The 104,569-nt window shown below is 62.5% G+C and carries 98 protein-coding genes (1 of these 98 running past the window's edge); 44 read left to right on the forward strand and 54 right to left on the reverse strand.

What is annotated here, in order from left to right:
• Positions 1-505, forward strand: the 3' portion of a protein-coding gene (gene phnE, locus DD235_RS14700; protein WP_109062850.1) for a phosphonate ABC transporter, permease protein PhnE. Its footprint begins 329 nt before the window's first position; the window shows 505 of its 834 coding nt (coding positions 330-834); its start codon lies beyond the left edge, outside the window; its stop codon occupies positions 503-505.
• Positions 502-1,299, forward strand: a complete 798-nt coding sequence (phnE, locus tag DD235_RS14705; protein WP_109062851.1) for a phosphonate ABC transporter, permease protein PhnE — start codon at positions 502-504, stop codon at positions 1,297-1,299. Before phnE (DD235_RS14700) ends, phnE (DD235_RS14705) begins: the two co-directional genes overlap by 4 nt.
• A gap of 80 nt (positions 1,300-1,379) precedes the next feature.
• On the opposite strand, the gene DD235_RS14710 is transcribed toward phnE (DD235_RS14705), so the two are convergent.
• Positions 1,380-2,093, reverse strand: a complete 714-nt coding sequence (locus DD235_RS14710) for a Crp/Fnr family transcriptional regulator (protein WP_204524254.1) — start codon at positions 2,091-2,093, stop codon at positions 1,380-1,382.
• 102 nt (positions 2,094-2,195) lie between these two features.
• Here DD235_RS14710 and DD235_RS14715 point away from each other — a divergent pair, with 102 nt between their 5' ends.
• The 9 genes from DD235_RS14715 to DD235_RS14755 all read left to right on the forward strand — a co-directional run bounded on the left by DD235_RS14715 (position 2,196) and on the right by DD235_RS14755 (position 8,597).
• The gene (locus DD235_RS14715) at positions 2,196-2,597 is read left to right on the forward strand and encodes a group III truncated hemoglobin (RefSeq protein WP_109062853.1); all 402 of its coding nucleotides are present in this window, start codon (positions 2,196-2,198) and stop codon (positions 2,595-2,597) included.
• Between the two features lie 45 nt (positions 2,598-2,642).
• Entirely contained in the window at positions 2,643-2,969 is a 327-nt protein-coding gene (locus DD235_RS14720) for a TehB family protein (RefSeq protein WP_109062854.1), read from the forward strand.
• Between the two features lie 64 nt (positions 2,970-3,033).
• A complete protein-coding gene (locus DD235_RS14725; RefSeq protein WP_109062855.1) occupies positions 3,034-3,831 on the forward strand; it encodes an ABC transporter ATP-binding protein in 798 nt (265 codons plus the stop codon).
• Positions 3,828-4,607 (forward strand): ABC transporter permease, encoded by a 780-nt coding sequence (locus DD235_RS14730; RefSeq protein ID WP_109062856.1) that lies wholly within the window; start codon positions 3,828-3,830, stop codon positions 4,605-4,607. Before DD235_RS14725 ends, DD235_RS14730 begins: the two co-directional genes overlap by 4 nt.
• 9 nt (positions 4,608-4,616) lie before the next feature.
• Complete coding sequence (locus tag DD235_RS14735; RefSeq protein ID WP_109062857.1) at positions 4,617-4,874, forward strand: BolA family protein; 258 nt, start codon at positions 4,617-4,619, stop codon at positions 4,872-4,874.
• A complete protein-coding gene (gene murA, locus DD235_RS14740) occupies positions 4,867-6,135 on the forward strand; it encodes a UDP-N-acetylglucosamine 1-carboxyvinyltransferase (RefSeq protein ID WP_109062858.1) in 1,269 nt (422 codons plus the stop codon). Before DD235_RS14735 ends, murA begins: the two co-directional genes overlap by 8 nt.
• Complete coding sequence (hisG, locus tag DD235_RS14745; protein ID WP_109062859.1) at positions 6,132-6,821, forward strand: ATP phosphoribosyltransferase; 690 nt, start codon at positions 6,132-6,134, stop codon at positions 6,819-6,821. Before murA ends, hisG begins: the two co-directional genes overlap by 4 nt.
• Positions 6,822-6,849: 28 nt before the next feature.
• Positions 6,850-8,145, forward strand: a complete 1,296-nt coding sequence (gene hisD / locus DD235_RS14750) for a histidinol dehydrogenase (protein ID WP_109062955.1) — start codon at positions 6,850-6,852, stop codon at positions 8,143-8,145.
• Positions 8,146-8,309: 164 nt separating this feature from the next.
• Positions 8,310-8,597 carry a helix-turn-helix domain-containing protein gene (locus DD235_RS14755; RefSeq protein ID WP_146193519.1) on the forward strand — a complete coding sequence of 96 codons (288 nt, stop codon included), beginning with the start codon at positions 8,310-8,312 and terminating at the stop codon, positions 8,595-8,597.
• Between the two features lie 173 nt (positions 8,598-8,770).
• On the opposite strand, the gene murI is transcribed toward DD235_RS14755, so the two are convergent.
• The 9 genes from murI to DD235_RS14800 all read right to left on the reverse strand — a co-directional run bounded on the left by murI (position 8,771) and on the right by DD235_RS14800 (position 19,186).
• The gene (gene murI / locus DD235_RS14760) at positions 8,771-9,598 is read right to left on the reverse strand and encodes a glutamate racemase (protein WP_109062861.1); all 828 of its coding nucleotides are present in this window, start codon (positions 9,596-9,598) and stop codon (positions 8,771-8,773) included.
• 99 nt (positions 9,599-9,697) lie between these two features.
• Positions 9,698-10,174 carry a nitrous oxide reductase accessory protein NosL gene (locus DD235_RS14765; protein ID WP_162300512.1) on the reverse strand — a complete coding sequence of 159 codons (477 nt, stop codon included), beginning with the start codon at positions 10,172-10,174 and terminating at the stop codon, positions 9,698-9,700.
• Between the two features lie 128 nt (positions 10,175-10,302).
• Positions 10,303-11,352 carry an FAD:protein FMN transferase gene (locus DD235_RS14770; protein ID WP_204524255.1) on the reverse strand — a complete coding sequence of 350 codons (1,050 nt, stop codon included), beginning with the start codon at positions 11,350-11,352 and terminating at the stop codon, positions 10,303-10,305.
• A gap of 8 nt (positions 11,353-11,360) precedes the next feature.
• A complete protein-coding gene (locus DD235_RS14775; RefSeq protein ID WP_239990173.1) occupies positions 11,361-11,975 on the reverse strand; it encodes a nitrous oxide reductase accessory protein NosL in 615 nt (204 codons plus the stop codon).
• Positions 11,972-12,802 (reverse strand): ABC transporter permease, encoded by an 831-nt coding sequence (locus DD235_RS14780; protein ID WP_109062863.1) that lies wholly within the window; start codon positions 12,800-12,802, stop codon positions 11,972-11,974. The genes DD235_RS14775 and DD235_RS14780 overlap by 4 nt, the downstream gene beginning before the upstream one ends.
• Positions 12,799-13,704, reverse strand: coding sequence for an ABC transporter ATP-binding protein (locus tag DD235_RS14785; protein ID WP_109062864.1), 906 nt, complete (start codon positions 13,702-13,704; stop codon positions 12,799-12,801). Before DD235_RS14785 ends, DD235_RS14780 begins: the two co-directional genes overlap by 4 nt.
• Positions 13,701-15,005 carry a nitrous oxide reductase family maturation protein NosD gene (locus DD235_RS14790; RefSeq protein ID WP_109062958.1) on the reverse strand — a complete coding sequence of 435 codons (1,305 nt, stop codon included), beginning with the start codon at positions 15,003-15,005 and terminating at the stop codon, positions 13,701-13,703. Before DD235_RS14790 ends, DD235_RS14785 begins: the two co-directional genes overlap by 4 nt.
• 5 nt (positions 15,006-15,010) lie before the next feature.
• The gene (gene nosZ / locus DD235_RS14795) at positions 15,011-16,915 is read right to left on the reverse strand and encodes a TAT-dependent nitrous-oxide reductase (RefSeq protein ID WP_109062865.1); all 1,905 of its coding nucleotides are present in this window, start codon (positions 16,913-16,915) and stop codon (positions 15,011-15,013) included.
• A 36-nt stretch (positions 16,916-16,951) separates the two neighbouring features.
• The gene (locus DD235_RS14800; protein WP_239990174.1) at positions 16,952-19,186 is read right to left on the reverse strand and encodes a 4Fe-4S binding protein; all 2,235 of its coding nucleotides are present in this window, start codon (positions 19,184-19,186) and stop codon (positions 16,952-16,954) included.
• A gap of 311 nt (positions 19,187-19,497) precedes the next feature.
• On the opposite strand from DD235_RS14800, the gene DD235_RS14805 reads away from it, so the two are divergent.
• The 10 genes from DD235_RS14805 (at position 19,498) to trpC (ending at position 31,134) form a co-directional block, all read left to right on the forward strand.
• On the forward strand, positions 19,498-20,235 hold the full coding sequence (locus tag DD235_RS14805) for an ABC transporter substrate-binding protein (protein WP_109062866.1): 738 nt from the start codon (positions 19,498-19,500) through the stop codon (positions 20,233-20,235).
• The gene (gene dtd, locus DD235_RS14810) at positions 20,232-20,711 is read left to right on the forward strand and encodes a D-aminoacyl-tRNA deacylase (RefSeq protein ID WP_109062867.1); all 480 of its coding nucleotides are present in this window, start codon (positions 20,232-20,234) and stop codon (positions 20,709-20,711) included. The genes DD235_RS14805 and dtd overlap by 4 nt, the downstream gene beginning before the upstream one ends.
• Before the next feature lie 337 nt (positions 20,712-21,048).
• Positions 21,049-22,767 (forward strand): L-lactate permease, encoded by a 1,719-nt coding sequence (gene lldP, locus DD235_RS14820; protein ID WP_109062869.1) that lies wholly within the window; start codon positions 21,049-21,051, stop codon positions 22,765-22,767.
• Complete coding sequence (gene lldR / locus DD235_RS14825) at positions 22,743-23,564, forward strand: transcriptional regulator LldR (RefSeq protein ID WP_109062870.1); 822 nt, start codon at positions 22,743-22,745, stop codon at positions 23,562-23,564. The genes lldP and lldR overlap by 25 nt, the downstream gene beginning before the upstream one ends.
• On the forward strand, positions 23,561-24,691 hold the full coding sequence (gene lldD, locus DD235_RS14830; protein WP_109062871.1) for an FMN-dependent L-lactate dehydrogenase LldD: 1,131 nt from the start codon (positions 23,561-23,563) through the stop codon (positions 24,689-24,691). Before lldR ends, lldD begins: the two co-directional genes overlap by 4 nt.
• 72 nt (positions 24,692-24,763) lie before the next feature.
• Positions 24,764-26,509: a D-lactate dehydrogenase gene (gene dld, locus DD235_RS14835; protein WP_204524262.1), complete on the forward strand. Its 1,746-nt coding sequence runs from the start codon at positions 24,764-24,766 to the stop codon at positions 26,507-26,509.
• A 641-nt stretch (positions 26,510-27,150) separates the two neighbouring features.
• Complete coding sequence (locus tag DD235_RS14840) at positions 27,151-28,695, forward strand: anthranilate synthase component I family protein (protein WP_109062873.1); 1,545 nt, start codon at positions 27,151-27,153, stop codon at positions 28,693-28,695.
• A 25-nt stretch (positions 28,696-28,720) separates the two neighbouring features.
• Positions 28,721-29,284, forward strand: a complete 564-nt coding sequence (locus tag DD235_RS14845; RefSeq protein WP_109062874.1) for an aminodeoxychorismate/anthranilate synthase component II — start codon at positions 28,721-28,723, stop codon at positions 29,282-29,284.
• 23 nt (positions 29,285-29,307) lie between these two features.
• On the forward strand, positions 29,308-30,333 hold the full coding sequence (trpD, locus tag DD235_RS14850; RefSeq protein ID WP_109062875.1) for an anthranilate phosphoribosyltransferase: 1,026 nt from the start codon (positions 29,308-29,310) through the stop codon (positions 30,331-30,333).
• 6 nt (positions 30,334-30,339) lie between these two features.
• Entirely contained in the window at positions 30,340-31,134 is a 795-nt protein-coding gene (gene trpC, locus DD235_RS14855) for an indole-3-glycerol phosphate synthase TrpC (RefSeq protein ID WP_109062876.1), read from the forward strand.
• 97 nt (positions 31,135-31,231) lie between these two features.
• Here the strand turns inward: trpC and DD235_RS14860 are convergent, their stop codons facing one another.
• From DD235_RS14860 to DD235_RS14905, 10 genes are all read right to left on the reverse strand, one after another.
• Positions 31,232-31,609, reverse strand: a complete 378-nt coding sequence (locus tag DD235_RS14860; RefSeq protein WP_204524256.1) for a tudor domain-containing protein — start codon at positions 31,607-31,609, stop codon at positions 31,232-31,234.
• 170 nt (positions 31,610-31,779) lie between these two features.
• Positions 31,780-32,139 (reverse strand): RidA family protein, encoded by a 360-nt coding sequence (locus tag DD235_RS14865; protein ID WP_109062877.1) that lies wholly within the window; start codon positions 32,137-32,139, stop codon positions 31,780-31,782.
• A gap of 142 nt (positions 32,140-32,281) precedes the next feature.
• Positions 32,282-33,430 carry an NAD(P)/FAD-dependent oxidoreductase gene (locus DD235_RS14870; RefSeq protein ID WP_109062961.1) on the reverse strand — a complete coding sequence of 383 codons (1,149 nt, stop codon included), beginning with the start codon at positions 33,428-33,430 and terminating at the stop codon, positions 32,282-32,284.
• A gap of 40 nt (positions 33,431-33,470) precedes the next feature.
• The gene (locus tag DD235_RS14875; protein WP_420810477.1) at positions 33,471-34,889 is read right to left on the reverse strand and encodes an FAD/NAD(P)-dependent oxidoreductase; all 1,419 of its coding nucleotides are present in this window, start codon (positions 34,887-34,889) and stop codon (positions 33,471-33,473) included.
• Positions 34,879-35,229, reverse strand: coding sequence for a (2Fe-2S)-binding protein (locus DD235_RS14880; RefSeq protein WP_109062963.1), 351 nt, complete (start codon positions 35,227-35,229; stop codon positions 34,879-34,881). Before DD235_RS14880 ends, DD235_RS14875 begins: the two co-directional genes overlap by 11 nt.
• Complete coding sequence (locus tag DD235_RS14885; RefSeq protein WP_109062878.1) at positions 35,219-36,358, reverse strand: NAD(P)/FAD-dependent oxidoreductase; 1,140 nt, start codon at positions 36,356-36,358, stop codon at positions 35,219-35,221. Before DD235_RS14885 ends, DD235_RS14880 begins: the two co-directional genes overlap by 11 nt.
• Positions 36,359-36,380: 22 nt before the next feature.
• Positions 36,381-37,175 carry an ABC transporter permease gene (locus DD235_RS14890; RefSeq protein ID WP_109062879.1) on the reverse strand — a complete coding sequence of 265 codons (795 nt, stop codon included), beginning with the start codon at positions 37,173-37,175 and terminating at the stop codon, positions 36,381-36,383.
• A gap of 37 nt (positions 37,176-37,212) precedes the next feature.
• The gene (locus DD235_RS14895) at positions 37,213-38,091 is read right to left on the reverse strand and encodes an ABC transporter permease (protein ID WP_109062880.1); all 879 of its coding nucleotides are present in this window, start codon (positions 38,089-38,091) and stop codon (positions 37,213-37,215) included.
• Positions 38,084-39,151 carry an ABC transporter ATP-binding protein gene (locus DD235_RS14900; protein WP_109062881.1) on the reverse strand — a complete coding sequence of 356 codons (1,068 nt, stop codon included), beginning with the start codon at positions 39,149-39,151 and terminating at the stop codon, positions 38,084-38,086. Before DD235_RS14900 ends, DD235_RS14895 begins: the two co-directional genes overlap by 8 nt.
• 63 nt (positions 39,152-39,214) lie before the next feature.
• On the reverse strand, positions 39,215-40,243 hold the full coding sequence (locus DD235_RS14905; protein ID WP_109062882.1) for an ABC transporter substrate-binding protein: 1,029 nt from the start codon (positions 40,241-40,243) through the stop codon (positions 39,215-39,217).
• 153 nt (positions 40,244-40,396) lie between these two features.
• Between DD235_RS14905 and DD235_RS14910 the strand changes: the two genes are divergently transcribed.
• Entirely contained in the window at positions 40,397-41,323 is a 927-nt protein-coding gene (locus DD235_RS14910; RefSeq protein WP_109062883.1) for a LysR substrate-binding domain-containing protein, read from the forward strand.
• Positions 41,324-41,351: 28 nt separating this feature from the next.
• Here the strand turns inward: DD235_RS14910 and DD235_RS14915 are convergent, their stop codons facing one another.
• Together DD235_RS14915 and DD235_RS14920 are read right to left on the reverse strand one after the other, a co-directional pair.
• Positions 41,352-42,017: a methionine ABC transporter permease gene (locus DD235_RS14915; RefSeq protein WP_420810475.1), complete on the reverse strand. Its 666-nt coding sequence runs from the start codon at positions 42,015-42,017 to the stop codon at positions 41,352-41,354.
• 48 nt (positions 42,018-42,065) lie between these two features.
• Positions 42,066-42,914, reverse strand: a complete 849-nt coding sequence (locus tag DD235_RS14920; RefSeq protein ID WP_109062884.1) for a methionine ABC transporter ATP-binding protein — start codon at positions 42,912-42,914, stop codon at positions 42,066-42,068.
• A gap of 309 nt (positions 42,915-43,223) precedes the next feature.
• On the opposite strand from DD235_RS14920, the gene DD235_RS14925 reads away from it, so the two are divergent.
• The 3 genes from DD235_RS14925 to DD235_RS14935 are packed head-to-tail and all read left to right on the forward strand — an operon-like array spanning position 43,224 to position 46,019.
• Positions 43,224-44,021 carry a MetQ/NlpA family ABC transporter substrate-binding protein gene (locus tag DD235_RS14925; RefSeq protein ID WP_109062885.1) on the forward strand — a complete coding sequence of 266 codons (798 nt, stop codon included), beginning with the start codon at positions 43,224-43,226 and terminating at the stop codon, positions 44,019-44,021.
• An 11-nt stretch (positions 44,022-44,032) separates the two neighbouring features.
• Positions 44,033-45,220: a CaiB/BaiF CoA transferase family protein gene (locus DD235_RS14930; protein WP_109062886.1), complete on the forward strand. Its 1,188-nt coding sequence runs from the start codon at positions 44,033-44,035 to the stop codon at positions 45,218-45,220.
• A 10-nt stretch (positions 45,221-45,230) separates the two neighbouring features.
• Positions 45,231-46,019, forward strand: a complete 789-nt coding sequence (locus tag DD235_RS14935) for an enoyl-CoA hydratase (RefSeq protein WP_162300513.1) — start codon at positions 45,231-45,233, stop codon at positions 46,017-46,019.
• 18 nt (positions 46,020-46,037) lie between these two features.
• On the opposite strand, the gene DD235_RS14940 is transcribed toward DD235_RS14935, so the two are convergent.
• The 6 genes from DD235_RS14940 to DD235_RS14965 are packed head-to-tail and all read right to left on the reverse strand — an operon-like array spanning position 46,038 to position 52,344.
• Positions 46,038-46,874, reverse strand: a complete 837-nt coding sequence (locus tag DD235_RS14940) for an ABC transporter ATP-binding protein (RefSeq protein WP_109062887.1) — start codon at positions 46,872-46,874, stop codon at positions 46,038-46,040.
• Entirely contained in the window at positions 46,871-47,713 is an 843-nt protein-coding gene (locus DD235_RS14945; RefSeq protein ID WP_109062888.1) for an ABC transporter ATP-binding protein, read from the reverse strand. Before DD235_RS14945 ends, DD235_RS14940 begins: the two co-directional genes overlap by 4 nt.
• On the reverse strand, positions 47,710-48,549 hold the full coding sequence (locus tag DD235_RS14950; RefSeq protein ID WP_239990176.1) for an ABC transporter permease: 840 nt from the start codon (positions 48,547-48,549) through the stop codon (positions 47,710-47,712). The genes DD235_RS14945 and DD235_RS14950 overlap by 4 nt, the downstream gene beginning before the upstream one ends.
• Positions 48,549-49,502 carry an ABC transporter permease gene (locus tag DD235_RS14955; protein ID WP_109062889.1) on the reverse strand — a complete coding sequence of 318 codons (954 nt, stop codon included), beginning with the start codon at positions 49,500-49,502 and terminating at the stop codon, positions 48,549-48,551. Before DD235_RS14955 ends, DD235_RS14950 begins: the two co-directional genes overlap by 1 nt.
• 15 nt (positions 49,503-49,517) lie before the next feature.
• Positions 49,518-51,071, reverse strand: a complete 1,554-nt coding sequence (locus DD235_RS14960; RefSeq protein ID WP_109062890.1) for an ABC transporter substrate-binding protein — start codon at positions 51,069-51,071, stop codon at positions 49,518-49,520.
• Between the two features lie 52 nt (positions 51,072-51,123).
• Entirely contained in the window at positions 51,124-52,344 is a 1,221-nt protein-coding gene (locus DD235_RS14965; protein WP_239990177.1) for an aminotransferase class V-fold PLP-dependent enzyme, read from the reverse strand.
• Between the two features lie 224 nt (positions 52,345-52,568).
• On the opposite strand from DD235_RS14965, the gene DD235_RS14970 reads away from it, so the two are divergent.
• Positions 52,569-53,498, forward strand: a complete 930-nt coding sequence (locus DD235_RS14970) for a LysR family transcriptional regulator (protein ID WP_109062892.1) — start codon at positions 52,569-52,571, stop codon at positions 53,496-53,498.
• A 220-nt stretch (positions 53,499-53,718) separates the two neighbouring features.
• Here the strand turns inward: DD235_RS14970 and DD235_RS14975 are convergent, their stop codons facing one another.
• A complete protein-coding gene (locus DD235_RS14975; RefSeq protein WP_109062893.1) occupies positions 53,719-54,273 on the reverse strand; it encodes a dual specificity protein phosphatase family protein in 555 nt (184 codons plus the stop codon).
• A 204-nt stretch (positions 54,274-54,477) separates the two neighbouring features.
• Entirely contained in the window at positions 54,478-55,401 is a 924-nt protein-coding gene (gene epsC / locus DD235_RS14980; protein WP_109062894.1) for a serine O-acetyltransferase EpsC, read from the reverse strand.
• Between the two features lie 64 nt (positions 55,402-55,465).
• On the opposite strand from epsC, the gene pap reads away from it, so the two are divergent.
• Together pap and DD235_RS14990 are read left to right on the forward strand one after the other, a co-directional pair.
• Positions 55,466-56,989 (forward strand): polyphosphate:AMP phosphotransferase, encoded by a 1,524-nt coding sequence (gene pap / locus DD235_RS14985; protein ID WP_109062895.1) that lies wholly within the window; start codon positions 55,466-55,468, stop codon positions 56,987-56,989.
• 57 nt (positions 56,990-57,046) lie between these two features.
• Positions 57,047-57,505 (forward strand): HIT family protein, encoded by a 459-nt coding sequence (locus tag DD235_RS14990; RefSeq protein ID WP_109062896.1) that lies wholly within the window; start codon positions 57,047-57,049, stop codon positions 57,503-57,505.
• Between the two features lie 13 nt (positions 57,506-57,518).
• Here DD235_RS14990 and DD235_RS14995 read toward each other — a convergent pair whose 3' ends face one another.
• Positions 57,519-58,070, reverse strand: a complete 552-nt coding sequence (locus DD235_RS14995; protein WP_109062897.1) for a cupredoxin domain-containing protein — start codon at positions 58,068-58,070, stop codon at positions 57,519-57,521.
• A gap of 31 nt (positions 58,071-58,101) precedes the next feature.
• On the reverse strand, positions 58,102-59,934 hold the full coding sequence (gene glmS / locus DD235_RS15000; protein ID WP_109062898.1) for a glutamine--fructose-6-phosphate transaminase (isomerizing): 1,833 nt from the start codon (positions 59,932-59,934) through the stop codon (positions 58,102-58,104).
• A 281-nt stretch (positions 59,935-60,215) separates the two neighbouring features.
• On the opposite strand from glmS, the gene DD235_RS15005 reads away from it, so the two are divergent.
• Positions 60,216-60,722, forward strand: coding sequence for an Lrp/AsnC family transcriptional regulator (locus tag DD235_RS15005; protein WP_109062899.1), 507 nt, complete (start codon positions 60,216-60,218; stop codon positions 60,720-60,722).
• Here DD235_RS15005 and DD235_RS15010 read toward each other — a convergent pair.
• The 3 genes from DD235_RS15010 to DD235_RS16810 all read right to left on the reverse strand — a co-directional run bounded on the left by DD235_RS15010 (position 60,694) and on the right by DD235_RS16810 (position 64,218).
• Positions 60,694-62,010: an MFS transporter gene (locus DD235_RS15010; protein WP_109062967.1), complete on the reverse strand. Its 1,317-nt coding sequence runs from the start codon at positions 62,008-62,010 to the stop codon at positions 60,694-60,696. The genes DD235_RS15005 and DD235_RS15010 overlap by 29 nt on opposite strands.
• Positions 62,011-62,024: 14 nt before the next feature.
• Positions 62,025-63,398 carry a bifunctional UDP-N-acetylglucosamine diphosphorylase/glucosamine-1-phosphate N-acetyltransferase GlmU gene (gene glmU, locus DD235_RS15015; protein ID WP_109062900.1) on the reverse strand — a complete coding sequence of 458 codons (1,374 nt, stop codon included), beginning with the start codon at positions 63,396-63,398 and terminating at the stop codon, positions 62,025-62,027.
• Positions 63,399-63,468: 70 nt separating this feature from the next.
• A complete protein-coding gene (locus DD235_RS16810) occupies positions 63,469-64,218 on the reverse strand; it encodes a PhaM family polyhydroxyalkanoate granule multifunctional regulatory protein (RefSeq protein ID WP_155574626.1) in 750 nt (249 codons plus the stop codon).
• A gap of 228 nt (positions 64,219-64,446) precedes the next feature.
• On the opposite strand from DD235_RS16810, the gene DD235_RS15025 reads away from it, so the two are divergent.
• Positions 64,447-65,280 carry an NUDIX hydrolase gene (locus tag DD235_RS15025; protein ID WP_109062968.1) on the forward strand — a complete coding sequence of 278 codons (834 nt, stop codon included), beginning with the start codon at positions 64,447-64,449 and terminating at the stop codon, positions 65,278-65,280.
• 74 nt (positions 65,281-65,354) lie between these two features.
• Here the strand turns inward: DD235_RS15025 and DD235_RS15030 are convergent, their stop codons facing one another.
• Positions 65,355-65,630, reverse strand: coding sequence for a hypothetical protein (locus tag DD235_RS15030; protein WP_146193520.1), 276 nt, complete (start codon positions 65,628-65,630; stop codon positions 65,355-65,357).
• Positions 65,631-65,758: 128 nt separating this feature from the next.
• Here DD235_RS15030 and DD235_RS15035 point away from each other — a divergent pair, with 128 nt between their 5' ends.
• The gene (locus tag DD235_RS15035) at positions 65,759-66,142 is read left to right on the forward strand and encodes a hypothetical protein (RefSeq protein ID WP_109062903.1); all 384 of its coding nucleotides are present in this window, start codon (positions 65,759-65,761) and stop codon (positions 66,140-66,142) included.
• A gap of 12 nt (positions 66,143-66,154) precedes the next feature.
• On the opposite strand, the gene DD235_RS15040 is transcribed toward DD235_RS15035, so the two are convergent.
• Both DD235_RS15040 and rpoH read right to left on the reverse strand, forming a co-directional pair.
• The gene (locus tag DD235_RS15040) at positions 66,155-66,874 is read right to left on the reverse strand and encodes a putative type VI secretion system effector (RefSeq protein ID WP_109062904.1); all 720 of its coding nucleotides are present in this window, start codon (positions 66,872-66,874) and stop codon (positions 66,155-66,157) included.
• A 75-nt stretch (positions 66,875-66,949) separates the two neighbouring features.
• Positions 66,950-67,840 carry an RNA polymerase sigma factor RpoH gene (gene rpoH / locus DD235_RS15045; RefSeq protein WP_109062905.1) on the reverse strand — a complete coding sequence of 297 codons (891 nt, stop codon included), beginning with the start codon at positions 67,838-67,840 and terminating at the stop codon, positions 66,950-66,952.
• A gap of 164 nt (positions 67,841-68,004) precedes the next feature.
• Between rpoH and DD235_RS15050 the strand changes: the two genes are divergently transcribed.
• Genes DD235_RS15050 through DD235_RS15060 form a run of 3 tightly spaced genes read left to right on the forward strand, consistent with a single transcriptional unit; the run spans position 68,005 to position 70,581 of the window.
• Complete coding sequence (locus DD235_RS15050) at positions 68,005-69,012, forward strand: SdiA-regulated domain-containing protein (RefSeq protein ID WP_109062906.1); 1,008 nt, start codon at positions 68,005-68,007, stop codon at positions 69,010-69,012.
• Positions 68,993-69,844: an S-formylglutathione hydrolase gene (gene fghA, locus DD235_RS15055; protein ID WP_109062907.1), complete on the forward strand. Its 852-nt coding sequence runs from the start codon at positions 68,993-68,995 to the stop codon at positions 69,842-69,844. The genes DD235_RS15050 and fghA overlap by 20 nt, the downstream gene beginning before the upstream one ends.
• A 29-nt stretch (positions 69,845-69,873) precedes the next feature.
• Positions 69,874-70,581, forward strand: a complete 708-nt coding sequence (locus DD235_RS15060) for a hypothetical protein (protein WP_109062908.1) — start codon at positions 69,874-69,876, stop codon at positions 70,579-70,581.
• 1 nt (position 70,582) lies between these two features.
• On the opposite strand, the gene DD235_RS15065 is transcribed toward DD235_RS15060, so the two are convergent.
• The 8 genes from DD235_RS15065 to DD235_RS15100 form a co-directional block, all read right to left on the reverse strand.
• On the reverse strand, positions 70,583-71,776 hold the full coding sequence (locus DD235_RS15065; protein ID WP_109062909.1) for a pectate lyase family protein: 1,194 nt from the start codon (positions 71,774-71,776) through the stop codon (positions 70,583-70,585).
• Entirely contained in the window at positions 71,773-73,695 is a 1,923-nt protein-coding gene (locus tag DD235_RS15070; RefSeq protein ID WP_109062910.1) for a tetratricopeptide repeat protein, read from the reverse strand. Before DD235_RS15070 ends, DD235_RS15065 begins: the two co-directional genes overlap by 4 nt.
• The gene (locus tag DD235_RS15075; RefSeq protein WP_109062969.1) at positions 73,688-74,722 is read right to left on the reverse strand and encodes a KpsE/RkpR family capsule polysaccharide export protein; all 1,035 of its coding nucleotides are present in this window, start codon (positions 74,720-74,722) and stop codon (positions 73,688-73,690) included. Before DD235_RS15075 ends, DD235_RS15070 begins: the two co-directional genes overlap by 8 nt.
• Positions 74,723-74,843: 121 nt before the next feature.
• Positions 74,844-75,554, reverse strand: a complete 711-nt coding sequence (locus DD235_RS15080; RefSeq protein WP_109062911.1) for a P-loop NTPase family protein — start codon at positions 75,552-75,554, stop codon at positions 74,844-74,846.
• A gap of 9 nt (positions 75,555-75,563) precedes the next feature.
• On the reverse strand, positions 75,564-76,910 hold the full coding sequence (locus DD235_RS15085) for an ABC transporter permease (protein ID WP_109062912.1): 1,347 nt from the start codon (positions 76,908-76,910) through the stop codon (positions 75,564-75,566).
• A gap of 1 nt (position 76,911) precedes the next feature.
• Positions 76,912-78,066: a polysaccharide biosynthesis/export family protein gene (locus tag DD235_RS15090; RefSeq protein WP_109062913.1), complete on the reverse strand. Its 1,155-nt coding sequence runs from the start codon at positions 78,064-78,066 to the stop codon at positions 76,912-76,914.
• Positions 78,067-78,098: 32 nt separating this feature from the next.
• Positions 78,099-80,156 (reverse strand): glycosyltransferase, encoded by a 2,058-nt coding sequence (locus DD235_RS15095; protein ID WP_109062914.1) that lies wholly within the window; start codon positions 80,154-80,156, stop codon positions 78,099-78,101.
• A complete protein-coding gene (locus tag DD235_RS15100) occupies positions 80,153-82,633 on the reverse strand; it encodes a hypothetical protein (protein ID WP_109062915.1) in 2,481 nt (826 codons plus the stop codon). Before DD235_RS15100 ends, DD235_RS15095 begins: the two co-directional genes overlap by 4 nt.
• Positions 82,634-83,386: 753 nt before the next feature.
• Here DD235_RS15100 and DD235_RS15105 point away from each other — a divergent pair.
• From DD235_RS15105 to DD235_RS15150, 10 genes are all read left to right on the forward strand, one after another.
• Complete coding sequence (locus DD235_RS15105; RefSeq protein WP_109062916.1) at positions 83,387-88,150, forward strand: glutamate synthase-related protein; 4,764 nt, start codon at positions 83,387-83,389, stop codon at positions 88,148-88,150.
• A gap of 40 nt (positions 88,151-88,190) precedes the next feature.
• On the forward strand, positions 88,191-89,663 hold the full coding sequence (locus DD235_RS15110; protein WP_109062917.1) for a glutamate synthase subunit beta: 1,473 nt from the start codon (positions 88,191-88,193) through the stop codon (positions 89,661-89,663).
• Positions 89,664-89,855: 192 nt separating this feature from the next.
• Entirely contained in the window at positions 89,856-90,590 is a 735-nt protein-coding gene (locus tag DD235_RS15115; protein WP_109062918.1) for an AzlC family ABC transporter permease, read from the forward strand.
• Positions 90,587-90,907 (forward strand): AzlD domain-containing protein, encoded by a 321-nt coding sequence (locus DD235_RS15120; protein WP_109062919.1) that lies wholly within the window; start codon positions 90,587-90,589, stop codon positions 90,905-90,907. The genes DD235_RS15115 and DD235_RS15120 overlap by 4 nt, the downstream gene beginning before the upstream one ends.
• Positions 90,908-91,016: 109 nt before the next feature.
• Positions 91,017-92,078 (forward strand): LacI family DNA-binding transcriptional regulator, encoded by a 1,062-nt coding sequence (locus DD235_RS15125; RefSeq protein WP_239990178.1) that lies wholly within the window; start codon positions 91,017-91,019, stop codon positions 92,076-92,078.
• The gene (locus DD235_RS15130) at positions 92,075-93,082 is read left to right on the forward strand and encodes an ABC transporter substrate-binding protein (protein ID WP_109062921.1); all 1,008 of its coding nucleotides are present in this window, start codon (positions 92,075-92,077) and stop codon (positions 93,080-93,082) included. The genes DD235_RS15125 and DD235_RS15130 overlap by 4 nt, the downstream gene beginning before the upstream one ends.
• Entirely contained in the window at positions 93,082-93,897 is an 816-nt protein-coding gene (locus DD235_RS15135; protein WP_109062922.1) for an ABC transporter permease, read from the forward strand. The genes DD235_RS15130 and DD235_RS15135 overlap by 1 nt, the downstream gene beginning before the upstream one ends.
• Positions 93,894-94,754, forward strand: a complete 861-nt coding sequence (locus DD235_RS15140; RefSeq protein WP_109062923.1) for an ABC transporter permease — start codon at positions 93,894-93,896, stop codon at positions 94,752-94,754. The genes DD235_RS15135 and DD235_RS15140 overlap by 4 nt, the downstream gene beginning before the upstream one ends.
• A gap of 5 nt (positions 94,755-94,759) precedes the next feature.
• Positions 94,760-95,758 carry an ABC transporter ATP-binding protein gene (locus DD235_RS15145; RefSeq protein ID WP_109062970.1) on the forward strand — a complete coding sequence of 333 codons (999 nt, stop codon included), beginning with the start codon at positions 94,760-94,762 and terminating at the stop codon, positions 95,756-95,758.
• 53 nt (positions 95,759-95,811) lie between these two features.
• A complete protein-coding gene (locus DD235_RS15150) occupies positions 95,812-96,636 on the forward strand; it encodes a phosphodiesterase (protein WP_109062924.1) in 825 nt (274 codons plus the stop codon).
• A 15-nt stretch (positions 96,637-96,651) separates the two neighbouring features.
• On the opposite strand, the gene DD235_RS15155 is transcribed toward DD235_RS15150, so the two are convergent.
• The 8 genes from DD235_RS15155 to DD235_RS15190 all read right to left on the reverse strand — a co-directional run.
• A complete protein-coding gene (locus DD235_RS15155) occupies positions 96,652-97,719 on the reverse strand; it encodes an MBL fold metallo-hydrolase (protein ID WP_109062925.1) in 1,068 nt (355 codons plus the stop codon).
• 77 nt (positions 97,720-97,796) lie between these two features.
• Entirely contained in the window at positions 97,797-98,234 is a 438-nt protein-coding gene (locus DD235_RS15160) for a hypothetical protein (protein WP_109062926.1), read from the reverse strand.
• Positions 98,231-98,626 carry a YchJ family protein gene (locus DD235_RS15165; RefSeq protein ID WP_109062971.1) on the reverse strand — a complete coding sequence of 132 codons (396 nt, stop codon included), beginning with the start codon at positions 98,624-98,626 and terminating at the stop codon, positions 98,231-98,233. Before DD235_RS15165 ends, DD235_RS15160 begins: the two co-directional genes overlap by 4 nt.
• 99 nt (positions 98,627-98,725) lie before the next feature.
• Entirely contained in the window at positions 98,726-101,197 is a 2,472-nt protein-coding gene (locus DD235_RS15170) for a TonB-dependent siderophore receptor (protein WP_204524257.1), read from the reverse strand.
• Positions 101,198-101,277: 80 nt separating this feature from the next.
• A complete protein-coding gene (locus DD235_RS15175) occupies positions 101,278-102,294 on the reverse strand; it encodes a FecR family protein (protein WP_109062927.1) in 1,017 nt (338 codons plus the stop codon).
• The gene (locus DD235_RS15180) at positions 102,291-102,815 is read right to left on the reverse strand and encodes a sigma-70 family RNA polymerase sigma factor (RefSeq protein ID WP_109062928.1); all 525 of its coding nucleotides are present in this window, start codon (positions 102,813-102,815) and stop codon (positions 102,291-102,293) included. The genes DD235_RS15175 and DD235_RS15180 overlap by 4 nt, the downstream gene beginning before the upstream one ends.
• A 173-nt stretch (positions 102,816-102,988) precedes the next feature.
• Entirely contained in the window at positions 102,989-104,017 is a 1,029-nt protein-coding gene (gene adhP, locus DD235_RS15185; protein ID WP_109062929.1) for an alcohol dehydrogenase AdhP, read from the reverse strand.
• A gap of 22 nt (positions 104,018-104,039) precedes the next feature.
• On the reverse strand, positions 104,040-104,569 hold a 530-nt coding region (locus DD235_RS15190), incomplete at its 5' end, for an aldehyde dehydrogenase family protein (protein WP_146193521.1).

Raw genomic sequence — 104,569 nt, forward strand, 5'->3', positions numbered from 1 at the left:
GGGTGCGGCCGCCAATCTGGCACCGAAGCCGGTTTATCTGTGCTGCCGAGCCGTGATCGCCGCCGCCCGGACGCTCAATGAAATCATCGTGGCCATCTTCCTGGTCGCCATGTTCGGCTTCGGCCCGTTTGCAGGTTTCCTGACCCTGACCCTGGCCACCATCGGCTTCATGGCCAAGCTGCTGGCCGAAGATATCGAGGAAATCAGCCACGGCCAGCTGGAAGCCCTGCGCGCCAGCGGTGCCAGCCCCCTGCAGGTCCTGGACTTTGCCGTACTGTCGCAGGTACTGCCCCGTCTGGTCGGACTTTCACTGTATCGCCTGGACATCAATTTCCGGGAGTCGGCCGTCATCGGTATCGTCGGTGCCGGTGGCATCGGTGCCACTCTCAATACAGCCATGGATCGCTACGAATTCAATACCGCAGCCGCCGTGATCCTGGTCATCATCGCCATCGTCATGCTGGCGGAATACCTGTCGGGCTGGTTGCGTGAGAGGATCCAATGACGACCACCACCTGGCACAAGCGCACCTCATCCGCCAACCTGGCCGTATTCACCGGCTGGGCCCTGGCGCTGGCCTTCGTCTCCTGGGCCTTCCAGGTCATGACCCAGGACACGATCTGGGCTTTCGTAAGCGATGCACCGGCGCAATTCGCCGATATCGGCAGCCGCATGCTGCCGCCGGCCTGGGGTTTCATCAATGAACTCTGGCTACCCCTGTGGGAGACGCTCAACATCGCCACCCTCGGCACGCTGATCGGCACCGCCATCGCCATACCCGTAGCCTTCCTGGCCGCCCGCAACACCACGCCCAGCGTCCGCTTCGTTCGTCCCGTTGCCCTGCTGGCCATCGTGGCCTCGCGGTCGATCAACTCCCTGATCTGGGCCCTGCTGCTGGTTGCCATCCTCGGCCCCGGCGTGCTGGCCGGCATCATCGCCATCGCGCTACGCTCGGTCGGCTTCATCGGCAAGCTGATCTACGAAGCCATCGAGGAAATCGATCCTGCACAGACCGAGGCTCTGGCGTCCACCGGTGCATCGCCTGCCCAGGTCATGGCCTGGGGTGTCGTACCGCAGATCGCGCCCACGCTGGCCGGTGTCAGCGTATTCCGCTGGGACATCAACATCCGTGAATCCACCGTGCTGGGGCTGGTCGGCGCAGGTGGCATCGGGGTCAAACTGGAAGCCGCACTGGGCACGCTGGCCTGGCCCAAGGTCACGCTGCTCTTGCTGGTCATCCTGGCCACGGTCATTGTCAGTGAGTGGGTAACGGCGCAGGTACGACGCAAGTTGATCTGAGCGGATGGCATCGCCTCGACGCCAAGTCGTATCTTTGAAGGCGGTGTCGTACCGCCAACCTATTTATGCACCACCGGCAATCAGAACAACCGGCGACTGTCGCCCGCCACCTGCTGCAACGCCTCCGCATCCAGCAGGGTCCAGTCGCGCTGGCGGCCTGAGATCCAGCCGTCTTCCTGCCACTTGGAAAACAACCGGTTGAGCGTTTCGGGACGCATGCCCAGGCGTGCAGCCAATTGCCGCTGGTTGACGGGCATGTTGATCTCGCGTCCGACCGGCCCGGCCAGATTCAGCATGTACACCGCCAGCCGCTGGGCAGCAGAACTGCTGATGACCCAATCGACCTCGTTGACCCGCTGATAGACCCGCTGGCTGAGCTGCGCAAGCAGGCGCAGGGCCAGATCCGGGTAGCGCCGGCAGCACTCGTGCAATTGCTGCCGACCCAGCAGGCAGATCTGGGCACTGCCCTGGGCCCGTGCCGTCATCGGATAGCGTCCGTGCGGCATGAACATGGCCGCGTCTGCCGCGACCTGACCTTCGCCCAGCAGGCCAAAGATCTTCTCGTCGCCATTGGCACCGAAGCGCAGGATCTCGACCTTGCCCTGCATCACCAGCAGGTAGGAAGAAGCAGGTGCGCCCTCGCGAAACAGAATATCGCCAGCGCTCGCCCGTACCACGCGGGAAAGCTGCAGCAGCGCATCCAGCACGGCCGGCTCGAAGTCCTTGAACAGCGCGTAGGCCCCCAGCAACTGCCGGGCATGGACCTGCGCCATATCATGATTGATGTTTGTCATTTACGTCGGTGAGTTTATTTGCCACGATCAGCAGTGTATCTGACGTCCTGATTGCACAGCGGTTTTATACATACAATTTACATATATTCCATACAAGAACATATGCCCGATCCGACACTCTGTACCGAACAGGAAATCACCGGCCTGGTGCATCAATTCTACGGCCGTATCCGTGCCGACGAAACCTTGGGGCCGATTTTCGAGGCCAGCGTCGATGATTGGGACGCCCATCTCGTCCTGCTGGTCGATTTCTGGTCCTCACTGCTGCGCGGCACCCGCCGTTTCAGTGGCTCGCCCATGACCAAGCACGCGGCCCTGCCCGACCTGACTGCCGACATGTTCCGCCGCTGGCTGGCCATTTTTCACCAGTGCACCGCCGAACTCGACAATGCCGCCATGCGCAGCGAAGTCGAAGCCATGGCCGGTCGGATTGCCAACAAACTATGGGCCAACTACCAGGGTGTACACGGCACCGGTCATCCAGGCAGCCATCAACCTGCCTGACCGATCATGCCCACGGCATCACCATGATGGAGAAAGGTCCCTCGCATGACGCATCCTCGACATCCTGATCTCCCGCTCACGCTTCCTCCAGGCGTGGAACCCTACGGCCGCTCGCCCGACTTCACACCTGACACGTTGCCGACAGCACTCCAGACAGACCATGCCACGGCAGCAGGGGTCTGGGGACGATTGCAGGTCCAGGCCGGACGACTGCGTTATCAACTGGCGCAGTCGCCGGATGTCAGTGTAGAGCTTGCCGCCGGCGAATCCCTCATCATCGCGCCTGAGATACGCCATCGCGTCGCCTTCATCGAGCCGGGGCAGTTCCATATCGAGTTCTGCCGACTGCCGCGCCAGGGTGAATCCGCCTAGGCCCTGGCGATCACCTTATAATGGCCTGCCCGCTTCAATGCCGAAGCGGGCCACAGGTCATGTCATGTCTGCCGTCCGTCTAGAGTCCATCTCCAAAACCTATCCCGCACACACCACTGCGCTGCGCCGCCTGCTGGGCAAGCCACCGCTGTCGCCCGGGTTGCGCGCGCTCAGCGACGTCAGCCTGGATATCGAGCACGGTGAATTCTTTGGCCTGCTCGGACCCAACGGTGCCGGCAAGACCACGCTGATTTCGATCCTGGCGGGTCTGGCCCACGCCACCAGCGGCCGCGCCTCGGTCTGTGGCTATGACGTCCAGAGCCAGTACCGGCAGGCACGCCGCGCCCTGGGCGTGGTCCCCCAGGAGCTGGTCTACGACCCCTTCTTTACCGTGCGCGAAACGCTGCGTATCCAGTCCGGCTATTTCGGCCTGCGCCGCAACGACGACTGGATCGACGAAATCCTGGCCAACCTCGGCCTGCTCGACAAGGCCGAGGCCAACATGCGCGCGCTGTCGGGCGGCATGAAACGCCGCGTGCTGGTAGCCCAGGCCCTGGTACACCGGCCACCGGTCATCGTGCTGGACGAACCCACGGCAGGGGTCGATGTCGATCTGCGCCGCACGCTCTGGGATTTCGTCAGCCGCCTCAACCGTGAAGGCCACACCATCGTGCTGACCACCCATTACCTGGAAGAGGCCGAGGAGCTGTGCGGCCGCATCGCCATGCTCAAGGCCGGCCGCATCGTGGCCCTGGATCGCACCGCCTCGCTGCTGGCCCGTCTCGGCAGCCAGGATCTGGAAGAAGCCTTCGTGCGCATCATGCACGACGAAACCGGCGCAACCATGGAGCTGCCAGCATGATTACCCCGCAATTCGATGCCGGCTCCGGCTTTCCGACCCTGCTGCGCAAGGAAGTCCTGCGCTTCTGGAAAGTGGGCCTGCAAACCATCGTGGCCCCGCTGGTCACGGTACTGCTTTACCTCGCCGTCTTTGCCCAGGTTCTCGAAGGCCGCCTGCAGGTTTACGGCACCATTCCCTACACCACCTTCCTGGTGCCGGGCCTGGTCATGATGAGCATCCTGCAGAATGCCTTCTCCAATCCTTCCTCATCACTGATCCAGAGCCGGATCACCGGCAATCTGGTCTTCATGCTGCTGCCGCCGCTGTCGCATCGCGAAATTTTCTGGGCCTACGTCCTGGCTGCCGTCCTGCGTGGCCTGATCGTGGGGCTGTGCGTCGGGCTGGTGGCCATGGCCTTCGTCGATCTGCCGCTGGCCCGCCCCTTGTGGATGGTGATCTTTGCCGTACTGGCCTGCGGCATCATGGCTGTGCTGGGCCTGCTGGCCGGGCTGGTCTCCGAGAAATTCGACCAGTTGGCCGCTTTCCAGAATTTCCTGATCATGCCGGCCACGTTCCTGTCAGGCGTCTTTTTCTCCATTCATACCCTGCCGCCCTTCTGGCAGAGCGTCTCGCACTGGAACCCCATCTTCTATACTATCGACGGTTTCCGCTACGGTTTCTTCGCACAGTCCGATGTCTCGCCCTGGCACAGCCTGGGCGTCACGGCTGGCGTATTTTTCGTCCTTTCGGCCCTGACGCTGCGCCTGATGGCGCGGGGCTACAAACTGCGCTACTGAGTCACTGCCATGCTGCCCACCCCCGAAAAAGTCCAGAGCTACATCGAAGCAGGCCTGTCCTGTACCCACATCCAGGTCGAGGGTGATGGCGCGCATTTCCAGGCGTTGATCGTCAGCCCGGCCTTCGAGGGCAAGCGTACGGTGGCCCGCCATCAGTTGGTCTATGCCGCCCTGGGTGACCGCATCCAGGGCAGCAATGCCGAAATCCACGCGCTGGCGATGACTACGCTCACGCCGGCCGAATACCAAGAGCAGTTCAATGGATAAGCTTCTCATCACCGGTGGTCGCCAACTGAACGGCGAAGTCACGATCTCCGGCGCCAAGAACTCGGCCCTTCCGATTCTGTGCGCCAGCCTGCTGACCGCAGATACGCTCAAGCTCCACAACGTACCGCGCCTCAACGACATCCGCACCTCACTGCGGCTGCTGAACCAATTGGGCGTGCACACGCAACGCCTGGATGACGGCACGGTCGAACTGCGCGCCGACCAGGTCACCAGCCTCGAAGCCCCCTATGATCTGGTCAAGACCATGCGCGCCTCGATCCTGGTGCTGGGCCCCTTGCTGGCGCGCTTTGGCGAGGCCCGGGTCAGCCTGCCCGGCGGCTGCGCCATCGGTCAGCGTCCCGTCGACCAGCACATCAAGGGTCTGGCGGCACTGGGTGCCGACATCCAGATCGAGCACGGTTTCGTCGTGGCCCGCGCCAGCCGCCTCAAGGGGGCCGTGGTCCGCACCGACATGGTGACCGTCACCGGGACCGAGAACCTGCTGATGGCGGCCGTCCTGGCCGAAGGCCAGACCGTGCTGGAAAACGCCGCTCGCGAACCCGAGATCATTGATCTGGCCGAACTGCTCATCAAGATGGGGGCACGCATCCAGGGCCACGGCACCGACCGTATCGTGATCGATGGCGTCGAGACTCTGCATGGTGCCGAACACACCGTGATCCCCGACCGCATTGAGGCCGGCAGCTTCCTGTGCGCCGTGGGCGCGGCGCGCGGCGACATCACGCTGCGCAACGTCATTCCCGAGCACCTGGGCGCGACTCTCGACAAACTGCGCGAAGCCGGCCTGGAACTGACTGTAGGTGATGACTGGATCCGTGCCGTGATGCAGCAGCGGCCCAAATCGTTCGATGTGCGCACCCAGGAATATCCCGGCGTGGCCACCGACATGCAGGCCCAGTTGATGGCGCTGAACACGCTGGCCGACGGTGCCGCAGTGATCATCGAAAACATCTTCGAGAACCGCTACATGCACGTGCAGGAACTGTGCCGACTGGGTGCCGAGATCGACATCGACGGCTATACCGCCGTGGTGCGTGGCGTCGAGCGACTGTCGGGTGCCGCCGTCATGGCCACCGACCTGCGCGCCTCGGCAAGCCTGGTGATCGCCGGTCTGGCCGCCGAAGGCGAAACCCTGATCGACCGCATCTATCATCTGGATCGCGGCTACGAGCAGATGGAAGTCAAGCTGCGCAGCCTGGGCGCAGCCATCGAACGCATCACCGGCAAGGAAGCCGCATGAGTCCCGATTTCACCCCGGATGCCCCGCTGACCCTGGCCCTGTCCAAGGGCCGCATCTTCGAGGACACGCTGCCACTGCTCGAGGCGGCGGGTGTCCATGTCACGGAAAGCCCCGACAGTTCGCGCAAGCTGATTCTGCCCACCAGCGATCCTGGCCTGCGCCTGCTGATCGTCCGGGCCTCCGATGTGCCGACCTATGTCCAGTATGGTGCCGCCGATTTCGGCATTGCCGGCCGCGATGTGCTCATCGAGCATACCGCCCAGCATCCCGGCGGCCTGTACCAGCCCATCGATCTCAATATTGCCCGCTGCAAGCTGTCCGTGGCCTGCCGTGCCGACTTCGACTACGCAGGTGCCGTCTACCAGGGCGCACGCCTGCGCGTGGCCACCAAATACGTCCAGGCGGCGCGCGAGCATTTCGCCGCCAAGGGTGTCTTCGTCGATATCATCAAGCTCTATGGCTCGATGGAACTGGCTCCGCTGGTCGGCCTCTCGGATGTCATCGTCGATCTGGTCTCGACCGGCGGCACGCTACGCGCCAACAATCTGGTGGCCGTCGAGGACATCATGCCGATTTCCTCGCGCCTGATCGTCAACCGCGCAGCACTCAAGACGCGCGGCGCACGACTGCAGCCGCTGCTGGATGCCTTCGAACGTGCATCGACGGCCGATGCCGGTACGGCCTGATCTACCAGACTTTCGCTTCATACCCATCATGATCCACCGCCTGAACACCACCGCCCCTGATTTCGATACCCGTCTGCGCACCCTGCTGGCTTTCGAATCCTCGCAGGATGCTGCCATCGAACAGGCCGTGGCCGATATCCTGGCCGATATCCAGCAGCGTGGCGATGCCGCCCTGCTGGAATACACCCGTCGTTTCGACCGGGTCGAAGCCGACACGATCGCGGCGCTCGAGATCCCGCCTGCCGACTGTGCCGCCGCGCTGGCCGCATTGCCCGCCGACCAGCGCGATGCGCTGGAGCGCGCCGCTGCCCGCATCCGCAGCTATCACGAGCACCAGGTCATGCACAGCTGGCAGTACACCGAAGCCGACGGCACGGTACTGGGCCAGAAAGTCACGCCGCTGGATCGCGTCGGCCTGTACGTGCCGGGCGGCAAGGCCGCCTATCCGTCCTCGCTGCTGATGAACGCGATCCCGGCCAAAGTGGCCGGTGTGCCGGAAATCGTCATGGTCACACCGACACCCGGCGGTGTGCGCAACCCCATCGTGCTGGCGGCAGCAGCCGTGGCCGGCATCGACCGGGTCTGGGCCATCGGCGGTGCCCAGGCCGTCGGTGCGCTGGCCTACGGCACGGCCTCCATCCCGGCCGTGGACAAGATCACCGGCCCCGGCAATGCCTACGTGGCCGCTGCCAAGCGCCGCGTTTTCGGTACGGTGGGCATCGACATGATTGCCGGCCCCAGCGAGATCCTGATCATCGCCGACGGCACCACGCCACCCGACTGGGTTGCCATGGATCTGTTCTCGCAGGCCGAGCACGACGAGCTGGCTCAGGCCATCCTGCTCAGCCCGGATGCCGCCTATCTCGACGCGGTTGCCGAGGCCATTGCCCGACTGCTGCCCGACATGCCGCGCGCGGCCATCATCGGCACCAGCCTGAAAAATCGGGGTGCCCTGATACAGGTTCGCGACATGGCCGAAGCCTGCGCCATTGCCAATACCATCGCGCCCGAGCACCTGGAGATTTCCGCCGCCCAGCCCGAGCGCTGGGCCGACCTGATCCGCCATGCCGGCGCGATCTTCATGGGTAGCCACAGCTCCGAATCCCTGGGCGACTACTGCGCCGGTCCCAACCACGTGCTGCCGACGGCACGCACAGCCCGCTTCTCGTCGCCGCTGGGGGTCTATGACTTCCAGAAACGCTCCAGCATCATCCATGTGTCGCAGGCAGGTGCGCAGACACTGGGGCCACTGGCAGAAACGCTGGCGCTGGGAGAAGGATTGCAGGCGCATGCGGCCAGTGCGCGCTATCGGGTAAAGAGCTGACTGCTGACACGCCCGTACGCGCCTGAGGCGAGGCGGCATCTGTGACACGGTCCGGGTGCCTGAACGGCACCGGACTCTCCGCAGCACCACAGCATAGCCGGGCAGCGGGACGAACTCACTGCGCTTCGCTTCGTTCAGACAGGTCCCGCTGAAGGCTCCCGTCTATGCTGTGGTGCTGCGGCGTGCCACCAAAATGCCGCCTCGCCTCAGGCGCAAACGGGCTGCGGTTGCTGTCTGCGGGAGAAGAAAAACAACGTCTGGAAGTGCTGCACAACTTCTTGAAGTGCGGCATATTTCTCATTTTTTGGATTTTTCGTCATGATGTGCATCTGGCTTCACATCATGGCGAGGTTTTCATGCCTTCTCTTTCCGAGCAACTGGTCGCGGGCCGCAAGGCGCGGGGGTGGACGCAGGCGCAGCTTGCCGGGCGGGGGTCAGCCGGCGTACGTTGATTTCCATCGAGGCGGGGCATGACTGTTCAATGATCAGTCTATTGCGACTGTTCCACTCACTCGACATGGAACTCATCGCCCACCCTCTCGTGCCGGAGCGACCAACCCTGGAAACGGTCTACGCGGAAAATGCGGCCCGATTCCGTACCAGAGGCTCTTGAACCAGGCCCCGATCAGCAATAAGCCGCCGCCAGTTGCGCAACCCTCACGGGCTGCCTCAGCAAGTGGGACACACGCAGGGAGATGGCTTCTGTTTCGCCGCTGCTGGACAGCACTGACAGGCTGAACTCGGGCACCGTCCCATCCTCCGGAGCAAGCAGTCCGGCTGCCGCCAGCCGTCGCCGAGTCTGACGCGCCACGGCAACGCCGGTATCAAGCACTGAGATACCCTCGGGCACATGCGATGCGATCCGGTCGCGCAGGAACGGAAAATGGGTGCACCCCAGCACCAGCACATCCACTCCCTGCGCCAGCAATTTTCGGATGGGCTCCGCGATCAGCGTATCGACACGACCTTGCATGTCCGGATGCGCCTCGCCCTGTTCCACCAGCTCGACCCAACTGGGACAGGCCACCGTCACAATGCGACGGCCTTCGGCCAGGCTTTCGCACAGTCGTCGAAACGAAGCGCTGCGCAGCGTACCTGCCGTGGCCAGCACGCCAACATTGCCAGCCCGGGTCAGGGCCAGCGCCGGCTTGATGGCCGGTTCTACACCGATCAGGATCAGGTCCGGAAAATGCTCGCGCATCAGCGTGGCCGCTGCCGTAGTGGCCGTGTTGCAAGCCACCACCATGGCCTTGACACCACGGTCGACAAAAAACCGGGCTATGGTCAGCGCCCGTTCCCGCACATAATCAGAGGAGCGTTCACCGTACGGCAAATGCGCACTGTCAGCGACGTAGAGGAAATGCTCGTACGGCAGTTCGCGCTGCAGATCCTGGAGGATGCTCAGGCCACCCAGGCCGGAGTCGTATACACCTATGGGCGCGTGAATGGACATGATGCGGCCGGCGATGCAAGAGAAGGATGATGGAAGCCGCTCATGATACGCCAACCCGCGAGGCACACCAGCGCCTTTACCCTTTGTGAAGGTTGAATGCTATGGCGTAGCCGGCGACACGGAACCATCGGCCGCCACAGATACCGTCCCGTAATACAGTACGTAGTCTTCCGTCAGATCATCCAGACGCAGAACCCGGCCCCCATGCGCCAACGCAAACGCCTCGGCCCGGGATTGATCACTGAACGGCAATAGATCCTGTGCCAGGTCGCTGCCCATCAGGCCGGTATCCACCACGAACCAGGCATCACGTACATCGACCCAGGCGGTATGGTCGGGCTGTCGCCAGTCCGGCGCAGCCGCCAGATCGGAGACGTAGACCGCCGCCGGGTCTGCCGGTGCTTCGGGCAACATGGTGTAGATCACTGTCTGCCGTACGGTGGCGAACCACAGGGGTGTAGCCTGCGCATCAGCCAGCACCTGGCCCTTGGGGCCATCGTGTTCGAGTACGCTCATTGCGGAGCAGAAATAGCTTTCTGCCTCCTGGCTGATCGCGGCCGGGGCAGGCCGTGCCATAGGTGCAACCGCGTCACTGCACGCCGTCAGCACCAGCAGCATTATCAGGCCCACCAGACGTTGCCCTGTCCGTCGCATATCCATTCCTGCTAATGAACTCAGTGCGGCGATAGTAAAACGGGCATAGCCTAGGCGTTTTGCGCTGGATCAGCGTAACGCCATTCGGCCTGACTTCCATCGTGATGCTGGACGTAGACATCCAGTTGCAGTGACTGCGCCAGGGTATCGATCTGCGCCTCGGGCATCAGGGAAAATGCCGTCGACATTGCATCGGCCGTCGTGGCACGTCGCGCCGCCACCGACACGCTGGCATAGCGCCGACCGGTCAGGCCGGTACGCGGATCGAACAGATGGTTGAAGCGGCCAGCCATATCGAGGGGCGTACCATAGCCGCCAGAAGTGGCGACTGCCTGGTTGGCGACATCCAGTGTCCGGCTCAGGCTTTCGAGCCGCGCCGCGTCCTGCAGGCCGACGCGCCAGGGTGCGACAGCCTCAGGTGCCATGCCGTAGATTTCCCCCATATCGACCAGTGCATGTTCGATACCGGCCTGACGCAGCAAGGCCACGATGCGATCCGTCACATAACCCTGTGCAATGCCGTTCAGAGTCAACGCCATGCCCGGTTGCAGGCGCACGGCATCCGAATCAAGGGCAATCCGGCGGTAATCGACCTTCTCGCGTGCTGCTGCCAGCGCGGCAACGGTCGGGCCGGCCGGATCGGCCTGCGCTTCGGAAAAGTGATCGGCATAGACGCGCCACAGCGGCTGCACCGAGATGTCGAACGCGCCATCGGTCAGCTGGCCAAAGTGCACGCTTTCCGACAGCAGCGTCAGCATCTCGCCAGCCGGCTCGGCCAATACGCCTTGCTGATTGAGCGCGACCAGTGCGCTGTCGGGCCGGTACAGGCTGAACAACTGCTCCAGCCGTTCCAGTTCGGCCTGTACCTGAGTCAGCACACGCTGTGCCAGGACTGCATCGGGATGACGAATCTCCAGCGAGGCATCGGCTCCCAGTGCAATGCCCTGCCAACGATGTGTCATCTCCGGTGCGGCAGCCTGTCGCGCCCAGGCGGGAACGGTCGCCAGCCCGGAAACGGCCGCACAGATCGAGATGAAGCGCCGGCGACCACCAACGCGGCCCGGCGCAACAGCGCAACCCGAGTCTCTCATATTCGTCATGTCCTGCATTACATATGCTCCGTCATTGTCCCTGCCTCGCCAACTGCCTGCGACGTACCTCCGGGACGTGTCTCAAAGAGGCTGTCGGCGTACAGGATATAGTCCTCGGTCAGCGCATCGAATGCCAGCACACGACCTCCGTGGCGCTGCGCAAACTGTTCGGCCTTGCTCCTGTCGCTGAACGGCATCGGATCCTCGCCACCCATACCTCCAGTCGCTTCGCTCTCCACCACGAACCAGGCACTGCGGGCTTCAACCCATGCATCGGGATTGACGCGACGCCAGTCCTCGACAGCACTCAGATCGGATACGTAAACGGCCGACAGCACTCGGGGCGACTCCGGCAGCATGGTGTAGGCCACCGTCTGCCGCACAGTCGAAAACCAGACCGGGCGATCCTCGCCCGGCACCAGCACCTGCCCTTTGGGCCCGCTGTGCTCAAGCAAGTTCATGCTGCAGAAATAGCCCACCGCTTCTTCAGTGATCGCGTGTGGCGGTGGCTGTTCGCCAGCACCAGTATCATCGCTGCACGCGGCCAGCCACGCCAAGGCCAATCCAGCCAGCAGCCAGCGACTCACATCGCAGATCATGGCTATCTCACGACGGGATACGATGGCCTTCATATCTGTTTTCTCCGGAACAACAGCAACGCCAGCGAGAACGGCGCGCACACCCAGAGTACCAGCATACCGAACAGGCCCACCGGGCTGATGGCCAGGTGTTCACCCAGATCAGCCATGCCCGACAATGCCCCCACCGACGAAAAACCGCTCAAGTTGAGCAGCCGGTAGACATCGGCCGGGTTACTCAGCAGAAGCCCGGTGACGATGCCAGGCGTCAGCCAGCGCCCCCCATCCGCCACCAGTCCACCCAGCAGCGCCATATCGTAGATCAGCACGAAAAACAGCCAAACACCAATGGCCATACCAGCCGCTGTGGCACGCTCACGCACAACGGTACTGACCAGGTAGCCCAGCGCCAGGAAACTGGCCCCCAGCAATACACTCGAACCAACCAGCATCAGAAACGGCCCCCAGCCGGCATCCATGCCATCGCCTCGCAGCCACTGCACCAGCACACCGGCCACACCATAGCCCACCAGTGTCGCCACGCCCAGAATCATGCAGTGCCCGGCGAACTTGCCGATGATTACCTCTTGTCGTGAGACAGGGTAAGACAGCAGCAATGCCATGGTGCCACGTTCGATCTCGCCGACGATGGCGTCATAGGACAACAGCAGGGCAATCAGCGGCACCAGGAAAATACTCAGGCTGGACAGACTGACCACCGTAATGGCCAGGGCGCTGCCCTTGACCGCACCAGCCGGAGCACTGCCCAGAAACGACAACGTCAATGCAAATACAGCCAGCAGCAACGTAATCGCGATCACCCAGCGATTACGCAGACCATCGCGAAACTCTTTGCCCGCAATCAGCGCGATATTTCTCATGCTTCCTCCCGCCGCAGGAAATGGGCGTACATCTCATCCAGACCAGGCTGCACCACATCGATGTCGGCGATTTCCGCCCCCAGCGTCCAGATATTCTTCAGCGCCGTGACCTTCTCCTGGGGTTTGCAACGCAGTTCAAGCATGAACGGCCCGGCAACTTGCCATTGCGGCGGCAGCGCCGCCACGTCGGCCAGCGGCTGCGCCAGCGCCACGCGAATCGTGACCGGCATATCAGCCTGCTGACGCAATGCGCCCAGCGTACCGTCCGCCACCTTGCTGCCGTTTTTCATGATGACAATGCGATCGGCCTGGCCTTCAAGCTCGGCCAGCGCATGCGAACACAACAGGATGGTCGCGCCCCGGTCGCGCAACTCCCGCACGATCTCGTAGAACACCTGGCGCGAGGCCGGATCCAGACCTGTGGTCGGTTCGTCCATGAACAGCACCTGCGGCTCGCCCAGCAATGCCTGCGCCAGCGCCAGACGCTGGCGCATGCCCTTGGAGTAGCCTCCCACGCGGCGACGTGCCGCCTGCGCAATGCCGACCCGTTCCAGCAACGCGATATTGCGTGCCGGTGACTGTCCTTTCAAGCGTGCATAATAGGCCAGCGTCTCGATACCGGTCATGGCGGGATACAGCGCCACGGTCTCCGGCAGATAGCCCACGCTGCGCCGCGCCTCGGAGGCGCTGTCCATAGGATCGCGGCCCAGCACTTCGATCTGACCATGCGTGGGCCGCAGCAGACCCAGCATCAGCTTGATCATGGTGCTCTTGCCGGCACCATTGTGCCCGGCCAGTGCCACGCACTGCCCCGCCTTCAGTTCCAGGTCCACCTGGTTCACTGCTGCCGTGCCATCGAACTCCTTGGTCACCGCACGCAGCACGACATGGTTGTCGCTCATTTTTGCTCCTTGGACGGCTGTGCCGCCACTTCCGGCGCGGCCATCAGCGGCGCACTGTCGACCACACCACCCGGATAGAGCGCCGGGAACTGCGACTGTGCCCAACGCACGATCTGCGTGGCCGGGCTGTTCAGCAGTACCTTGGCCATCGGCGCGCGCCACAACACCTGGTCGAGGATGCCGTTGGGCCGATAGGCCGAGTCCGCGATGCCGTCGCCATCGAGGTCAAACGCCGAATTATCGCTCCAGTAATTACCCCGCCCGTCGACCGACCAGTCAAGATAGCGTGTACTGACGTACTTGACCTGCGTCCGATTGCCGACGAAGGCATTGTCCGTGATCCGGTTGCGCTCTGCGCCCGCCGTGAAATGAATACCGATCTCGCAATCCTCGAACCGATTATTCCTGAACTCGTTCATGTTTGAGTTGTACAGGAACACGCACTTCTCGGAATGCTCGACATAATTATGTTCGATCACCGAACGATTGATCGCATTAAGGGCAATGCCCTGCTCGCGATTATCGAGTGACCGGTTGGCATTGATCACCAGCCGATCCGACATCATCAGCGCATAGCCGATCTGGCTGCCAGATACCTCGTTGCCGACCAACTCGCTATCCTGGGTATACATGTAATGTACGCCGAAGCGCACATCCGCAATCCGGTTGTTCCTGAAGGAATTGTGCTTGCTGGTATCCGTATAGATACCGTCCCGGCCAGAGCGGATTTCGTTATCGACCACCTCGGTACCGGGTGCATTCCAGAGCTGGATACCATTGCCACGCTCTGACATCCGCAACTCACCATTGCCGACGACGCGATTGCCACGCACCTGTACATCAGCCGCGCCCCGGACATAAATACCGATCAGGTTGTCCAGTACATGATTGTCCTCGATCACGGCACCTTGCGCCTCGCGATCCAGGAAAATGGCCGCGTCCATCTCGAACAGGTCCATGCCCGAGCCGCGCACCGTCAGGGAGCGTATCGAAATACCTGGGGCCTGCAACCATAGCGTACGCCCCTCCCCAGTGCCTTGCAGCACTGCAGAGTGGTCTGCAGGTCCGCGCAGCGACACCGGCTTGTCGATCACGAAATCACCGGCATACGTTCCCGCCTGCAGGAGGATTTCGTCCCCGGGCTGCGCAGCAGCCAGCACCGCCTGGAGATCAGCCTCCGGGCCGATCTCCAGCACGGCTGCCACAGCCGGTACAGCTGGTGCGCCGCACAGGCCTGCTGCTGTTACCAGCAGCAGGACCCGCACCGCCCAGCCCCATGTGGGGCCAGCCGTATTGCTCATTGTCATCAGGCCTTCTTGGGCTTGACGATGAACTGCCCCACCATTTCCATGTGCAGGGCATGGCAGAACCACTGGCAGTAATACCAGTGCACGCCAGGGCGGTCAGCCTTGAAGGTGACCGACGACGTCTGGTGCGGGCTGATTTCCATGGCAACACCGTGGCGCTCAAGGGTGAAACCGTGGGTCAGGTCTTCGACCTCATCCATATTGGTCACGACCACCGTGACCTCATCACCCTCATTGACCTCGATCTTATCCAGGCTGAACTTGGGCGCGACCGATACCATGTAGACGCGAACCTTGTTGCCATCGCGAATGATGTTGGCCGCCTCTTCCAGCACCACACCATCCTTCCTGGCCATTTCGCGGGTATCAGCCCACATCGGGTCGTTCCGATCCCAGATATGCAGCGGGTTGACCTTCGAGCTGTGCACGATGCACATATCGTGCGGCTCGGCAAAGCTGGGGCCGTCGTGGACCAGTTTCATCTCGTCGCCGGAGATATCAATCAACTGATCATTCTCGGGCTTGAGCGGGCCAACGTTCAGGAAGCGATCCTTGGAGAACTTGTTGAGCGACACCAGCCACTTGCCATCGGCTTCCTTGGTTTCGCCCATGCTGGTGTGGTTGTGACCAGGCTGGTAGTGCACATCGATCTTCTGGACGATGTACTCGACATCCTCGCCCTTGTAGGCACGCTTGGCCTTCTCGATATCCCACTTGACGATCTGGCTGTCGATGAACAGCGTGGTATAGCCGAAGCCACGACCGTCATACGACGTATGCAGGGGGCCAAGGCCCAGATGCGGCTCAGCCACCACGACATCGCGCGGCTTGATCTTGTCTGCGAACAGATCATCCAGTTTATGCACATCCAGCACCGTGACGGTGGGCGACAGCTTGCCAGCCAGGATCACGTGATTGCCGTCCGGCGTGGCCGTGCAACCGTGCGGATTGTTCGGCACGGGAATATAGCGGGTGTACTTGGAACCATGACGGCCATCCAGCACCGGCACGCCATTGATCAACTGGAAGTCGCCATTCTTGACGCCTTCTTCGATACGCTCGAGATTGAAGACAACGGCCCAGTCCTGCTCGTTGGCCATCATCTCGTCCAGCACCACCCCCTTTTCGGAGTTGAAGCAGGTTGCAAACGAGTACTTGCCCTGGTAATCGGCATCGCCGTTGTCAAGGTTGCCGTCCACCATGACCTGCCAGGCGATTTCCATCGTCTCGCCGTTCACTGCCGTGTAGATCGCCCAGAAGTTCTTCTTGGGGTCATCCAGGATGGTGCCGTCATTGGGTACCGGCACGATATGTTCGCCATTGGCAAACACGTAGCCGGTCTTGGGGTAGCGCTGAGGGCGCAGACCATGGATGCCTTCGGCATTGGGGATTTCGACGATCTTGTCCGTCTTCATCACATCCATGCGAATACGGGCGATCCGGTTGTTGGCCTTGTCCTGGATGTACACATAGCGGCCATCGTAGGTACCGTCAGTGAAGGACATGTGCGGGTGGTGCGCATCGCCATTCAGGTAGACACCGCCCTTGTCGGCCAGGTACTTCTTGGTTTCTTCGGTCAGGCCTTCGGTCAGGATCTTGCGGCTTTCGTTGGTCAGCCCCCAGCCCGTGGCACTGCAGCGGTTGAACACCGGGATACGCATCAGTTCGCGCATCGACGGCAGGCCCAGCACGCGGACTTCGCCGCTCTGGCCGCTGGAATTGAAGGCATAGTATTCGTCGAGTTCGCCCGGAGCGATATGACCGTTCAGGCCACCGGCGGCCGGTCCCTTTGCGAATACAGTAGACACTTGCGCGCCACCCAGCAGTCCCACCCCGCCGGAGGCCATTGCCGTACCGAGGAAACCCCGGCGGCTGATGCCCGTACGTTCATTGTTTGAAGACATTTTGCTCTCCTAGATTCCGCAGGCCCCTATGCCTGCTCAATTGCCTGCCGAACCCAGTTCTTCCTTCGGAACGAACTTGAGTTCTACAGCTTCTGGCATCCCCTGTCCTGCTGCCATGCCCGGCGCCGGTTTCTTGGCGCGCTTGGCATGCTTCTTGATCAGGTGCGGGCACTTCTGCTTGTGGTGATACAGCACCTGGCAATTCAGACATTGGATGCATTCATTCGGATTGATGTGACCTTCCGGGTGGATGGCGTTGACCGGACATTCGACCGCACAGCGTTGACAGGGATCGCCGCACTCACGATAGCGCCGCAGCCAGTCGAACAGGCGCAGGCGGGCCGGGATGGCCAGCGCCGCGCCGAGCGGACAGAGATAGCGGCAGTAGAAACGCTCGACGAACAGCCCCAGGCCGAGCAGGACCAGCGCAAACAGCACAAAAGGCCACTCGCGCACGAATTTGAGGATGATGGATGTCTTGAACGGCTCGACCTCGGACATCTTTTCGGCAAAGCCCAGGTCATACAGCGACAGGCCGAACAGAATCAGGAAGATCACGTACTTCATCGCCGCCATGCGTTCGCTGATGAAGTACGGAATTTTCAGTTGCGGTATCTTCACCACCCGCGCCAGCCGGTTGAGCAGTTCCTGCAGGGCACCGAACGGGCACAGCCAGCCGCAGAACGCGCCCCGGTTCCAGAACAAGCCCGACACGGCCGTGGCGCACCAAAGCACAAACACAATGGGATCCATCAGGAAGTATTCCCACTGGAAGCCGGTGCGCAGTGCATGGGTGAAAGTCAGCACATTGACCACCGACAGTTGCGCCACGCAGTAGCCACCCAGCCAGAACAAGGTAAAGCTCAGGTAGGTCAGACGAAAACGGTCATAGAAAACCGGGTGGCGGGCAAACCAGTTCTGCGCGAAGAACACCAGCGTCAGCACGAACAGGGCAATGCCAAGCACAGTCAACTGCACAACCTTGGCCGACCACATCTGCTTCCAGAGCGGCGTATCTTCAGACTCATCCCAATTGGCAGTATCAGCCTGGCCGGTTGCTGCCGAAGCAACTCCGGAAACGGCAGGCTGCGCCGACGCGTCCTGACGCAGGTAGCGTTCCGGCACCTCATAGGGCAGATCCACCGTGACAAACGCCTTTTCAGACACGGACAGCGTTCGCTGGATCAGCAATTGCAATTGCCAGGGTGCGACGGCATCAAAAGGTTGATCTTCAGGCACGACGAACAATGCAATCTCAGGAAAGCGCGGCGCACCCTCAGCCATGATGTTGGCCAGTCGCTGGTGATTGCGGTCACGGAAGCGGAAGCTGCGATCACCCTGCACCATCTCGATGCGGTCGAAAATGCCCCCCCGCACATAACCCGACCCCTTGAACGAATAAAGCCCCTGACCTGCCACCAGAATGGCCTGCTGCCCGGGCTTGAGCTGCGACTGCAGACGCTGGTAAAGCGCATCGCCCAGCAGGCTCAAACCGATCGACGGCACACTGACCTGGGCGGTATACATTTCGATGAACAGGTCCTGCGGGTCATCCGATTCAGGATGCGCAGCGGCGGCGGCATTGTCTGCCTTGAGAAATCCCTGATTGACGTCATCCACCGACAATTGGAGTCGACGCACCGAACCGTCGCCCAACAGCGCATCCCAGCCCAGTTTTTCCTGAAGATCCGCATTGATTTGCCATTTCGGCCCCACCGCCTGCTGTTGCTCGGCAGGACGACCAATGCCATGGGTACGTGCCATGGCAATAGCTGAACGCGTGATGCTGTCGCCAATCACCATCAGCGTGACCGTCGCACCACTGACGATATCGACTGGCGGCTTCATCCGCCCCGAAGGAGGATTCTTGACAAAATTAAGGCCGATGTAGCCATCAATGAAATGCGTGATCTTTGCCATCGGGATACCGATCAGCACAATCGGTTCGTGGTGCTCGACCAGCTTGGCACCCACGATCTCACCGTCCATGGACAGGCCGATCAGGATGTCGATCGGCTTGCTGGAATAACCTGCCGTATTGACCACATCCGAGTTCAGGTAGACATAGCCGACCTGCTTATCGCCAGCATAGACCGGCACGACAGGTGGTTTGCCTTCGACGGCACCATAGTGATCCGCACCGGGCACCACCTCGGCAGCGGGTGTGCTGGCCAGGAAGTCAGTCAGAGTGCCAGCACGCGCAGACACAGCAAAAAGACAGGAAAACAGCAACATCACAACCAGCCAACCTGCCTGCTGGAGCCCTTTCATCCTACCTGTCTTCATGACCCGCCTACATATCTTTATTCACCGTTGTCTTGATTAGAAGGCCGGAGCAATTATTTACAATTGACAATGGTCAAGTCATATAAATCATTTATTTTGTGAATCAACAAAAACTATTGATGCAAAAAGGAAATCCAACAAAAAATCAATAGACACAATATTTAATACCCATCAATTCCAATTAAAAACCCATGCGAAAAAATTAATCCTCTCGAAAATGATCCGGATCATTTCTCTTTGCCGAAGATCGCGCCCTGTGTAGAATCTGTGCCCATACCGTGCCCCAGGAGTCGTCCATGCTGCACCTGCCTGCCGAACTGATCCAGAAACTCTGCCCGACCGGCGTGCTGCGTGCCGCCATCAATGTGGGCAATCCGATCCTCGCCCACCGTGACAAAACAACCGGCAGCGTCTCGGGTGTCTCTATCGACCTGGCCCATGAGCTTGCCAGACGATTGGGTGTCGAGGCCGAACTCAGTGTCTTCGACACCGCTGCCGAGTCGGTAGAAGCGGTCTCCGGCAACCAGGCCGATGTCGGCTTCTTTGCCATCGATCCCAAGCGCGGCGAAGCACTGCTGTTCACCGCGCCCTATGTTCTGATCAAGGGTGCCTATCTGGTGCGGGAAAATTCTCCGATCCTGAGCATGGAAGAAGTGGACCAACCCGGCATACGGGTCGTGGTCGGCCAGGGCAGCGCCTACGACCTGCACCTGAGCCGTACGCTGGCGCACGCACAGATCGTCCGCGCACCCAGCTCTCCTGCCGTGGTCGATTTTTTCCTCAACAAAGGGCTGGATGTAGCCGCTGGCGTACGCCAGCAGATCGAAGCCGATGCCGTCCGATTGGGCGGGCTGCGCCTGCTGGATGGTCATTTCATGCAGATCCAGCAAGCCATGGGCACGCCACGCAGTCGGGGCGAAGGCGCAGCGGCATTCGTGCGCCGCTTTGTCGAGGATATGAAAAAACAGGGATTTGTCGCCGAAGCCCTGGCCCGCCACGATATCCGCGGTGCAGAAATCGCCCCGCTCGCATGATCGCCCTGATCCAGCGCGTCCTGCGGGCCCATGTCGATATCGATGGCGATACGGTCGGTGCCATCGGCCCCGGCCTGCTCGCGCTGATCTGTGCCGAGCAGGGCGATACGCGCCGCGAAGCCGACCTGCTGCTCGACAAGATCGGCAAGCTGCGGATCTTCAGCGACGAGGCTGGCAAGATGAATCTTGACCTGCGCGCCGTGCAGGGTGGATTGCTGCTGGTCAGCCAGTTCACCCTGGCTGCCGACACGCGTCGCGGCAACCGACCCAGCTTCACGCAGGCTGCGCCCCCCGAGCTGGGCCGCGAGCTGTATGAATACCTGCTGGAACGAGCCAGACAGGGCTTGCCCGACGTCGCAGCAGGCCGCTTCGGCGCAGACATGGCCGTGCATCTTGTCAACGACGGGCCGGTCACCATCCCGCTGCACATCCCGCCCTTGCAAGCCAGCATACCAATCAATACCAAATTGGTCTGACCAAAATATGAACAACGCTTTTAAAAACTAGTATTTACCCTAGTTTTGATGCAATGCGTTAGACCCGCCTCACTTTTTCTTCTAGAATTTTCCAACCAAAAATTCTTTTTGGTCAGACCAATCCATATCAAAACAGGTCATGACCTCGCACAGGAGACAACCCGTGTTCAGCCATTCATCCCCCTGTAGGGTGTAGACGCCGTTCAGGCATCCGCACACGCAATACATCCGCTCCTGCCTTGCACACCGGTCGCGCATCGTCGCGTACCCGCGGCGCGCATGCCCGGAGAGGCAATGACCTTTCATCAAATAAAAACCCAACCGGAGACATTCCGTCATGCAAGCCTGGCAGCAAGTCTATGATCCAGCAGGCAACATCTGGCTATCCAGCCTGGTGGCGCTGATCCCCATCGTCTTTTTCTTCCTTGCCCTTACCGTCCTGCGCCTGAAGGGCTGGGTCGCTGGCACCATCACCGTTGTCCTGGCGCTGGCCGTAGCCGTGCTGTTCTACCAGATGCCCGTCGGCCGGGCACTGGCTTCTGGCGTATATGGCTTCTTCTACGGGCTCTGGCCCATCGCCTGGATCATCGTCGGAGCTGTGTTCCTGTACAAGGTATCGGTCAAGACCGGCCAGTTCGACGTGATCCGTGAATCCATTCTGTCGATCACCGAGGATCAGCGCCTGCAGATGCTGCTGGTGGGCTTCTCGTTCGGCGCGTTCCTCGAGGGTGCGGCCGGCTTCGGTGCCCCCGTGGCCATCACCGCAGCCTTGCTGATGGGGCTCGGCTTCAAGCCGCTGTACGCCGCCGGCCTGTGCCTGATCGTCAACACGGCACCGGTCGCCTTCGGTGCGTTGGGTATCCCGGTCATCGTGGCTGGCCAGGTCACCGGCCTGGATGCCTTCCAGATCGGCCAGATGGCCGGCCGCCAGTTGCCGCTGCTGACGATCATCGTGCTGTTCTGGATCATGGCCATCATGGACGGCTGGCGCGGCGTCAAGGAAACCTGGCCCGCCGTGCTGGTGGGTGGCGGCTCGTTTGCCATCGTGCAATACCTGACCTCCAACTTCATCGGTCCCGAACTGCCCGACATCACGTCATCGATCGCCTCGCTGGTCTGCCTGACGCTGTTCCTCAAGGTCTGGAAGCCCAAGCGCATTTTCCGCTTCGAACATGATGCCAACGACACTACGGCCCACTCGACCACCGCTCCGGCTGCGGCTGCTACAAGCGCACATGCAGACACAGCCGCCGGCCATGCAGCTCCCGCACGCACGGTCGGTCAACTGGTCAAGGCCTGGTCGCCGTTCCTGATCCTGACCGCCATGGTGACGATCTGGAGTCTCAAGCCGTTCAAGCAGATGTTCGCTCCCGGCGGGGCACTGGAAAGCTGGGTCGTCTCGATCCCGGTCCCCTTCCTCGACAAACTGGTCGAAAAAATGCCGCCGATCGTGACGGCCGCCAGCCCCTACGCCGCCGTCTACAAGTTCGACTGGTTCTCGGCCACCGGCACCTCGATCCTGATCGCTGCAATCATTTCCATCATTTTGCTGCGCATGCGCCCCAAGGATGCCTTCTGCACCTTCGGCGAGACCATGAAGGAACTCAAGACCCCGATCTACTCCATCGGCATGGTGCTGGCCTTCGCCTTCATCGCCAACTATTCGGGGCTGTCGGCCACGCTGGCACTGGCACTGGCCCACACCGGCCACGCCTTTACCTTCTTCTCGCCGTTCCTGGGCTGGCTGGGCGTGTTCCTGACGGGCTCCGACACTTCATCCAACGCGCTGTTCGGTGCCCTGCAAGCAGCTACGGCACAGCAGATCGGGGTCTCGGATATTCTGCTGGTGGCGGCCAACACCACCGGCGGCGTGACCGGCAAGATGATCTCGCCGCAGTCCATCGCCATCGCCTGCGCCGCCGTGGGCCTGGCCGGACGCGAGTCGGACCTGTTCCGTTTCACTGTGAAACATAGTCTGTGCTTTGCCGCTATGATCGGCGTCATCACGACTCTGCAAGCCTATGTCTTCCCATGGATGATTCCCGGACACCCGTAAAAACCACCCGCCTGGCCGACCGCGTTGCCCATGAACTGACGCTCATGATCCAGACCCGCAACCTCCAGGCAGGCGACCGCCTGCCTGCCGAGCGCCAGCTTGCCAAGGAGCTGGATGTCTCGCGCACCTGTCTGCGCGAGGCCATCCAGAAGCTCAGCAGCCAGGGCATCCTGGTGAGCCGGCCGGGTGGCGGTACCTACGTGCAGGCCACGGCACATGACCGACATGACGGCAGCATCATGCACCCGCTGCTGCCGCTGCTCGAGAGTGATCCCGAGTATCGCTACGACGTGCTGGAAATCCGCCATGCACTCGAAAGCACGGCCATCAGCCATGCTGCGCTGCGTGCGACCGACGCCGACAAGGCACGCATCCGCGCCAAGTTCGACGCCATGATGGCGCGTCACGGCACCGATGCACCGATGGAGGAAGCCCGCGCCGATGCGTCCTTCCATATCGCCATCGCCGAGGCCTCGCACAACCTGGTGCTGATCCTGGTGATGCGCAGCCTGTTCGACCTGCTGCAGGCCAGCGTATCGCAGAACCTGGGCAAGCTCTATACCCGGCCCAATGTATACGAAACGCTGACGCAGCAACATCTGGCGCTGGTGGAGGCCATCGAGGCCGGCGACCCGGACCGTGCCCGCACCGCCATGCGCACCCATATCGATTTTGTTTACTCAACCCTGAAGACCATCGACGAGGATGAGGCCCGCCAGGCCCGCTCGGCCCGCCTGGCGGCCAAGCCGCAGGGCACCACGACCTCGCGATCGGCCAGAAAGCGACAACCATCATGATCATTTCCGCATCGACCGACTACCGCGAAGCCGCCCGGCGTCGCCTGCCGCCGTTCCTGTTTCACTATATCGACGGCGGCTCCTATGCCGAGCACACGCTGCGCCACAACGTCTCCGACCTGTCCGATATCGCCCTGCGCCAGCGCATCCTGCGCGACGTGGCCGCGCTGGACACCAGCACCGAACTGTTCGGACGCAAGATGTCGATGCCTGTGATCCTGGCACCGGTCGGCCTGACCGGCATGTATGCCCGCCGCGGCGAAGTGCAGGCGGCCCAGGCTGCCGCTGCGCGCGGTATCCCTTTTACCCTGTCGACCGTCAGCGTGTGCGATATCGACGAAGTGCAGTCGCAATCGCCCGATCCCATCTGGTTCCAGCTCTACGTGCTGCGTGACCGGGGTTTCATGAAGCATGCGCTGGAGCGCGCCAAGGCGGCTGGCATCACCACACTGGTGTTTACCGTGGACATGCCGGTTCCCGGCGCGCGCTACCGTGATGCCCACTCCGGCATGAGCGGCCCCAACGCCGCCATGCGCCGCTACTGGCAATCCGTGACGCATCCAGCCTGGGCGCTGGACGTCGGCCTGCAGGGCAAGCCGCACGACCTGGGCAATATCTCGCACTACCTCGGCAAACCGACGGGCCTGGAAGACTATATCGGCTGGCTGGGTGCCAACTTCGACCCGTCCATCGCCTGGAAGGATCTGGAATGGATCCGCGAGTTCTGGGAAGGCCCGATGATCATCAAGGGCATCCTCGATCCGGATGATGCCCGCGATGCGGTCAAGTTCGGGGCCGACGGCATCGTCGTTTCCAACCACGGCGGCCGCCAGCTCGACGGCGTGCTGTCATCGGCACGCGCCCTGCCGGCCATTGCAGACGCCGTCAAGGGCGATCTGACCATCCTGGCCGACTCGGGCATCCGCTCCGGTCTGGACGTGGTGCGCATGCTGGCACTCGGTGCCGACGGCGTGATGCTGGGCCGGGCCTATGCCTACGCACTGGCAGCAGCGGGCCGCGAGGGTGTCTCCAACCTGCTGGGTCTGTTCGAGAAAGAGATGCGCGTCGCCATGTCGCTGACCGGCGCACGCACGCTGGCCGAAATCACGGCAGATTCGCTCGCCTGATCCTCACCTCTCACGCACGCCCCGCCATGCGCATCGGCGACGGCGTGCATGCTCCCTTTTCCATCGACTGCCATGAACACGACTGCCCGTACTCCTGTGTCCGATCACGACCTGCTGCAGACCCTGCGCCAACATGTCGGCACCCATCATGTCCTGACCGACAGCAAGGCCACGCGCCGCTTCCGCAAGGGCTACCGCACGGGCGAGGGTGCTGCGCTGGCTGTCGTGCAACCCGGCAGTCTGGTCGAAATGTGGCGCGTCCTGCAGGCCGCGACCGCCGCCGGCCGCATCGTGATCATGCAGGCCGCCAATACTGGCCTGACCGGCGGCTCGACACCCGACGGCAATGACTATGACCGGCAGGTCGTCCTCATCAGCACCCTGCGCCTGCGCGGCATCCAATTGCTGCACGAGGGTCGCCAGGTCGTCTGCCTGCCCGGCGCGACACTGGATCGTCTGGAACAGACACTGCGCCCTCTGGGCCGCGAACCACATTCGGTGATCGGCTCCTCATGCATCGGTGCCTCGGTGCTGGGCGGCGTCTGCAACAACTCGGGCGGCGCGCTGGTACGGCGTGGCCCGGTCTATACCGAGCTGTCCCTGTATGCGCAGGTCGATGCCGAGGGCAGGCTGGCGCTGGTCAATCACCTGGGCATCAACCTGGGCGACGACCCCGAGACCATCCTGTCGCGCCTGGAAAAAGGCGAATACACCCCCGCCGACGTGCGCGACGACGCCGAGCGGGTCGCTTCGGGCCGCGACTACGCCGAGCGCGTGCGCCAGGTAGACGAACCTTCTCCCGCCCGTTTCAATGCCGACCCTCGCGGCCTGTACGAGGCCTCGGGCTCGGCCGGCAAGCTGGCGGTCTTCGCCGTGCGGCTCGACACCTTCGCCACCGAGCCCAGCACGGTGTTCTACATCGGCTCCAACGACACCGCCGACCTGACCGCCGTGCGCCGCCACATGCTGACGGCCTTCGACACGCTGCCGATCGCCGGCGAGTACATCCACCGCGATGCCTTCGACATCGGCAAAGAGTACGGCAAGGATATTTTCCTGCTGATCGACAAGCTCGGCACCGACAAGGTGCCGGCCGCCTTCGCCTTCAAGGGCAAGGTCGATGCCTTCTTCGAAGGGCTGGGCCTGCGCGGCGTCAGCGATCGCGTGTTGCAATTCTTCTCGCGCCTGCTGCCCGAGCACCTGCCCCGTCGCGTCCTAGCGTTTCGCCAGCGTTTCGACCACCACCTGCTGCTGCGCGTCTCGAAGACCGACGCCGACGCCACCCGCGCGTTCCTGCAGACACACTTCGGCACGACCGAAGGCGATTTCTTCGAGTGTGATGCAGAAGAAGGCCGCAAGGCTTTCCTGCACCGCTTCGCCGTTGCCAGCGCCGCCGTGCGTTACCGCGAAACGCATCGCCACAGCGTGGAGGACATCCTGGCACTGGACATCGCCCTGCGCCGCGACGACCGTGACTGGCTGGAAACCCTGCCGCCCGACATCGAGGAAAACTTCCTGGCCAAGCTCTATTACGGGCATTTCTTCTGCCACGTTTTCCACCAGGACTACATCGTCAAGAAAGGCCGCGATCCCATCGCCATCGAGCACCGGATGTGGAGCCTGCTAGATGAACGCGGTGCCGAGTATCCCGCCGAACACAACGTCGGCCACCTTTATCCGGCCAAGCCGGCGCTGCGCGAGTTCTACGAGCAACTGGACCCCAGCAACACCTTCAACCCCGGCATCGGCCAGACATCCAAGCTGTTCCGCTGGGGCAAAAAGATGGGGCCGGGCTGCGACTGCGGGCAGGTGCATTAAGTATCCAGTCTGACGACTCACTCGGAGACACACAACACGACGCTATTGTCCGCAGCAAATAATCAGGCCGTACAGCATGGTCACTTTCCCCCGCTGCCAATACGCTTGAACATCCAGCCGTGTGGCGGCCCCTGGCTGGGTGAGCGTTTTGGCGTCGGCCTGCATCTGGTCGGGCGGCCGGGAACAAGGCGGGCACTGTCTGAGCCCGCAGGGCGAGTTTGCCCGCCGCCCAGTTGCCCGACCAGAGGCAGGGCAGTCCCGAAGCGCAGCGCAGGGACCCGACGACGCACGCTCAACCAGCCAAGGGCCGCCACCCGGCGGGTCAGCAAGACACCAGCTCTTTAACACCCCCCAGAGAAAACACACTGGCAGCCCAACACCAACGATGGTATATTCTTCGACACACAGATAAACACAGACTCGAATGATCCACTCCATTTCCCGTTCCGTTCCGTTCTCTGGCGCCTGGTGGCGCTGGTGGCGTTCGCGTACCGGGCAATGACGATCCCGGTCGATGATGGCAGCCCTCACCGTGCCGTCTCCCGACCCAGCAGCGACATCGAAATTCCAGCCCGGAACCAAGCATTGGCCGGGCTTTTTCATATCTGTCCGGCCACCCAGACACCCACACAAGGCCGATCATGACAGAACTCGAATTCAACGCGCTAGCCGCCCAGGGCTACAACCGGATTCCCCTGGTGGCGGAAACCTACGCCGACCTCGACACGCCGCTGTCGCTCTATCTCAAGCTGGCTCACAGCGGCCCTCAGGCCGGCCGCATGAGCTGCCTGCTGGAGTCCGTGGTGGGCGGCGAACGCTTTGGCCGCTACTCCTTCATCGGCCTGCCGGCCCGTACCGTGATCCGCGCCAGCGGCACCCGGACCGAACTGCTGCGTGACGGGGTCGTCGTCGAAACCCATGACGGCGATCCGCTGGCCTTCATCGAGTCCTACCAGCAACGCTTTCGCGTCGCCCTGCGCCCCGGCATGCCGCGCTTCGCGGGTGGCCTGGCAGGCTACTTCGGCTATGACACGGTACGCCACATCGAGCCGCGCCTGGGACCGGCGGTCAAGCCTTTCCCGGCCGGTATGGAAGAGGGTACGCCCGACATCATGCTGCTGCACGTGGACGAACTGGCCATCGTCGACAACCTGGCCGGACGCATCTACCTGATCGTATACGCCGATCCGACCCAGCCAGAAGCCTGGAGCCGCGCCCGCCAGCGCCTGCAGGAACTGCGCGCACAACTGCGCAAGCCGGCCCAGGTGCCCTACAGCCAGCCCAGCCTGCAGACCGAACCGCAGCGCGACTTCAAGAAAGAGGACTACCTCGCTGCCGTGCGCCGCGCCAAGGAATATATCGCCGCCGGTGACCTGATGCAGGTCCAGGTCGGCCAGGTCATCGCCAAGCCATTCCGCGATGCGCCGCTGTCGCTATACCGTGCCCTGCGCTCGCTCAACCCGTCACCCTACATGTACTTCTGGAATTTCGGTGATTTCCAGGTGGTCGGTGCCTCGCCCGAGATTCTGGTACGCCAGGAAAAGATCGAACACGCGGACAGCCCTGCTGCCGATGGCACCGCCGAGGGAGAAAGCCGCATCACCATCCGGCCGCTGGCCGGTACCCGCAAGCGCGGCGGCACGCCCGAAGAAGACCTGGCGCTGGAAGCCGAACTCAAGGCCGACCCCAAGGAAGTGGCTGAACACGTGATGCTGATCGACCTGGCACGCAACGACGTCGGCCGCGTGGCACAGACCGGCACGGTCGAAGTCACCGACAAGATGGTGGTGGAACGCTACTCGCACGTCATGCACCTGGTGTCCAACGTCAGCGCCACGCTCAACCCCGGCATGAGCGCCATGGATGTGCTGCGTGCGGCCTTCCCGGCCGGCACGCTGACCGGTGCGCCCAAGGTGCGCGCCATGGAACTGATAGACGAACTGGAACCCGTGCGGCGCGGCATCTATGGCGGTGCGGCCGGCTACCTGAGCTACGGCGGCGAGATGGACGTGGCCATCGCCATCCGCACCGGCATCATCAAGAACGGCACCCTGTACGTGCAGGCGGCTGCCGGCATCGTGGCCGACTCGGACCCCGAAAAGGAATGGCAGGAAACGGAATCCAAGGCCCGCGCCGTGCTGCGCGCTGCCGAACAGGTCCAGAACGGCCTGGACGAATCCGTCTGACTGCGCCCACATCCAAGGAATCATCATGCTGCTGATGCTCGACAACTACGACTCGTTCACCTACAACCTGGTGCAATATTTCGGCGAACTGGGCGAAGACGTCCATGTGGCGCGCAACGACCAGATCACCCTCGAGGAAATCGAACGCCTGGCCCCGGCGCGCATCTGCGTCTCGCCCGGCCCCTGCTCGCCTGCCGAGGCCGGTATTTCCGTACCGCTGATCCAGCGCTTTGCCGGCAAGGTGCCCATCCTGGGCGTCTGCCTGGGCCACCAGTCGATCGGCGCGGCCTACGGCGGCGACATCGTGCGCGCCAAGGAAATCATGCATGGCAAGACATCGCCGATCACCCATGCCGGCACCGACATCTTTCGCAATCTGCCATCTCCCTTTACCATTACCCGCTACCACTCCCTGGCGATCGAGCGCAGCACCCTGCCCGATTGCCTGCGCGTCACTGCCGAAACCGCAGATGGCGAAATCATGGGCATCTGTCACAAAGAGCTGCCTGTCTATGGCGTACAGTTCCACCCCGAGTCGATCCTGAGCGAACACGGCCATGACCTGCTGCGCAATTTCCTGACCCTCTGAACGCAAAGATACCGGACAGTCCCATGAGCATCACCGTTACCGAAGCCCTGACCCGCTGCATCGAGCACCGCGAGATTTTTCACGACGAAATGCTGCATCTGATGCGCATGCTGATGCGCGGCGAGATGTCGCCGCAGACCGCCAGCGCATTGCTGATCGGCCTGCGCGTCAAGAAAGAAACCATCGGCGAGATCACGGCTGCTGCCCAGGTCATGCGCGAATTCGCAACGCCGGTCCGCGTGGCCGATCCCGACAGCCTGCTCGACATGTGCGGCACCGGCGGCGACGGCAGCAACACTTTCAACATTTCCACCACCGCCATGTTCGTGGCCGCCGCCGCAGGCGTGCGCATCGCCAAGCATGGTGGCCGCAGCGCCTCATCCTCGTCGGGCAGTGCCGACGTGCTGGAAGCGCTGGGAGCCAACCTGGCCCTCAACCCCGAGCAGGTCGCACAGTGCATCGCGGAAATCGGCATCGGCTTCATGTTTGCGCCCGCGCATCACGGAGCCATGAAAAATGTCGCCCCCATCCGCAAGGAGCTGGGCGTACGCACGATTTTCAACATTCTCGGCCCGCTCACCAACCCGGCAAGTGCCGCCAACCAGTTGATGGGTGTCTTCCACCCTGATCTGGTCGGCATCCAGGTACGGGCCCTGCAGCGCCTGGGTTCCAAGCATGTACTGATCGTGCATGGCATGGACGGCATGGACGAGGCCTCCCTGGGGGCCAGTACCCTGGTCGGCGAACTCAAGGACGGCCAGGTACGCGAATACCAGATCCATCCCGAGGACTTCGGCATGTCGATGGTATCGAACCGTTCGATCCGGGTCGGCAACCGCGAGGAATCCCGCGACCTGGTCCTGCAGGCACTCAACAACCAGCCCGGTCCGGCGCGTGATATCGTGCTGTTCAATGCCGGGCTGGCGATCTACGCCGGCAATGGTGCCCCCTCCATTGATGCCGGTCTGCAAAAGGCTGCCGAACTGCTGGAAAGCGGTGCGGCACGCGCCAAACTCGACGAATTCTGCAGTTTCACCAAAAAGTTCTGACCCCCCATGAGCGACATCCTGCAAAAGATCCTGGCCGTCAAGGCCGAAGAAGTCACCCAGGCACGGCTGCTGCGCAGCGAGGCCGACCTGCTGCGCGAGGCACAGGCACGCCAGGACGTGCGCGGCTTCATCCAGGCCATCGAGAACAAGATCGCCGCCGGCAAGCCGGCCGTGATCGCCGAGATCAAGCGAGCCTCACCCTCCAAGGGCATTCTGCGCGAGAATTTCGCACCGTCCGAGATCGCTGCCACCTATGCTGCCCACGGTGCAGCCTGCCTGTCAGTGTTGACCGACGTACAGTTTTTCCAGGGCTCGCACGACTACCTGCGCCAGGCTCGCGCCGTCTGCCCGTTGCCGGTGCTGCGCAAAGACTTCATGATCGATCCCTATCAGATCATCATGGCGCGGGCGATGGGTGCCGACTGCGTGCTGCTGATCGCCGCCGCACTCGGCCTGTCGCAACTCCAGGAGTTGGAAGCCTGCGCCCTGTCACTGGGCATGGATGTACTGATCGAGGTACACGATGTCGACGAACTCGACATCGCACTGCAGTTGCAGACCCCCCTTCTGGGGATCAACAACCGCAACCTGCGCACCTTCGAGACATCGCTGCAAACCACGCTGGAGCTGCTGCCCCGCATCCCGGCCGGCAAGCGCGTGGTCACGGAAAGCGGCATCCTCGCACCCGAAGATGTGCAATTGATGCGCAGCCATGAAGTGCATGCCTTCCTGATCGGTGAGGCCTTCATGCGGGCAACCGATCCGGGTGTTGCGCTGGCCGAACTGATGGGACAGGCCTGACGGACTGCCGCTTCATCTTTCACACCCGTGTCACAGACAGTTGCCTTGCTGCATTTCCGAGAAATGGGCAAGGCAACAATAGATCCATCAATCTCGACTACCTTGAACGACAAAGACCGGTGCGGGTGATTTCTTTGTCGCCATCGTCATAATTGATACCCACCCGCTCTCCCGACAGGGATGCGATTTTTCCGGGGTACCAGGTGCCCTGATTCTGGTAATTGCATTCGACTCGCGTCCCCACCATCCAGTTGTAATGCCGCACTCTGCTGGCAGGCAGGATTTCGGTATCTCCATCATCGTACAGAACAATTACCTGCCCTCCGGAGGTGCTTTGAACAATACCCGGATACCATCGCCCGGCCCCCTGGAAATTACCCAGCACCCAGTCACCCGCTGTTTGGGCACCAGCAGCACCAGAACCGAACACCGCAGCAAAAGCCACCAAAAATATGAATATGGGATTCCGCATCATTCAGCAACCTCCATTAAAAAAGCACAAGGCTGCCATTCTAAGGACGCCGGAATTTCCAGAAAATCCCTGAAACTGGGTATTCAGAACACGCGATCAACAAAACCAGCAGAGCAGGCACAGAATAAAAATTCCTCCGGCACTGCCCTGTCTGATCCAACGTTTACACGTTCTCAGATTGCCGCGCTGACGATGATTTCCACCAGCAGTTCCGGACGGGCCAGCCTGGCCTCGCAGGTCGCGCGCGTCGGCAAGGCACTGCGGTCGGCCCACTCGCCCCAGGCGGCATTCATGCCGGCGAAATCGCGCTCGATGTCCTTGAGCCAGATCTGCACGGTCAGCAGGCGCGACTTGTCGGTCCCGGCCTGGGCCAGATAGCCGTCGATCTTGGCCAGCACGTCTCGCGTCTGGCCCTGGATATCGGCCTTGCTGTCCGAGGCGGTCACGCCGGCGATGTGTGCCACGCCACCATGGATCACGATACGGCTGAGGCGCTCGTTGCTGTCGATGCGCTGGATGGCTTGTTGTGTCATGTTGTAGTACTCCCCTTGAGAATGCCGTGCCGGCACAGGATCGTCCGGCACGGGTGATGAAAATGTTGCTGCATGCCCCTGCATGCCCTACTGCTCTTTCACTGCATACTGTCTGGCTTGCAGCGACTTGGCCATCAAGAAACTAAAAAAACCGTTCTACCGCAAACGGCGCAATCGGCAGACGACTTTCGCCATCGCAGACCAGCTCCGACACGATCCGCCCGACCACCGGCCCCATTTCGAAACCATGTGCCGAAAACCCGAAGGCATGCACGACATCGTGGCCCTGGCGGCTGAAGCCGATGACCGGAATCAGATCCGGCATGAAGGCCTCTACGCCCCCCCAGGCGCGAGCAATCGCAATATCGGCCAGATGCGGGAACAGTTCCGTCACAGTCCGTGCGCTGGCCCCCATGGTCGAGACATCCACATCGGCCACGCGGGCCTGTGGATCGGCCGTACAGCGCAAACCACCGCCGATCACCACCGTGCCATTGTCGAACTGCTTGAACGACAGGGGTCGACCCACCGCCCCCAGCACCGGGTTGACGAAGGGTGCCACGCGCCGCGTCACCATCAGCATCAGGCCACCGGCCTGCACCGGCACCGGATCACCAACCTGGGCGGCAATCTCGCCGGCCCAGGCCCCTGCGGTATTGACCAGCGTACGCGCCCGGAACACTTCGCCCCGCACCTCGGCATGCCACAGGCCATCACGCCGGTAGATTCGCTGGACCGGCATGCCCTCGCGGATATCCGCGCCGGCTCGCTGCGCCGCCAGCCGGAAAGCCGTGACCGTACGAAACGGCAGCGCATAGCCATCACGCTCGACCCAAATACCGCCCTGCACATGCGGCGAAATGGCCGGCACCAGTTCGCGAACCTCCTCACGTCCGATCAGGCGCTCATGCCAGAAACCAGCGGCATTGAGCATCTGCACCCGCTCGGCCGCCTTGGCCTGGTCGGCATCCGACTCGATGACCTGCAACTGTCCACTCGCCACGAAACCGCAGCGATCCTCCACGTACTCCTGGATGTGATGCCAGATTTCATCGCGCGCGGCCAGTGCCAGCGGGATTTCGGCCAGATGGCGCCCCAGTGTGCGCACGCCTCCGGCGTTGACGCCGGAAGCATGGCGACCGCAGTAATCGGCCTCCAGCAACAGCGTACGCACGCCCCTGCGCGCCAGATGCAAGGCACTGGACATGCCCTGCAGCCCGCCGCCGACGATCAGCACATCGACATCGCGTGCCCGTTCCGAGGTCAGCACCGCTGGCGCACCGGCCCGCATCGCGACGGCCGGATGTGCACTGCCTGCCGCAGCCGTCACCTCAGCCTCCTTGCGCCAGCTCGGCCAGCGTCAGCGGCTTGATCGGTGCCCGGATGCGGTAGTAGCCCACCTCGGCCGGCGACACGTCCCGCGCCTCGGCAATGACCTCGGTCACCGTCAGGCCGCACTGTCGGCCCTGGCATGGCCCCATGCCGCAACGATTGAAAGACTTGGCCTGGTTGGGCCCCGTGCAGCCCAGCGCCACATGCTCGCGCAGCGTACCGGCCGTGACTTCCTCGCAACGGCAGACGATCACGTCGTCGGCCGGAATGCGGTTCTCGTCCTTGGGCCGGTACAGGCTGTCGAGGAAGGGACGGATATGCAGGAAGCCCTGCAACTCACGCCGCAGCGGTACGGCCTGGGCATCACGCGCCGCCGCATCAAGGCGACCGGCCGCACAGGCAGCACCCAGCCCTGCCAGTCGTCCCTGCAGGGCGGCAGCCCGTGCGCCCCCAATGGCAGCGCCATCGCCAGCGATATAGATACCCGCCACATCCAGTTCGCCCCAGCCATCGCGCAGAGGCCGCCAGCATAATTGCGCCTCGTCCCATTCATGACCAGCCCGCAGCGACCAGGTGATCTGTGTATTCGGCACGACCCCCTGGTGCAGCAGCACCAGCCCGGTCGCCAGCGATTGCGCCTGGCCATTGGCCTCGAACGTCACGCGTTCGGCCTGCCCCTCACCATGCACCACCAGTTTCGTCACCCCCTTGTAGTGCGGCACCTGATGTGCCCGGAGCGTGCGCAACAGGCCCAGCCCCTTGCGCACATCGCGCCAGCCTGCCAAGGCGCTGGCCACATGGCGCAGGGCACGACGCTGGTCAGCCGGTGTGGTCGTATCCAGGATGGCCTTGATCGGCACGCCGGCACGCAGATATTGCCAGGCCAGCAGGTACAGCAAAGGCCCGCAACCCGCCAGCACGACCGGCTGGGCCGGTGCCACGCCGGCCCCCTTGAGCAGGATCTGGGCAGCCCCGGCCGTCATCACGCCCGGCAAGGTCCAGCCCGGGATCGGGAAAGGCCGCTCCATGGCACCGGTCGCCAGCACGATACGGCGTCCCAGCAATGCCTCGGTACGTCCGCCGCGCAGGACATGCACCATGCGCTCGCGCGTCACCTGCCAGACCGAGCTGCCAGGGCGATGTTCGGCCCCGGACACCGCAAAGGCCTCGGCCAGCGAGGCACCATGTTCATAGTCCGGCCCCAGGATCTCCCGGCGCTGGGCATCGGTACGCGTAATGCTGCGATAGATCTGCCCCCCGACCGTTTCCTGCTCGTCCAGCAACACCACCGACAATCCATGGCGGCGGGCTTCAGTGGCCGCTGCCATACCGGCCGGCCCGGCACCGATGACAATCAGGTCGTACTCCCCTTCCACATGCTGTGCCTGCACAGACATGCCTGCATGACTATCGGCCATCATCCTCTCCCGTCAAGGCCAGTTCCAGCGCACGTGCGCCCTCCATGGAACGTACTTTCATGCCAGCCCGAACCGTCGTCAGACAGCTCTGCTGGCTCGGTTTGCCATCGATCTCGACCAGGCATTCGAAACAGACGCCCATCATGCAATAGGGTGCACGCGGTGCCTGGCTGACCACCGACGTGCGAAAGCGATCCACGCCCGCGGCCAGCAGTGCCGCCGCCAGCGTCACGCCAGCCGGCACCTGCAGGTTCTGTCCATCGAACTCGATGGCCACGAGGGCCGGCGGGGCAGTATCGGGACGCGCCGGCAAGGTACGAAACAGATTTTCAGTGAGCATCATCGGCTCCCATGGTCTTGATTTCTGAAGAAGGTGGAAAACGATCTGCGCGAAAACCGTCAATCGCGGCCGGACGCTCGCCACCCGCCAGCCAGGGCGACAGCGTGATCGCATGTTGCGCGGCCAGGGTCACGCCGCTGTGGCCGGTCACGACATAGGCACCCGGCATGGCCTCGGACTCCTGATAGATCGGGAATTTGTCGGGGCTGAGCACGCGCAATGCGGCCCAGGTACGCACCAGCCGCAACTGACCCAGCGCGGGAATGCAGCGTACGGCACGCGCCGCCACGGCGGCCAATACCGGCACCGTCACGTTGTCGTCATAGCCAACGTCTTCCTGCGAATCGCCAATCTGGATCGTGCCCTCGTCGGTCTGCCGGATATAGTTGGTCGGGTAGTCCAGCACCGGCCGGGTACGCTCCGTGATCAGCACTTGCCCGCGATTCGGCCCCACTTGCACATCCATGCCGACCATGGCCCCCAGCTTGCGATTGGCCAATCCTGCTGCCAGCACCACGCGATCGGACTGCCAGTCGCCGGCCGCCGTCCTGATCCTGAAGCAGCCCCCTTCGCGCCGGATATCGGTCACTGCCGCGCCACGCACGATGCTGACACCACGCACCTGACAGGAGGCATTCAATGCACGCAGCAGCTTGAGTGGATTGGCATGGCCATCCATCGGCGTATAGGTTGCGCCCGCCACGTCGGGCCCCAGGCCGGGGATGAACTCGCGGGCCTGCTGCAAATCCAGCACCTGGAAGGTGTAGTCGTCGCCCACGCCCTGCTGGATGGTCGCCAGCCGGGCCTGCCGGTCCACCAGCTCCTTTTCCGACAGGCAGATATGCAGGCCACCGCGCTGCTGCAACTGAACATCGACACCCGCATCCTGCATGAGCATTTCTGCCAGACCCGGCCACAGGTGTGCCGATTGCAGGCTCCAGCGGGCATAGTCATGCTTGCCTTCGCCCTTGCTCTGCACCCAGACCAGGCCGAAGTTGCCGCGCGATGCGCGAAACACCTGATCCCCCTCATCCAGCAACGCCACCTTCAACCCCTGTCGGGCCAGTCCGTAGGCCACCGCGCTGCCGACCAGCCCGCCTCCCACGACCACGACGTCTCTCGTTTCCATCGTATTACTCCTTTTCCTGCACCTATTTGTTCCCGATCAGCACGCGATCCAGCCCGACCACCCGGTCCAGCAGCACCATCAGTATCAGCGTGCCGACAATCAGCACCGTGGACACCGAAGCCACCAGCGGATCGATGGTGTTGGCAATATGGTTGTACATGGCCACCGGCAGCGTCATCGTGCCCGGCGTGGCCACGAAAATCGTCATCGTCAGCTCGTCGAAACTCTGGATGAACGACAGCAGCCAGCCCCCGACAATGCCCGGCAGAATCATCGGCAGGACAATGCGGCGCGCCGCTGTCCAGCGCGACGCGCCCAGCGACAGCGCAGCCCGCTCGGCATCGCGGTCCATCCCGGTGGCGGCGGAAAGCACCAGCCGCAGCGCATAGGGCATCACCACGATCACGTGTGTCATCGCCAGCCAGAAGAACGAGCCGCTCATGCCGGCCAGATTGAAAAACCGCAGGAATGCTACACCCAGTACAACCTGCGGAATCATCAATGGCGACAGGAAGAATCCCATCAACGTGCCCCGCCCCGGAAAGCGGTAGCGCTCCATCGCCAGTGCCGCCGGCACCGCCAGCACGATCGCCACGCTGGCCGAGACCAGGCCAAGCCAGAACGAGAACCAGAAAGCCTGGATCAGCTCATTGGCATCCAGGATGGCCCTGAACCAGCGCAGCGACAGCCCGTCCGAAGGCATCGAAATATACCCCTTGTCGGTGAACGACACAGCGATCACCACCAACAGCGGTGCCACGATGAAAAGAATGAACAGCGCATGGTAGGCTATCGACAGCCAGCCGTTTTTTCGCATGATGCGCTCCTTATATCCTTATGCGAGTGAACAGATCCTAGGAATCGAATACCTGGCGAAAACGACGTTCGACCAGGCGATTGCAGCCCAGGATGATGATGATGTTGGCCACCAGCAGGATCAGCGCGATAGCGGCACCCAGCGGCCAGTTAAGCGTGCTCAGGAACTCGTCGTAGGCTGCCGTCGCCACCACTTTCAGGCGACGTCCGCCCAGCAGTGCGGGCGTGGCAAAAGCCGAGGCCGACAGCGCAAACACGATGATGCTGCCCGAGAGAATGCCCGGCAGAACCTGCGGCAACACCACGCGGCGCATCACCGTGAAATTCGATGCCCCCAGCGACAGGCCAGCCTGCTCGACCTGCGGATCCAGCTTCTGCAGCGAGGCCCAGACCGAGATCACCATGAACGGCACCATCACGTGCGTCATGGCGATGATGACGCCAGTCAGGGTAAAGACCAGCCGGACGGGCTCATCAACAATCCCCAGCCACAGCATGGCTTCGTTGAGCAGGCCGTTGTTGCCCATCAGGATAGCCCAGCCCAGTGTGCGCACCACCACCGAGATCAGCAACGGAGCCAGGATCACGACCAGGAACAGGCCACGCCAGGGACTGCGCATGCGCGACAGGATGATGGTTTCGGGCACGCCCAGCAGCACGCACAGCAGTGTTACCGCACCCGCCATGCCTGCCGTGCGCAGGAAGATCTCGTGGTAATAGTCGTCGGACAGAATTTCCAGGTAGTTCTTGAGCGAATACGACTCGTCGATCGTACCGATGCCATCGAACACATGAAACGACAGGATGCCGGTCAACAGCAGCGGTGCCAGCAGCATCGCCAGGAACAGCACCAGCGCCGGGCCGGACAACAGCCAGGGGGCCATGCGGCGCGAGCGGTCAGCGGCGGCGCTACTCATGATGCGACTCCGTATCCAGTACCCGCAGGTCTGCGTCGTCCCAGATCAGGCCGATCCGGTCGCCTTCGCCCACCGTCACCAGCCCCACGTTGGGCACACTCACGCGCAACGTGCCCAGCGGGGTCTCGATCTCGAGCATCCAGTAGCTGCCCAGGAACAGACGCGTACGGATTTCGCCATCGAGCCGCCCCTGATCCACCGGAGCCAGCCGCAGCTTCTCGGGGCGGATATAGACCTGTACTTCCTGCGCCACACGACGGCCACCGTGCCCGACGCGCACCGTCAGGCCGCCCAGTTGCACCGTACAGCCCGATTCGTCCTGGGACAGGGTCCGACCACTGAACGCATTGGTCTTGCCCAGGAAGTTGGAGGCGAACGTCGACACTGGGCGCTCATAGGTGGCATAGGGTGCATCGAGTTGCACAATCCTGCCGCCATGCATGACTGCGATGCGATCGCTCATGGTCATGGCCTCGATCTGATCGTGCGTGACCAGGATCGTGGTGATGCCGAGCTGATGCTGGATGGCACGCAGTTCGATATGCATTTCCTCGCGCAGCTTGGCATCGAGGTTGGACATCGGCTCATCGAGCAGCAGCACCTCGGGCCGGATCGCCAATGCCCGGGCAATTGCCACGCGCTGGCGCTGGCCGCCCGACAGCTCGCGAGGATAGCGGGCATCGCGTCCCTGCAGCCGGACCATGTCCAGTGTCTCGGCCACGCGCTTGATGCGCTCGGTCTTGCCCATGCCACGCATTTCCAGGCCGAAGCTGATGTTCTCCGCCACGGTCATGTGCGGAAACAGTGCATAGCTCTGGAAGACGATGCCCATGCCGCGCTTTTCCGGCCGCAGGCCCAGCAGGCTGCGACCATTGACGCTGACCTCGCCGCGCGTCGGCTCGACAAAGCCGGCGATCATCTGCAGGGTCGTGGTCTTGCCGCAGCCGGAAGGCCCCAGCAACGATACGAATTCGCCGCGCTCGACCTGCAGGTCGAGGTTTTCAACGGCAACGAAATCTCCGAACCTTTTGCCAAGGCCCCGAATATCAAGAAAGCTCATGATGCAACCCCAATAGGTGCGGGCGTCCCGCTGCTGCACGACGCCCGCCAGGCAAAGCGGAACTCAGCGTTCGACGGTCCGGTTCCAGCGGTTGGTCCACTCACCGCGCTTGGCATTGATGACCGAGTAATCCAGCGATTGCAGCTTGGCAATCTGCTCGGGACCATAAGGCACCGTTGCAGCCACCTCCGGACTCAGTTCGGTCTTGCTGTTGACCGGGCCCCAGGCCACGCCTTCGGCCAGAATCGCCTGCACTTCCGGACTCAGCAAGTGCTGGACGAAAGCCTGGGCTTCCGGCTTGGGATTGGGCTTGGCAATCGGGCACACTGCCGTGAACAAGGCAATGGCACCTTCCTTGGGATAGACGAATTCAACCGGGAAACCAGTGTCCTTGAGCGCCTGTACCCGGCCACTGCCCCACACGCCCAGTACACCGTCGCCGTTCTGGAACAGCTCGGTCATCTTGCCGGGCGACGGCTCCCAGGCCAGTACGTTGGGGCCGACCTCATTGATCATCGCCTCGAAACCCGGCTCGATCTGTTCGAGATTGCCACCGCGCAGTTCTGCGAACTTGATCAGGGTGTGCAGGCCGTAGCCGTTGGAAATCGGCGGCACCACAACCTTCTGCTTGAACTTGGGATCGGTCAGGTCTTCCCAGGAGTCCGGTGCCGGCCAGCCGGCCTTGGCAAAGGCTTCCGTGTTGTAGAACAGGCCGGTCGCGATCACACCCAGCGCCGAAGCACTGTCGCCCATCTGGGCCAGCGGGTAGCGATCCTGGTAGACCGGAGCATCCTCCAGCTTGGCACACAGGCCAAACTGCTGGGCCTGCATCATCGGACCATCGTCGATGACCACCACGTCGAACTCGGGACGGTTGCGCTGGGCCTGCATCTTGGCCAGCGTATCGGTCGAGTTGCCCGCCACGTAGATCACATTGACATCACCGTGCTTCTGCTGGAACAGCGGGATGACTTTTTCCTTCATGACCTTCTCGGTCGTACCGCCCGATGCACCGAGATACAGGTCGGTCGCCTGTGCCGGTGCCCAGGCACACGCCACGAGAATGGATGCCGCAGTCAGATAACGTTTCATTGCAAATCCCCTTGAAAGCAATGCTCATTAGTGAAAACCCTATGTCATATTGAAATATGATCACCCCGGGCCAGGAACCTTTGTGTTTATAGGTTAGGCAATTTATGCTGTTCCGCATAATGCTATTTTTTCCATCAATCATGTCTTTTTGCTATGGATAAGAGAATCACGCTGCGGCACCTGGAATCTTTCCGCGCCATCATGCTCTGCAAGACCGTGACCAATGCAGCAAATATGCTGCACGTCTCGCAGCCGGTCGTGACCCGGCTGATCGCGGATCTTGAAGAACGCATCGGTATCCAGTTGTTCGACCGGCGCAAGGGCCGGCTGTATCCCACCCCCGAGGCGGCCTTGCTGTACGAGGAAGTGCAGCGATCCCTGGCAGGCATCGAGCGCATCACCAGTTCCGCCGCGGAAATCCGCAGCCTGCAGCGCGGCAGCATCCAGATTGCGGCGGCACCGGCCCTGGCCCTGACATTTTTGCCGCAGGCCATTGCCAGCTTTATCGAAAGCCGTCCCTATGCGCGGATACTATTGCTCATGCACAGCTCCCGCACCGTCATGGACATGGTCCAGGAGGAGCGCTGCGATATCGGTTTTGTGATTCTGTCCCTGCAACTGCAATCGACCTACGGCCGCCTGCTGATGTCGACCAAGATGGTCTGCGTCGTGCCGGCCACCCACCGGCTGGCCCACAAGACCGTGATCGTGCCAACCGACCTGCGCGGCGAGCGCTATATCTCGCATCCCTATCTGCTGGATACCCGCACCAAGATCGATTCGGTATTTGCCGCCTACGGGGTCAGCCGGGTGCTGCATATCGAGACCCAGACCTCGTATGCCATGCTGCAATTGGTCGAGGCCGGTGCCGGCGTTGCGATTGTCGATCCGCTGACCGCCTCTTGCTATGAAGGAAACGGCCTGCGCTTCATCGAGTTCGAACCTTCCATCACGACCAACTTTTCGCTGCTGATGGCACCTGACCGGGTACCCTCGATGCTGCTGCAACCCTTCATCGATCATGTCCAGGCGGAAATGCTGCGGCGCATTCCGCCGGAACTGGTCAACCGCGAGGACTAGCCAACGGTGTCTGGAGACACCGCCCGCCTCAGCGCTTGTCGAGCCGGTGCGCCAGCCGATTGCCGACGATCTGGATGACCTGCACCATCGCGATCAGCAACACGACCGTCAGGATCATGACATCGGTCTCGAAGCGATAATAGCCATAGCGGATCGCCAGGTCGCCGATGCCGCCACCGCCCACCACGCCGGCCACTGCCGAGTAGGACAGAAAACTCACTGCCTGTACGGTCAGCGCCAGGATCAGCCCGGAACGGGCCTCCAGCAGCAGCACACGCCAGACGATCTGCAGCTCCGAGGCACCCATGGCATGGGCCGCCTCGATCACACCGCGCGAGACTTCGCGCACGGTCTGTTCGACCAGCCGAGCGAAGTAGGGAATGGCCGCCACCGACAGCGGTACGGCAGCGGCCAGCGGCCCGATCGAGGTGCCGGCAATGGCACGCGTGATCGGCACCAGCGCGACCAGCAGGATAATGAAAGGGAACGATCGGACCGTATTGACCACCCAGCCCAGTGCAGCATGCACAGGCCGGTTCTCCAGCGACTGTCCGGGTCCGAGCAGGAACAGCAGGATGCCGAGCGGGCCGCCAAAAATGATGGCTGCCGCCATGCCTACGCCCAGCATGAGCAGGGTCTGGCCGATGGCCGTCCAGAGTTCGGGCAGGATATTGATGATGTTCTGAGTCAGCATGTTGAGCGTCGCTGCAAATGAAAATGGGGCCGGAGACAACCGGGCCGATCAGGCTGCCTGCGCACGCGGCGCGGCGGCTGCCTCGGCCAGCGTGCCCGCTGCATGACGGCGCAGGATTTCGGCATCCTCCTGCTCGCGGGCCAGTTCCTGACCCAGGGCGCTCAGGCGCGGCGTCTGGAAGTCAGCCACGTCGAATTGCTCGACCAGCTCGCCATGCTCGAGTACGGCAACCCGGTCACACAATGCCTGCACCACCGACAGTTCATGCGTGACCAGCACCACCGTCACGCCCAGGCTATCGTTGATCTGCCTGAGCGTCTGCAACACGGCACGCGTGGTTTCGGTGTCCAGCGCCGATGTCGGCTCGTCACACAGCAATACCTTGGGATTCGGTGCCAGCGCACGCGCGATGGCGACCCGCTGCTTCTGCCCGCCGGAGAGTTGGGCGGGAAAGCTGTCCAGCTTGTCTGCCAGACCGACCACATCCAGGCACTCCTTCACACGCGCGGCGATCTCGGCCCGGCTCCGACTGCCATGGAGCTTGAGCGGGAAGGCGACATTGTCAAAGACACTGGCATTCTGGAGCAGGTTGAACTGCTGGAAAATCATGCCGGTCTGCTGGCGCGTTTCACGCAGATCCCGCTTGGACAATGCGGTCAGGTCACGCCCGCCGAACAGCACACGCCCCTGGTCCGGTCGCTCAAGCAGATTGATCAGCCGCAGCACCGTCGATTTGCCGGCACCGCTCTTGCCGATCAGGCCATAGATCTTGCCTGCGTGGATGTCCAGAGACACGGATTTGACGGCGTCGAAGACACGGCCATCAGGCAAGGCAAAACGCTTGCCCACGGCCTCGAGCCGGATGAGCGGCGCAGTGGAAGCATCAGAGATATGCATGAGATATGAAACAGCAGCGAGAAACAACGGCGGCCAGCAGGGCAGGCGCAAGGAGATAAGCAGGCAAGGCGGCAAAGTTAGCACGACACGGCATAAGGCCACCCGCCAATCATTCTATATTGGAATAAACAAATAACTTTTCCATCTGCTTATAATCATTATGGATATATAAACACCTAAAAATTATTAAGAACGGATATATGCACATCTACAATCGTGTGCAGCCGGGCACCACACTTTCTCCTGTCTTGCCACACCGGCACAGACTGACGCCCGGTCCGATTCTCCCTTCGCTGTAATCCCGCCATCATGCTGTCACGCTTCCTTTCCCGCCTTTCCGGTGCCCTGCTCGCCGTTTCCCTGACTGTGCCTGCCCTGTCTCAGGCCGAAACCACCATTCGCGTCGGCCAGACCAGCGGCCCGCACGCCAAGATCATGGAAGTGGTCAAGCAAGTGGCTGCCCGCGATGGCCTGAACATCGAGATCATCGAGTTCGGCGACTATATCCAGCCCAATGCCGCACTCGATGCCGGCGACCTCGACGCCAACAACTACCAGACCCAGCCCTTTCTCCAGGCACAGATCCAGGCACGTGGCTACAAGCTGACCAGCGTGGCCAATACCGTGCTCTTCCCGATGGGCTTCTACTCGAAGAAATACAAGTCGCTGGACGAGCTGCCCGACGGTGCCACCGTAGGCATCCAGAACGACCCGGCCAATGCAGGCCGCTCGTTGCACCTGCTGCAGAAGTACGGCCTCATCAAGCTGCGCGAAGGTGCCGGCCTGGACGCCATCCCGCGTGACATTGCCGAAAACCCGCGCAACCTCAAATTCCATCAGGTCGATGCCGGCCAGTTGCCGCGCTCGCTCGACGACCTCGATATCGCCTCGATCAACACCTCATTCGCCATCAAGGCAGGCCTGGTGCCCAAGCGTGATGCGATTGCCATCGAGGACAGCGACAGCCCGCACACCAACCTGCTGGTAGTGCGTACCGAAGACCAGGACAAGCCCTGGGTTGCGCAACTGATCAAGGCTTACCAGTCCGACGAGGTCCGTACCTTCATCGAAACCGAATTCGCCAGCTTCGCCATTCCCAGCTTCTGATTCACCGCAGCATGTCCATCTCCGCATCGCCTCTCGCGCCGTTCCGCGTCCTCGATCTTTCACGCGTACGCGCAGGCCCCACCTGTGCCCGCTTCCTGGCCGATTTCGGCGCAGAAGTGATCCGCATCGAAGCCCCTGCAGGCGTCGATCCCAACGAGGCGATGTTCGCCAACCGGGACAGCGGCGACTTCCAGAACCTGCATCGCAACAAGCACTCGCTGACGCTCAATCTCAAGCAGCCGGAAGGCAGGGAAATATTCCTGAAGCTGGCGGCCGAAGCCGATGTCGTCATCGAGAACTGGCGACCCGACGTCAAGACACGACTGGGGCTGGACTACGACACACTGAAAGCCGTCAATCCACGCATCATCCTGGCCAGCATCTCGGGCTTCGGCCAGACCGGCCCCTATGCCTCGCGCCCCGGCTTTGACCAGATCATCCAGGGCATGGGCGGACTGATGTCAGTCACCGGTTTTCCCGGTCAGGGTCCCGTGCGCGCCGGCCTGGCCGTATCGGACGCCAGCGCGGGCCTGTTTGCGGCGCTGGGCGTGCTGACCGCGCTGCTCGAACGCGAGCGCTCGGGCCAGGGCCAATGGGTGCAGGCCTCGCTGCTGCATGCCATGATCGCCATGATGGACTTCCAGGCGGCCCGCTACCTGGTCGATGGTGAAACACCCGTGCAGATCGGTAACGATCACCCCCTGACCAGCCCCATGGGCCTGTTCGAGGCAGCGGACGGTTACCTGAACCTGGGGGCCTCGGGCGATGGCAACTGGCTGCGGCTCTGCCGCGCACTTGAGCAGCCACAATGGCTGGAAGACCCTCTCTACGCCACCGAGCCCCGGCGCGTCGAACATCGTGCGCAACTCAATGCAGCGCTCAACACCGTCTTCGCCACCGGCACGGTCGCGCACTGGACCCGCTTGCTGAACGAAGCAGGCGTCCCTGCAGGGCCGGTCTATTCGATTCCACAGGTTTTCGAAGATGAGCAGGTCAGGCACCTGCAGGTTGCGGCAGACGTCACGGCCCCTGACGGCGCGATACGCCAATTGGTCTCGCAGCCCACGGTACTGAGCCGTACACCGGCCACGCTGCGCACCACAGCCCCCACGCCCGGCGAACATACCGAGATCATCCTGCGCGGCCTGGGCTACGACGATGCCGGCATCACCGCCCTGCGCGCCCGGCATATCGTCTGAGGAAAACACCATGCCACAGGTTGCCCTGACCATCGAAAACGGCATCGCCCGTATCCTGATCGATCATCCCGAGCGCCATAACGCCATGACCTTCGGGATGTGGCAACAACTGGCACAGCACTTCGAGACCATCGCCCAGGCACCCGAGGTGCGCGTGGTGGTGCTCAGCGGTGCCGGCGGCCGGGCCTTTGTCTCGGGTGCCGATATCTCCGAATTCGAACACCTGCGCGATTCGGCAGAACAGGTGCAACGCTATGAAGACACCGCCCAATTGGCGCTGAACGCCATCGCCGCCTGCGAACGGCCCGTGATTGCCGCCATCGAGGGCATCTGCATGGGCGGCGGACTCGGCCTGGCAGGTGCCGCAGACCTGCGCTATGCCAATCGCAGTGCCCGTTTTCGCATGCCTGCGGCCCGCCTGGGCGTAGGCTACAGCCTGCATGGCGTACAGAGGCTGGTCCAGTTGATCGGGCAGGCCAATACCGCCGATATTTTCTACACCGCACGCATTTTCGACGCCCCCGAGGCATTGCGGCTGAATTTCATCCACGCTTTCCACGAAGACGGCGAATTCCATGCCGCGATCGAACGGGTCGCCGCCACCATCGCCGGCAACGCCCCCCTGCCCATCCGGGCCGCCAAGCTGGCGCTGCGTACACTGTCAGCGGGCCATGCCATCGATGCGGCCGCCGCACACGCAATCGAGCATGCCGTGCAGGCCTGCTTTGACAGTGCGGACTATCGCGAAGGCCGCAGCGCCTTTCTCGAAAAGCGCCCACCGGCATTCAAGGGGCAGTAGGTCGAAATCGATCCAGGTCTATTCAACCTGCTCGGCGTTGCGCCAAAAACGCCGCCGCGTCGGGTCCGGACGGGGCACGGCAGCAATCAGGCGCTGCGTATAGGCCTGTGCCGGTGCCTCGAAAATCTGGTCGGTCTGGCCCTCTTCGACCAGCCGTCCAGCCTCCATGATCGCCACGCGATCGGCAAAATGCCGCACCACACCCAGATCATGCGAAATGAACAGGTAAGTCAGGCCATGCTCAGCCTGGAGATCCGCCATCAGATCCAGCACCTGCGCCTTGATCGACACATCCAGCGCCGATACGGCCTCGTCGGCCACGATGAAGGCCGGTTCGAGCGCCAGCGCCCGGGCGATCGCAATCCGCTGACGCTGCCCACCGGAGAACTGGTGTGGATAGCGCCGGGCATGGTCAGGCGACAGCCCCACCCGCTGCAACAGCGCCACCATGCGATCCTGCCGTTCCCGAGGCGTATGCAGCCGGTGGATCGCCATGCCATCCATGATCGCATCACCCACCCGCCGACGCGGATTCAGGCTGGAATACGGATCCTGGAAAATAGTCTGCACACAGCGACGGAAACGCAACATCTCATCCCGCCCATGCAGCCCCGGCACATCGAAACCGGCCAATTGCACACGTCCCGCATCGGCGCGCTCCAGTGCCGTGATGCAACGTCCCAGGGTACTCTTGCCAGACCCCGATTCGCCTACGACAGCCAGCGTCGTGCCGGCCTCGACCACCAGGCTGACGTCGCGCACCGCCTGCACCGTCTCGCGTGGTCTGCCAAGCAGGGTGCGCCGCGTCACGAATGTCTTGCTCAGGCCGTCTACCTGCAGGATCGGGGTACTCATGAATAGCCCACCAGACGCCGTTGCGGATCACGGCGCGCATCCACATTCGGGACCGCCGCCAGCAGCGCACGCGTGTAGTCTGCCTGCGGCGCGGCAAAAATCTGCTCGACCGGGCCTTCCTCGACAATGCGCCCCTGGCGCATCACGATCACACGGTCCGCGATTTCAGCCACGACGCCCAGGTCATGTGTAATGAACAACACCGCAGATCCCGTTTCGGCCTGGATGGAAAACAGCAGTTCAAGCACCTGGGCCTGTACGGTCACATCGAGCGCCGTGGTCGGCTCATCGGCAATGATCAGATCCGGCGACAATGCGCAGGCAATCGCGATCATCACCCGCTGGCGCATGCCACCCGACAGCTCGTGTGGCCAGGCCCGGGCACGCCGGGCCGCCTCGCGAATGCCCACCCGCTCCAGCAAGGCCACGGCACGCGCCATGGCCTGCGCCTGTGACACGCCACGCTCATGGATGCGAATCACCTCGGCAATCTGCTCCCCAACCCGCATCGATGGGTTGAGCGCCGACATCGGCTCCTGGAAGATCATCGCAATCCGCCGCCCGCGCAGACCGTCGAATACCTCCGGGGAGAGCGTCAGCAGGTCCAGCCCATCGAACGACAGCGCATCGGCTGCGACACGTCCCGGCACATCGACCAGCCCCATGATGGAAAAGCCGGTCACCGTCTTGCCGGAACCCGACTCGCCCACCAGGCAGACCACTTCGCCTCGCCGCAGAGTGAAGCTGACGCCATCGACGGCACGCACATCACCTTCGCGGGTCTCGAACACCGTCTGGAGATTGCGCACCTCGAGCAGGACATCGTGTGGTGTCGTCATCGCTGCAGCTCCGGGTTGAGCGTATCCTGCAACCAGTCACCCAGGATATTGACCGCCAGCACCGTCAGAAACAGCGCGATCGACGGCACCAGGACAGGCCATGCATTGGTGAACAGATAATCCTTGAGCGTACCCACCATCTGTCCCCATGAGGGCGTGGGCGGGCGTACGCCCAGACCGAGAAAACTCAGGCCGGCCTCGAGCAGCATCGCGAACGAAAAGGTAAAGGACGCCTGCACGGCAATGATGGAATGCATGTTGGGCAGGATCTCGCGGCGAATGATCCAGCCGGTACCTGCCCCCAGTGACTGGGCTGCCAGGACATGTTCACGCGCCTGGATGCTGCGCGCCACGCCCCAGGTGACCCGTGCGAACTGCGGACAATACAGCAGGCCTATCGTCATGACCAGCGTCGGCAGACTGCCACCGATGAAGGCCAGCACCACCAGCGCCACGAACGTCTCGGGCAGCGACACCAGCACATCAATGATTCGCACGATGGCTGCCTGCAGACGACGACCGGCAAACGCTGCGCAGACGCCGATGGTCACGCCGGAAATGCCTGCCACCAGCACCGCCGCAGTGGCCACGCCGAGCGAAACGCGTGCCCCATAGATTACCCTGGACAACAGATCCCGCCCCAGTTCATCCGTACCCAGCCAATGCGCAGCGTCCGGCGAAGCCAGCAGGTTGGCGGCATTGATGGCATAGGGGTCGGCCAGACCCAGCCAGGGGGCGGTCAACGCCGCCAGCGCCAGCACGCCCAGGAAGCCTGCCGCCAGCCAGACGGCAATCGAGCGACCATGACCGGCCAGACGCATCGACAGGGTCGCCATCAGCCTTTCCCCCGCATGCGGGGATCGAGCATACCCTGGATCAGGTCCACCGCCAGGCTGATCAGGATGAAGATGGCGAAGATGGCCAGCAGACAGCCCTGGATCACCGGATAGTCGCGTGCAAAGGCCGCACTGACCAGCAACGAGCTGAGGCCAGGCCAGTCGAACAATGCCTCGATAATGACCATCCCCCCCAGCATGCTGCCTGCCCGGATGCCCACGATGGCGACCACGGGCGCGATGGCATTGGGCAAGGCATGACGCCATATCGCGCGCGCCGGCGACAGACCCTTGGCCCGTGCCAGCCGCACATAATCCTTGCCCATGGTATCGGTCAGGCTGGCGCGCATCATGCGTGCGACCACCCCCATGAAATTCAGTCCCACCGTGAGTGCCGGCAGCGCCAGGCACATCAGGTGCGCCACCGGATCGTCGGCAAACGGCACGTAGCCCGACGAAGGCAGCCACGGCAGCCAGAGGCTGAATATCAGTACCAGCACGATACCCAGCACAAACACCGGTGAAGAAAAACCAGCCACGGCAATGACCGAGGCCAGCATGCCGGCCGCCTTGCCGCGCTTCCGTGCAGCCACCACCCCCAGCGGCACACCCAGAAGCACGGCAATGGCCAAGCCCGCCGCAATCAGCTCTAAACTACGCGGAATGCGGCGTATCAACTCCGACGATACTGCTTCGCCAGTGCGCAAGGACGTTCCAAATTCCCCCCGGAACACCTGCGCCCCCCACTGCCGAAACTGTACCGCCAGAGGCTGATCCAGCCCCAGTTGCGCACGCATATGCGCAACTGTCTGCGGGTCACTGCCCGCCTGTTCTCCCAACATCATGGCCACCGGATCGCCTGGCAGCATGTGGATGGCGAAAAACACCACACATGCCGCCAGCGACAGGCTGGCCAGTGCAGCCAGCAGGCGTCGGGCAATGAATGCCGGCATAGCCTGCGTCCTGCTTTACTTTATCCAGATCGTCGGCAACGAAATGGCCGGACTGCTTTCGCTCAGGGCACCACCCAGTTGCTGGTAGCCCTGCACCTTGCGGGCATAGCCCTGGGCCTGCTCGCGCCAGTTGATGAATACCCACGGACTGGTTTCCAGCACGCGCTGCTCAACATCGCGATAGATCAGCTTGCGTTGCTCGGGGTCGGTCTGTGCACGGCCCTGGGCCAGCAACTGCTCAAGCTGGTCATCGCGATAACCGATCGGCTTGGCCCAGAAACTGGAGTCCGCCCCCAGGTAATAGGCATAGGCATCGGGATCAGGCAACTTGACCGACACGCCGTAGATCATGGCGTCGTAGTCACCACGGTTCTTGCGTTCGACCAGTGTGGCCCACTCGACCGGCTCAAGTGTCAGGTTGATGCCGGCTTCCTTGAGATTGGCCTGCAGGATCTGCGCCGTCGTGGTGTAGATGCCCAGCCCCTGGAACACCAGCAGCAACATGTCCAGGCCATCGGGATAGCCGGCCTCGGCCAGCAGCGCCCGCGCCTTGTCCAGGTCCCGGTTGTAGGTCCCTTCAAAACCGGGATTGAAATATTGCGAATCAGATGCTGTGGGTGCACCCGTGATCGGCGTGCCATGACCGAAAAACGCAGCCTTGGAGACAGCATCACGATCCAGAGCATAGGACACGGCCTGACGTACGCGAGGATCGTCGAACGGCTTGCGCGTAGCGTTGAACCAGACACTCATGAACGCCCCACCGGCAGTATCCACCTCGAATGCCGGATTACGGCTGAGCGAGGCAATATCTTTCCATGGTACGAAATCGATCATGTCGAGTGACTGGCTGCGCAGTGCGTTGACGCGCGCATCATCGCTCTTGATCATGCGGAAATCGACGCCCTCCAGATAAGGCTGGTCCTCGACATAGTAAGACGGGTTGCGCTCAAGGCTGGCCCGCACCGACGGCTCATAACTGGCCAGGCGGAAAGGACCCGCGCCATTGGCCTCCACCTTGAGGTTGGCACCGCCCTGCACCCACTGCTTGGGTACGATAGCCGCCTCTGTCAGCGCCAGTACGGACAACAGCGTCACGTCGGGGCTATCCTTGCTGATACGGATCGTGCGAGCGTCGGGCGTTTCGATACGTGCCCCCTGCAGATTGGCCCGCAGCGTGGCACCGGTGGCCGGGTCGACAATACGCTCCAGCGAAAACCGGACATCATCAGCTGTCACCGGAGAGCCATCCTGAAAACGGGCATCCTCACGCAGGTGAAACACCAGCGTCTGCGGATCGGGCTGCTCCCAGTTGGCAGCCAGGGCAGGCACGATATCGCCGTTCTTGTCGTAGGTCACCAGAGGGCTGTAGAGCACCCCCACCAAGGCACGCCAGGCACTGCCTCCTGCTACATGTGGATCCAGTGATGCAACCTCGGATACCGTGCCGTAGCGCAACGTACCACCGCGCTTGACAGCCTCATCGGCCAAAGTGGGAACGGAGATGCTGCCCAGCAGGACACTCATGCCTGCTGCCGCCCCGAGTCGCTTCCAGATCTGCAGACCCATCGTTTTTCCCCTTTTCGAGTCGAATCCTGCGCTCACCACACTGCCCATGCCGTTACGCGGCACCAGGCAATGCGGCTATCATCCGATCCACATCGGCCAGATCATTGAAATACGTCGCCGACATCCGCAGATTGCCGCCCCGTACTGCAACGTCTACCCCTTCTTCGCGCAACTGTGCCGCAATGGCATACACATCGACACCCCCTGGGTGCCGGAAAGACAGATTGCCCGAGCGTTCTTCGGCACCCTGCGGACTGACGACCACATAACCTTTCTGCAGGAGCGCCTCGACGGCATGCCCGGTCAGGTTCATGATGTGCTGTTCGATCCGCTGCGAACCCAGGGCCAACTGAATACGGACTGCCGTATCGAGTCCCCACAGCCCGGTGAAGTTTGCCAGCGCCTCTTCGAAGCGACCAGCATCCTTGCGATATTCCAGCACGTAATCCATGTGGTCTTCATCAGGGCTGGTGACGGAATGATAGCCCACGCTCGGCGGGTCCAGCAGTTCCAGTACATCACGGCGGCAATAGAAGAAACCCGTGCCTATCGGTGCCAGCATCCACTTGTGACCACCCACCGACAGGAAGTGCACACCCAGCGCCTCGACATCCATCGCCAGTGCACCTGCCCACTGGATGGCATCCAGATTCAGATAGGCACCACGCTCGGCGCACAATGCCGCAACCGCCGCCACATCCAGGCGAAAACCATTGGAGAACTGCACCGCGCTGAGCGACACCATGCGGGTCCGCTCATCCATCTGGGCACGGATATCATCCACAAGGATACGCCCCTGGCGATTCTTGACCCAACGTACCGACACGCCACGCGCGGCCAGCTTCATCCAGCAATAGACATTGGAGGGGTATTCGATATCCGCCAGAATGACGTTATCACCCTCGCGCCACGGAAAGCCATTGGCGACATTGACCAGGCCTTCGGTCGTATTCTTGACGAAGGCGATCTCTTCGCGCCGGGCACCGATCAGGCGAGCAATGCGGGCCTTGATGACATCGTCGGCATACTTGCACCAATGCGGATAATTGTTGCGACCATGGTCGCGCACATCATGCATGAACCGGTCAACAGCATCGATCACCGGCGTGCTCAGGGCACCGATCGAGGCATTGTTCATGTAGGCACGTTCGCACCGGATCGGGAAATACTGGCCGACCGTATCCCAGGACAGCGCTTCGATGCCCTCGGCATCTTGCGCGAACAGGCCTGGCGTCACCTGCTTGGTCGGGAAGGTATAAATGGTGCTAGACACGAGAAGCTGCCTTGATATTTTAATGGGACGCTTCTGCAACGCATCCAATGTACCCATGCTAGAGGGGTATCAAACCTTACGTCAATTTCCTTATTCGCATGAGTGAATGCGCATTCGGCATAATTCCGTCATACTCTGTCGTATCGCCGCATATGGCACGCATCACAGGATTGCAGCACCCCCAGTTAAACTGCTTTTTATCCACAAAATAAGGGAAAACCCCTATGAGTCTGAAACGACTCCAGGCACTGAAGGCAGTGCTAGAGACAGGCAGCGTCACCGACGGCGCACAAATGCTGAACCGCACCCAGCCCCAGATCAGTCGTCTGCTGGCCGCATTGGAGGACGAAGTCGGTTTTCCATTGTTCGTGCGCCAGGGCCGGGGGCTGCTGCCCACCCGTGAATGCCTGCGCTTCTACGAAGGAACCCGCCATATCCTGGATGGCTTGCAGGATATCTCCCGCGTCGCCAAGTCCATTCGGTCGCACCATGAGGCCTGGCTGCACATTGTCACCCAGCCCTATTTCGCCCATGGCATCATGCCCAATGCCATCCATGCCTTCTCCAAGCAGTATCCAAGCGCCCGGGTCTCGCTGGAAGTCCGCTCGCGAGTGGATGTCGGACTCTGGATGTCGGGGCAAAAATTCGACTTCGGCATGGCCGCCCTGCCACTGGACTTTCCGGGCCTGCGCACACAGCCGTTTGCCGAAGCCAGGGTCGTCGTGGCCATGCCGCCAAGCCATCCGCTGGCCGACAGGAAGGTCCTGCGACCCGAAGACCTGCGGGGCCAGCCCTTCATTGCACTGCGCACCTCGACTTTGCTGCGACAGTTTACCGATGAGCTCTGCGCCCGCCAGGGGATCGAGCTCCAGATTGTGGCAGAAACATCGACCGGAGAATCTGCCTGCATGATGGCCTCGCTGGGCATGGGTCTGACCCTGTCAGATCCGGTACTGGCCTCCAGGGTACCCGGACTGGTGCTGCTGGATTTCGAGCCCGCACTGCACTTGCGCTATGGCTTTTTGCTGCCAGGGCTGTTTGCCCCGTCGGCGCTGGCCCAGGCCTTTGCCCAAACCGTCGTGGAAACGGTCGCACAGATCGGTGGCAGCCGTATCAAGGTTTGCGATCACGGCGGGGAAATCAGGCCAGACTAATCCGGTTTTACAGGTCGCTGAGCCGCTGAAAATCCAGATACGACTCAAATTTCGAGCCCGCACTGCACTTGCGCTATGGCTTTTTGCTGCCAGGGCTGTGCCCCGTCGGCGCTGGCCCAGGCCTTTGCCCAAACCGTCGTGGAAACGGTCGCACAGATCGGTGGCAGCCGTATCAAGGTTTGCGATCACGGCGGGGAAATCAGGCCAGACTAATCCGGTTTTACAGGTCGCTGAGCCGCTGAAAATCCAGATACGACTCAAAAATGGCATAGCGGCCGATACCTTTGATGGGAACATGGCCATAGTAGGGACTCAGTTGCCAGAAAGCAGCCAGATCTGAACCCTTGGCGACGGCATCGACGTAAATGGCGGCAGCCAGTCCAGTGCGATTTGCGCCATGCTCGCAATGGATCAGCAATGGCTTGGGCAATGTTTCCATCAGCAGAGCCAGCTCTTCTGCCTCCTCCACGCTCAGTCCCTTGCCAGAGCTAAACGGGTAATTGACCAGTCTGACGCCCAGGGCTTCCGCTGTCTGGCTTTCCTCCTGGTACCACGGACCACGATCCTCGTCGCGCAGGTTCAGGACCGTGCGGATGCCGTGCTCCTCGACATATTCCCTGAGATCATCGCCATCCGGCTGTGCGGAACGATAGAGCTGTCCGTCGATCACCTCATGGAAATTGCCCGTCATCTGGTTGATGCCGGCATGCACTGCCACCACAACCAGCAAACCTGTCCCGCCAAGGGCGAGCTGCTTCAACAGCTTGAACATCATGATCCTGCATCCGGTTAAACAAGGTTAAGGCCCTATCGGTCTTTCCCCCGTCTCTGCGGACAGGTCGAAAACAGCCATTCGAACTGGCGGCATTCTCGCATGCATTCTCTTGCAGCAGTATGACTGGGATGGCGGCGATGAGATACAGGGCGTAACGGCACCAGGCTGTGCCCATGGCAGCAACGCCCTGAAATGGGAACCGGATCAGGAACAGCGCGCCTGGCTGATGCTGCTGCCGGCCGGCACATCGTGCGTCAGCCAGACATTGCCGCCGATCACGGAGCCCCGCCCGATGGTGACACGCCCCAGAATGGTGGCACCAGCATAGACGACCACATCATCTTCGACGATGGGATGGCGGGCATTGCCCTTGACCAGGGAACCATCCTCGGCCACCGGAAAGCGCTTGGCCCCCAGCGTGACATTCTGGTAGAGCCGGACATTACGGCCGATGATGGCGGTTTCGCCGATCACCACCCCGGTACCGTGATCGATGAAAAAACTCTCGGCGATCTGCGCGCCGGGATGGATGTCGATCCCGGTTTCCGAATGGGCGATCTCGGAGATCAGCCGCGCCAGCATCGGCACACCCAGACGATACAGTTCATGCGCCAGTCGATGCGAGATGATCGCACTGACGCCGGGATAGCACAGCAGCACCTCTGACACGCTGCCGGCAGCAGGATCACCCTGGTAGGCCGCCCGGATGTCGCTGACCAACAGCGCACGGATACCCGGCAATGCAGCCGCAAACCGACGTGTCAGTTCAACGGCCTGGGCCTCGATGGCCTCGTCAGTCCCCGGCTCACGTCCCTGCACGAAAAACAGCGCCCGGCGCACCTGCTCGACCAATATCGCCAGGGTCGAGCTGAGTGTGGTGCCGACAAAATAGTCGATGCTTTCCTCGGTCAGGTCGGCATGCCCATAGTGCGTGGGAAACAGGCTGGCCGCACACCCATGCACCACACTGGACACCGCCTCGCGCGAAGGCAGTTCGCGGATGCGGCCGAGATAGCGGATCTTGTGCGTAACTTCGCGCGATTCACGCAATGCGGAAACCACTTCTTCCACGCCCCAATGGGAGTAGGCAATGGCCACGCGCTGGTAGGGATTGGATCTGGAATTCATATGACATAACCGGTTGAACATGCGTATATTACGCTTTCCATTCATAGAAGATCAGGAATCCGGCATGTTCGAGGAAGCCGAAAACGCCCCATCCCTGCCCAAGGCGCAGCAATCTGCCGACTTCATCGAGGAACTGCGTACCGGCTTGCTGCGGGAACAGTACCGCCGACTCGACGAGAAACGCCAGACCCTGCTGATCGTGGTCGCCGGTATCGACGGTGCCGGCAAGGGTTCGACCATCAACCAGCTCAACAGCTGGATGGATCCACGCCACATTCGCACCCTGGCCTATGGCGAGCTGAGCGATCTCGAAGCCATGCGCCCGGCCATGTGGCGCTACTGGCGTGATCTGCCGGCCAAGGGCGAGACCGGTGTGATTTTCGGTTCCTGGTACGGTTCGCTGCTGACCGAGGCCAGCCGCAAAAAACCCGACCCCGATCTGATCCGCCGCTATGCCTCGCAGATCAACCAGTTCGAAGCCATGCTGGCTCAGGAAGGCGTACAGGTCGTCAAGCTCTGGTACCACCTGTCGGCCAAAGCCCAGAAAAAACGCACCGAAACTCTGTTGGCTGACCCAGATACAGCCTGGCGAGTCACCGAAGCAGACCTCAAGGTACAGAAGCGCTTCAAGCGCCTGCGCCAGGCCGCCGAGGACACCATCGGCCTGACGCACCAGGATCATGCCCCCTGGGTCATCATTCCCAGTTCCAACGACAACCTGCGCAGCGTGCGTACCGGCCTGACCGTGCTCGACGCCCTGCGCCAGAAGCCCGCTCGCAAGGTCACCGTCCACGCCCCCACCAGCGTGCCGCTCAATCCGCACACGGTACGGCTGACCGGCATGGAGTACGCTCCCGCACTGGAAAAAGGCGACTACGAATCCGAACTGCAGCATTGGCAGGCCCGGCTGGCCCGTGCGGCCCGAACCCCCGAGTTTGCGCACCGCTCGATGGTCATCGCCTTCGAAGGCCAGGACGCTGCCGGCAAGGGTGGAGCCATTCGCCGCATTACCGATGTGCTCGACGCCCGCTACTACGACGTCTATCCGGTGGCCGCCCCCAGCGAAGACGAGCGGGCTCGCCCCTACCTTTGGCGCTTCTGGCGTCCCCTGCCACGCCACGGGCACATCGCGATCTTCGATCGCTCATGGTATGGCCGCGTACTGGTCGAACGGGTCGAGAAATTCGCCAAGCCCGCCGAATGGCAGCGTGCCTACGGCGAGATCAACAACTTCGAAGCCCAGATGGTCGCCAATGGCACGCTGGTACTGAAGTTCTGGCTGGCCATCACCAAGGACGAACAGCTCAAGCGCTTCGAGGAACGCATGCGTTCCAGCATCAAGCACTACAAGATCACCGACGAGGACTGGCGCAACCGCAACCGCTGGAACACCTACAAGACCGCTGCCGACGAGATGCTGCGCCGCACCGACACACCGCACGCCCCCTGGCATGTGGTGGCGACCAACGACAAGCGCCGCGCCCGCATCGAAGTGCTCAAGGCCGTGGTGCTGGCACTCGAGGGCGCTGACCAGGCTCCGGTCTACCAGGAACCATCGATCGAGTCGCAGTTCCACGAGGCCTCCTGACACGCCAGGGCCCGCCACACTCACTTAAAAGAAGCCTCGCACAGACCCTGCCGAGCCATGCATACTGAAACACCCGCCTCTTGCCCGCTCTGCCAACCCCAGGACGAAACTCTGATCTGGCACGATGAGCAATTCCGCGTCATCGCCGTCGATGATCCGGCCTATCCGGGTTTTACCCGGGTGATCTGGAACGCGCATGCTGCCGAGATGACAGACCTGCCACCCGCTGCACGGGCACACCTGATGCAGGCGGTGTGGACGGTGGAACAGGCACTGCGCGACACGCTGCAGCCGCACAAGATCAACCTGGCCTCGCTTGGCAACATGGTGCCGCACCTGCATTGGCACCTGATCCCGCGCTGGCAGGATGACCTGCACTTTCCAGACCCTGTGTGGGCCGCGCCCAAGCACGATCCGGCACGCCATGTGATCTGGCACGACAGCAGGCTGAAGGCCATCCGGGCACGACTGCCGGAATGCCATGCGCACATACGCAGCGCTCTGGCGCTGCGCTGACGCGATCCGGGAATCAGATTACCGAGATCTGACCGACCATGCCGGCCTCGGAATGTCCGGGCAGCAGGCAGGCAAAATCCACCGTGCCGGACTGGCCGAACGTCCAGACCAGTTGGCCACTGGCCTTGCCCTCCAGGCTGACGGCATTCTGCTCGGCATGCGCCATGCCCGGCTGCTCGCGCATCTGTACGGCATGCGCGCGCAGGTCTTCGAGCGATCCCAGCACCATTTCGTGAGCGATGTCGCCATTGTTGTGCACGACGAAGCGTACGGTTTCCCCGGCAGCCACATCGATCCTGGCTGGCGAGAAGCGCATCATGTCGTCCATGGATACTTCGACCGTACGGCTGGCCTGGGCCGCCTCACCCGGCTGACCAATATCGACAGCGGCGTGACCGCCACCCGTACCATGGTCATGCGCTGCGGAGCCATGCCCGGCCTGCCCATGGGCAGACGCGCTGGTGTCCCCCTGGGCCGGGCTGCCGTGTCCACCGGTATGGTTGCCGGCACTCCAGGCCACCATCGGTGCCAGCGCCAACACCGCCAGCATTGCGATCTTCTTCATCATGCACTCCTGTCAGACAAGGTTGTAACCTTTATTCGACAGTGACACTCTTTGCAAGGTTCCGTGGTTTGTCCACATCGGTGCCTCGCGCGCAGGCCGTGTGATACGACAGCAATTGCAAAGGCACAGTATGCAGGATGGGGGACAGCATGCCGTAGTGTTCTGGCATGCGGATCACGTGGGTACCTTCGGACGAGGCGATACGGCTATCGGCATCGGCAAACACATACAGGTCGCCGCCACGTGCGCGCACTTCCTGCATATTGGACTTGAGCTTTTCCAGCAGGGCATCGTGCGGTGCCACCACCACCACCGGCATATGCTCGGTCACCAGGGCCAGCGGGCCATGCTTGAGTTCGCCGGCCGGGTAGGCCTCGGCATGGATGTAGCTGATTTCCTTGAGTTTGAGCGCGCCTTCGAGGGCGATCGGGTAGTGCATGCCGCGCCCCAGGAACAATGCATTCTCCTTGCCGGCAAAGCGCTCGGCCCAGGCAATGATCTGCGGCTCCAGGGCCAGCACCGCGCCAATCGCCGTCGGCAGGTGACGCAACGCCTTGATGTGCTGCGCCTCGGCCTCTTCGCTCAGCCTTCCCCGCACTTGCGCCAGGGACAGGGCCAGCATGAACAAGGCCGTCAACTGCGTGGTGAAGGCCTTGGTCGAAGCCACCCCGATCTCGACACCGGCACGCGTGATGAAGTTGAGCGCGCACTCGCGCACCATGGCGCTGGTCGCCACGTTGCAGATCGTCAGGGTGTGCTGCATGCCAAGGCTGCGGGCATGCTTGAGCGCAGCCAGCGTATCAGCCGTTTCGCCCGACTGGGAAATGGTCACGACCAGGCTGTTGGGATTGGGCACGCTGTCGCGATAGCGGTATTCGCTGGCGATTTCGACCGACACCGGCACCTGGGCGATGGATTCGATCCAGTACTTGGCAGTCAGGCCGGCGTAGTAGCTGGTGCCGCAGGCCAGCACGAGGACCGAATCCACCTGCTTGAAAATCTTGTAGGCCTGGTCGCCGAACAGTTCGGGGGTGATCGACTCGATGTCCTGCAGGGTATCGCCCACCGCACGCGGCTGTTCGAAGATTTCTTTCTGCATGAAGTGGCGATACGGTCCCAGGTCTGCAGCGCCGGTATGCACGTGCACCACATGGATTTCGCGCTCGACGCGACGGCCCTCGGCATCGACGACCCAGACCCCGTTGAGCTGCAGATCGACCACGTCGCCTTCTTCAAGGTAGATGATGCGGTCCGTCGTGCCTGCCAGTGCCAGCGCATCCGACGCCAGGAAGTTCTCGCCCTCGCCGACGCCGACCACCAGCGGCGAGCCCTGGCGGGCTCCAACCACGCGGTGCGGCTCGTCGCGGCAGAACACGGCGATGGCATAGGCACCCTGCAGGCGACGCACGGCCTGCTGCACGGCCTCGAACAGATCCCCGGCATACAGGTGATCGACCAGATGCGCGACCACCTCGGTGTCGGTCTGGCTGACGAAGGTATAGCCAATCTGGGTCAGTTCGGCGCGTAGCTCGTCATGGTTCTCGATGATGCCGTTGTGCACCAGCGCGATACGCGGCTCGTCCAGGTTCAGTCCGGAAAAGTGTGGGTGCGCATTCTGCGTGACGGGCGCGCCATGCGTAGCCCAGCGGGTATGGGCAATGCCGGTGAACCCGGCCAGGTGATCATGCTCGATCTGCTCGGCCAGTTCGGCCACGCGCTGCGTGCTGCGCGAACGGCGCAACTGCCCATCGGCATGCACGGCCACGCCGCAGGAATCATAGCCACGGTATTCGAGCCGTCGCAGACCTTCGACCAGCACAGGGGTGATATCACGTTGCGCCACGGCGCCAACAATGCCACACATAGAATCCGCTCCAGTAAAAAGGCTATCGCAGCCCGAATGAATTGAGATGGGTGCATTGTGCGGCAGCCATCGAGAAATATGATTTCTTTTTTTAATAAATATGGAAATTTAATTTCCACACATATTTGTCAGGAAATTTAATTTCCCATGTTTATTTTTTTAGAAATTTAATATCATTAAAGCTGATTGAATACAGGATGCCCACATCAGTATCCCCTGCATGCGCTCGCACAGCACAAGCCAGGTTCACACCTCCATACATAGCAGGCATCACGACCATCATGACTGTTGCAGCATCCACACGCATCGAGCTCGACGATACAGACCACCGCATCCTCGCGCTATTGCAGGAAAACAGCGCCCTGACCAATCAGGAGCTGGCCCACCTGAGTCATACCTCACCTGCCACCTGCCTGCGGCGTGTGCGACGGCTCGTCGAAACCGGCGTGATCGCACGCCAAGTCGCACTGCTCGACGCCAACCGCATCCGCCCCAGCCTGACCGCCATCGTCGAGATCACGCTCGACCAGCAGGCTGAGGAACAGCTGTCAGCATTCGAGAGCGCCTGCCAGGCCGAAGCCGCCATCCAGCAATGCTATCGCGTCTCACAGGGGCCGGATTTCGTGCTGATCATCGAGGTCACCGACATGCCGGCCTACCACGCACTGGCACATCGCTTCTTCACGGGGCAGAAAAATGTCCGCAACGTACGGACCTTCTTTTCCATCAACCGGGCCAAGTTCGATACCCGGATCGCCCTCACTCCGCCCGCATCCGCCACAGATTGAGTGCCACCGCTGCCGACGCACACAGCAACGCCGCACACAGCCCCAGTATCGGTCCCTGCGTATCATGCAGACCAAACCCCACCGCCACACAGGCGGCCCCCACGCTCTGCCCGAATACCCGGGTGGTCGCCTGCATGCCACCTGCCGCACCACTGCGCTCCAGTGGAGCCGACGACAGCATGGCCCGATTGTTGGGGGTCTGGAAAAAACCGAAACCGATGCCGGTCAGCGTCATGGTCAGCATGATCCAGCCATTGCCGACGTCCTTCGGCAGGCCCAGCAACGTGGCCAGCCCGGCCACCATCACGGCGGCACCGATGGCCGACAGCCGCGCAGCCGGTGCCCGGTCCGACAGCCATCCAGCCACCGGAGCCATCACTGCCGTCCCGATAGGCCAGGCTCCCATCAGCATGCCCAGCTCCAGATAATCGCGCCCCAATACCTTCAGAAAATAGAACGGCAGCGAAACAATGGTGGCCATCTGCGCCGCAAACATGAATGCCGAGGCACTGACCGCAAACCCAATGGCCGGGATATGCAGCAGGTCCACGGGTGCCAGTGGTGCCGCCTGACGACGCGAGCGCACATACAGCAAGCGGCCCGGCAAGACAGCCAGGGCCATCATCGCCAGCGCCCGCAGCGGATGACTAGCCAGATGATCCAACCCCACCACGAACAACCCGAACATCAGCATGCTGAGCAGGGCACTGGCCATGTCGAAGCGCGCACGCACAGTCGGCACTTCCGGCAACTTGCGCACACCGGCCAGGGCCAGCAGGCCGATCGGCAGGCTCAACAACAGAATCCAGCGCCAGGAGCCTGCTGCCAGGATCGTCGAACCGATCGACGGCCCCAGCACCGCAGTCATGCCGACCGTCATGGCGTTCCAGCTGATACCGCGCCCCAGCATTTCGCGGGGATAGATGGCTCGCACCAGCCCCCCGAACAGACACATCAGGCTGGCCGCGCCCACTCCCTGGCCCATGCGCGCCGCAATCAGCCAGGGCAGCGAGGTCGACAGCGCCCCCAGTGCCGCCGACGCCAGGAACAGGCTCATGCCGCACACGAACATGCGTCTGAACCCAACCCGCTCGGCCACGGCAGCCAAAGGCAACAACAGCGACAGTACGGTCAGGCTGTAGGCATTGACGATCCAGACCACCGATGCCGGCTGCACGCCGAACTCGTCGGAAATCGCAGGCAGCGCCACATTGAGGCTGCTGGCGTCAAGCACCGTCAGGCCGATGCCCAGCAACAGCACCACCGCCGCCCACAGGCGGCGGGGCATCGGCAAGCCGTCGGTCACGACGTGCGCACGGGCCGTTCCCAGCCTTCAATGCTGGTCTGCCGGGTACGCGATACCGTCAGTTGACCCGCCGGCGCATCGCGCGTCAGCGTCGTACCTGCGCCGATCGTGGCACCGGCACCGACCGTGATCGGTGCCACCAGTTGGGAATCTGAACCGATGAAGGCATCATCCTCGATCACAGTCTTGTGCTTGTTGACACCATCGTAATTGCAGGTGATCGTGCCGGCACCGATATTGACGCGGGCCCCCACTTCGGCATCGCCGACATAGGACAGGTGGTTCGCCTTGGAACCCTTGCCGATACGGGCATTCTTGACCTCGACGAAGTTGCCGACATGGCTGTCCTCGCCCAGCTCGGCTCCGGGCCGCAGACGGGCATAGGGACCAATCTTCGCACCCTGCGCCGCTGTGGCGCGCTCAAGATGACTGTACGCCTCGACGCGCACCCCCTCGCCGAGGGTCACATCGCGCAGCACGCAGTGGGGACCGACATGCACACCATCGGCCAGTTCGACACGGCCTTCGAACACGCAACCCACATCGATGAACACGTCCCTGCCACACAGCAACTCACCGCGCACATCGAAACGGGCCGGATCGGCCAGTGTCACGCCAGCCTCGAGCTGGCGACGCGCCTGTTCCTGCTGCCAGGCGCGCTCCAGGGCAGCCTGCTGGGCACGGCTGTTGACACCCAGGGTTTCCCAACCCGCAGCGGGTTGCGCAGCCTGCACCGACACACCGCTTTCCACGGCCATGCCGACGACATCCGTCAGGTAGTACTCCTGCTGCGCGTTGTCATTATCCAGAGACGCCAGCCAACCGATCAGCGCCTTGGTTGGTGCTGCCAGGATACCGGTATTGACCTCGCGGATGGCCTGCTCGGCCTCTGACGCATCCTTGTGCTCGACGATGCGCTGGATGGCCCCGGCAGCATCGCGCACGATGCGTCCATAGCCCGTCGCATCGGCCAACGTTTCGGTCAGCAGGGCCAGCCCCTGGCCACGTGCAGCCAGGAGACGCCGCAGCGTTTCCGGCTGCACCAGGGGAACATCGCCATACAGCACCAGGGTAGCGTCATCCGGGCCATCGCCGCCCAACAGCTCCGGCACCGCCTGGCGCACGGCATCACCCGTGCCCTGTTGAGGTTCCTGCAGCACAAAGCGGATCCCGGGCCAGTCGGCATAGGCCTGCCGGACCTGCTCGCCGCCATGGCCGATCACGACCACCACGCGCGCCGGCTCGAGCGCAGCAGCACTGGCCAGCACATGACCCAGCATGGGACGGCCGGCGATGGGATGCAGCACCTTGGGCAAATCGGACTGCATGCGCTTGCCGCGTCCGGCAGCCAGGATGACGATATTCAACATGGGTCATATCCCCGAGGTTTGAGATATGCATATTGTGTCATGCCGCCCCTGGCCCCGCCATGTGCGGTCGTTACTTTTTATCTGCTGCCACCTTGCTGGCCGCAGGCTTGCGGGCGGCAGTTTTTCTTGCGACCGGTTTGCGTGCGGCAGGCGTGCTGGTCGCCGTTTTCTTGACAGCCGTCGCTTTCCGGGCAGTTGCCGTTTTTTTCCTCGCTCCGACAGTCTTTTCCGCCGAGGCAGGAGCCGAAGCCGGCGTAGCGGAGGCCGCAGGCGCGACAACCGCATCACTGACTCGCACCATGTCCAGGATCTGGGTGAACTGTGTATTGAGGGTATCCCACCAGGCCTGCGACGATTGCCCGAACGCCGCCGAAACAGCCTGGGCCGCCTCGCTTGCCGTGCCCGTCGCCGACTTTGAAGCATCAGCTTCGCCGGCGGTGCCATTCTTGCCAGCGGCAGCCTGCGCTTGGCTGCGTTCTGCCGCCTGCCCTGTGGTCCGTGCCGCAGCCAGCAGACCATCAGAAAATCCCTGCAGGGCAGCCATCGTGGCACGCTGCACCTCCAGGCTCTGGATGGTATTGCTCAGCATGGACAGATTGAACTGCAACCAGCCCTGCACCGTCTTGAGTTCCGTGATGCGACGATCCAGCTCCTGAGGATCCAGCCCTGCTGCCAACGGCAGCCCACTGGCCAGGCCCTGTGGCCCGGCCAGGCCGCCCCAGGCCTGCTGCATCATGTCCATGCCCGACAGCAGAGGGTTGTTCCCCATGCTCCCCAGGCCGCCCGGTATTGCAAATGGATTGAAAGAATCTGCTGCCATGACTGCCTCCACACAAAGATACAAATTGATTGGAAAGATACAGGATTTCCTGAAACTTTCGCCACCAGGCAAGGACTAACCCTTGGATGCTGCATGAATATCATCAGTTTTCCTGCCCGTCTCGGCTTCTCCTCCTTCCCCTCCCAAATAGAGACGGGCATTCCGGACACCTCCTGCAGGTGTCCTTTTTTTTGCTCAAGACCCTGCACGCTAAAATAGCGCATGCTCATGATACCCGCCCCTGTGCTGCCCGCAGCTGCCATCGAAACCCTGCAACGCCTGCAGCAACGCTACCAACAGCAGTCGGCATCCAGCCCCGTGCCTGCAAGCCGGCCACTGCGGATCGCCGGCAGGCTATGCGGCTGGCTCGATCCGGCAGCACAGGCCGCCCTGGCCGACAACCCTGTCTGCGTGCGCCATGACGACGGCCTGGAACTGTTTCATGACATTCCACCCGGCCCGGCACTGGATGCAGCATTGGCAGCGTTGGCGCTGAAACTGCGCGATGCTGGCTGCCTGCGCACCTGGCGCGACGAAACGCTGCCCGTCACCGACGCGTCAGGCCAGGTCTTTGCAGCCTTGGAGCGTGGTGCGGTACGGCCATTCGGACTGCTGACATTCGCCTTGCATCTCAATGCATGGACGCCTGAAGGCAATCTCTGGATCGCACAGCGCGCCCTGACCAAATCCACCGACCCCGGCATGTGGGATACCCTGGTCGGCGGCCTGGCCGCCTATGGCGAAAGCATGGAAACGGCGCTGCTGCGCGAAAGCGCCGAAGAAGCCGGGCTAGCGCCTGCAGACCTGAACTCGCGCAGCCCACTGCGCACCATCTGGCGTGTGCGCAGCCGTCTGCCGGAAGGCTATCAGCTTGAAGACATCATCGTCAGCGATTGCATCCTGTCGCCGGACGTGCGGCCTGCCAACCAGGACGGCGAAGTCATGGCCATCCGAACGGCATCTCCCCTCGAAGTCACCGCCATGCTGGAAGCGGGAGACTTCACGCAGGAAGCAGCGCTGGTATTGGTCGAGGGATTGCTGCACTACAGCCAGGCCACCTGACCGCCATTGCACGCTGCTGCACGGTCAGACGCCTTCTACTCAATGCATCGCGGCACGATCTGGTACCCGAGCCGTCACAGCAACAGCAAGCCCCCCACCGGCAGCAACAGCAGCGCCGGCCACAGTTGCCGACGCACGACACGGTCGCGCAACCAGTCAAGATCCGTATGCCCACGGCGCAGTGCCAGGATACCTGCGTTGAGTACGAGACAGATGAGATTGCCGATACCCAGAACAATCAGCGGTTCCAGGATACCGACGCTATTCAGGATGAGGCCACCCGACCCGTCAAACAGGACAAGCAGCAGCAACAGCCCGCCAAGGAGCACGGCTGCAATGGCCACTATCACAGACAGCGCACCAAGAAGTTGTACGAGAGCACTGATCAACCATTCCATCGGCCCAGTGTAGCAGGGACTTTGCCGCACTTGGCCGTGCCGCATCATTCCGTTATGGTGACGTTTTACAGGGAAACAACATGGCAGACAAAGCACGACATCAGGCACGGCGCGAGCAACTGGCAATCCTGTACGGTGATCCCCTGCAAGACGGCGAAAAACCGATCGAACCGAGTGCTTTGCATACCATTACGCTGATGATGTCGATGGCATACGCGCTGGATCAATGCGAAGGAGCCACAACCGGACGGCTGGAGCATGCCCGAACACTGGGGTTGCAATTGCTGCTGGAGGGTGGCGAGTCGCAAGTCGAGGCACAGGCCATGCTGGACATTGCCATCAACGCCATTCAGGCCGAAACACGCAAACACGCCGCAGCCCCCGCCGATCCCCTCGTTTGCCAGACCTGGCTGGCATTGCTGGAGGAAGAGGTCGAATATATACGCACCCTCGTGCGCGCATGACGTGCGAGCGGCTCAGTACCGAAAGACCCAGGGTGTCATGGGGTGGAACCTCGACGTGGCATCAGGGGTGCCACGCAAGTATTGTCGTGTCAGCCGAGGCAAATTGACCCGACTGGGATTCGGCAGCCCCAACGCCAGAAACAGTCGACTGGACATCACGGCGTAGGGATACACGCGCCACGCAACCAGGCCAACGACCAACATCAGCATCGTGCCCGTAACCAGACTGGATGTCAGCCACCAGAACCAGTCCATCGGCATGCCGTGGATGATATCCATCACCATGGCAAACAGGAAAGACCCCAGCAGGCACGCCGATCCCCAGCCCAGCAGCAACATTTTCAGGAAAGCCCGATGTCCACGGCCGCTGTGCGGCGGCATCCAGATGGTTCGATCCAATGGTCGGGCAACGGCCCGGGCAACCCAAGTGTCACCCTGACGCTGCCCCAGCACAATCACTTCATCCTCGTCGAGGAACCCGACGTTGCCAAGAAAGCCGGTCACCGGATACGGCCCTACCCGGCATTGAAAAGTCATGATGGGATCGGTTGCATCGCCCTGACTGGCTGCCGCACTCGCCGCAGCACCCGCCAGCCCTTCCAGGGCAAGCCCGGTCGCCGCGACCGCACCGACGTCACGATCCCCCTGCCGCCAGACAAAATCCTGGCGACCTGTCATCGTGCTCAGTTCCGATACTTTGCCAACCAGGCGTTCATAGGGGACGCTGCTCATGCCGGATAATGAATTCGAGGGCGCAGATTACTGCGGGTCATGCACGGCCAAGGCACCACACAATATGCTGCGTCGTCAGGCAGCCAGGGCCACCCGCATTTTTTTCATCGCAGCCGCCTCGATCTGGCGGATGCGCTCTGCCGACACACCATACTGCTGTGCCAGGTCCTGCAGGGTCGGGCCGCTTTCGTCACCCAGCCAGCGGGATTCGACGATATGGCGGGCACGCGGATCGAGCACATCCAGGGCACGCTTGAGTCCGGTGCTCTGCAGTTCATCATGCGCCTGCCGCTCCAGCACCTGACTGGGCTCCTGCTCGCCTTCGTCGGACAGCCAGGCCACAGGTGCAAAGCGATGATCATCGTCCGCATCGACCGGTGCTTCGAGCGCGACCTCATGGCCATACATGCGCACTTCCATCTCGGCGACATCTTCAGGCCGAACATTGAGCTTGTCGGCAATGCCCTGCACCGCCTCGGGATCCAGCGTACGGCCGTCGGGCCGCATGCTGCGCAGGTTGAAGAACAGCTTGCGCTGTGCCTTGGTGGTGGCGACCTTGACCAGCCGCCAGTTGCGGACGATGAATTCGTGGATTTCGGCCTTGATCCAGTGCACGGCAAACGACACCAGCCGCACACCGCGTGCCGGGTCGAAACGCTTGACGGCTTTCATCAGGCCGATATTGCCTTCCTGCACCAGATCGCCATGCGGCAGGCCATAGCCCATGTACTGGCGCGCGATGGACACGACCAGTCGCAGGTGCGAAAGCACCAGTTGGCGCGCAGCCTCGAGATCACCCTCGTCGCGCAGGCGCTGCGCAAGCGTGGTCTCCTGCTCGGCACTCAGCACCGGCAGTCGGTTGACAGTAGCAATATAGGCATCCAGCGAACCCAGTGCGCCCGGATTGGCAACCGCTGCCGCCAGGGCATTGCCTGACAGGGCCAGCGGCTGGTTTGCGTGTTTCATGGAGGCAGTCTCCTGAAAGCGATCGTTGATCGACAAGGTATTTATATTAGCACTCCTATTAGGTGAGTGCTAATTCGACTGCGACATACACATTTGGTTCCCTTCCGGCCACCGGTATAGCCTATATAATTTGCACCCAGCCGCACCCTCCAGGATTGTCTCGCGTGAGTTCACCCCCGCCCGCCTCAAAGCGTCCGACGGCAACCCGCCTGTTCGCTCGCATCCTGATCATCCTGTCCCTGACCGCCCTGCTCGGTGGCTGGCTGTTCTATGCCATACGCTACCAGCACCTGCACGATACCCTGATCACCTGGTTCCAGGGACGGCAAATGGATGAAACTGTCTGGAACGATGAACAGGATCGCAACAGCGCCTTCTGGCTGCCGGACTACCGCGTCGTCTCGTGGCATCGCATTCCCGAAATCGACAACAACCTGTCCGGCTTGAGTTTCGTCGGCGAGCGCCAGGAACTGCTGGCCGTGCTGAACCGGCCTCCCACACTGGTCGCGCTCGATCTGGCGGGTAACTTCAAGGCCGCCTATCCGCTGGAAGGCATCTCCGACACAGAAGGGGTCAGCTATCTGGGGCATGGCCAGGTTGCACTGAGCGATGAAAAGCATGGTCAGGTCGTCATCGCCCGCCTGCCCGAACAACCCGGTCCCATTGATCTGACCCATGCGCCACGCTTTGCCGTCGGGCCTGGCGAAAAAAGCAACAGCGGCATCGAAGGCCTCAGCTATGACCGTGCACAAGACCGGCTCTACGCCGTCAAGGAGCATTCGCCCAAGGCCCTCTACCGCATCGATGGCCTGTGTCGCGACGTGCTGAACTGCTCGCCCGACGGCCTCCAGATCCATGACCTGAGCAACTGGCTCGCGCCCACCGGCTTCGCCCGCGATTTTTCGGCTGTGCAGTTCGATCCGGCCCGTGGCCACCTGCTGTTGCTCAGCGAGCAGTCGCAGGCGCTGCTGGAACTCGATGAAAACGGCCAGCCGCTCAGCGCCCGCCATCTCGGCCACCAGCCCGGCGATCCGGACATTCCACAGGCCGAAGGCCTGACACTCGGCCAGGACGGTATGATCTATATGGTCAGTGAGCCCAACCTGTTCTACCGGCTGGCCCCGATTGCAGACACCAAGGAGGATTCCGATCATGCTGGAACGTATCAGTGAACATCGCTGCTTCGGCGGCTGGCAGCGTTACTATCGCCACGAGTCGCAGGTTATCGGCCTGCCGATGCGCTTTTCGGTCTATGTACCGCCCCAGGCCGAGGAAGGCCCGGTACCGGTGCTTTTCTTCCTGGCGGGCCTGACCTGCACGGAAGAAACCTTCATGATCAAGGCCGGTGCGCAGCGTTTCGCGGCCGAACATGGCCTGATGCTGGTCACGCCCGACACCAGTCCACGCGGTGCCGGCATCGCCGGCGAAGACGATGACTGGGACTTCGGCAGCGGTGCCGGCTTCTATCTCGATGCCACGCAGACACCCTGGGCAGCACACTACCGGATGGAAAGCTATGTGGCTCAGGAGCTGTTTGACCTGATCGCCAGCAGTGGCGAGTTTCCCGCAGATCGGCAGCGCATCGGCATCACCGGGCACTCCATGGGCGGACACGGCGCACTGACGCTGGCATTGCGCCATCCCACGCGCTTTCGCTCGGTCTCAGCCTTTGCCCCCATTGCCAACCCCACCCACTGCCCCTGGGGCATCAAGGCCTTTACCCATTACCTGGGCAAGGATCATGAAACCTGGAAGCAACATGACGCCAGCGAACTCATGAAACAGGCACACACGCCGTTTCCCGAAGGTATCCTGATCGACCAGGGGCTGGCCGACCAGTTCCTGCCGAACCAGTTGCGGCCCGACATCTTTGAAGCGGCCTGCGCCCAGTCGGCCCAGCCACTGACGCTGCGCCGCCACGCCGGCTACGATCACGGGTACTATTTCATCTCGACTTTCATCGCCGATCACCTTGCCTTTCACGCCGAACGGCTGGGTGCCTGATCCACTTCCCGGCCTGTGACACCCGCAGCATGGCACGCCTTCCCCGACTCTACGCGCCTGGTCAGCCCCAACTGATCCAGGCCTCGTTCAGCACCGCACTGAACCATCACGGTACGGCCCAGGCAACCGAGCACCTGAACCAGCTGGTTGCCTGGCTCAAGGCGGGCGCACGTGAAAAGCAGGTCGCACTGCATGCCTGGGCGCTGTCGTACGACCAGGTCCTGCTGCTGGCCACACCCACCGATGCCCAGGCCTTGCCAAGACTGATGCAGACGCTGGGGCGCAACCTGGCGGCACGCCTGCGTACCGGACGCGTATTCTCCAGCCGCTACCGCTCCACGCTGGTCGAAGCCGGCACCTGGCTGTTGCCAGCACAGATCTGGCTGGAAACCCTGCCCGTGCGCACCGGCATTACCGGCGATGCAGAGTCCTGGCCCTGGTCCTCGGCAGGCCTGCATGCAGGCACCTTGCCCAGCTCACCGGTCGCACTCAGCGACCATCCCGATTACTGGCAATGCGGCAATACGCCTTTTGACCGCCAGGCACGCTACCGCGCCCTGCTGCAAAGCGGCCTGGGGCAAGCCCAGGCACGCCGCATCGCACAGGCGCTGTACGGACAATGGGCGCTGGGCGATCCCGCCTATACCCAGCGTCTGGGTGCCGATGCCAGCCGCCGGGCCACACCGGGCAAGCGCGGCCGGCCGCGCAAGACACCGCCCGAGTCACCGGCGCAGTGAACTAGGAACATGCAGGCCCCCGACGCGGGACAATGATCGGCACATCCCCGCTGGTGTTCCCTGCCAGCGCGCGGATCCTGTCCACCACCGCCGGCGTGGGCTGCTCGTAGCCATAGCAATAAGGCGGATTCGGCACGGATTCGGGCTGATCATCCTCCAGCACGGCCCTGGCCTCGCCCAGGTAAAGATTGTCCCGCACCCGCAGGAAGGCCTTGTAGCCTCGCTCGTAGCCATATTGGGCCTGCGTCCGCTCATAATTGCGCCGGTCGGCGGCACCGTTCTCCAGCGCAGTCCTGTTGGGCGAGTCCGGGAGCTTGTCGCAATAGTTCACGTCGATCCCGTGAACCGTCGGTGTGCGCTCTGGCTCCAGGCAGACGCGCTGGGCGTGGTTGCTGAAGATATTGCCTTCGACCAGCGCACGCGCCTCCAGGCTGAAGCTCATGCCATACAGGTTCCAGTCTTCCAGCAGGTTGTTGTACAGGTGAAAGGTGCCGAACTGTCCCCTGGGATTGCGTTGTACCGTGTTCAGGAAGTAGTTGTGATGCAGCGTCACGCGCGCGATCCTGTCGCGTTCGTAGTTCTCGTACATGTTCTTCGACGTGATGTTGTTCAACAGCATGACCTTGTTGGAATCATGGAACTTGTTCCACGATACCGTCACGTCGGTCGAGCCATTCTTCACATTCAACAGCCGGTCCGAGAAACGGGCCAGATCCATGTGGTTGACCCACACGTCCCGGCTGTCGTTGGCGACATTCACCGCCTGCGTGAACCGGGTCAGACGCCCGTCGATACTCATGTGCGTCAGAATCACGTTCCTGCTGCGATAGACGCCCAACCCGTCATCGATCAGGGTGACGCGCCTGCCCCGCCCATCCACCGTGATGTTCGACGGCACGCGCAGTTGCGTCTTCAGCACGATCGTCATGTCCGAGGCAAAGCGGATCCAGGTGGGCAAAGCCGACTGCCTCGCGTCTTCCAGCGCCGCACGCAGCGTGCCAGGCCCGTCGTCCTGGTCGGACGTCACCTCGACGAAACGGCCATCCAGGCCACCCGTGACGTTCTGCCCATAGCCTTCGCGATGCTGCAGCAGCGACGACACGATCGGGCACTGCGCATCCGGCACGGCGCACGGCTCGCTGGCTGCGGCGGTGCCGCTCATCCACAGCACAACCACCAGCAGCCAATATTTCATGCACGCTCCGCTGCCGACAGGACGGCAGACCGGTCCGCCGGCGTGACATGACGCCAGATCCCGCCACTCATGCGCAAGTTCTCGGCAGGTCCCGCCAGGTGCTCGCGCAGCAGCGCAAAATAGGCTGCCTGCCAGCGCTGGGCATAGGCATCCGCATCTTCGCCGGGCAGCACCGCAGGCAACATCTCCAGCGTGAACGTCACCAGACCGTTCTCCCAGCGCGGGGCATAGAAGACCGACGGCACGCCAAGGCGGTGCGCCATGCGCGAGGCAAAGCTCGAATAAGTCACTTCCTGCCCCTCGAAGGTCGTCCGCGGGGCAGCGGGGTTCGCTGCGCCATCCACGGCCAGCCCCAGTACGTAGCCCGAACCAATCGCGCGGATGCAGGCTTTGGCAACCTGCGCCTCCGACTGGTCGGCGGTAGAAATCAATGCCTGCGAGTAGCTGCTCTGCTCGACATTCGGTGCCGTGGCCAGCCAGCGCGAGGGAATACCCAGCAGTTCCAGGGCCATCAGCGCGGCATACATCGGCCCCACATGCGCCGTAGCGACCACAACGCCCCGGCCAGAAGCCAGCAGCGGCGCAAAGAAACGCTCGCCGGGCTCGAGATCGCCCAGCAGTTGCATGGCCTCTTCGGCGCGCTCCTCCCGACACTCCAGCCAATCGAACAACAACTGGTCCATCAGGTGGCCCCAGCGCGCCGCACGCTCCCATGATGCACGATCAACGGTAGTATCGCCGCGCAACGACCACGCCCAGTCAAGCCGCGCCTGCGGGATCGGGGCAGTATGCAGCCGCTGCGAGACATCGGCCACGGCCTCCTGGAACGAGTCGGGCAGCAGTTTGCTGCGGTTGGCCACGTATTGCGCATACAGGGTTTCGGCCATTTCCTTGCGGCCCGCCTGCGACAGCGCGCCGATCGCCGAACGCTGTCGCAGCAGACTGTCGGGAGCCTTCTCCAGCAGGATCAGCAACTGGTCTGCCGCCTCGTCATGCTGCGCGGAATAACGCAGCGCGCGCGCATACAGCATCCGCGTCTGTTCCATGTCCGGAGCCAGCACCAGCGCCTGCTTCAAGAACGGCACCGCGTCACGGTACTGTCCGGCACGCAACAGTGTTTCGCCATGCAGGGACAGCAGCCTGACGTCATCGGGCGCGGCCTTCAGGCCGGCTTCGAAATGCGCCAGGGCATGCACCTTGCGATCCGCTTCCGTCGCGCGCCGCAAATACGACAGGCCAAGAGAGGTGCGCAGGGCCGCGCTGTCGTGGGCAGCGTTCAGGGCCGCCTCGCCGAAGCAGATCGCCGCATCGACCCGGTCATCCTCCAGCAGCGTGCGCACCGCCATCGCCGCCACGCGCGCGTTGGGCAAGGCAGCCGGCTCCAGCGTCGCGGCCATGCGCGCAGCCTCGGACGTCTCCCCATTGCGAATGAACGCCATCATCCACGCGCTCGCATCGGTGCCCCCACCGCCCGCCTTGTCGGCCGTGGCGCGTGCCACAGACGCGGCTTCGCCAACTTGCCCAGCCTGCAGGCGCAGCTGGATCCTTGCGGCATGCAGCGTTGCATCATCCGGCTCAAGCCCGGCGGCAGCATCCGCCTCGACAATCGCACGATCCCACTGCTTCGTGCGCCCCAACAGGCTGGCAAGCATGCGGCGATCCTCCACACGTTGCGGATAGGCGGCAATCAGCACGTCGAGCGCAGAGATGGCCAACGCAAACTGGCCTTCTTTCACATAGGGAGACACCAGCAGCCGCCTGGCATCGCGCCAGCCGTCGGCCGCAAGCACCAGCGCCGCATCGAAATCGGCCATCGCGCTGGCCGGATCCGATGCGCTGCGGATACGCTGAATGACCGCCAGCAGCCGGGCCGCCGCCTCGGCTTGCGCCCCTGGGGTCGCTACATTCAACTCAGCCATGGCGCAGCCCCCTCAACAAGGACATCGAAACGCGTACGACGAAAAGCAGTGCAAAACCCAGTGCCAGGGCCTCCAGCAGCAGCGTCCACATGCGCGGGCTGCTGGGCCTGTCGGTCGCGACCGGTTGCACGATGATCGACAGGTAACGCTGCAGCCGCAGGGTATCGACCAGCGCCTGTTGGTGCGACTGCTGCGCCAGGGTCAGGTTCGAATCCGCGAATCCCTGGGCGTTCCTCAGGGCCTCGTACGACTTGAGCAGCGTCGCCTCCGTATTGCCCTGCCCGCTCAGGCGCTCGCGCACCCCCTCGATCCGCCTCTGCAGGGCCGTGATCTGCATCTGCGCGGGCCGCAGCATGGGATGATCGCTGTTGCCCAGCGCACGGATCTTGTCCAGATTGATCTTCGCGCTGTTCAATTCGCTTTCGAGCTGGCTGGCGTGATTGAGCAGCATCTGCACCGTGGCGGTGGGATCGATATTGCCGTGGTCCGTGCGCCATGCCGTCAGGGCCTCACGGGCTTCGAGCGCCTTTGCCTCGGCTTGCCGCAGCGACTCTTCGCTGACCTTCAGTTTGTCGGACACACCCTTCGCATTCAGACGGCTGACGAACTCTTCTGCCAGGCCGATCAGCTCCTTCGACAGCAGCATGGCATGCTCTGGCGAGAACGCGCTGACGCGCAGCACGTCGATCTGTTCGAGTGCATTGAACGACACATGAACCGAGGCCTGGTAGGCGCGATAGAGCGCGTCCTCGCTGGCATCCTCCGCCAGCCGGTTGGCGGGATCCAGACCGTCCTGGACCAGGTACTGGCGCAAATCGATCTTCTTGTCGAGCTGGCGCATACTGTCACGCGACAGCAGAAAGTCCCTGACCGCCCAGCCGTCCACGAAACCGCCCATCATGCCGCCCGCGTTACCGGTGGTGATCAGGCTTGCCGCCCCGGGGGCCGCGGCGGGTTGCTGACTGGAAGCCGACTGCACGAAAAAACGCGATTCCGCCTCGTAGCGAGGAGTGGCAATACTGAACAGATAGATCAGCGCACACACCACAGGTGCAATGACGATGCCCGCGCTGATCCAGCGCCGGCGCAGGCGGCCACGCAGCGCCGCGTCGCGGTCATGGCGGCGGCGCTCGATCTCGGAGCCGTTGTCAGAAGCCGACGTCATCGAAGCCGCCTCCGAAGGACTCCTCACCTGACCCGGAGTCGTCTCTGGATCGTCTTGGTGGGTACTTGCTGATGCACTGGTCGAGGTCTTCTTCGATTCTGAGAGCGCTTCGTTCATAAACTAGGCCTTTGAAGCAGTAATCCGCCAACTGGTTCTGGCGATAACTGGAAAAAACAAGCGTCCGTCCGACCAGGCGCTCCTCAAACAACGCCAGCCAGAGACGGGTGAACCGGCAGGGCTCGAAAGGAATCGTCCCTTCGATCACGTAGATGTCGAAAGCGGGTGCCAGCGCCAGCGCAAACGAGAACTCCTGCCGGATGTAGAGTGGCCAGTGCTCCATGGGCCTGGCCAGCCATTGCGGCTCGGTGATGAGATCGGCGACGAGATCGGCCGTTTCCCCGGCATCCAACTCGTAGCGGTCGGCCACCAGCTGGATGATGTTCAGGCCATTGGCCTTGCCGCGCACGAAACCCTGCCGTCCGATCGCCCAGGAAATATGACCTTCGTGCCGCACGAACCCATGGCGCGGCGGACGCAGGCCACACAGCACATCGATCACCTGGCGATGCCGCTCGGGCGTGGGCGAAAGCAGCGCATAGCGCCCGACCGGAATATCGAGGTCGGCATCGATCAGCAGCGGCTGCCTGCTGCCGAATGCAAAGGGTTCGTCGGTGACGCCGTATAGATGGATCATCGCTATCGCTCACATGGGCTGGACATCGCTGCGCACGAGCCGCTGGGCAGCCCAGGCTATGACAATCATGAACACCAACGCGATCAGGAAGTAGCTCAGACGCGCGTCCTGCGAGGTGTAGTTGGTGAAATAGGCCGACCGCAGCAGTTGCATGCCATGCGCCAGCGGCGACCACAGGACCCAGGGACGGTACTGCTCCGGCAACTGCTCCGACACCAGGAAAACGCTCGAAAACAGTTGCAGGAAACGTTCGATGATCGGCGCCACCCTCAGGAAGAAACGCCAGGTAGTCGAGATCGCACCGAACAGCACGCCCAACGCCCCGCCAAACACCCCCATCGACACGACGAACATGAGGAAACCGGTCACATGATCCGGCAGCGTGACCAGGTTCAGCGCATGGCCTGCACTGATCAGCACGCCGAACACCACCAGGTACACCACGGTGTAGAGAAAGGAATGCACGACCGCGCACATCAGCGGCGTCACACCCGGCAGGTTCAGCAGGCCCCGCGCCGAGACGTAGGCCGTGCTGGTTCTCAGGGTGACCTGGCGAAACATGATCCATGTGGTGGCCCCCACCATCGAAAACGTGAGCACGTCCATGCCCATGATGTAGTGTGTGCCCAGGATGATGTACATCGACGTGATCAGCGTCAGCAGCACCACCGGGCCGATCAGGGCCCAGACCAGGGCAAACCGGCTTTCACCGTGCATCACCTGCAACTGGTAGATGAAAAGCGCGAACAGGGTGCGCACACCGCCCCCGCCTTCGTCTGCATGGCGCGGCGTGTGCCCCAGGTGCAGGCCACGCATGCGGTCGCGCAGGATCGCCAGGTCTCCGGTTTCGGCAGGAGCAAGCGCAATCTCCAGCGCGATATCGTTGCGCGACGCATGGCGTCGCGCCTCCTGCGCTTCTTCCTGCCTGCGCCGCTGCACGCGTCGCTCGTGCGCCGCATTCAGCCGAAGGTCTTCCTCCACCAGCTTGGCCGGCATGTAGCCAGGCTTGAACACATCGACATCCGTGCGGATATCGTGTTCGAGCAGGCGCACGATGAGACGCAGCCGCCGGCGGGAAAAGTCGGCAACCATCTCGTCGGCCCCCTCACGCACAACCGCCTCGTCCAGCTCGGACTGGATCGCGTCATACACTGCCCGCCGGGCTGCGACCGAATCGTGCGGCTCGCCCTGCAACCGCGCCAGCAATGGCTTGAACAGAACGGCCGGCGACGAGTTGCTGTCGAACAGCGCAGCCGGATCCAGCCGCCACTCGGAGACGCCCGCACCCACGGTGTAGTTGCCGCCCTGTCGGCGCGAGCGCCAGCCGCGAATGCGGTCCTCATTGCTCGTCGCCACGCTATTCCGGAATCACCGAATTGGTGGGACCCGAACCGCCATCGATCTGGCGTGTCGCGCTGAAGCCAGCGCTCATCGAGAACCTGAAGGCCGACAAGACCTTCTGGACCTGAGCAAACGGCGCATCCGAGATATAGATCGCTTCTCCCTCGCGCACCGCGAACTGCCGCGCCATCGCCACCTGTTCAGGCTTGGTGAGATCGAACTGATAGACGACCGGGACGGAGTCCGGCTTGCCGTCCACCCCGGCCTGCGCCGGCGTGAACAAAAAGACGGAACGCGGGTCCGCAGTCGCACCGTCCAGGCCGCGGGCATCGGCCAGCGCATCCAGCACGGTGTAGTTGCGCTTGCTGATGGCGACACGCCCCTGGTTGCCAGCGGCACCCAGCACCGTCAGGTGCTCGCGCGCGTCGCTCGCCGTGATGACATCACCCGCACGCAGCAGGATGTCATTGTCCTGGTTGCGATAGATATCAGCCAGGCGCACCGAGGCCAGTTGGTTGTCGCGACGCAGCGTGATCACCATCTGCTCGGGGTTCTCCTGCACCGGTGCCGCAAGCGCCAGCGCACTGCTCAGGCGCTGGGCTGTCTGCGTGATCGGATACATGCCCGGCTTGGTGAGATTGCCCTGAACGGTGACCATCTGGCCGCGTTCGCCCACGCGGTTCACCGCCACGTCGGACGCCACAACCAGTTTGCTCAGGCGAGCCACGATGGCATTGCGCAGCGCCGACAACGTCATGCCCGCCGCCTTGAAGTTGCCCAGGATGGGCACATACAGATCACCCTGAGCGTCGACCTGGTGATTCCCCAGGTTGCTTGCACCCGTGGCATCGGCAGCGAAAACGCCCAGACCATCACGCTCCCAGACCGTCACGTTGATCCCGTCGCCAGGCACGAGACGGTCGAAGCCGGCATGTGTCAGGTCGCGATAATGCTGCGGGAAATCCTCGACAGCGGGCATGCGGCTGGCGCGCACGTGCTCAGGCGTCACCTCCACCACGACCACATCTCTGGCGTCGTTGGCCGCAGTCATCTCGTACAGCATCGGACCAGTACGCGGCAACTGACAGCCCGCCACGAACAGGGGGACAAGCACTGCCATGAGCAGTGCCGCCTTGCGTTGCGGCGCAAAGACCGGCGCGTTCTTTTGCATAGCGTCCATCGTTTCCAGAATCAGGCCTCCTTTCAAGCGCGCTTGGCGTCCAGGCCAACGGCGTCCTCGTCATAGCGCAACGCCCCCAGAACAGCCACACACAGGCTCAGAAACTTGTCCAGCATCGTGTTGAGCGAGAACAGGTCCCGCGCCCGCTGCCGGCTGTGCTGCTTCAACACATCGTTCCCGCGCATCATGTCAACGATCGACTCGATCTTGTCGCACGCCTCGTTCAGGTCCGGATGATCGAGATCTTCGATCAGGTGACCCGTCACGTTCTGCACAAAGCACTCGCCCGCGCCGCCAGCAGGCGTGGACACGACAGGCACGCCCAGCAACTGCGCTTCGATGAGCACATTGGGCAGGCCTTCGAACCGGGACAGCAACACCTTGGCATCCATCTGCGAATACCAATAGCCCACATGGTTCGACAGCCCGACGAACAGAAAACGGTCGGTCAGGCCGAGGTCTTCCGCCAGCGCCGTCATGCTATCGCTCATGCGTCCGTCACCAACGATGAAAAAGCGCGCCTGCGGCCGCCGTTTCAGGTATTGCGCGGCAAGCTTGAGCCAGAGCTGCGGTCGTTTGTCAGGTTCGAGGCGAAAGACGCCGCCGATCGTCTCGGTTGCGTCGGCCGTGCTGGCCTGAAAGGCATTCCACTTCTGTTCGTCCTCGGCCGACGGATGTGTCGCCAACTCGGGCACACCGTTGTAGAGAATGTGGAAGCGTTCGATCGGCATGTCGAGCCACTTCGCATATTCCTTGGCTGCCGTCAGACTGTTGCTGCAGAAGTGCACACCCGGCACCTGCGCCAGGGCACGGTACAACACCGGATACTCTTCGCGGAAGCGGTCCTTGCGGATGTTCGGCGGCAACCCCCGGAACACCAGATGAATGGTGGGCACACCCGCCAGCAGCGCAGCCAGCGCGCCGAACAGGCACGTGCCGTCCTGCCACAGACTCACGACATCGAAACCTTGCTCGCGCAACATCGGGGTCAAGCGCGTGACGCCGTAGTGCACGGGTGGCGGCAGTTGCTCCAGCAGGCGCGTCAGGCTCTCATCCTCCAGCGGTTGGCTGGCCATCGAAATCGCGGGCAAGGCGTTGATTTCCGTGACCGGTATATTCGCCTTGGTCAGCACGGGCAGGAAGAAATCCTGACCACCTTTCTTGGCCGAGCCGGGCGGTTCGGTGTGCTGCTTCACCAGCACCTCGACCTTTTCCGGCCGTACCTCCATGAAGGACGGACGCTGATCGGCAGAGGACGCCATGCGGTGTAGCTCACTCGCCAGCCGGGTCAGCTGCCGCTCGGCACCGCCAGGCCCCAGGCTGCCGGTCACCAGCGCGATCGAAACCGGGTTCTCGGGCGGCTGGTCCGCCACGCTGCGATTCCGGAAATGCAGGATCGCGTGCTTCATCGAGACGATCTTGATGTCCTTGCCAGCCAGTGCCGCTTCCGACTCGAATCCCTGGTAGAACGCGACATCGGCAGCCAGGCTGCTGGCCAATTCGGCCGCCTTGCTGCCAGCCGCGAGCTGATCCGCAACCGGCTGAATCGCCTCGAAGGCATCCAGCAGCAAGCCACGCTTGCGCAGGCGCTTGGCGAACTCGACGCGAACATTGCGAGCGTCGTACTTGGCGATCAGGCGGCGAAACAGCGCGTCGGACTGCTCGTGTGCGCGTATATCACCCAACAGCTTGGCCTTGGTGAACAGCTTCTCCGGCTTGCGAGTCAACTTGGGGAAATGCCGGTCGATCAGCGCCAGGGCTGCCTCGACGTTCCGATCCTTGACCAGGCGGGTCGCGCAATAGCGGATGATCTGGAAATCGCCTGGGTAGTCGCGCAGGAGCGCCGACCACTGCTCGGCCATGCCTTCGTTCAGGCCTGCCGTCTCCTTCAGTCGCAACAACAGGAAACGAACTTTCGCGTCATCCGGGAAATCGTTCGCCAGCGCCTGAGCGCGCGGCAGGTTCTCCTGCGCCAGCAGCACCCGACCCGACGCAGCAACGATTTCCTCCAACTGGGCCTGCACCCATTCAAGTGATGAAGCCTCGACGGCGTGTTGCTCGGTAGCGGATAGGCCCGTCATGCAGCCCTCCTGCGATTTGCCTTGTCGATCCAGACCTGGCAACGCTGGATGTAGCTGTCGAACTGTTCCGGATTCTCCGAACGGGCCTTGAGCGATTGCCAGTAGGGCAAGGCTTTCTCGAACATATGCAGGCGCATCGCACCAACCGCCGCAGTGCGCAGGCCAATGGCATCATCGGGAACCAGGCCCAGTATCTTCTCGCCAACCGCCAGGCGCTCGTGGGTGCTCGACGGCTCCAGTGCGCGCACTTCAGCGTACAGAACACCCAGGATGCGCCGCTTCTCATGCGCGACTTCGGACATCTGCGGCCACGATTGCTCCACGCGATCCAGCAGGTTCCACGCGGCTTGCGGATCGCCCTCGGCCAGTATCTGGCGCGCGGCACGGATCGAGCGCGGGCCCAGGCGGCCCAATTGGCGCTCGGCCTCGTCTTTGGCACTCTGGTCTGCCGACGCATGGTTCAGCACAGCCTTGTAGGCATCGATGGCCTCGCCAAACCAGCCGCCGTTGAACGCCACACGCGCATAGTAGAGTTGGGTGCTGAACTGGGCAGATTCGCCCGCCACCGCGCGCTCCAAGTGGAGCATCGCGGTCTTTGTGTCGCCAAGCGCGTCTGCGGCCCGGCCACGCATCGCATCCAGTTCAGGGAAGTCGACATGCGCATCCAGCGCAATGTCGGTGAGTTCGATCACTTCCTTGTGGTTGCCGGCCAGGAGCGCGGCCCGCACAGCCAGGCGGGTGGCACGCTCGAAAGCGCGCAGCGCCCGCGTGCTGGCCAGCGTATCGGGGTCGAGCATGCGATGTGCGCAGATCCGTTCGGCGGCATCGCGCAGGCGGCCTTCTTCCAGTGCCTGGGCACCTTCGGTCGCCCACATGGCCGATTGCGTCTGCAGCCAGAGGCGGATGTCGTCTTGTTCGCTTCTGACCAGGCCGCTCGATACGGTCAGTGCGGACGCGGCCACCAGGCAACCCCGCCAGGTGGCTTCCTGGACCAGCTCGAACACCTCGGCATCGCTCAACACGGGCGACTCGGATGCCAGGGCGCGCAGGCTCTCGCGATCCCCCGCGATTAGGCGGTCGCGCCACAACACGGCGAAACTGCGACCATTCGAAGGCTGCTTCCCTCGTACCTCGCCTACCCAGCGCAGGACGGCCTCCATGTCGCCGCTGGCCTGCAACATCGACAGCACCGTGTCCGCTGCCTCCGTCGTCCAGGCGTCACTGGCCGACGCCATCCGGAACGCCAGTTTCCAGTGACTCAGCGCCTCGTCCAGATGGCCCAGTTGGGCTGCAGACGCCGCTGCCACCCGCAGGATCTCCGGAGTTTCCTTTTCATCGCCAATCAGCCCGACAGACAGTGAATAAGCCAGATCGTAGCGCCCCAGCTTGAAATGGTTGCGCATCAGGATCTGTTCAGCCTTGCTGCCCGTGGCCACAACGGCACCGGCATTTTCCAGCAGGCCGATCGACTCCTCGTAGGCACCCAGCTCGGACTGCATATGCGCCAGCAGCACGACGTGCTCCGGCAGGCCGGGATGGCGGCGCAGCACATCGCGCACGCGGCGCGAGGCCTCGCGGATATCTCCCGATTCCCACACCTTTTCGATACGTTCGACACTCTCCTCGTGGCCGAGCCTGGCCGATGCCGGTGTAGGCTGGGACACGCTCATCTTCGGGCGCATATAGGCCTTGAACCACTCGGCTCCCAGGCGGTCCGAGAAGCGCTCCGTATAGTGCGTCAAGTCCAGGCCGCCGTTCTCCATGGCATCGACCTGACCGAACTTGTTCATGACGGCCGTCGGATCGTAACTCGGCACGCCGATGCGTTGTGCAGCCTCCGTCACGACACGGATCAGCTCCTGACGCGACTCGATGGGCGTGTTGTCAGCGGCCAGTGCGTTGACGTGCGTCACGAACACCACCTTGTCCTTGCCCAGCAATTCGACGATCTGCTGCATTTCGGCTTCGATCTCGTCGTCCGACAAATCGCGTTTCACGATACGAGCCAACAGTTCGCGATCTTCCGCCGGCAGGTTCTTGAAGACCGGATCCTGATCGAGGAAGGCCCGACGCTCGGCCAGCAACTCGGTGGCTGCCTGCGACCAATAGGTCCGGGTACGGGCGCGGTCTGCGAAGAACTCGGTAAAGTGGCGAGTCAGGTAGTTGGACTGAATGGGGTACCCGTCCAGCGTCAGCAGCTTGCGCGACGACAGCTCGACCAGGTACAGGTCCGCCGGCATATGCGTGGCACTGTGTGCCTTGCCCACCATGGACGGACGGAAGATCAGGCGCTGCACGTCGGCGGGAATCTCGCCTTCGCCGAACATGAAACGCGCTTGCTGGAGCGCTTCCGTGCTGGTGTGCACAAAACCATAGTTGCGTCCGAGCTGCAGCTTGAAGGGGTAGCGTGTCACGGCATTGCGCAATGGCGTGTGGATTCGGCAAGTGCCAATGGGAGCGATCGTGAAATCAGCCATTCATATTCCTTGGGAGGGTTAGTGACGGGCTGAACTTGGAAGTCCAGACAAGGGATCGAAGAGCGTCCGAGCAGACGGGCAAAAAACACAACCAGAAACAATTTTTTGTGCGACGCCCGTTTGGAATCCTGAAACGTTGCCAAAAAACACTGGGTTGGCGCAAAACCAACCCATTTTGGGTGCTTCGGGAATCCTGGTGCACGAATCCTAGGCGCAAAACACCGCAACATTCTTTCAAAATATTTTTATTGCAGTGCAAATGCGACTTGTTTTATTCGATTTCCGTAAGAGGGGACAAAAACAGGGGATAGAAAGAATTACACTCATTACAGATGCCTCAAAAAACAAAGGATATAAGCTTATTTTTTGAAAGAACAAAATAGTGACCAATTGATTCCATTCATCCTGCTGCAATACAAGCAAGGCGTATCACACAGGGCGCAACGGAGTGCCGCTTACCCGGACACTGTCGCAACGCACAAGCACTTGAAACCCTGGTGGAGCGCGTCACGTACGAACCATAAACAGGAACAACTCGCAAATACAACCCACGTTTCTGGCCACTCAGCCAGAAAACATAAAAATAAGGGACATAACAACAGGCGTTTGCTGCGAACCCTTATCATCACTGGAAAATAAAAGGGGACAGACCCTTTTTTATTTTTGTTGCGCTGCGATTTGGCCCGCGGTATTTTTGATTTACTCGCTGGTTTTCCAGTACCGCTCAACCGTGCCTTGCCAGGAATCGCCGCCATGACCCAATCCTGTACGCCCTCGCCCCAGGGTCTGTATCATCCCAGCAACGAACATGATGCCTGTGGCGTCGGCTTCATCGCCCATATCAAGGGCCAGCAAAGCCACGCCATCATCTCGCAAGGCCTCAAGATCCTCGAGAACCTCGATCACCGGGGTGCCGTCGGTGCCGATCCGCTGATGGGTGATGGTGCCGGCATCCTGATCCAGATTCCCGACCTGCTCTACCGCGAAGAAATGGCCCAGCAGGGCGTGACCCTGCCGCCCCCCGGAGAATACGGCGTGGCCATGGTGTTCCTGCCCAAGGAAACCGCCTCGCGCCTGGCCTGTGAACAGGAACTCGAACGCGCCGTGCGCGCTGAAGGCCAAATCCTGCTGGGCTGGCGTGACGTGCCCATCGACAGCGACATGCCCATGTCGCCTACGGTCAAGGCACATGAGCCGGTCATCCGCCAGCTCTTCATCGGCCGTGGTGCCGACGTGATGGTGCCCGACGCCCTTGAGCGCAAGCTGTACGTCATCCGCAAGACCGCCAGCCACGCCATCCAGAACATGCAACTGGCGCACGGCCAGGAATATTTTGTCCCGTCCGCCTCGGTGCGCACCGTGGTCTACAAGGGCCTGCTGCTGGCAGACCAGGTTGGCCGCTACTACAGCGATCTGTCCGATCCGCGCGCCGTCTCGGCGTTGGCACTGGTACACCAGCGCTTCTCGACCAACACGTTCCCGGCCTGGCCGCTGGCCCACCCCTACCGCCTGATCGCCCACAACGGCGAAATCAACACAGTCAAAGGCAACTTCAACTGGCTGCGCGCCCGCGAAGGCGTGATGCAATCGGCCGTGCTGGGCGAAGACCTGCAAAAGCTCTACCCCATCGTCTACGAAGGCCAGTCGGACACGGCCACCTTCGACAACTGCCTTGAACTGCTCACCATGGCCGGCTACTCGCTGGCGCACGCCATGATGATCATGATGCCCGAAGCCTGGGAACAGCACGAGGAGATGGAAGAAAGCCGCCGCGCCTTCTACGAATACAACGCCGCCCTGATGGAGCCGTGGGATGGACCTGCCGCCATGGCCTTTACCGACGGCCTGCAGATCGGCGCACTGCTGGATCGCAACGGCCTGCGTCCGGCACGCTACCTGATCACCGACGACGACCTGGTCATCATGGCCTCCGAGGCGGGCACCCTGCCCGTGCCGGAAAACCGCGTGGTCAAGAAATGGCGCCTGCAGCCGGGCAAGATGTTCCTGATCGACCTCGAGCAGGGGCGTATCATCGACGACAGCGAAATCAAGTCGCAACTGTCCAACGCACATCCCTACCGCCAGTGGATCGAGCGTCTGCGCATCCGCCTGGACTCGTTGCCCGAGGCCGAGCCGCATGCTCGCCAGGCCGCCCGCGCACATGCTTCGCTGTTGGATCGCCAGCAAGCGTTCGGCTGGAGCCAGGAAGATTACAAGTTCATCCTCGAACCCATGGCCCGCAATGGCGAGGAAGCCACCGGCTCGATGGGTAACGACGCCCCGCTGGCCGTGTTGTCGCACCGCCCCAAGGCTTTCTACAACTATTTCCGCCAACTGTTTGCCCAGGTCACCAACCCACCGATCGACCCGATCCGCGAACAGATGGTGATGTCGCTGGTGTCCTTCATCGGTCCCAAGCCCAACCTGCTGGACATCAACAACGTCAATCCGCCGCTGCGCCTCGAGGTGTCACAACCTGTACTCGACACGCACGACATGGCGCAGATCCGCGACATCGAAGAAGTCACGCGCGGCAAGTTCCGCAGCTACGAGCTGGATATCACCTATCCTGTGGTCTGGGGTCCGGAGGGCATCGAAGCTCGCGTGGCCGCACTCTGCGCCAAGGCCGCCGACGCCGTCAAAAATGGCTACAACATCCTGATCGTGTCCGACCGCAATGTCGATGCCGAGCGGGTCGCCATCCCGGCACTGCTGGCGACCTCGGCCATCCACCAGCACCTGATTCGCACCGGCCTGCGTACCAGCACCGGCCTGATCGTCGAGACCGGATCAGCACGCGAGGTGCACCACTTCGCCCTGCTGGGCGGCTACGGTGCCGAGGCCATCCACCCCTGGCTTGCACTCGAGTCGCTGGCAGAACTGGCAGCCCGTCCCGAAAGCGATTTCGATACCAAGACGGCGATCAAGCACTACATCAAGGCCATCGGCAAAGGCCTGAACAAGGTCATGTCCAAGATGGGCATCTCGACCTACATGTCGTATACCGGCGCGCAGATCTTCGAGGCCATCGGGCTGTCACGTGAACTGATCGACAAGTATTTCACCGGTACGCCCAGCCCGATCCAGGGCATCGACATCTTCACCGTGGCCGAAGAAGCCCTGCGCATGCACAAGGCAGCCTTCAGCACCGATCCGGTACTGGTCAATGCACTGGATGCCGGCGGCGAATACGCCTTCCGTACGCGCGGCGAAGAACACATGTGGACGCCCGATGCCATCGCCCACCTGCAGCATGCGGCACGCGGCAACAACTACCGCAGCTACAAGGAATACGCGCAGATCATCAACGACCAGAGCAAGCGCCACATGACATTGCGTGGGCTGTTCGAGTTCCGTTTCGATCCGACCCGTGCCATCGCCCTCGACGAAGTCGAACCGGCTGTCAGCATCGTGCGCCGCTTCGCTACCGGAGCCATGTCGCTGGGTTCGATTTCGACCGAGGCGCATGCCGTGCTGGCCGTTGCCATGAACCGTATCGGCGGCAAGTCCAACACTGGTGAGGGTGGCGAAGATCCGCGCCGCTACGAACATGAACTGCGCCATGGCACCAGCGGCATCGAAGCCAAGGATACGCTGGCCTCCGTGCTGGGCTCCGACCGCGTCGTAGCAGATATTCCACTCCAACTGGGTGACTCGCTGCGCTCGCGCATCAAGCAGGTGGCCTCGGGCCGCTTTGGTGTCAGTGCCGAATACCTGGTCAGCGCCGACCAGATCCAGATCAAGATGGCCCAAGGTGCCAAGCCCGGCGAAGGCGGTCAGTTGCCCGGCCACAAGGTGTCCGAATACATCGCCCAATTGCGCTATTCGGTACCGGGCGTCGGCCTGATCTCGCCGCCTCCGCACCACGACATCTACTCCATCGAAGATCTGGCGCAACTGATCCACGACCTGAAGAACGTCAATCCGCGTGCCTCGATCTCGGTCAAGCTGGTGTCCAAGGTGGGCGTCGGCACAGTGGCGGCCGGCGTGGCCAAGGCCAAGGCCGACCATGTCGTGATCGCCGGCCATGACGGTGGCACCGGTGCCTCGCCGGTATCGTCCATCAAGCACGCCGGCACGCCCTGGGAACTGGGCCTGGCCGAAACCCAACAGACGCTACTCCTGAACCACCTGCGCAGCCGCATCCGGGTCCAGGCCGACGGCCAGATGAAAACCGGCCGCGACGTGGTGATCGGTGCGCTGCTCGGTGCCGACGAATTCGGCTTCGCCACCGCACCGCTGGTGGTCGAAGGTTGCATCATGATGCGCAAGTGCCATCTCAATACCTGCCCGGTCGGCGTCGCCACCCAGGATCCGGTCCTGCGCCAGCGCTTCAAGGGCCAGCCCGAGCACGTGGTCAACTATTTTTTCTTTGTCGCCGAGGAAGTGCGCGAGATCATGGCCCAGCTTGGCATCCGCCAGTTCGACGACCTGATCGGCCGTGCCGACCTGCTCGATATGCGCACGGGCGTCGAACATTGGAAAGCACGCGGCCTGGATTTCAGCAACGTCTTCCACAAGGTCGAGTCCGACGAGTCGCCCCGTCAGATCGGCGAACAGGACCACGGCCTGGACAAGGCTCTCGACCTGCAACTGATCGAGCGCAGCAAGCCGGCGCTCGAGCGTGGCGAGAAAGTGTCCTTCATCACGCCGGTACGCAATCGCAACCGGACCATCGGGGCCATGCTGTCGGGTGAAGTAGCGCGCCGCTACGGTCACCAGGGCCTGCCGGACGACACCATCCACATCCAGTGCAACGGCACGGCAGGCCAGAGCTTTGCAGCCTTCCTGGCCAATGGCGTCACCCTGGACCTGGTAGGTGAGGCCAACGACTACGTCGGCAAGGGCCTGTCGGGTGGCCGCATCATCGTGCGCACCCCCAATGACTTCCGTGGTGACGGCCCCGAACACATCATTGCCGGCAATACCGTGCTGTACGGTGCACTGGCGGGCGAGGCTTTCTTCAACGGCGTGGCAGGCGAACGCTTTGCCGTGCGCAACTCCGGTGCCGCGACCGTGGTCGAAGGCACCGGTGACCATGGTTGCGAATACATGACCGGCGGCACTGTCGTGGTCCTGGGCGGCATCGGTCGCAATTTCGCAGCCGGCATGTCCGGCGGCGTGGCCTATGTCTGGGATCCGGAACGCATCCTGCGCAAGCGCTGCAACACCGGCATGGTCGATCTCGAAAATGTCGTGCCACAAGCCGAGCAGGAACTGGCCGGCGACATCGCCTCTTGGCACAGTCGTGATCGTCAGTCGTCCCGCCAACCCGACGAAGTTATCCTGCGCACCCTGATTGAAGACCACTTCCGTGCCACCGGCAGTTTCCGCGCCCGCGACCTGCTGGGCAACTGGGACAGCGCTCGCCAGCAGTTCGTCAAGGTCATGCCGCGCGACTACCGTCGCGCCCTGACCGAACTGTGGCAGGCCGCCCAGTCCAAACAGACCGCTGCCCCGGCCGAGACCCCTCGGCCCAAGGCGGCCCGCGCACGCAAGGAGAAGGCGCTGGCCTGAGCCACGCCCCCTGACACGAACAGACTATACGGATACGATCATGGGAAAAATCACAGGATTCCTGGAATACCAACGACTGCACGAGGCCACCGAGGCACCGGCCAGCCGGCTGGGCCACTGGCGCGAGTTCGTGCTGCGCCTGGACGACGGCCAAGCCGGCCAGCAGGCGGCACGCTGCATGGACTGCGGCATCCCCTTCTGCAACAACGGTTGCCCGGTCAATAACATCATTCCCGACTGGAATGACCTGGTCTACCACCAGCAGTGGCGCCAGGCGCTCGATGTGCTGCACTCGACCAACAATTTCCCCGAAATCACGGGCCGCATCTGCCCGGCTCCCTGCGAAGCCGCCTGTACCCTGAACATCGACCGCATGCCCGTAGGCATCAAGTCGATCGAACATGCCATCATCGACAAGGGCTGGGAGCAAGGCTGGATCACCCCGCAGCCGCCCAGCCGCAAGACTGGCAAGAAGGTCGCCGTCATCGGCTCCGGTCCTGCCGGGCTGGCCTGTGCACAGCAACTGGCACGTGCCGGACACGCGGTCGTGGTGTTCGAGAAAAGCGACCGCATCGGCGGCCTGATGCGCTACGGCATCCCCGACTTCAAACTGGCCAAGCACCTGATCGACCGTCGCATGGCCCAGTTGGAAGCCGAAGGCGTGGAATTCCGCCCCTCGACCTATGTTGGCCAGTCTTCGGATGCCAACCGCCATGGTGTCGGCCTGGCCGTGATCACTCCCGAAGAGCTGCGCCAGCAGTTCGATGCCATCGTGCTGGCGGGCGGCTCTGAAACACCACGCAACCTGCCGGCACCGGGCCGTGACCTGCAAGGCGTGCACTTTGCCATGGACTTCCTGCGTCAGCAGAACAAGATCGTGGCAGGCGACCGCCTGAGCAAGGTGATTTCGGCCAAGGACAAGCACGTGATCGTGATCGGCGGTGGCGATACCGGCTCCGACTGCGTCGGCACCAGCAATCGCCAGGGAGCCAAATCGATCACCCAGTTCGAACTGATGTCCCGTCCGCCCGAACTGGAAAACACCGAACTGACCTGGCCCTACTGGCCGATCAAGCTGCGCACCTCCAGTTCGCACGAGGAAGGCTGCGAACGCGACTGGGCCATCAATACCGTAGCCTTCGAGGGCAAGAACGGCAAGCTGCAGGAAATCCGCATCGTGCGCGTCGACTGGCAGCGCGATCCGACCACCGGGCTGATGAACATGACCCCGATCGAAGGCACCGAGACCACGCTGCCCGCCGATCTGGTGCTGCTGGCCATGGGCTTTGTCTCACCGGTGCAGCAAGTACTCGACGCCTTTGGCGTGGACCGGGACAACCGGGGCAATGCCCGTGCCAATACCGACGACTACCGCACGACCGAAGACGGCATTTTCGCGGCAGGCGACATGCGCCGCGGCCAGTCGCTGATCGTCTGGGCCATCCGCGAAGGACGCCAGTGCGCCCGGGCGGTGGATGAGTTCCTGATGGGTGAAAGCGTGCTGCCTCGCTGAGCGACAGGTACGACGGATCAGCGCCGCTCCCCCCGGCGCTCCCTGCGCATCAGGCCCGACCCTGGCCTGTTTGCGCGTATCGGAACAGCGGCCTGCAGCGATGCAGGCCGTTTTTGCATATCGTCGCCCGCCCCTGGCACCACAGCTTTGCTATGATGGGCCGCTATCGTTTCTGCCCATTGCCTAGACCGCATGTCCACGCCCTCGCCCGCCAGCGCCCAGCACCTGCAGCCATCCCCCTGGCGCCAGGCGCTGACAGACTCCATTCCCATCGCCATGGCCTATGTCCCGATCGGCTTCGCCTTCGGCCTGCTGGCGGTGGAAACCGGACTGCCGGCCTGGTATGCAGTACTAATGAGCGTGATCGTCTATACCGGTGCCCTGCAGTTTGCCGCACTGCCCATGCTGGCGGGCGGCATCGGCCTGGGCGCGCTCGCGTTGACCACCCTGCTGCTCAACCTGCGTCACCTGCTCTATGCCCTGCCCCTGCTGCCGGTCCTGTCACGCAAGCGCGCCACGCGGCTCTACTCACTGGCAGCACTGACCGACGAAACCTATTCGATGCTGAGCGCCATGCCCGCCGAACGGCGCGGCCGCATGGCCTTCTCGATCAACCTGACCTGCCAGGCCTGGTGGGTCGCCGGCACTGCGCTGGGTGCGCTACTCGGCCCGCAGATCGGCAACCAGATTCCCAACCTCGGCTTTGCACTGCCCTGCCTGTTCGTCATCCTGGCGATCGAGCAGTACCTGCTGCGACGCCAGTGGCAGCCACTGGTACTGGGCATTGTCGCCTTCGTTCTGTGCCGGTTGCTGCTGCCTCAGGAGCATGTCCTGATCAGCGCCCTGCTGCTGTCCCTGATCGGCCTGGTGTGCCATGATCGCCTGCAGCAGCGACACGCGCGGACAGATGCAGGAGCCAGCCGATGAGCCTATCCTATCTCTGGCCAGCCCTGGCCATCATGTCGGCACTGACTATCCTGCTGCGCCTGCTGCCGCTGGCCACCCAGCGCTTCCTTGGCAACAACCGCGCCATCGACGCACTCAATCGCACACTGCCGCTGGCCATCATGGTCATCCTCACGCTGGCCTCGCTCAAGGGCGGTGGCAACGAACCCATGCGTCTGGGCGCAGAACTGCTGGCGCTGGGCCTGGTGGCGCTGAGCTACCTGCGCTGGCGCAATACGCTGCTCAGCGTGGTACTGGGCGTGGCGGCGCTCAATGGTGTGTTGTGGATGGCCGCATAGCCATTTATAAATAGACGACCCAATCGGCATGCCGGGCAAGTCGCCCGTCATCCTCATGTCATGTTCGCCCTCTACGATGAAAACGTTTTCATCACATTGGGTCGGAACAGTGACATCCGCCAGGCACACGCCCTCCATCCGTGAAATAGCCCAGGCCGCCAGTGTTTCCCCGGCCACGGTATCGCGCGCCTTCAACCAGCCCGAACTGCTCAATCCAGACACGCTGGCCCGTATCCTGGCTGTCGCCGGGCAGCATGATTTCCGGCCCAGCCGTATCGGCAGCAGCCTGCGTTCGGGCAGCACCCGCACGCTGGGCCTGATCGCACCGACTCTCTCCAATCCGGTATTCGCCGAATGTTTCGAGGGTGCCGAACAGCAAGCGCGTGAGGCCGGATACAGTGTCATGCTGACCGCGACCGCCTATGATGCCCAGCGGGAATGCGATGCCGTGCGCAACATGCTGGATCACCGGGTCGAAGGCCTGATCCTGACAGTGGCCAACGCGCACGACAGCCCGGCCCTGGACCTGCTGACACAGACGGGTACGCCCTATGTGCTGGCCTACAACGAATCGCCCCGGCACCCCTCTGTTTCGGTGGACAACCACCAGGCTGCCATGGACATGGTGCAATGGCTGGCACAGCGCGGTCAGCGGCATATCGCCTTCGTTTCCGGGCCGCTCTCGGCATCCGACCGGGCCCGCAGCCGCCTGCACGGCGCACAGGAACAGGTACGCCGGCAGGGTTTGCCCGGGATCGTCCATCTCCCCATGGAAAACCACACCTGCTGCGACGCAGACACGCTACGCACTGCGCTGGCGGGCCCGCAGCCGCCCCAGGCGCTGTTCTGCTCCAACGACCTGCTCGCCACCTCAGCGATCGGCCTGCTCCAGCAACTGGGTCTGACCGTCCCCAACGACATCTCGGTCTGCGGCTTCGACGGCATGGCCTTTGCCGCCATGCTGCAACCCGCCCTGACCACCGTGTCGCAACCCAGTCACGACATGGGTCGCCAGGCCTGCGCCCTGCTGTTGTCCATGCTTGGCATCACGCATGACACGGCACCCGCCCCCGCTTTTCCCATCCGTCTTCCCTACCGGATCGTCTCCGGCGGCACCGTCGCCGACGCCGATCTGCCTTCTCCGCCTCTCACAGGAGTGTCCTGTTCATGAAACACCTGCTCAAGCCCCTGCTGCACGTTGCAGCCCTCAGCCTGGGTCTGGTCGCCAGCGCCCAGGCCCAGAACGCCATCTGCTACAACTGCCCGCCCGAGTGGGCCGACTGGGGCACCCAGTTGCGCAACATCCAGGAAGCCACCGGCATCACCGTGCCTGGCGACAACAAGAACTCCGGCCAGGCCCTGGCCTCGCTGGCAGCCGAGCGGCAGAACCCGGTGGCCGACGTCGTCTACTACGGCGTGTCGTTCGGCATCCAGGCCGCACAGGACAATCTGGTCACCGACTACAAGCCCGCCCGCTGGGACGAGATCCCCGCAGGCCTGAAGGATACCGACGGCAAATGGTTTGCCATCCATTCCGGCACGCTCGGGTTCATGGTCAACGTGGATGCCCTGCGCGGCAAACCGGTCCCTCAGTCGTGGGCTGACCTGCTCAAGCCCGAATACAAGGGCATGATCGGCTACCTCGACCCGGCCTCGGCCTTCGTAGGCTATGTCGGTGCCGTCGCGCTCAATCAGGCACTGGGTGGCAGCCTCGATAACTTCGACCCCGCCATCGGGTGGTTCCAACAGGTCCAGGCCAACCAGCCCATCGTGCCCAAGCAGACGGCCTACGCCCGCGTGCTGTCGGGCGAGATTCCCATCCTGATCGACTACGATTTCAACGCCTACCGCGCCAAATACAAGGATGAGTCCAACGTCGAATTCGTGATCCCCCAGGAAGGCACCATTTCCATCCCGTACGTCATGAGTCTGGTCAGTGACGCCCCCCATGCAGACAATGGCCGCAAAGTACTGGATTTCGTCCTGTCCGATCAGGGGCAGGCCGTCTGGGCCAATGCCTTCCTGCGCCCCGTCTTCGCCTCGGCCATTTCGCCAGAAGCCCAGTCCCGTTTCCTGCCTGACACGGAGTACGCCCGGGCCGGCACGGTCGACTACGGCAAGATGGCGGAAGCGCAACGCGGCTTTTCGACCCGCTACAGCAAGGAAGTCCACTGATGACACGGCGCGGCTGGATCTGGTTCGCCTTGCCGGCAACCCTCGTCTTCCTGGCCTTCTGGCTGCTGCCGATGATCCGGCTGGCATGGCTGGGCCAGACCGGCCGCGATGGCGGCTCCGCCTATCTGACCGTCCTGTCGGAGCCGCTGTACTGGCGCAGTCTGTTCAATACCGTGCTGCTGTCGGCAGCCGCCACACTGGCCACGCTGATCCTGGCCGTGCCGGTGGCGCGCTTCCTGGCGCACCATCGCGAATTCCGGGGCCGTGGCACGCTGATCGCACTGCTGACATTCCCGCTGGCCTTTCCGGGGGTCGTGGTCGGCTTCCTGATCATCCTGCTGGCCGGCCGGCAGGGCATTCTGGCAGACCTGACCGAACGACTGTTCAATGACCCGGTGGTGTTTGCCTATGGCATGGCCGGCCTGTTCCTGGGTTACCTGTATTTTTCCCTGCCGCGCGCCATTTCAGTCCTGACCGCTGCCGCCGAGCAGATCGATCCGGCCCTGCCGGCCGCTGCACGCACGCTGGGTGCCAACGCCTGGCAGCGTTTTGCCCATATCGAACTACCGGCCCTGAAACCGGCCCTGATCGCAGCCGGTGCCATGTCATTCGCCACCAGCATGGGGGCTTTCGGCACGGCATTCACACTGGCGACGCAGATCAATGTGCTGCCCCTGACCATCTACAACGAGTTCACCAATTACGCCAACATCCCGGTGGCGGCTGCCCTGTCCATCCTGCTGGGGCTGATCACATGGCTGATCCTGGCTGTGGCCCACCACCTGGCCGATGCGCAACAAGGAGCAGGGGCATGAGCCTATCCCACCAGGCACACCAGACCCTTTCTGACACCCGCCACATCGCCCCCCCGCTCGATGCGCCCTCGCGGCTGGATGCAGGGCTGGGCTGGCTGCTGACCCTGGCCGTCGCCTCGTTCCTGATCGGCCCGGTACTGCTGTCCGTGCTCGCGGGCCTGACCCGCAACTATTTCACCGGCGTGCAAAGCGGCCTGACGCTGCGCTGGATCGGCGAAGTCTGGCAGCTTTATTCGGACACGCTGGCCCGCACCGGCATCGTTGCCCTCGGCACCCTGCTGATCTGCCTGCTGACCGGCGTACCGCTGGCCTGGGTACTGACGCTGCATCCGGGCCGCACCAGCCGTATCCTCGAGGAACTGCTGACGCTGCCAGTGGCCGTACCCGGACTGGCCACCGCGCTGGCGCTGATCGTCTCCTGGGGCACGCTGCCGCTGCTGCGCAGCAGTACGCTGTTCATCATCATCGGCCATGTCCTGTTCACCCTGCCCTTCATGGTACGGGCCGCCCGCGCCAGCATGCAGGGCACCGAGCTGATCCAGCTCGACGAAGCGGCCGCCACGCTGGGCAGCTCCCGTCTTAAGCGCTTTCTGGGCATCATCGTGCCCAACGCCCTGCCCGGCATCCTGGCCGGTTCGCTCACCGTGGTCACGCTCTCGGTCGGCGAGTTCAACCTGACCTGGCTGCTGCACACCCCACTGACCAAGACGCTGCCGGTCGGACTGGCCGACAGCTATGCCTCCATGCGCCTGGAAGTCGCCTCGGCCTACACCCTGGTCTTCCTGCTGATGCTGCTGCCGCTGCTGGTCGGCCTGCAATGGCTGGCTGCTCGCACGCCGCGCGCTTCTCTCTCCTGATGCCCATGACGACCCATCCTCCGACCTCCATCACTCTGCAACACTGCGCCAAGACCTGGGCCAGCGGTCGCCCTGCGCTGCAGCCGCTCGACCTGCATATCCCTGCGGGCGAGATACTGGCCCTGCTCGGCCCTTCCGGATGCGGCAAAACCACCTTGCTGCGCCTGATCGCCGGGCTGGAACGCGCCGATGCCGGCAGTCGCATCCTGTTCGGCGACCGCGACGTAGGCGACCTGCCGGCAGAACGCCGCAATGTCGGCGTGGTTTTCCAGAACTATGCGCTGTTTCCCAATCTGAATGTGGCCGAGAACATCGCCTATGGCCTGCGCATCCGTGGCGTTGCCCAGGCGCAGCAGCGCCAGCGGGTCGAAGAACTGCTGGCGCTGATCCGGCTCGAGGACATGGCCCGACGACGCATACAGCAGCTTTCCGGTGGCCAGCGCCAGCGCGTGGCCCTGGCGCGGGCGCTGGCAGTCACACCCTCTGTCCTGCTGCTGGACGAACCCCTGACCGCACTCGACGCCAAGCTGCGCGATCACCTGCAGACCGAGCTGGCAGACATGCTGCGCACCCTCGGCATCACCACCATCATCGTGACCCATGACCAGCAGGAAGCCATGATTCTGGGCCAGCGCATCGCCGTCATGTCGGCCGGTCGCATTGAGCAGACCGGTTCCGCCCAGGACCTTTATACCCGGCCGGAAAGCGCGTTTGTCGGTGATTTCCTGGGCCAAACCTGCCAGGTACGCGGCATTTTGCACGGTGCCCGGCTACAGGCCGGCCACCTGCCCCTGCGTTTCCGCCCCCATGCAGCCCGCCTCGAACCTTTGCAACACGGTGATCTTGCCGCCACCATCACGGCACGCTATTTTCTTGGGGACCAGATCCGCTATACCCTGCGCCTGGGCGACGGGCAATCGCTGCAGATCACCGCGCCACCCGATTGCGCCTTCCAGGCCGGAGAACAGGCCGGCTTGCGCATCCTGCAATCCGCGGCACATTGAGCCCACGCATCGGCATACAGCACTTACAGAAAAACGACCCGCAGATACCCTTTATGCTCATCGCCCAACTTACCGACCTGCACATCCGCATGCCTGGCCAGAAGGCCTATCGCATCGTCGAAACAGACCGCTGTCTGCCGCCCGCCATCGCCGCGCTGAACCGGCTCGACCCGCGCCCCGACTGCCTCATCCTGTCTGGCGACCTGACCGATTTCGGGCGTCCGGCCGAATACGCCCACCTGCGCGACATGCTCCAGCCCCTGGACATGCCCTGCTATCTGATCCCCGGCAACCACGATGATCGCACCGCCCTGCTGGCGGCCTTTCCCGACCTGCCCTGGCAAAAGCGGCTCGACGACTTTGTCCAGTACGCCATCGAGCACCATCCGCTGCGCCTGCTGATGCTCGACACCGTCGTGCCGTGTTCTCCCCATGGCGCGCTGTGTTCACGACGCCTGGACTGGCTGGCCGAGCGCTTGGCCGAACAGCCGGGACGCCCCACCCTGATCGCCATGCATCATCCCCCTTTCGACAGCGGCATCGACCATATGGATGCCATCGGACTGCTGGAGGGACGCGCAGAACTGGAGGCCATCGTGGCCGCCTTTCCCAACATCGAGCGGATCATCTGCGGCCACCAGCATCGCACCGTATTCCGGCGTTTCGGCGGTACGCTCGCCTCGATCTGCCCGTCGCCCGCCCATCAGGTCGCGCTGGACCTGCGACCCGACGGCCCTTCCGCATTCATCCTGGAGCCTGCCGGCTTTCACCTGCATCTCTGGCACGACGGTGCGCTGGTATCGCATGTCGCCGTGCTGGGCGAGCATGCCGGCCCCTATCCTTTCCATGAAGAAAACGGCCAGTTGATCGACGACTGAGGCAGCAGGCCCGTATCAGGCAATCCGGCTAAAGCGCACCACGCCATCGGCATCCTGCCGCCGGCTCAAGACCCCTTCGAAATACAGGGCATGCAGGTGGGCCAGCGCCTCGCCCATGGCAAACGTCAACTGGTGCAGGTCGAGTTCTCGCCGAAACAATACCGGCACGATATCAGCCGCGCTGCACGGCTCGGCGCAGGCCTCCACCACCTCCTGCAGGCGTGCCGCATGATGCGCGCGCTGCTGGGCAATGCGCTCGTGCACGCCGATGAAAGGCCGGCCATGCGAAGGCAGTACCCGCACATCTGCCGGCAGATCATGGTAGCGATCCAGCGACATCAGGTAGAGCGGCAGCGGATTGCCTTCGGGCTCGTGGCTGAACACGCTGACGTTGGTGGAAATGCGCGGCAGCACCATGTCGCCGGAAATCAGTACATTCAGGTCCGCGCTGTACAGGGAGATATGCTCCGGTGCGTGGCCATAGCCGATGATGACCCGCCAGTCACGGCCGCCAATCCTCACCAGGTCGTGGTCCATCACACGCACGAACGAGGCCGGCACCGACGGCACCAGATCCGGGTAATAGCGCGCCCGCTGGCGAATCTTGTCGAGCGCCTCGGGATCGCGCAGGCCATGCCGGACGAAATGGTCCACCGCAGCCTGCCCGGTCGGCCCGCCCAGACCCTCATCGGCAGCCGCAGACCACCAGCGGGCCACGGCATAGTCGGTCATGCTGGTCCAGAGAGGAGCCTGCCAGCGCGAGCAGATCCAGTCGGCCAGTCCGATATGGTCGGGATGCATGTGTGTAACCAGTACACGCAATACCGGCAGGCCCTGCAGTTCGTCACGAAAAATGCTTTCCCATTGCGCCTTGACGGTATCGCGGCTGATACCGCAGTCGATCACCGTCCACCCCTCTCGCCCGTCGATCTCGTCGCGCAGCAGCCAGGCATTGACGTGGTCCAGCGCAAACGGCAATGGCAACCGTATCCAGCGGACACCGTCAGCCACTTCATGTGCCGTACCCGGTGCGGGCAGAAAATCGCCCAGCGGATAACCGAGCGCCTGTTCCTGATGATTCATGATGCTTGTCCCCTGTCGTTATCTGTCTGTTTGTCAGCGGACTATCTTATCCCGGATATTTACCCGAATACGACCCTTCACAATCTATCAAGCGTGACCCGTACCCCTGCTGCGACAACTTGCCTGGCCCAGGTGAAAGGCACCGAATCATCCAGCTCCGCCCTGAATGCCGCGACCTCGGCAGGGCTGCTGCACCACACATTGCCGCTTCCAACCGAAGGAACGTCTGCCGTTTCCGCAAACCGGAACTTGATCGAAAGCTGGGTCATGGAGTCTGCGGCTTCATCTGGATCCTCGAGATCCAGCATGATTTGCCGGGTCAGGTCCAATTCGACATGGCCGCCTTGCCTGCTCCACTGATAGAGCAGCATGTCGCCATCTTCTTCGATATTCGTCTGGTCAATCCGTTCGGAAACATAGAGCCGGATGAAAAAATCGAAAACCCCGGCGATATCTTTGTCCGCCAGGGCCGGACACGCCGTGACGCCTTCCTGGATACGTGCGATGCTGCTCATGTGTTTCCCGAAAACGTGCCATCCAGATAGAACCAGACACCGCCGATACGCTCGAAGCGGCTGGTTTCATGCAGCCTGTCGGCCCGGCCATGCAGGCGGCTGCGCGCCACGAACTCGACCGTGGCATGGGTATCGTCCTGGCGCTCGTACCGTTTCACCTGCAGCCCCAGCCACTTGAGCCCGGGAGGATTGGGCTCAAGTGCCGACGGGCGGGTATCGGGATGCCAGGTATCCAGCAAGTAGGGCAGATCATCGAGCACGAACGCGCTGTAGCGCGACCGCATCAGCGACTCGGCATCCGGTGCCTGCAATCGCAGCGGTCCGGCATGCCAGCGACCACAACAGCGGGCATAGGTCTGGGAACTGCCGCACGGGCAGGAGGAATCGGGCATGGCATGACTCGGGTCGATGAATATCGAACGCAGTATAGCCACACTCCATCGGCAGCGTCCGTCCGAAACGCTGCCGTCCTCTGGGCAAGAAGCTGCAGGCTAGAAGGAATAGCGGGCTGTCAAAAGCCAGCTCCTCGGCTCGCCCAGTACATTGCCATTGTCCGGATAACTGATCGAGCGGTAGTAATTCCTGTCGAATACATTGAGCACGTTGAGCTGAAAGTCCAGATTGCGACTCGGACTGTAGCCCGCCATCAGGTTGACGATACCGTACCCCGGCTGGCGTACGGTTTCATAACCCGACACGGTACTTTGCGTCCGCCCCTGGATGCGCGCCGACGTCCCGACGCGCCAACCTGCCAGCGCGCCATCGAAGCTATACACCGTGGATAACGTCAGCAGGTGCCGCGGCGTCGTCGTCCCATAGCGCGAACCCGCCTGCCCTTCGGTCGAATCTTCCAGGTATTTCGCCATCACATAGGCATAACCGGCGAATATGCGCCAATTGTGGGTGACATTGCCGGACAGCTCGGCCTCGAAACCCCGGCTTCTCACCTCGCCCGCAGCCGCATAGCAAGATATGGCCGTATTCGAGCAAGCCGTCTGCGGTAGTGCGTTGGGCAGGTTGGTCTGGTTGATCTGAAATACCGCCAGGCTGGCATTGAGGCGGCCATCCAGGTATTCGCCCTTGATCCCCGCTTCGTAATTTGTCCCCTCGACCGGATCAAGCAGTCCGCCCCCCACAGACGTATAGTCCTGCGGCTTGAAAATACCGGTAACGGAACCATAGACCGTGTATTGCTCGTTCAAGTCATAGGTCAGTGCAGCATAGGGTGTCAGCTTGCCATGCTCGGTAAAGCGCGTTTCGCCTACATAAGTGCCGCTGCGCATGAGACTATCATAGGTATACCAGCTCAATCGCCCCCCCAGAAACAGATTGAGCGGATCGGACAAACTGAATTTGACCGTGGCATAGCCGCCATACTGAACTTCCTTGCTCTCGCGGCTCCACATCATGTTCCATGCCGGCTCAGGTGCATCGACCGAAGCCGCCCAGTCAGCCGGATCGAAGGCATACGGATACGCCGTCGCCCACCCCCCAGGGCCGTCATTCTCGACCTTGCGCCGGTGGTTGACGCCCACCGCCAGTTGGTGATTCCGCCCTGCCAGCTCGAACGGTCCCGAAGCACGCAGATCCAGAGCGGTCTGGCGATGCTGATAATGATATTTCCCCGTGTTGTAGAACATCGCATCATTCGCCTGCCGCGCCCACAACAACGACGTGCCCGCCATGTTCAGCTTGCCGTCCAGCCACGATCCCTTCAGTTCAATCTTCCAGCCATTGTCGAAAGCATGCGTCACTTCGGCAAAGGCCTGAGTGTTTTCCTTGTTCCAATAAGACCAGTAGGGTGACGCACGGACATCACGGTCGAAGTCATAGAAGGATCCATCGGCACGGGTCGGCAAACCATTCCAGTCCGCGCCGGGATTGTCTTCAGTATTGTGATACCCCCCCAGCGTGATCGTGGTGCGATCCGTGATATCAGCCTCCAGGATGCCATAGAAAAGGCGACGCTCACGACTGTAGCCCGACGTGAACGTATCGCTGTCGCGCAGTGTCGTCACCACCCGCCCTCGCAACGTACCTGCCTCGTTCAGCGGACCACCGGCATCCAGCGTCGTGCCTCGATTGTGCCAGCGGCCATACGATGCAGCGACAGAACCGCGAAAATCGGCCGTAGGACGCTTCTTGACCAGATTGATCGATGCAGACGGATTGCCCGCTCCCTCCAACAGACCCGTGGCCCCGCGCACAACCTCGATCCGGTCATAGATATCCAGCGTACCCGAACCCAGCACATCGTAATCGTGACCCATCGCCAGGCCATCGACCATGATATTGCTGACGCGGAACCCGCGAGCGTTGTACTCCTCGCGCTCACTGGCTGTCGAGGTGACCGTCATGCCGGTCGTGTAGTTAAGCGCATTCTCCACCGTCGTCATACCGTTGTCGGTCATACGGTCACGGGTCACCACGCTGACCGATTGCGGCGTTTCCCGAATCGACAGAGCCAACGGCGTGGCCGTGCTCATCAGGCCCGTCGTGTAGGAACCCGAACCTTCGGTCGCCTCCTGCTGTCCGCGCACCGTGACGGCCTCCAGCGCCTGAACATCCTGTCGGGACCGCCTGCGCAGCACATAGCCGCCATCCCGGTTGCGAACCGCCTCGAGCCCCGACCCGGCCAGCAGCACGGCCAGCCCACCGGCGACATCATAACGACCCGACAGAGCAGGGCCGGGCAAGTCGGCAGTCAGCGCGCCATCAATGGCCAGGGCGATACCTGATTCGGCTGCAAAACGGTTCAGCACCTGATCCAGTGTCCCCGCCTCGATACCGTACTGCCGCATGCCGTCCTGCCCCGCTACCGCCGGCTGCGCCTGTACGGCACCAGGCCATGCCGTCGCGCCAGCCAGTACGATGCCGGTCCCTACCAGCATATGCGCCAGCCGCACCGAGCGCTGCCGATGCCTGCCGGACACACTGTCCGCCCTGTTCTTTTCCTGACTCATTTCGTTGCCTCGTTCCCGTTGAAAATCGATCCTCACCACAATGAGGTCTCATCTCTTTCCCGAACGAGAATGAAAAAGTGCTACGGCCGCGTCACCGTCACCCAATAAGGTGTGCGAAACACCACCTTGACCGGCAAGGCCTGGGCCAGCATGGCCAGCGTGCGATCGGTATCGTCGAGCGGATAGACACCCGACACGATCAGCTCCGCGACATCCGGATCGCACCGCACGAAACCACTTCGATAACGCGCCACTTCCGCCAGGAATGCATCCAGCGTCATCCGTTCCGCAATGAGCTGCCCCTGCGTCCAGGCCGGGCGCGGCTGCACCAGTGCGATATCCTGCTGGACGGCATGGCGATCGAAGCGCATCTGCCGGCCCGCCTCGAGCCGGGTCGCTGCCCCCTCGGCCAGCCCGCCTGGTCGGACTTCGACGGCACCTTCGTAGACGGCCACCCGAATACCTTCATTTTCCTGCGCGACCTCGAAGCGCGTGCCCAGCGCCCGGATCGTGCCATAGTCGGTTTCCACCACGAAAGGCCTGGGCAGCGCATGGGTATCGGGTGCCGTCACAATGAAAATCTCGCCACTGCGCAACAGCAGACGTCGAGCAGCCGCGTCATAGACAACGTCGAGTGCGCTCGCGGTATTGAGCACGACTTCGCCACCATCGGCCAGGCCAACCCGGGTGCGCTCGCCACGCCCGCTCCGATATTCAGCCACCATGGTGCGCCACGGCACGACGTGCCCGCCCAGGGTCACCACGCCACCCACGCCAAGCCCCAGCAGCAGGCTGCGCAGCAATGCCCGCCGCTCACGTCGGCGGCGCCCGCCCGCTCCACGCAAGACATCCGCCAGCAACGCACGATCCGGTGCCTGATCCAGCGTAGCGTCGTGCAGCAGACCATTGATGCGCTGTACCTGCTGCCAGGCCCCGGCGTGCCCTGGCTGTGCCAGCCACTGCTCGAATGCCCGACGCTCGACAGCACTCATTTCGCCGGACCAGTGCGTGACCAGCCAGTGCAAAGCCTGCTCATGCAAGTCGAGTGCTGCAGAAGGCAACGATGCCGCCGCCTCCGGTCTGTTGCGGGACGTCATGCCAATGCCGCGCAGCAGGCCTGGGCAGCCTGGAACATGTATTTGCGTACCGTTGCCACGGCAATCCCCTGGCGAGCCGCAATGGCGCTATAGGTCAGCCCGTCGAACTGGGACAGCAGGAAAACCTCCCGCACCCTGCCCGGCAGACTGTCGAGCGCACGATCGACCTGCATCAACGCCTCGATGATCAGGGCGCGGTACTCGGGTGATGGCGCATGCGCATCGACCCGGCAGGCCAATGCCTCCAGGTAGGCAGCCTCGATCTGCCGGCGACGAAACAGATCGATTGCCAGCCCCTTGGCAATCTGGGTCAGGAACGCACGGGATTGTCCTGCTGGCGGCAGGCGGCCCGAGCCGATCAGCCGGACGTAGGTATCCTGCGCCAGGTCTGCCGCGTCCTGCCGGTTGCCCAACCGGCCCTGCAGCCATCCCTGCAACCAGCCATGATGGCGCACATAGAGATCAGCCACCGTAGTGGCACTGGAGCCAGGCGATGATGAGGAAATTTCGGGAGACGACATATCCGGCGCGTCAGGAGAGGAAAGCGCATTCGCAAACAGGAATGCATATCAGGCCGGATTATAAACATGTTGTGCCAGTTCAATCCGGTTTCGTCCACCGGCCGTGACCATTGATAAAAAAGCCCTGGCTGCAAAGGCAGCACAGGGCTCAACCGGCTACTGCAAAAATAAAATCAGGCGTTCAGATCCAGCACCACACGACCATTGATCTGGCCGGCATGCATGCGCTTGAAAATATCATTGACGTTTTCGAGACGGTCCGCCGTGACCGTGGCCTTGACCTTGCCCTCACCCGCAAACGCGAGTGACTCCTGCAGGTCGAGACGGGTGCCGACGATGGAACCACGCACGGTGGTGCCATTGAGCACCATATCGAAGATCGACAGCGAAAAATCGCCCGGCGGCAAACCGTTGAGGGCGATGGTGCCGCCGCGCCGGGTCATACCCATGGCCTGCTGGAAGGCAATGGGAGAAACCGCCGTGACCAGCGCGCCATGCACGCCACCGATTTCCTTCTTGAGATACGCAGCAGGATCGGTATTGCGGGCGTTGACTGTGACTTCTGCGCCCAGCGAACGGGCCAATGCCAGCTTGCTGTCGTCCACGTCCACCGCGGCCACATTCAGGCCCATGGCACGCGCATACTGCACGGCCACATGACCCAGGCCGCCGATGCCCGAGATCGCCACCCACTGTCCTGGCTTGGCCTCCGTCATTTTCAGGCCCTTGTAAACCGTCACGCCAGCGCAAAGGATAGGTGCGATTTCGACAAAACCGACATTGTCGGGCAGCTTGCCGACATAGTCGGCTGCCGCCAGTGCATATTCAGCAAAACCGCCATTGACCGAATAGCCTGCGTTTTGCTGGCTCTCGCACAGCGTTTCCCAGCCGCCCAGGCAGTGCTCGCAATGGCCGCATGCCGAGTACAGCCAGGGAATGCCGACCCGGTCGCCTTCCTTCACATGCGTCACGCCTGCGCCAACCGCTACCACATGGCCTACGCCCTCGTGGCCCGGGATGAACGGGGGGTTCGGCTTGACCGGCCAGTCGCCCTCGACCGCGTGCAGGTCGGTATGGCATACGCCGCACGCTTCGATCTTGACCAGAATATCACCCGGCCCCGGACGGGGCACCGTGACTTCCTCGATCTGCAGTGGCTGGCCAAAAGTGCGCAGCACTGCCGCTTTCATGGTGGTCTGCATAAAACGTCTCCTTGTGATGCAATCAGAAAAAGCCCAGGGCGTTGGGGCTGTAGCTGACCAGCAGGCACTTGGTCTGCTGGTAGTTCGACAGGGCCACCTTGTGGGTCTCGCGGCCGATGCCGGAATGCTTGTAGCCACCAAAGGCCGCATGCGCCGGATAGAGGTGATAGCAATTGGTCCAGACCCGGCCTGCCTCGACCCCACGGCCCACGCGATAGGCACGCGTGCCGTCACGGCTCCATACCCCGGCCCCCAGGCCAAAGAACGTGTCGTTGGCGATGGCGATGGCCTCGTCCTCATCCTTGAAGGTCGTCACCGACGCTACCGGCCCGAAGATCTCCTCCTGGAAGATGCGCATGTCGTTCTTGCCCAGCAGCAGCGTTGGCTTGACGTAGAAACCCTCGTCCAGGCCCGTGCCCGGCTGATTGCGGGCCCCGCCCGTCAGGCATGTGGCCCCTTCGCCGCGACCGATGTCGATGTACGACAGGATCTTGTCCATCTGCACCTTCGAGACCTGCGCCCCCACCATCGTGCTCTTGTCCAGCGGATTGC

The organism is Corticimicrobacter populi (genome assembly GCF_003123725.1).
Lineage (GTDB): Bacteria > Pseudomonadota > Gammaproteobacteria > Burkholderiales > Burkholderiaceae_B > Corticimicrobacter > Corticimicrobacter populi.

Bases quoted from the DNA above. Each gene is read 5' to 3' on its own strand.
- DD235_RS14730 (WP_109062856.1), top strand. From the start codon at position 3,828: ATGATTACCCCGCAATTCGATGCCGGCTCCGGCTTTCCGACCCTGCTG.
- DD235_RS14840 (WP_109062873.1), top strand. From the start codon at position 27,151: ATGACAGAACTCGAATTCAACGCGCTAGCCGCCCAGGGCTACAACCGG.
- DD235_RS14885 (WP_109062878.1), bottom strand. From the start codon at position 36,358: ATGGAAACGAGAGACGTCGTGGTCGTGGGAGGCGGGCTGGTCGGCAGC.
- DD235_RS14720 (WP_109062854.1), top strand. From the start codon at position 2,643: ATGACGCATCCTCGACATCCTGATCTCCCGCTCACGCTTCCTCCAGGC.
- DD235_RS14845 (WP_109062874.1), top strand. From the start codon at position 28,721: ATGCTGCTGATGCTCGACAACTACGACTCGTTCACCTACAACCTGGTG.
- DD235_RS14930 (WP_109062886.1), top strand. From the start codon at position 44,033: ATGTCCATCTCCGCATCGCCTCTCGCGCCGTTCCGCGTCCTCGATCTT.
- glmU (WP_109062900.1), bottom strand. From the start codon at position 63,398: ATGTTGAATATCGTCATCCTGGCTGCCGGACGCGGCAAGCGCATGCAG.
- DD235_RS14890 (WP_109062879.1), bottom strand. From the start codon at position 37,175: ATGCGAAAAAACGGCTGGCTGTCGATAGCCTACCATGCGCTGTTCATT.
- DD235_RS14940 (WP_109062887.1), bottom strand. From the start codon at position 46,874: ATGAGTACCCCGATCCTGCAGGTAGACGGCCTGAGCAAGACATTCGTG.
- DD235_RS15115 (WP_109062918.1), top strand. From the start codon at position 89,856: ATGTCCACGCCCTCGCCCGCCAGCGCCCAGCACCTGCAGCCATCCCCC.
- DD235_RS14875 (WP_420810477.1), bottom strand. From the start codon at position 34,889: ATGGCCGATAGTCATGCAGGCATGTCTGTGCAGGCACAGCATGTGGAA.
- DD235_RS14915 (WP_420810475.1), bottom strand. From the start codon at position 42,017: ATGCTGACTCAGAACATCATCAATATCCTGCCCGAACTCTGGACGGCC.
- DD235_RS14960 (WP_109062890.1), bottom strand. From the start codon at position 51,071: ATGGGTCTGCAGATCTGGAAGCGACTCGGGGCGGCAGCAGGCATGAGT.
- hisG (WP_109062859.1), top strand. From the start codon at position 6,132: ATGAGTCCCGATTTCACCCCGGATGCCCCGCTGACCCTGGCCCTGTCC.
- trpD (WP_109062875.1), top strand. From the start codon at position 29,308: ATGAGCATCACCGTTACCGAAGCCCTGACCCGCTGCATCGAGCACCGC.
- DD235_RS15160 (WP_109062926.1), bottom strand. From the start codon at position 98,234: ATGAGCAGCATCGCACGTATCCAGGAAGGCGTCACGGCGTGTCCGGCC.
- lldP (WP_109062869.1), top strand. From the start codon at position 21,049: ATGCAAGCCTGGCAGCAAGTCTATGATCCAGCAGGCAACATCTGGCTA.
- fghA (WP_109062907.1), top strand. From the start codon at position 68,993: ATGCTGGAACGTATCAGTGAACATCGCTGCTTCGGCGGCTGGCAGCGT.
- DD235_RS14935 (WP_162300513.1), top strand. From the start codon at position 45,231: ATGCCACAGGTTGCCCTGACCATCGAAAACGGCATCGCCCGTATCCTG.
- DD235_RS14905 (WP_109062882.1), bottom strand. From the start codon at position 40,243: ATGAAACGTTATCTGACTGCGGCATCCATTCTCGTGGCGTGTGCCTGG.
- DD235_RS15140 (WP_109062923.1), top strand. From the start codon at position 93,894: ATGAGCCTATCCCACCAGGCACACCAGACCCTTTCTGACACCCGCCAC.
- phnE (WP_109062851.1), top strand. From the start codon at position 502: ATGACGACCACCACCTGGCACAAGCGCACCTCATCCGCCAACCTGGCC.
- DD235_RS15135 (WP_109062922.1), top strand. From the start codon at position 93,082: ATGACACGGCGCGGCTGGATCTGGTTCGCCTTGCCGGCAACCCTCGTC.
- DD235_RS14770 (WP_204524255.1), bottom strand. From the start codon at position 11,352: ATGACGAATATGAGAGACTCGGGTTGCGCTGTTGCGCCGGGCCGCGTT.
- DD235_RS14710 (WP_204524254.1), bottom strand. From the start codon at position 2,093: ATGACAAACATCAATCATGATATGGCGCAGGTCCATGCCCGGCAGTTG.
- DD235_RS15145 (WP_109062970.1), top strand. From the start codon at position 94,760: ATGACGACCCATCCTCCGACCTCCATCACTCTGCAACACTGCGCCAAG.
- DD235_RS14755 (WP_146193519.1), top strand. From the start codon at position 8,310: ATGCTGTGGTGCTGCGGCGTGCCACCAAAATGCCGCCTCGCCTCAGGC.
- DD235_RS15065 (WP_109062909.1), bottom strand. From the start codon at position 71,776: ATGAAATATTGGCTGCTGGTGGTTGTGCTGTGGATGAGCGGCACCGCC.
- epsC (WP_109062894.1), bottom strand. From the start codon at position 55,401: ATGAATTCCAGATCCAATCCCTACCAGCGCGTGGCCATTGCCTACTCC.
- hisD (WP_109062955.1), top strand. From the start codon at position 6,850: ATGATCCACCGCCTGAACACCACCGCCCCTGATTTCGATACCCGTCTG.
- DD235_RS14925 (WP_109062885.1), top strand. From the start codon at position 43,224: ATGCTGTCACGCTTCCTTTCCCGCCTTTCCGGTGCCCTGCTCGCCGTT.
- DD235_RS15090 (WP_109062913.1), bottom strand. From the start codon at position 78,066: ATGCAAAAGAACGCGCCGGTCTTTGCGCCGCAACGCAAGGCGGCACTG.
- dld (WP_204524262.1), top strand. From the start codon at position 24,764: ATGAACACGACTGCCCGTACTCCTGTGTCCGATCACGACCTGCTGCAG.
- DD235_RS14800 (WP_239990174.1), bottom strand. From the start codon at position 19,186: ATGAAAGGGCTCCAGCAGGCAGGTTGGCTGGTTGTGATGTTGCTGTTT.
- DD235_RS15025 (WP_109062968.1), top strand. From the start codon at position 64,447: ATGATACCCGCCCCTGTGCTGCCCGCAGCTGCCATCGAAACCCTGCAA.
- DD235_RS14895 (WP_109062880.1), bottom strand. From the start codon at position 38,091: ATGAGTAGCGCCGCCGCTGACCGCTCGCGCCGCATGGCCCCCTGGCTG.
- DD235_RS14880 (WP_109062963.1), bottom strand. From the start codon at position 35,229: ATGCTCACTGAAAATCTGTTTCGTACCTTGCCGGCGCGTCCCGATACT.
- DD235_RS14725 (WP_109062855.1), top strand. From the start codon at position 3,034: ATGTCTGCCGTCCGTCTAGAGTCCATCTCCAAAACCTATCCCGCACAC.
- DD235_RS15080 (WP_109062911.1), bottom strand. From the start codon at position 75,554: ATGATCCATCTATACGGCGTCACCGACGAACCCTTTGCATTCGGCAGC.
- lldD (WP_109062871.1), top strand. From the start codon at position 23,561: ATGATCATTTCCGCATCGACCGACTACCGCGAAGCCGCCCGGCGTCGC.
- DD235_RS14950 (WP_239990176.1), bottom strand. From the start codon at position 48,549: ATGGCGACCCTGTCGATGCGTCTGGCCGGTCATGGTCGCTCGATTGCC.
- DD235_RS15070 (WP_109062910.1), bottom strand. From the start codon at position 73,695: ATGGCTGAGTTGAATGTAGCGACCCCAGGGGCGCAAGCCGAGGCGGCG.
- DD235_RS14765 (WP_162300512.1), bottom strand. From the start codon at position 10,174: ATGGCACGGCCTGCCCCGGCCGCGATCAGCCAGGAGGCAGAAAGCTAT.
- DD235_RS15060 (WP_109062908.1), top strand. From the start codon at position 69,874: ATGGCACGCCTTCCCCGACTCTACGCGCCTGGTCAGCCCCAACTGATC.
- DD235_RS14975 (WP_109062893.1), bottom strand. From the start codon at position 54,273: ATGATGTTCAAGCTGTTGAAGCAGCTCGCCCTTGGCGGGACAGGTTTG.
- DD235_RS14920 (WP_109062884.1), bottom strand. From the start codon at position 42,914: ATGCATATCTCTGATGCTTCCACTGCGCCGCTCATCCGGCTCGAGGCC.
- lldR (WP_109062870.1), top strand. From the start codon at position 22,743: ATGGATGATTCCCGGACACCCGTAAAAACCACCCGCCTGGCCGACCGC.
- DD235_RS15105 (WP_109062916.1), top strand. From the start codon at position 83,387: ATGACCCAATCCTGTACGCCCTCGCCCCAGGGTCTGTATCATCCCAGC.
- DD235_RS14735 (WP_109062857.1), top strand. From the start codon at position 4,617: ATGCTGCCCACCCCCGAAAAAGTCCAGAGCTACATCGAAGCAGGCCTG.
- DD235_RS14995 (WP_109062897.1), bottom strand. From the start codon at position 58,070: ATGAAGAAGATCGCAATGCTGGCGGTGTTGGCGCTGGCACCGATGGTG.
- DD235_RS15010 (WP_109062967.1), bottom strand. From the start codon at position 62,010: ATGCCCCGCCGCCTGTGGGCGGCGGTGGTGCTGTTGCTGGGCATCGGC.
- DD235_RS14910 (WP_109062883.1), top strand. From the start codon at position 40,397: ATGGATAAGAGAATCACGCTGCGGCACCTGGAATCTTTCCGCGCCATC.
- DD235_RS15005 (WP_109062899.1), top strand. From the start codon at position 60,216: ATGACTGTTGCAGCATCCACACGCATCGAGCTCGACGATACAGACCAC.
- murI (WP_109062861.1), bottom strand. From the start codon at position 9,598: ATGTCCATTCACGCGCCCATAGGTGTATACGACTCCGGCCTGGGTGGC.
- DD235_RS14865 (WP_109062877.1), bottom strand. From the start codon at position 32,139: ATGACACAACAAGCCATCCAGCGCATCGACAGCAACGAGCGCCTCAGC.
- murA (WP_109062858.1), top strand. From the start codon at position 4,867: ATGGATAAGCTTCTCATCACCGGTGGTCGCCAACTGAACGGCGAAGTC.
- DD235_RS15035 (WP_109062903.1), top strand. From the start codon at position 65,759: ATGGCAGACAAAGCACGACATCAGGCACGGCGCGAGCAACTGGCAATC.
- DD235_RS14860 (WP_204524256.1), bottom strand. From the start codon at position 31,609: ATGATGCGGAATCCCATATTCATATTTTTGGTGGCTTTTGCTGCGGTG.
- DD235_RS14780 (WP_109062863.1), bottom strand. From the start codon at position 12,802: ATGAGAAATATCGCGCTGATTGCGGGCAAAGAGTTTCGCGATGGTCTG.
- DD235_RS14870 (WP_109062961.1), bottom strand. From the start codon at position 33,430: ATGCGGGCCGGTGCGCCAGCGGTGCTGACCTCGGAACGGGCACGCGAT.
- DD235_RS15170 (WP_204524257.1), bottom strand. From the start codon at position 101,197: ATGAGTCAGGAAAAGAACAGGGCGGACAGTGTGTCCGGCAGGCATCGG.
- DD235_RS15175 (WP_109062927.1), bottom strand. From the start codon at position 102,294: ATGACGTCCCGCAACAGACCGGAGGCGGCGGCATCGTTGCCTTCTGCA.
- DD235_RS14900 (WP_109062881.1), bottom strand. From the start codon at position 39,151: ATGAGCTTTCTTGATATTCGGGGCCTTGGCAAAAGGTTCGGAGATTTC.
- DD235_RS14805 (WP_109062866.1), top strand. From the start codon at position 19,498: ATGCTGCACCTGCCTGCCGAACTGATCCAGAAACTCTGCCCGACCGGC.
- DD235_RS15165 (WP_109062971.1), bottom strand. From the start codon at position 98,626: ATGCCCGATTCCTCCTGCCCGTGCGGCAGTTCCCAGACCTATGCCCGC.
- DD235_RS14955 (WP_109062889.1), bottom strand. From the start codon at position 49,502: ATGCCGGCATTCATTGCCCGACGCCTGCTGGCTGCACTGGCCAGCCTG.
- nosZ (WP_109062865.1), bottom strand. From the start codon at position 16,915: ATGTCTTCAAACAATGAACGTACGGGCATCAGCCGCCGGGGTTTCCTC.
- glmS (WP_109062898.1), bottom strand. From the start codon at position 59,934: ATGTGTGGCATTGTTGGCGCCGTGGCGCAACGTGATATCACCCCTGTG.
- DD235_RS15095 (WP_109062914.1), bottom strand. From the start codon at position 80,156: ATGACGGGCCTATCCGCTACCGAGCAACACGCCGTCGAGGCTTCATCA.
- DD235_RS15120 (WP_109062919.1), top strand. From the start codon at position 90,587: ATGAGCCTATCCTATCTCTGGCCAGCCCTGGCCATCATGTCGGCACTG.
- DD235_RS15180 (WP_109062928.1), bottom strand. From the start codon at position 102,815: ATGTCGTCTCCCGAAATTTCCTCATCATCGCCTGGCTCCAGTGCCACT.
- DD235_RS14970 (WP_109062892.1), top strand. From the start codon at position 52,569: ATGAGTCTGAAACGACTCCAGGCACTGAAGGCAGTGCTAGAGACAGGC.
- dtd (WP_109062867.1), top strand. From the start codon at position 20,232: ATGATCGCCCTGATCCAGCGCGTCCTGCGGGCCCATGTCGATATCGAT.
- DD235_RS15155 (WP_109062925.1), bottom strand. From the start codon at position 97,719: ATGAATCATCAGGAACAGGCGCTCGGTTATCCGCTGGGCGATTTTCTG.
- DD235_RS14790 (WP_109062958.1), bottom strand. From the start codon at position 15,005: ATGAGCAATACGGCTGGCCCCACATGGGGCTGGGCGGTGCGGGTCCTG.
- trpC (WP_109062876.1), top strand. From the start codon at position 30,340: ATGAGCGACATCCTGCAAAAGATCCTGGCCGTCAAGGCCGAAGAAGTC.
- DD235_RS14775 (WP_239990173.1), bottom strand. From the start codon at position 11,975: ATGAAGGCCATCGTATCCCGTCGTGAGATAGCCATGATCTGCGATGTG.
- DD235_RS15100 (WP_109062915.1), bottom strand. From the start codon at position 82,633: ATGGCTGATTTCACGATCGCTCCCATTGGCACTTGCCGAATCCACACG.
- pap (WP_109062895.1), top strand. From the start codon at position 55,466: ATGTTCGAGGAAGCCGAAAACGCCCCATCCCTGCCCAAGGCGCAGCAA.
- DD235_RS14715 (WP_109062853.1), top strand. From the start codon at position 2,196: ATGCCCGATCCGACACTCTGTACCGAACAGGAAATCACCGGCCTGGTG.
- DD235_RS14945 (WP_109062888.1), bottom strand. From the start codon at position 47,713: ATGACGACACCACACGATGTCCTGCTCGAGGTGCGCAATCTCCAGACG.
- adhP (WP_109062929.1), bottom strand. From the start codon at position 104,017: ATGCAGACCACCATGAAAGCGGCAGTGCTGCGCACTTTTGGCCAGCCA.
- DD235_RS14785 (WP_109062864.1), bottom strand. From the start codon at position 13,704: ATGAGCGACAACCATGTCGTGCTGCGTGCGGTGACCAAGGAGTTCGAT.
- DD235_RS15130 (WP_109062921.1), top strand. From the start codon at position 92,075: ATGAAACACCTGCTCAAGCCCCTGCTGCACGTTGCAGCCCTCAGCCTG.
- DD235_RS15040 (WP_109062904.1), bottom strand. From the start codon at position 66,874: ATGAGCAGCGTCCCCTATGAACGCCTGGTTGGCAAAGTATCGGAACTG.
- DD235_RS15110 (WP_109062917.1), top strand. From the start codon at position 88,191: ATGGGAAAAATCACAGGATTCCTGGAATACCAACGACTGCACGAGGCC.
- DD235_RS16810 (WP_155574626.1), bottom strand. From the start codon at position 64,218: ATGGCAGCAGATTCTTTCAATCCATTTGCAATACCGGGCGGCCTGGGG.
- DD235_RS14990 (WP_109062896.1), top strand. From the start codon at position 57,047: ATGCATACTGAAACACCCGCCTCTTGCCCGCTCTGCCAACCCCAGGAC.
- DD235_RS15150 (WP_109062924.1), top strand. From the start codon at position 95,812: ATGCTCATCGCCCAACTTACCGACCTGCACATCCGCATGCCTGGCCAG.
- rpoH (WP_109062905.1), bottom strand. From the start codon at position 67,840: ATGAAACACGCAAACCAGCCGCTGGCCCTGTCAGGCAATGCCCTGGCG.